Source organism: Amycolatopsis sp. NBC_00348 (assembly GCF_036114655.1).
Classification (GTDB): Bacteria; Actinomycetota; Actinomycetes; order Mycobacteriales; family Pseudonocardiaceae; genus Amycolatopsis.
This window is the reverse complement of sequence record NZ_CP107994.1, coordinates 6,859,465-6,973,175: the sequence shown is the minus strand read 5'-3', so window position 1 is coordinate 6,973,175 and position 113,711 is coordinate 6,859,465. Positions and strand designations below refer to the sequence as shown.

General features: G+C 71.6%; 103 protein-coding genes and 1 riboswitch (2 of these 104 only partly in view). Of the genes, 55 read left to right on the top strand and 48 right to left on the bottom strand.

The window, feature by feature from the left end; all coding sequences use genetic code 11:
• From OHS58_RS30390 to hppD, 4 genes are all read right to left on the bottom strand, one after another.
• On the bottom strand, positions 1–2,528 hold the 5' portion of the coding sequence (locus tag OHS58_RS30390; protein ID WP_328644795.1) for a hypothetical protein. It extends 1,456 nt beyond the left edge of the window; the window shows 2,528 of its 3,984 coding nt (coding positions 1–2,528); its start codon is at positions 2,526–2,528; its stop codon lies beyond the left edge, outside the window.
• The gene (locus OHS58_RS30385) at positions 2,528–2,836 is read right to left on the bottom strand and encodes a type VII secretion target (RefSeq protein ID WP_247057704.1); all 309 of its coding nucleotides are present in this window, start codon (positions 2,834–2,836) and stop codon (positions 2,528–2,530) included. Before OHS58_RS30385 ends, OHS58_RS30390 begins: the two co-directional genes overlap by 1 nt.
• A gap of 11 nt (positions 2,837–2,847) precedes the next feature.
• Positions 2,848–3,411, bottom strand: coding sequence for a YbaB/EbfC family nucleoid-associated protein (locus OHS58_RS30380; RefSeq protein WP_328644794.1), 564 nt, complete (start codon positions 3,409–3,411; stop codon positions 2,848–2,850).
• 125 nt (positions 3,412–3,536) lie between these two features.
• Positions 3,537–4,739, bottom strand: coding sequence for a 4-hydroxyphenylpyruvate dioxygenase (gene hppD, locus OHS58_RS30375; RefSeq protein ID WP_326944370.1), 1,203 nt, complete (start codon positions 4,737–4,739; stop codon positions 3,537–3,539).
• A gap of 122 nt (positions 4,740–4,861) precedes the next feature.
• Here hppD and OHS58_RS30370 point away from each other — a divergent pair, with 122 nt between their 5' ends.
• A complete protein-coding gene (locus OHS58_RS30370) occupies positions 4,862–5,335 on the top strand; it encodes an Lrp/AsnC family transcriptional regulator (RefSeq protein WP_326944369.1) in 474 nt (157 codons plus the stop codon).
• 51 nt (positions 5,336–5,386) lie between these two features.
• Here OHS58_RS30370 and OHS58_RS30365 read toward each other — a convergent pair whose 3' ends face one another.
• From OHS58_RS30365 to OHS58_RS30355, 3 genes are all read right to left on the bottom strand, one after another.
• On the bottom strand, positions 5,387–6,199 hold the full coding sequence (locus tag OHS58_RS30365) for an MBL fold metallo-hydrolase (protein ID WP_328644793.1): 813 nt from the start codon (positions 6,197–6,199) through the stop codon (positions 5,387–5,389).
• 90 nt (positions 6,200–6,289) lie between these two features.
• Positions 6,290–6,793, bottom strand: coding sequence for a transcription elongation factor GreA (gene greA, locus OHS58_RS30360; RefSeq protein WP_247057692.1), 504 nt, complete (start codon positions 6,791–6,793; stop codon positions 6,290–6,292).
• A gap of 195 nt (positions 6,794–6,988) precedes the next feature.
• On the bottom strand, positions 6,989–7,444 hold the full coding sequence (locus tag OHS58_RS30355; RefSeq protein WP_326944367.1) for a DUF4307 domain-containing protein: 456 nt from the start codon (positions 7,442–7,444) through the stop codon (positions 6,989–6,991).
• A 162-nt stretch (positions 7,445–7,606) separates the two neighbouring features.
• Between OHS58_RS30355 and mca the strand changes: the two genes are divergently transcribed.
• A complete protein-coding gene (mca, locus tag OHS58_RS30350; protein ID WP_326944366.1) occupies positions 7,607–8,518 on the top strand; it encodes a mycothiol conjugate amidase Mca in 912 nt (303 codons plus the stop codon).
• Entirely contained in the window at positions 8,515–8,850 is a 336-nt protein-coding gene (locus OHS58_RS30345; RefSeq protein WP_326944365.1) for a hypothetical protein, read from the top strand. The genes mca and OHS58_RS30345 overlap by 4 nt, the downstream gene beginning before the upstream one ends.
• A 6-nt stretch (positions 8,851–8,856) precedes the next feature.
• Here OHS58_RS30345 and OHS58_RS30340 read toward each other — a convergent pair whose 3' ends face one another.
• From OHS58_RS30340 to OHS58_RS30320, 4 genes are all read right to left on the bottom strand, one after another.
• Positions 8,857–8,994, bottom strand: a complete 138-nt coding sequence (locus OHS58_RS30340) for a hypothetical protein (protein WP_328644792.1) — start codon at positions 8,992–8,994, stop codon at positions 8,857–8,859.
• A gap of 167 nt (positions 8,995–9,161) precedes the next feature.
• Positions 9,162–9,866, bottom strand: coding sequence for a sensor histidine kinase (locus tag OHS58_RS30330; RefSeq protein ID WP_328644791.1), 705 nt, complete (start codon positions 9,864–9,866; stop codon positions 9,162–9,164).
• 94 nt (positions 9,867–9,960) lie between these two features.
• A complete protein-coding gene (locus OHS58_RS30325; RefSeq protein ID WP_328644790.1) occupies positions 9,961–12,453 on the bottom strand; it encodes a polynucleotide kinase-phosphatase in 2,493 nt (830 codons plus the stop codon).
• The gene (locus tag OHS58_RS30320) at positions 12,450–13,820 is read right to left on the bottom strand and encodes a 3' terminal RNA ribose 2'-O-methyltransferase Hen1 (protein ID WP_328644789.1); all 1,371 of its coding nucleotides are present in this window, start codon (positions 13,818–13,820) and stop codon (positions 12,450–12,452) included. The genes OHS58_RS30325 and OHS58_RS30320 overlap by 4 nt, the downstream gene beginning before the upstream one ends.
• A gap of 65 nt (positions 13,821–13,885) precedes the next feature.
• On the opposite strand from OHS58_RS30320, the gene OHS58_RS30315 reads away from it, so the two are divergent.
• Together OHS58_RS30315 and OHS58_RS30310 are read left to right on the top strand one after the other, a co-directional pair.
• Positions 13,886–15,865, top strand: coding sequence for a thioredoxin domain-containing protein (locus OHS58_RS30315; RefSeq protein ID WP_328644788.1), 1,980 nt, complete (start codon positions 13,886–13,888; stop codon positions 15,863–15,865).
• 112 nt (positions 15,866–15,977) lie between these two features.
• On the top strand, positions 15,978–16,538 hold the full coding sequence (locus OHS58_RS30310; RefSeq protein ID WP_326944360.1) for a hypothetical protein: 561 nt from the start codon (positions 15,978–15,980) through the stop codon (positions 16,536–16,538).
• 76 nt (positions 16,539–16,614) lie between these two features.
• On the opposite strand, the gene OHS58_RS30305 is transcribed toward OHS58_RS30310, so the two are convergent.
• Entirely contained in the window at positions 16,615–17,037 is a 423-nt protein-coding gene (locus OHS58_RS30305; RefSeq protein ID WP_247057671.1) for a hypothetical protein, read from the bottom strand.
• Between the two features lie 18 nt (positions 17,038–17,055).
• A complete protein-coding gene (locus OHS58_RS30300) occupies positions 17,056–18,201 on the bottom strand; it encodes a DUF6745 domain-containing protein (protein ID WP_328644787.1) in 1,146 nt (381 codons plus the stop codon).
• A 151-nt stretch (positions 18,202–18,352) separates the two neighbouring features.
• On the opposite strand from OHS58_RS30300, the gene OHS58_RS30295 reads away from it, so the two are divergent.
• On the top strand, positions 18,353–20,242 hold the full coding sequence (locus OHS58_RS30295) for an acyl-CoA dehydrogenase family protein (protein WP_328644786.1): 1,890 nt from the start codon (positions 18,353–18,355) through the stop codon (positions 20,240–20,242).
• Positions 20,243–20,359: 117 nt separating this feature from the next.
• Here the strand turns inward: OHS58_RS30295 and OHS58_RS30290 are convergent, their stop codons facing one another.
• The gene (locus tag OHS58_RS30290) at positions 20,360–21,259 is read right to left on the bottom strand and encodes a PRC and DUF2382 domain-containing protein (RefSeq protein ID WP_328644785.1); all 900 of its coding nucleotides are present in this window, start codon (positions 21,257–21,259) and stop codon (positions 20,360–20,362) included.
• A 238-nt stretch (positions 21,260–21,497) separates the two neighbouring features.
• Here OHS58_RS30290 and OHS58_RS30285 point away from each other — a divergent pair, with 238 nt between their 5' ends.
• Both OHS58_RS30285 and OHS58_RS30280 read left to right on the top strand, forming a co-directional pair.
• The gene (locus OHS58_RS30285) at positions 21,498–21,716 is read left to right on the top strand and encodes a hypothetical protein (protein WP_247057662.1); all 219 of its coding nucleotides are present in this window, start codon (positions 21,498–21,500) and stop codon (positions 21,714–21,716) included.
• A 71-nt stretch (positions 21,717–21,787) separates the two neighbouring features.
• Entirely contained in the window at positions 21,788–22,261 is a 474-nt protein-coding gene (locus OHS58_RS30280; protein ID WP_328644784.1) for a carboxymuconolactone decarboxylase family protein, read from the top strand.
• Between the two features lie 56 nt (positions 22,262–22,317).
• Here OHS58_RS30280 and trhA read toward each other — a convergent pair whose 3' ends face one another.
• A complete protein-coding gene (gene trhA, locus OHS58_RS30275; protein ID WP_371827657.1) occupies positions 22,318–22,959 on the bottom strand; it encodes a PAQR family membrane homeostasis protein TrhA in 642 nt (213 codons plus the stop codon).
• Between the two features lie 113 nt (positions 22,960–23,072).
• Here trhA and OHS58_RS30270 point away from each other — a divergent pair, with 113 nt between their 5' ends.
• Complete coding sequence (locus tag OHS58_RS30270; protein ID WP_256475555.1) at positions 23,073–23,849, top strand: isoprenyl transferase; 777 nt, start codon at positions 23,073–23,075, stop codon at positions 23,847–23,849.
• Between the two features lie 60 nt (positions 23,850–23,909).
• On the opposite strand, the gene OHS58_RS30265 is transcribed toward OHS58_RS30270, so the two are convergent.
• A complete protein-coding gene (locus tag OHS58_RS30265) occupies positions 23,910–24,161 on the bottom strand; it encodes a hypothetical protein (RefSeq protein WP_326957871.1) in 252 nt (83 codons plus the stop codon).
• A gap of 722 nt (positions 24,162–24,883) precedes the next feature.
• On the opposite strand from OHS58_RS30265, the gene OHS58_RS30260 reads away from it, so the two are divergent.
• Positions 24,884–26,176, top strand: a complete 1,293-nt coding sequence (locus OHS58_RS30260) for a PhoH family protein (protein ID WP_247057643.1) — start codon at positions 24,884–24,886, stop codon at positions 26,174–26,176.
• A gap of 64 nt (positions 26,177–26,240) precedes the next feature.
• Here the strand turns inward: OHS58_RS30260 and OHS58_RS30255 are convergent, their stop codons facing one another.
• Complete coding sequence (locus tag OHS58_RS30255) at positions 26,241–27,680, bottom strand: GuaB1 family IMP dehydrogenase-related protein (protein ID WP_328644783.1); 1,440 nt, start codon at positions 27,678–27,680, stop codon at positions 26,241–26,243.
• Between the two features lie 67 nt (positions 27,681–27,747).
• Here OHS58_RS30255 and OHS58_RS30250 point away from each other — a divergent pair, with 67 nt between their 5' ends.
• Positions 27,748–28,215: a DUF309 domain-containing protein gene (locus OHS58_RS30250; RefSeq protein ID WP_326944342.1), complete on the top strand. Its 468-nt coding sequence runs from the start codon at positions 27,748–27,750 to the stop codon at positions 28,213–28,215.
• A gap of 88 nt (positions 28,216–28,303) precedes the next feature.
• Here the strand turns inward: OHS58_RS30250 and OHS58_RS30245 are convergent, their stop codons facing one another.
• Positions 28,304–28,927 (bottom strand): MBL fold metallo-hydrolase, encoded by a 624-nt coding sequence (locus tag OHS58_RS30245; protein ID WP_328644782.1) that lies wholly within the window; start codon positions 28,925–28,927, stop codon positions 28,304–28,306.
• 102 nt (positions 28,928–29,029) lie between these two features.
• Here OHS58_RS30245 and OHS58_RS30240 point away from each other — a divergent pair, with 102 nt between their 5' ends.
• Entirely contained in the window at positions 29,030–30,250 is a 1,221-nt protein-coding gene (locus tag OHS58_RS30240) for an NADH:flavin oxidoreductase/NADH oxidase family protein (RefSeq protein ID WP_328644781.1), read from the top strand.
• A 15-nt stretch (positions 30,251–30,265) separates the two neighbouring features.
• On the opposite strand, the gene OHS58_RS30235 is transcribed toward OHS58_RS30240, so the two are convergent.
• From OHS58_RS30235 to OHS58_RS30220, 4 genes are all read right to left on the bottom strand, one after another.
• Positions 30,266–30,940, bottom strand: a complete 675-nt coding sequence (locus OHS58_RS30235; protein WP_328644780.1) for a Pr6Pr family membrane protein — start codon at positions 30,938–30,940, stop codon at positions 30,266–30,268.
• Positions 30,941–31,068: 128 nt separating this feature from the next.
• Entirely contained in the window at positions 31,069–32,361 is a 1,293-nt protein-coding gene (locus OHS58_RS30230; RefSeq protein ID WP_326944338.1) for a S53 family peptidase, read from the bottom strand.
• A gap of 121 nt (positions 32,362–32,482) precedes the next feature.
• On the bottom strand, positions 32,483–34,030 hold the full coding sequence (locus tag OHS58_RS30225; protein ID WP_328644779.1) for an ATP-dependent DNA ligase: 1,548 nt from the start codon (positions 34,028–34,030) through the stop codon (positions 32,483–32,485).
• A 66-nt stretch (positions 34,031–34,096) separates the two neighbouring features.
• Positions 34,097–34,951 carry a helix-turn-helix domain-containing protein gene (locus OHS58_RS30220; RefSeq protein WP_328644778.1) on the bottom strand — a complete coding sequence of 285 codons (855 nt, stop codon included), beginning with the start codon at positions 34,949–34,951 and terminating at the stop codon, positions 34,097–34,099.
• Between the two features lie 102 nt (positions 34,952–35,053).
• Between OHS58_RS30220 and OHS58_RS30215 the strand changes: the two genes are divergently transcribed.
• Complete coding sequence (locus OHS58_RS30215; RefSeq protein WP_328644777.1) at positions 35,054–36,079, top strand: aldo/keto reductase; 1,026 nt, start codon at positions 35,054–35,056, stop codon at positions 36,077–36,079.
• A gap of 4 nt (positions 36,080–36,083) precedes the next feature.
• Here the strand turns inward: OHS58_RS30215 and OHS58_RS30210 are convergent, their stop codons facing one another.
• Positions 36,084–37,481: a class II fumarate hydratase gene (locus tag OHS58_RS30210; RefSeq protein WP_328644776.1), complete on the bottom strand. Its 1,398-nt coding sequence runs from the start codon at positions 37,479–37,481 to the stop codon at positions 36,084–36,086.
• Positions 37,482–38,056: 575 nt separating this feature from the next.
• Here OHS58_RS30210 and OHS58_RS30205 point away from each other — a divergent pair.
• Positions 38,057–39,046 (top strand): NAD(P)/FAD-dependent oxidoreductase, encoded by a 990-nt coding sequence (locus OHS58_RS30205; protein WP_326944333.1) that lies wholly within the window; start codon positions 38,057–38,059, stop codon positions 39,044–39,046.
• A gap of 1 nt (position 39,047) precedes the next feature.
• Here the strand turns inward: OHS58_RS30205 and OHS58_RS30200 are convergent, their stop codons facing one another.
• The 6 genes from OHS58_RS30200 to OHS58_RS30175 form a co-directional block, all read right to left on the bottom strand.
• Positions 39,048–39,800 carry a S1 family peptidase gene (locus OHS58_RS30200; protein WP_328644775.1) on the bottom strand — a complete coding sequence of 251 codons (753 nt, stop codon included), beginning with the start codon at positions 39,798–39,800 and terminating at the stop codon, positions 39,048–39,050.
• A gap of 9 nt (positions 39,801–39,809) precedes the next feature.
• Entirely contained in the window at positions 39,810–40,865 is a 1,056-nt protein-coding gene (gene glpX, locus OHS58_RS30195; RefSeq protein WP_247057616.1) for a class II fructose-bisphosphatase, read from the bottom strand.
• Positions 40,866–40,951: 86 nt separating this feature from the next.
• Positions 40,952–41,179 carry an exodeoxyribonuclease VII small subunit gene (locus OHS58_RS30190; protein WP_328644774.1) on the bottom strand — a complete coding sequence of 76 codons (228 nt, stop codon included), beginning with the start codon at positions 41,177–41,179 and terminating at the stop codon, positions 40,952–40,954.
• A complete protein-coding gene (locus tag OHS58_RS30185) occupies positions 41,176–41,544 on the bottom strand; it encodes a hypothetical protein (protein WP_247063663.1) in 369 nt (122 codons plus the stop codon). The genes OHS58_RS30190 and OHS58_RS30185 overlap by 4 nt, the downstream gene beginning before the upstream one ends.
• 32 nt (positions 41,545–41,576) lie before the next feature.
• The gene (gene xseA, locus OHS58_RS30180; protein WP_326944331.1) at positions 41,577–42,827 is read right to left on the bottom strand and encodes an exodeoxyribonuclease VII large subunit; all 1,251 of its coding nucleotides are present in this window, start codon (positions 42,825–42,827) and stop codon (positions 41,577–41,579) included.
• A complete protein-coding gene (locus OHS58_RS30175; RefSeq protein WP_328644773.1) occupies positions 42,824–43,552 on the bottom strand; it encodes a lipid droplet-associated protein in 729 nt (242 codons plus the stop codon). The genes xseA and OHS58_RS30175 overlap by 4 nt, the downstream gene beginning before the upstream one ends.
• 151 nt (positions 43,553–43,703) lie before the next feature.
• On the opposite strand from OHS58_RS30175, the gene OHS58_RS30170 reads away from it, so the two are divergent.
• Positions 43,704–44,702, top strand: a complete 999-nt coding sequence (locus OHS58_RS30170) for a 4-hydroxy-3-methylbut-2-enyl diphosphate reductase (protein WP_247057609.1) — start codon at positions 43,704–43,706, stop codon at positions 44,700–44,702.
• Positions 44,703–44,850: 148 nt separating this feature from the next.
• Here OHS58_RS30170 and OHS58_RS30165 read toward each other — a convergent pair whose 3' ends face one another.
• Together OHS58_RS30165 and rmuC are read right to left on the bottom strand one after the other, a co-directional pair.
• The gene (locus tag OHS58_RS30165) at positions 44,851–45,786 is read right to left on the bottom strand and encodes a DUF6542 domain-containing protein (RefSeq protein ID WP_328644772.1); all 936 of its coding nucleotides are present in this window, start codon (positions 45,784–45,786) and stop codon (positions 44,851–44,853) included.
• Between the two features lie 601 nt (positions 45,787–46,387).
• Positions 46,388–47,302: a DNA recombination protein RmuC gene (rmuC, locus tag OHS58_RS30160; RefSeq protein WP_247057605.1), complete on the bottom strand. Its 915-nt coding sequence runs from the start codon at positions 47,300–47,302 to the stop codon at positions 46,388–46,390.
• A 227-nt stretch (positions 47,303–47,529) separates the two neighbouring features.
• Between rmuC and OHS58_RS30155 the strand changes: the two genes are divergently transcribed.
• Genes OHS58_RS30155 through OHS58_RS30145 form a run of 3 tightly spaced genes read left to right on the top strand, consistent with a single transcriptional unit; the run spans position 47,530 to position 51,842 of the window.
• Positions 47,530–48,681: an exonuclease SbcCD subunit D gene (locus OHS58_RS30155; RefSeq protein WP_328644771.1), complete on the top strand. Its 1,152-nt coding sequence runs from the start codon at positions 47,530–47,532 to the stop codon at positions 48,679–48,681.
• The gene (locus OHS58_RS30150; RefSeq protein WP_328644770.1) at positions 48,678–51,629 is read left to right on the top strand and encodes an SMC family ATPase; all 2,952 of its coding nucleotides are present in this window, start codon (positions 48,678–48,680) and stop codon (positions 51,627–51,629) included. Before OHS58_RS30155 ends, OHS58_RS30150 begins: the two co-directional genes overlap by 4 nt.
• A 21-nt stretch (positions 51,630–51,650) precedes the next feature.
• The gene (locus OHS58_RS30145; protein WP_326957903.1) at positions 51,651–51,842 is read left to right on the top strand and encodes a DUF1737 domain-containing protein; all 192 of its coding nucleotides are present in this window, start codon (positions 51,651–51,653) and stop codon (positions 51,840–51,842) included.
• Here the strand turns inward: OHS58_RS30145 and OHS58_RS30140 are convergent.
• Positions 51,839–53,278: a DNA-3-methyladenine glycosylase 2 family protein gene (locus OHS58_RS30140; protein WP_442875477.1), complete on the bottom strand. Its 1,440-nt coding sequence runs from the start codon at positions 53,276–53,278 to the stop codon at positions 51,839–51,841. The genes OHS58_RS30145 and OHS58_RS30140 overlap by 4 nt on opposite strands.
• A gap of 114 nt (positions 53,279–53,392) precedes the next feature.
• On the opposite strand from OHS58_RS30140, the gene ychF reads away from it, so the two are divergent.
• From ychF to OHS58_RS30105, 7 genes are read left to right on the top strand one after another with little or no spacing between them, the layout of a single operon-like run.
• A complete protein-coding gene (ychF, locus tag OHS58_RS30135; protein WP_326944324.1) occupies positions 53,393–54,475 on the top strand; it encodes a redox-regulated ATPase YchF in 1,083 nt (360 codons plus the stop codon).
• A 36-nt stretch (positions 54,476–54,511) separates the two neighbouring features.
• Positions 54,512–54,787, top strand: a complete 276-nt coding sequence (locus OHS58_RS30130; RefSeq protein WP_326944323.1) for a hypothetical protein — start codon at positions 54,512–54,514, stop codon at positions 54,785–54,787.
• 51 nt (positions 54,788–54,838) lie between these two features.
• Positions 54,839–55,420, top strand: coding sequence for an ArsR family transcriptional regulator (locus tag OHS58_RS30125; protein ID WP_326957907.1), 582 nt, complete (start codon positions 54,839–54,841; stop codon positions 55,418–55,420).
• Positions 55,420–55,887, top strand: a complete 468-nt coding sequence (locus OHS58_RS30120) for a hypothetical protein (RefSeq protein WP_326957909.1) — start codon at positions 55,420–55,422, stop codon at positions 55,885–55,887. Before OHS58_RS30125 ends, OHS58_RS30120 begins: the two co-directional genes overlap by 1 nt.
• Complete coding sequence (locus OHS58_RS30115) at positions 55,884–56,267, top strand: hypothetical protein (protein ID WP_328644769.1); 384 nt, start codon at positions 55,884–55,886, stop codon at positions 56,265–56,267. The genes OHS58_RS30120 and OHS58_RS30115 overlap by 4 nt, the downstream gene beginning before the upstream one ends.
• Complete coding sequence (locus tag OHS58_RS30110) at positions 56,264–56,557, top strand: DUF1330 domain-containing protein (protein ID WP_328644768.1); 294 nt, start codon at positions 56,264–56,266, stop codon at positions 56,555–56,557. The genes OHS58_RS30115 and OHS58_RS30110 overlap by 4 nt, the downstream gene beginning before the upstream one ends.
• Before the next feature lie 10 nt (positions 56,558–56,567).
• Positions 56,568–56,933: a winged helix-turn-helix transcriptional regulator gene (locus OHS58_RS30105; protein ID WP_328644767.1), complete on the top strand. Its 366-nt coding sequence runs from the start codon at positions 56,568–56,570 to the stop codon at positions 56,931–56,933.
• 409 nt (positions 56,934–57,342) lie between these two features.
• Here OHS58_RS30105 and OHS58_RS30100 read toward each other — a convergent pair whose 3' ends face one another.
• Positions 57,343–57,627 (bottom strand): 4a-hydroxytetrahydrobiopterin dehydratase, encoded by a 285-nt coding sequence (locus tag OHS58_RS30100; protein ID WP_326944317.1) that lies wholly within the window; start codon positions 57,625–57,627, stop codon positions 57,343–57,345.
• A 32-nt stretch (positions 57,628–57,659) separates the two neighbouring features.
• Positions 57,660–57,769, top strand: a riboswitch (TPP riboswitch).
• A gap of 21 nt (positions 57,770–57,790) precedes the next feature.
• Between OHS58_RS30100 and OHS58_RS30095 the strand changes: the two genes are divergently transcribed.
• The 3 genes from OHS58_RS30095 to OHS58_RS30085 all read left to right on the top strand — a co-directional run bounded on the left by OHS58_RS30095 (position 57,791) and on the right by OHS58_RS30085 (position 61,526).
• Positions 57,791–58,840, top strand: a complete 1,050-nt coding sequence (locus OHS58_RS30095) for a thiamine ABC transporter substrate-binding protein (RefSeq protein WP_326944316.1) — start codon at positions 57,791–57,793, stop codon at positions 58,838–58,840.
• A 110-nt stretch (positions 58,841–58,950) separates the two neighbouring features.
• Complete coding sequence (locus tag OHS58_RS30090; protein ID WP_328649880.1) at positions 58,951–60,513, top strand: ABC transporter permease; 1,563 nt, start codon at positions 58,951–58,953, stop codon at positions 60,511–60,513.
• Positions 60,513–61,526, top strand: a complete 1,014-nt coding sequence (locus OHS58_RS30085) for an ABC transporter ATP-binding protein (protein WP_328644766.1) — start codon at positions 60,513–60,515, stop codon at positions 61,524–61,526. Before OHS58_RS30090 ends, OHS58_RS30085 begins: the two co-directional genes overlap by 1 nt.
• Positions 61,527–61,568: 42 nt before the next feature.
• Here the strand turns inward: OHS58_RS30085 and OHS58_RS30080 are convergent, their stop codons facing one another.
• The 3 genes from OHS58_RS30080 to OHS58_RS30070 are packed head-to-tail and all read right to left on the bottom strand — an operon-like array spanning position 61,569 to position 64,506.
• Positions 61,569–62,447: an ABC transporter permease gene (locus OHS58_RS30080; protein WP_247057573.1), complete on the bottom strand. Its 879-nt coding sequence runs from the start codon at positions 62,445–62,447 to the stop codon at positions 61,569–61,571.
• Positions 62,444–63,418, bottom strand: coding sequence for an ABC transporter ATP-binding protein (locus OHS58_RS30075; RefSeq protein ID WP_326944313.1), 975 nt, complete (start codon positions 63,416–63,418; stop codon positions 62,444–62,446). Before OHS58_RS30075 ends, OHS58_RS30080 begins: the two co-directional genes overlap by 4 nt.
• Positions 63,415–64,506, bottom strand: a complete 1,092-nt coding sequence (locus tag OHS58_RS30070) for a LolA family protein (RefSeq protein WP_247057569.1) — start codon at positions 64,504–64,506, stop codon at positions 63,415–63,417. Before OHS58_RS30070 ends, OHS58_RS30075 begins: the two co-directional genes overlap by 4 nt.
• 144 nt (positions 64,507–64,650) lie before the next feature.
• Here OHS58_RS30070 and OHS58_RS30065 point away from each other — a divergent pair, with 144 nt between their 5' ends.
• From OHS58_RS30065 to OHS58_RS30055, 3 genes are all read left to right on the top strand, one after another.
• A complete protein-coding gene (locus tag OHS58_RS30065; RefSeq protein ID WP_326944312.1) occupies positions 64,651–65,367 on the top strand; it encodes a response regulator transcription factor in 717 nt (238 codons plus the stop codon).
• Positions 65,367–66,677 carry a sensor histidine kinase gene (locus tag OHS58_RS30060; protein WP_328644765.1) on the top strand — a complete coding sequence of 437 codons (1,311 nt, stop codon included), beginning with the start codon at positions 65,367–65,369 and terminating at the stop codon, positions 66,675–66,677. The genes OHS58_RS30065 and OHS58_RS30060 overlap by 1 nt, the downstream gene beginning before the upstream one ends.
• Before the next feature lie 290 nt (positions 66,678–66,967).
• Positions 66,968–67,357, top strand: coding sequence for a (deoxy)nucleoside triphosphate pyrophosphohydrolase (locus OHS58_RS30055; protein ID WP_247057562.1), 390 nt, complete (start codon positions 66,968–66,970; stop codon positions 67,355–67,357).
• Between the two features lie 57 nt (positions 67,358–67,414).
• On the opposite strand, the gene trpS is transcribed toward OHS58_RS30055, so the two are convergent.
• Positions 67,415–68,380, bottom strand: coding sequence for a tryptophan--tRNA ligase (gene trpS, locus OHS58_RS30050; RefSeq protein ID WP_326944310.1), 966 nt, complete (start codon positions 68,378–68,380; stop codon positions 67,415–67,417).
• 174 nt (positions 68,381–68,554) lie between these two features.
• On the opposite strand from trpS, the gene OHS58_RS30045 reads away from it, so the two are divergent.
• Complete coding sequence (locus tag OHS58_RS30045) at positions 68,555–68,854, top strand: YciI family protein (RefSeq protein ID WP_247057558.1); 300 nt, start codon at positions 68,555–68,557, stop codon at positions 68,852–68,854.
• Here the strand turns inward: OHS58_RS30045 and OHS58_RS30040 are convergent.
• Positions 68,851–69,003, bottom strand: coding sequence for a hypothetical protein (locus OHS58_RS30040; RefSeq protein ID WP_247057556.1), 153 nt, complete (start codon positions 69,001–69,003; stop codon positions 68,851–68,853). The two genes, OHS58_RS30045 and OHS58_RS30040, sit on opposite strands and share 4 nt — an antisense overlap.
• A 193-nt stretch (positions 69,004–69,196) precedes the next feature.
• On the opposite strand from OHS58_RS30040, the gene typA reads away from it, so the two are divergent.
• From typA to OHS58_RS30015, 5 genes are all read left to right on the top strand, one after another.
• The gene (typA, locus tag OHS58_RS30035) at positions 69,197–71,122 is read left to right on the top strand and encodes a translational GTPase TypA (RefSeq protein ID WP_326944309.1); all 1,926 of its coding nucleotides are present in this window, start codon (positions 69,197–69,199) and stop codon (positions 71,120–71,122) included.
• Positions 71,123–71,485: 363 nt separating this feature from the next.
• The gene (locus OHS58_RS30030; protein WP_326951659.1) at positions 71,486–73,222 is read left to right on the top strand and encodes an ABC transporter family substrate-binding protein; all 1,737 of its coding nucleotides are present in this window, start codon (positions 71,486–71,488) and stop codon (positions 73,220–73,222) included.
• Between the two features lie 284 nt (positions 73,223–73,506).
• Positions 73,507–75,315: an ABC transporter family substrate-binding protein gene (locus tag OHS58_RS30025; protein WP_328644764.1), complete on the top strand. Its 1,809-nt coding sequence runs from the start codon at positions 73,507–73,509 to the stop codon at positions 75,313–75,315.
• 189 nt (positions 75,316–75,504) lie between these two features.
• Complete coding sequence (locus tag OHS58_RS30020) at positions 75,505–76,521, top strand: ABC transporter permease (protein ID WP_247057550.1); 1,017 nt, start codon at positions 75,505–75,507, stop codon at positions 76,519–76,521.
• The gene (locus OHS58_RS30015; protein ID WP_328644763.1) at positions 76,514–77,443 is read left to right on the top strand and encodes an ABC transporter permease; all 930 of its coding nucleotides are present in this window, start codon (positions 76,514–76,516) and stop codon (positions 77,441–77,443) included. Before OHS58_RS30020 ends, OHS58_RS30015 begins: the two co-directional genes overlap by 8 nt.
• Positions 77,444–77,676: 233 nt before the next feature.
• On the opposite strand, the gene OHS58_RS30010 is transcribed toward OHS58_RS30015, so the two are convergent.
• Complete coding sequence (locus OHS58_RS30010) at positions 77,677–79,455, bottom strand: ABC transporter ATP-binding protein (RefSeq protein ID WP_326944306.1); 1,779 nt, start codon at positions 79,453–79,455, stop codon at positions 77,677–77,679.
• Between the two features lie 113 nt (positions 79,456–79,568).
• Here OHS58_RS30010 and mshB point away from each other — a divergent pair, with 113 nt between their 5' ends.
• From mshB to OHS58_RS29995, 3 genes are read left to right on the top strand one after another with little or no spacing between them, the layout of a single operon-like run.
• On the top strand, positions 79,569–80,414 hold the full coding sequence (gene mshB, locus OHS58_RS30005) for an N-acetyl-1-D-myo-inositol-2-amino-2-deoxy-alpha-D-glucopyranoside deacetylase (protein WP_328644762.1): 846 nt from the start codon (positions 79,569–79,571) through the stop codon (positions 80,412–80,414).
• Positions 80,411–80,803 carry a hypothetical protein gene (locus OHS58_RS30000; RefSeq protein ID WP_326957937.1) on the top strand — a complete coding sequence of 131 codons (393 nt, stop codon included), beginning with the start codon at positions 80,411–80,413 and terminating at the stop codon, positions 80,801–80,803. The genes mshB and OHS58_RS30000 overlap by 4 nt, the downstream gene beginning before the upstream one ends.
• Complete coding sequence (locus tag OHS58_RS29995) at positions 80,796–81,590, top strand: hypothetical protein (protein WP_328644761.1); 795 nt, start codon at positions 80,796–80,798, stop codon at positions 81,588–81,590. Before OHS58_RS30000 ends, OHS58_RS29995 begins: the two co-directional genes overlap by 8 nt.
• A gap of 9 nt (positions 81,591–81,599) precedes the next feature.
• Here OHS58_RS29995 and OHS58_RS29990 read toward each other — a convergent pair whose 3' ends face one another.
• Positions 81,600–82,304 (bottom strand): site-2 protease family protein, encoded by a 705-nt coding sequence (locus OHS58_RS29990; RefSeq protein WP_326951658.1) that lies wholly within the window; start codon positions 82,302–82,304, stop codon positions 81,600–81,602.
• Between the two features lie 318 nt (positions 82,305–82,622).
• Here OHS58_RS29990 and OHS58_RS29985 point away from each other — a divergent pair, with 318 nt between their 5' ends.
• Together OHS58_RS29985 and OHS58_RS29980 are read left to right on the top strand one after the other, a co-directional pair.
• Positions 82,623–82,910 (top strand): WhiB family transcriptional regulator, encoded by a 288-nt coding sequence (locus OHS58_RS29985; RefSeq protein WP_247063648.1) that lies wholly within the window; start codon positions 82,623–82,625, stop codon positions 82,908–82,910.
• Positions 82,911–83,223: 313 nt separating this feature from the next.
• Positions 83,224–86,502, top strand: a complete 3,279-nt coding sequence (locus tag OHS58_RS29980; RefSeq protein WP_328644760.1) for a glycosyltransferase family 2 protein — start codon at positions 83,224–83,226, stop codon at positions 86,500–86,502.
• Between the two features lie 506 nt (positions 86,503–87,008).
• Here the strand turns inward: OHS58_RS29980 and OHS58_RS29975 are convergent.
• On the bottom strand, positions 87,009–87,473 hold the full coding sequence (locus OHS58_RS29975; protein WP_247057535.1) for a metallopeptidase family protein: 465 nt from the start codon (positions 87,471–87,473) through the stop codon (positions 87,009–87,011).
• 79 nt (positions 87,474–87,552) lie between these two features.
• Here OHS58_RS29975 and OHS58_RS29970 point away from each other — a divergent pair, with 79 nt between their 5' ends.
• From OHS58_RS29970 to manA, 5 genes are all read left to right on the top strand, one after another.
• Positions 87,553–87,909 (top strand): DUF3499 domain-containing protein, encoded by a 357-nt coding sequence (locus OHS58_RS29970; protein WP_247057533.1) that lies wholly within the window; start codon positions 87,553–87,555, stop codon positions 87,907–87,909.
• An 80-nt stretch (positions 87,910–87,989) separates the two neighbouring features.
• Positions 87,990–89,345 (top strand): phosphomannomutase/phosphoglucomutase, encoded by a 1,356-nt coding sequence (locus OHS58_RS29965; RefSeq protein WP_326957945.1) that lies wholly within the window; start codon positions 87,990–87,992, stop codon positions 89,343–89,345.
• 89 nt (positions 89,346–89,434) lie between these two features.
• Complete coding sequence (locus tag OHS58_RS29960) at positions 89,435–89,659, top strand: Trm112 family protein (protein ID WP_247057529.1); 225 nt, start codon at positions 89,435–89,437, stop codon at positions 89,657–89,659.
• Positions 89,643–90,737, top strand: coding sequence for a hypothetical protein (locus OHS58_RS29955; protein ID WP_247057526.1), 1,095 nt, complete (start codon positions 89,643–89,645; stop codon positions 90,735–90,737). Before OHS58_RS29960 ends, OHS58_RS29955 begins: the two co-directional genes overlap by 17 nt.
• Before the next feature lie 54 nt (positions 90,738–90,791).
• Positions 90,792–92,021 carry a mannose-6-phosphate isomerase, class I gene (gene manA, locus OHS58_RS29950; RefSeq protein WP_328649879.1) on the top strand — a complete coding sequence of 410 codons (1,230 nt, stop codon included), beginning with the start codon at positions 90,792–90,794 and terminating at the stop codon, positions 92,019–92,021.
• Between the two features lie 858 nt (positions 92,022–92,879).
• On the opposite strand, the gene OHS58_RS29945 is transcribed toward manA, so the two are convergent.
• A complete protein-coding gene (locus OHS58_RS29945) occupies positions 92,880–95,831 on the bottom strand; it encodes an AfsR/SARP family transcriptional regulator (protein ID WP_328644759.1) in 2,952 nt (983 codons plus the stop codon).
• A gap of 236 nt (positions 95,832–96,067) precedes the next feature.
• Between OHS58_RS29945 and OHS58_RS29940 the strand changes: the two genes are divergently transcribed.
• The 3 genes from OHS58_RS29940 to OHS58_RS29930 all read left to right on the top strand — a co-directional run bounded on the left by OHS58_RS29940 (position 96,068) and on the right by OHS58_RS29930 (position 99,546).
• On the top strand, positions 96,068–96,985 hold the full coding sequence (locus tag OHS58_RS29940; RefSeq protein ID WP_326957950.1) for a cation diffusion facilitator family transporter: 918 nt from the start codon (positions 96,068–96,070) through the stop codon (positions 96,983–96,985).
• A gap of 81 nt (positions 96,986–97,066) precedes the next feature.
• Entirely contained in the window at positions 97,067–98,602 is a 1,536-nt protein-coding gene (locus tag OHS58_RS29935; protein WP_328644758.1) for an amino acid permease, read from the top strand.
• A gap of 269 nt (positions 98,603–98,871) precedes the next feature.
• Complete coding sequence (locus OHS58_RS29930; RefSeq protein WP_328644757.1) at positions 98,872–99,546, top strand: LPXTG cell wall anchor domain-containing protein; 675 nt, start codon at positions 98,872–98,874, stop codon at positions 99,544–99,546.
• Between the two features lie 66 nt (positions 99,547–99,612).
• Here the strand turns inward: OHS58_RS29930 and OHS58_RS29925 are convergent, their stop codons facing one another.
• Complete coding sequence (locus OHS58_RS29925) at positions 99,613–101,871, bottom strand: hypothetical protein (protein ID WP_328649878.1); 2,259 nt, start codon at positions 101,869–101,871, stop codon at positions 99,613–99,615.
• A gap of 105 nt (positions 101,872–101,976) precedes the next feature.
• Here OHS58_RS29925 and ahcY point away from each other — a divergent pair, with 105 nt between their 5' ends.
• Positions 101,977–103,449 carry an adenosylhomocysteinase gene (ahcY, locus tag OHS58_RS29920; RefSeq protein ID WP_247057517.1) on the top strand — a complete coding sequence of 491 codons (1,473 nt, stop codon included), beginning with the start codon at positions 101,977–101,979 and terminating at the stop codon, positions 103,447–103,449.
• Between the two features lie 512 nt (positions 103,450–103,961).
• The gene (locus OHS58_RS29915; RefSeq protein ID WP_326944296.1) at positions 103,962–104,102 is read left to right on the top strand and encodes a hypothetical protein; all 141 of its coding nucleotides are present in this window, start codon (positions 103,962–103,964) and stop codon (positions 104,100–104,102) included.
• A 65-nt stretch (positions 104,103–104,167) separates the two neighbouring features.
• Here OHS58_RS29915 and OHS58_RS29910 read toward each other — a convergent pair whose 3' ends face one another.
• From OHS58_RS29910 to OHS58_RS29900, 3 genes are all read right to left on the bottom strand, one after another.
• Positions 104,168–105,754, bottom strand: coding sequence for an ABC transporter substrate-binding protein (locus OHS58_RS29910; protein ID WP_328644756.1), 1,587 nt, complete (start codon positions 105,752–105,754; stop codon positions 104,168–104,170).
• Positions 105,755–105,782: 28 nt separating this feature from the next.
• Positions 105,783–107,642, bottom strand: coding sequence for a hypothetical protein (locus OHS58_RS29905; RefSeq protein WP_328644755.1), 1,860 nt, complete (start codon positions 107,640–107,642; stop codon positions 105,783–105,785).
• A 169-nt stretch (positions 107,643–107,811) separates the two neighbouring features.
• Positions 107,812–108,810: a hypothetical protein gene (locus OHS58_RS29900; RefSeq protein ID WP_326951655.1), complete on the bottom strand. Its 999-nt coding sequence runs from the start codon at positions 108,808–108,810 to the stop codon at positions 107,812–107,814.
• Between the two features lie 247 nt (positions 108,811–109,057).
• Between OHS58_RS29900 and OHS58_RS29895 the strand changes: the two genes are divergently transcribed.
• The 3 genes from OHS58_RS29895 (at position 109,058) to OHS58_RS29885 (ending at position 111,107) form a co-directional block, all read left to right on the top strand.
• Entirely contained in the window at positions 109,058–109,630 is a 573-nt protein-coding gene (locus tag OHS58_RS29895; RefSeq protein WP_326957958.1) for a papain-like cysteine protease family protein, read from the top strand.
• On the top strand, positions 109,627–110,394 hold the full coding sequence (locus OHS58_RS29890) for a hypothetical protein (RefSeq protein ID WP_326944292.1): 768 nt from the start codon (positions 109,627–109,629) through the stop codon (positions 110,392–110,394). Before OHS58_RS29895 ends, OHS58_RS29890 begins: the two co-directional genes overlap by 4 nt.
• 71 nt (positions 110,395–110,465) lie before the next feature.
• On the top strand, positions 110,466–111,107 hold the full coding sequence (locus tag OHS58_RS29885) for a dTMP kinase (protein ID WP_328644754.1): 642 nt from the start codon (positions 110,466–110,468) through the stop codon (positions 111,105–111,107).
• Here OHS58_RS29885 and solA read toward each other — a convergent pair.
• A complete protein-coding gene (gene solA / locus OHS58_RS29880; protein WP_328644753.1) occupies positions 111,104–112,231 on the bottom strand; it encodes an N-methyl-L-tryptophan oxidase in 1,128 nt (375 codons plus the stop codon). The two genes, OHS58_RS29885 and solA, sit on opposite strands and share 4 nt — an antisense overlap.
• On the bottom strand, positions 112,228–113,711 hold the 3' portion of the coding sequence (locus tag OHS58_RS29875) for an FAD-dependent oxidoreductase (protein ID WP_328644752.1). It continues 706 nt past the right edge of the window; 1,484 of the gene's 2,190 nt are visible here — the last part of the coding sequence; the start codon falls outside the window, past its right edge; its stop codon occupies positions 112,228–112,230. The genes solA and OHS58_RS29875 overlap by 4 nt, the downstream gene beginning before the upstream one ends.

Here is a 113,711-nt window from a genome sequence, read left to right as displayed (position 1 = left end):
CCGTCCGGCGTGACGTGCACGTCGACGGTGTAGCGGCCATCGGGATCGGGCTGCACGCGGTGCGGCAGATCGCCCATGTCGGGGTCACCGGCGTGGTAGGAGCTACCGGACGGCGTGCTCTCGGCGTGCCGCGCGTTGACCTCGTCCGGGCTGAGCGGCTCGCCGTGGTGGGGCGGGCCACCGTCCGTGTCGTGGCGGCCGCTGCCGTTTTCGTGCGGCCCGTTTTCGTGTGGGCCGTGGCCTTCGGGACTGTGCGGACCGCCGGGTCCAGTGTGCCCGGGTCCGCCCGGCCGGATGCCGGGAGCGTGCCCACCGGGGCGGGTGTCGGGCCCGTGGGTGCCGGGCCCGAAGCCTCGGGCGGCCGGCGCAGGCGCATCCGGAGTGCGCGGACGCGGGGCGTCACCAGGCCGCCCCTCGGGGAGATCGCGGTCGGGACGCGGTCGGCCTTCGGGAATGTCAGTGCGCGGGCGGCCTTCAGGAAGGTCGGTGCGCGGCCGTCCATCGGGAAGACCGGTGCGTGGACGGCCGTCGGGAAGGTCGCCGCCGGTGCGGGGCCGCCCGGGCGCGTCGACGTGCGGCGAGCGCGCCCCGGGGCTGCCCGGGGTACCGGTCCAGCCGGCACCGCCGCCGGTGCGCGGGGAACCACCGCCGGGACCACCGCCACCGCCGGGCCCGCCACCGGGCGGCATGCCCCCACCCATCGGTGCGCCACCCTGCGGCGGAACACCGGAGACGGCACCGTCCCCACCGCGCGGCGACGGGAACTGACCCCCCGGATCACCGGCGCGCGAGGGCGCGGGAGCGGTACCACTGGCGGAGGTGGTGCCATCGCCCCGCAGCGGCGCGGCACTGCTAGGACTGTCCCCACCGACGTGCGAGCCGGACCCATCAGCCCGCCCAGCGGGCGACGAGTGCGAAGGGTTCCCCGAGCCGGAGTGACCGGGCGCCCCGGAGTGCGTCGGTGCGGGGCCACTGTCGGCAGCCCGCACGGAGGGGCTGGAATCGCCCGCGTGCGCGGGCGAACTATCGCCAGCGCGTGCCGAGGGGCTGGAATTTCCGGCGTGGGAGGGCGAGTTGTCGCCCGCATGCATGGAGGGGCTGCTGTCGGTGGCTCGTGCGGAGGGGCTGGAGTCGCCCGCGTGCGAGGGCGAGCTGTCACCCGCCCGGGTCGGCGAAGGACTGTTGTCCGCGGCCCGCGCGGAAGGGCTGCTGTCCGCGGCCCGCGCCGACGGGCTGGAGTCGCCCGCATGCGAAGGCGAGCTGTCCCCTGTGTGGGAAGGCGGACCGTCCCCAGTGTGCGAAGGCGAGCTGTCGCCCGTGCGGGTCGACGGGCCGGTGTTCCCCGCCTGTGAGGGAGAGTCACCGCGAGCCGTCGATGGGCTCGAGTCTCCGGTCGGCGAGCCTCCGTCGCTAGCCGATGTGTCGCCGTCGGGTGCGTGGGAGCCGGGCTCCTCGCGGCTCGGGCTCCGGCGGGAGGCCGCGTCCGGCGAGGAGTCCGTGTTCATCGGGTCCGCACTCGGCGAGTCCGAATTCCCATGGCCGGCACCGGAATCGGCCGAGGAATCGCCGGACCCGTCGCCGCCCGAGGAATCGCCCGAAGAACCGTCAGAGCCGTCCGGCGAGTCCTCCGCGCCGCCGTGGGCTCTCGCGTGGACTCCTCCCTCGCCCTTGGGGACCTTGTGGACGAAGCCGCCCTCCTTGATCTTCAGTCCGTCCAGGCCACTGACCTTGCCCAGTACCTTGCCGAAGACCTTGGCGATCTTCTCGAAGATGTCGACGAGCTTCGACAGCAGCGGCGACACCTTGCGGATCGTGTCGGTCAGCTTCTTGAGCAGGTCGCCGATCTTCTTGCCCCACTTGGCGATCGCGGCCGACGCCTGTGCGACGACGACCGGTGTGCCGAAGCCCAGCGAGAAGACTTCCTCCATCACCCACGCGATGAGCTTGCCGACCAGGTCCGCGATCAGCTGGCGCACGGTCTCCCGGACGAACGAGACGACCTGGCCCATGATCATGGTGACCGTGCTGATCGCGCCGGCGACCGTTGCCGCGCCGGACAGGGCGTCGCTGTGCTCGGTGGCGAACTTGCGGTAGGCGTCGGCGCCCGCGCCCTGCCACCCCGCGGTGCCCGTCTTGACCGCGTTGTCGAAGTCGGTCTTCCGCTCGCCCAGCGCCTTCGAGACGTTGCCCCAGGTGTCCGCGTACGACTGGATGACCGGCGGGTTGCCCGCGAGCGAGTCCAGCATGTCCTTCAACGGCTGGATGTGCTCCATCAGGAACGACGCCACCGACGACATCAGGTACCCGAACGGGTCGACGGCCGCGCCCGCGATCTCGCCGGCCAGGCTCAGCACGCCCAGGCCGCCGGAAACCCAGTCGCCGTCCTTGATCCCGTTGAACGCGTCCATCGACGACTCGGCGATGCCGATGCCGCCGGCCCAGCCGTAGTCGCCGTTGCCGGCGGTCAGCGCGCCCGGCCCGTCGGGGTCCTGCTTGGCGTCCGCGACGAGCGGGTTGCCCTCGGGCATCAGGCACCGTCCGTGGACTTGGTCAGATCGTCGGCGACCCCGGCTTCGTAGGTGTGGTACGCCGCCGCGGCTTCGCGCACCTTGCCGGAGACGGCGGTCATCGCCTGCACGGCGTCCTTGAGCGCGTCGATCCCGTACTGCTCCACCGGGTCGAGCAGCATCCGGAACGGCTGGCAGAGGATGCCGTAGGCGTCGGTCGGCATGCTGACCTGGTTCGCCGCGTCGACGGCCTGCTGCAGCCCGTCACCGATGGCGTCCAGCTGCTTGGCGTGCGCGGTGAGGTCGGTGCTGAGTTCCACGTCTGACACGGTTTTCCCCCTCAGGAAAGGATCGGGCCGCCGAAGTCGTCGTCATCTTCGTTGTCGGCCGGACGACGACGCCGGGGCTGCGGCGGCTGCGGTGCCGGCGGCTGCGGTGGTGCCGGCGGAGTGCGCGGCGGCTGCTCTTCGTTGTCGTCGGGCAGGAACCGGCGGACGCGGTCGGGTTCCGGGAACGCGGGTTCGGGCTCCGGCGGCGGCTGCGGGAACGTGCTCTGCGCCTCGCGGACGATCTCCACGGCGGCCTGGTCACCCGTGCCGGTGGTCTCGGTCATGGCCTGCTGCAGCAGCTCCGGGATCCGCGCCTGCGCGCGCTGCACCAGCTGCATCACCTGCGCCGAGACCTCGGCCATCCGCTTGGCGCCGGCGGCGGACTCCGCGATGACGAGGTTCTTCAGCAGGCCGCGCGAATCGACCGTCACCGTGACGAGGCCGTCCTTCGACCGCTCGGTGATCGTCTGGCCCTGCATGCGATCGGCCAGCGCCTGGTACCGCGCGGCGTTGTCCTCGAGCCGCTTGGTCCAGTTGTCGATCATCTCGTCGCTCGCGTCGACGCTGTCCGGCATCCCGGCCCTCCCTGTCGCCGTCTCCACACTGACGGATCGGAGCCGCTCGCGGTTCCGTGAACACACCAAAGGCCACCATAGGGGACCCGGAGGTGCCCGATGGTGGCCTTTGGTCGTATCGCGGCTCAGAGGTTGCCGCGGCGGTCCTGTTCACGCTCGATGGCTTCGAACAGGGCCTTGAAGTTGCCCTTGCCGAAGCCGAGCGAACCGTGGCGCTCGATGAGCTCGTAGAACACGGTCGGCCGGTCGCCGATCGGCTTGGTGAAGATCTGCAGCAGGTAGCCGTCCTCGTCGCGGTCGACGAGGATGCTGTGCTCCTTGAGCGTCTCGATCGACACGCGGACGTTGCCGATCCGGGCGCGCAGCTCCGGGTCCTCGTAGTACGACGCCGGGGTGTCCAGGAACTCGACGCCGGCGGCGCGCATCGCGGTGACCGTGGCGATGATGTCGTTGGTGGCCAGCGCGATGTGCTGGCAGCCCGCGCCGCCGTAGAACTCGAGGTACTCGTCGATCTGCGACTTCTTCTTCGCCACGGCGGGCTCGTTCAGCGGGAACTTCACCCGGTGGTTGCCGTTCGAGACGACCTTGCTCATCAGGGCCGAGTACTCGGTCGCGATGTCGTCGCCGACGAACTCCGCCATGTTCACGAAGCCCATGACGCGGTGGTACCAGTCGACCCAGTAGTCCATCTTGCCGAGCTCGACGTTGCCGACGCAGTGGTCGACGGCCTGGAACAGCCGCTTCGGCGCGCCTTCGGGCCGCTTGACGGTGCTCTCGCGCGGCTCGTAGCCGGGCAGGTAGATGCCGGTGTAGCGCGACCGGTCGACCAGCGAGTGGCGGGTTTCGCCGTAGGTCGCGATCGCGGCGACGCGCACGGTGCCGTGCTCGTCGGAGACGTCGTGCGGCTCCTCGAGCACGGTCGCGCCCTGCGCGCGGGCGTGCTCGATGCACTTGTCGACGTCGGTGGTCTCCAGCGCCAGGTCGATGACGCCGTCGCCGTGCTTGCGGTGGTGCTCGAGCAGCGCCGAGTCCGGCCGCACGCCACCGGTGATGACGAACCGGGCCGAGCCGGACTTGAGCACGTAGGACTTGCGCTCGAAGTTCCCCGTCTCGGGGCCGGAGTAGGCGACGAGCTGCATCCCGAACGCGATCTGGTAGTACCAGGCGGTCTGGGTCGCGTTGCCGGCGATGAACACGACCGCGTCCATGGCCTTGACCGGGAACGGGTCTGTCGAGGCGTCGTGGTCGACGAGGCCGACGAGCTGACGCAGCTGGTCGTAGCTGACGTCGTCGAGGGCACCCTGGTGGGGTTCGGCAGTCTGGGTCATACCTCGAAGGATCCGCCTGGTGAGGCAAGATGTGCAATGGTCTCAGTTTTTGCTGGACAATATGATCGGTGTCTGCGGGACATCGGCTGTCATCATGGACAACTTGTGCAGGGAAGAGGGCAATGTCGGAGAACCTCGACGCATTGGACGCGCGGCTGCTGCTGTTGCTCACGGACACCCCGCGGCTGGGGGTGCTGGAGTGCGCCCGCCGCCTCGGGGTGGCCCGCGGCACGGTCCAGGCGCGCCTCGACCGCCTGGCCGAGCGCGGCATCCTCGGCGGGTTCCCGCCGGAGCTCGACCTGGCGGCGATGGGCTACGGCCTCACGGCGTTCGCGGTGATCGAGATAGCGCAGGGCCGCCGCGCGGAGGTGGCGCAGGCCCTCGCGGCGATCGACGAGGTCTGCGAAGTCCACGCGACGACGGGCCAGGGCGACTTGTTCGTCCGCATGGTGGCGCGGGGCAACGACGACCTGCAGCGGGTGATCGACGAGGTGGTCGGCGTCCCGGACGTCCAGCGGACGTCGACGTCGATCGCGCTGTCGACGCCGGTCCCGCCGCGCGTCCGCCCCCTGCTGGAACGCACCGCCCGGTCGTGAGTGGTTAGGGCGGTTCTAACCGCCCTAACCACTCACGACCCGGGACGAGCGTCAGCCTTCGTCGATGATCTGGGTCAGGTAACGCTTCGCCGAGCGCTGCACGACCTCGAAGCCGTCGGTGCGCACGATCGCGTCCCACCACGCGCCGTAGATCGCCTCGAACCGGTAGCCCGCCAGCAGTTCCGCCGCGCGGCGGACGATGTGCGGGCGCTCCGGGACGAGGTTCGGGTAGCTGTACATGAAGCCGACGTGCGTGCGGTCGGGGATCACCTGCACGATGTCGCCCGACAGCAACGCGCCGCGGCCCGCTTCGCCCGCCGGCCAGTGCAGGACCGTGCCGCCGTCGAAGTGGACGCCCAGGTTGATCAGCCGCAGGTCGGGAGCGACGTCCAGGGTCGTGCCGGACCACAGCTCCACCGACGGATCGGGCCGGCCGATCCACTGCTGATCGCCTTCGTGGAGGTAGATCGGCGCGTCGAATGCGTGCGCCCACTCGACCATCGTCGTGTAGTAGTGCGGGTGGCTGATCGCGATGCCGGTGATGCCGCCGAGGGCGCGGACCCGCTCGACGAGCGCGTCGTCGAGGTACGCCGCGCAGTCCCAGAGGAAGTTGCCGGACTCCGCCTGCACCAGCAGGGCGCGTTCGCCGATCGCGAACCCGGGGTTCGAGCCGACGCCGACGATGCCGGGGCCCTGTTCCTCGACGCGCGGAGTGTAAGTACCGCTCGCGCGGAGTGCGGCCAGGTTCGTCCACTGCTGCCCGGCCGCCGGGACGTACTGGCGTTCGTCCTCGCAGACCGGGCAGTTGTCCCGGGCCTCGGCGTACTGCATGCCGCAGGCCTGGCAGATCGGTTCCGTGCTCACTGACGTCCTCCCGGAATGTGGCTCCTGGGAGGACACGCTAGCTGCGGGGACGCGCGCCCGGCGACGGATGAACCGGGCGCGCCCGGACCGCTACTTGCCGTCGCTGTAGGGAACGGCCTTGACGAGGGTCACCTTCTGGGACTTGCCGTTCGGCAGTTCGTACTCGCGCGACTCGCCCTCCTTGGCGCCGAGCAGGGCCTTGCCCAGCGGCGACTCGGGGGAGTAGACGTCGAGGCCGCCCTCGGCGCCCTCTTCGCGGGTGGCGAGCAGGAACTTCTCCTCGTCGTCGTCACCGTCGTACCGGACGGTCAGCACCTTGCCCGGGCCGGCGGTGCCGTCGTTGGCCGGCGCCTCGCCGACCTTGGCCCCGCGCAGCAGCTCCTGCAGGTGCCGGATGCGTGCCTCGGCCTGGCCCTGTTCCTCACGGGCGGCGTGGTAGCCGCCGTTCTCCTTGAGGTCGCCCTCTTCGCGGCTGTCGTTGATGCGCGCGGCGATAACCGGCCGATTCTCGATCATCTCGTCGAGCTCGGTCTTGAGCCGGTCGTAGGCATCCTGGGTCAGCCAGGTCACCTTGGTGTCGCTCACGGTCACCATCTCCTCGTCGGGCCTGCCAGGCTTGCGTGTTCAAGCCGGCCCACACGGGCCTAGGTGCCCGCGTGGCTGAGATAAAGGAAAAACACGGCCCGTCGTGGGCCGTGCTGAGGGGTCAGACTATCACGGCAGGACAGGGCCAAGCCCCTTATTTCCGCGCGTCGTGGGCGTTGAGCGCGCGGTTCACCCCGTTGGCCGCTATGGGGTTGACAGGTACCGTGGTATGTCGTACGAGCAGCCGTACACGTCGGCGGTCACCGGAGCCCCGATGCTCTTGATCGTGGTGGTGATGGTGCTGTACTTCGCGCCGGCGGGGATCAGGAGCTCTTTGCGGCCGCTCTCGGCGCCGGTCTTGTCGCGGACGCGGACGACGCACACGCCCGGCCGGTTGTTGTCGTCGCGGGTCACGTTGAGGGTGATTTCCATCGCGTTGCCCGGTTTGCCGCTGAAGGCGACGCGCTCGGCGTCGATCGGCGCGGACCCGAGGTTGACGTAGGCGACGTACGCGACCACCCCGCTGACGACCAGGGCGATGGCCAGGAACAACCAGCGCCGCCAGCGCCGGGAGGTGGGTGCGCGGTCGGTGCCGTAGCGGCCTTCGGGGAGCGCCGACGCGCTGCTCCCGACGACCGTTTCCGCCGGTCCGCCTGCCAACCCGGGGCCTCCTGCTCGAACTCGTCGTACCCCTGGGGACAATGGGTGTCGTCCGGCACGGGTACCGCCTACGGGATCGAGTATCCGCTGGCCGGGTGGGCGGCCCGCAGGTGGGTCCCGGTGCGGATGCGGAATAAGGGTGGAAAGGGAGTCGTTCGGAGCATGGTGGAAGCTGACGAGCTGAGGAACACCGCCGGGCCGCGCCTGCGCATGATGGCCGTGCACGCGCACCCGGACGACGAGTCCAGCAAGGGCGCCGCCAGCATGGCGCGCTACGCCGCCGAGGGCCACGAGGTGCTGGTCGTCACGTGCACCGGGGGTGAAGCGGGGAGCATCCTGAACCCCGCGATGGACCGTCCCGAGGTGCTGGCGAACATGAGCGAGGTCCGCCGGGAGGAGATGGCCCGCGCGGCCAAGATCCTCGGTGTGAGCCAGCGCTGGCTGGGCTTCGTCGACTCCGGCCTGCCGGAGGGCGACCCGCTGCCGCCGGTGCCCGAGGGCTCGTTCGCGGTGGTGCCGCTGGAGGAGTCCACCGAGGCGCTGGTGCGCGTGATCCGGGAGTTCCGCCCGCACGTCATCACCACCTACGACGAGAACGGCGGCTACCCGCACCCCGACCACATCCGCACCCACGAGGTGTCGATGGCGGCGTGGGACGCGGCGGCCGACCCGGACCGCTTCCCCGACGCCGGCGAGCCGTGGCAGCCGCTGAAGCTGTACTACATGCACGGGTTCTCGAAGGCCCGGATGGTCGCCTTCGACGCCGCCTTGAAGGAGGCCGGGCTCGAGTCGCCGTACACCGAGTGGCTGGCGAAGTGGGACCCCGACCGGGCCGATGTGATGGAGCGGGTGACGACCCGCGTCGAGTGCGGTGAATACTTCGAGGCGCGGGACGAGGCGCTGAAGGCGCACGCCACGCAGATCGACCCGAACAGCCGCTGGTTCTTCGTCCCCTTGGAGATCCAGCGGGCGATCTGGCCGACCGAAGAGTACGAGCTGGTCAAGTCGCAGGTGGACAGCACGTTGCCGGAGGATGACCTGTTCGCCGGCATCAAGGAGAAGGTGAACACATGAGTCTGACGCTGCCGGCCGTCGTGGCGCTTCCGGTGACCGCGTCGGCAGTGGTGCTGGCGCAGCAACCCGGCAACGGCGACAACGGCGGGCAGGGGGAGGACTTCGGCAAGTCTTCTCCGGTCGGCTTCCTGGTGCTGATCCTGTTCCTCATCGCGGTGGCGTTCCTGGTCCGCTCGATGACGAAGCACCTCAAGCGCGTCCCGGCCAGCTTCGACGAACCGGCCGAGACGGCCGAGCCGGCTCCGGCCGCGGGCGAGCCCGCCAAGTCCGAGGCCGAGCCGGTCGTGGAGCAGAAGGCGGCCGGGGACACCTCGCCCGCCAAGGCCGACTGACCCGCGTCAGCACCGCCCCGCGTCGTGCGTCAGCAGGGCGATCCGGGTGCGGCCGTCGGCGACCTCCTGCTCCCGCGGGCTCAGCGCGGACAGCGCCCGCGTGGCCCGCTCGTAGGTGCCGGCCTCGGTCGCCGCGCGGTCCATCAGCCGCCGCGTCCTTCAGCAGGAACCCGCTCGCCCCGGCGCGCAGGGTCAGCAGCACGTTCTCGTCCGTGTCGAACGTCGTCAGCACGATCACTTCCGGCGGGTTCGGCCGCGCATCAGCGTCAGCCCGGCGCGGACGAGGTCGTCGTCCACCAGCAGCAACCGGGTCATCGCGGCCACGGCAGCCAGGCCCGCAGCCGGAACTCGCCGCCGGTCCGCTGGTGGTCGAGCTGCCCGCCGGCCAGCCGGACGCGCTCGGTGAGGCCGACGAGCCCGTGCCCGGCCACCCGCTGGGGATCCCCGGCCGGGCCGAGCGGGTTGGTGACGTCGATCTCCAGCCGGGCCCCGGCCTCCCCGCCCAGCGCGATCCGCACCGGCTGGCCCGGCGCGTGCTTGCGGGCGTTCGTCAGTGCTTCCTGGACGACGCGGTAGGCCGTGCGCCTCGCCATCCCCGGCACCCCGCCGACCTCGCCGGTCACCTGCACCGCCGTGCCGACCGCGCGGGACTCCTCGACGAGCCCCGGCGGGCCGTCGGTCGGCCGCCACAGGCCGCGCAGGGCGTGGGCCGCGACACCGGCCACGGCGACGGCGACCGCGTGGCTCCACGGCCGTGACCGCGCGACCTGCAGCACGCCGAGCACAGCGGGCGGCGTCGCGAGCGGCGACAGGACGGCCAGCACCGCCAGCGCGAGCGTGCTCCGCACCGGTCGGCGGAACACCAGCGGCACGAGCGCGCAGCCGAGCAGCCCGGCGAGGACGTCGTAGGCCCGCAGGTCACCGGACGCGTACTGCCCCCACGCCGTCGCGGCCGCACCGACGACCGCCGCGGCCGTCAGCGGGCCAGGGCGGACGCAGGTCGCCGAGCCGGTCATCACCCCGAGCGTACGACCGGAGGGAGGGGCCGCACAGCGATCCTCCATCGCCGAACGCCTGTTCCAGCGTCAAACGGCCGGCGGCCCGCGACCACTAGAGCCGCGGGTCCACCGGGTCCGACTCCAGCGCCAGCACCGCGAAGACGCACTCGTGGACCCGCCACAGCGGCTCACCCCGCGCGACGCGCTCCAGTGCCTCCAGCCCGAGCGCGTACTCCCGCAGGGCCAGCATCCGCTTGCGGTTGAGCCCCCGCTTGCGCAGCCGCTCGAGGTTCTCCGGCAGGGTGTAGTCCGGGCCGTAGATGATCCGCAGGTACTCGCGCCCGCGCACCTTCACCCCCGGCTGCGCCAGCCCGCGCGCGCCGCGGGTCAGGTTGGCCGCCGGCTTGACGACCATGCCCTCGCCGCCCGCGGCCGTCAGCTCCTCCCACCACGCGACGCCCGCGGCGACCGACGTCTCGTCGAGGACGTCCACCGCCAGCGTCCGGGTGCGCTGGAACCGCGGTCCGGCCAGCTTCTCCAGCACCGACAGGTGCCACGAGTGCGGCCGGTCGTGGTAGCTCGCGCCTTCCGAGGCCAGCAGCTGGAACGGCGCCAGCCGGACGCCGTCCAACCCCGTCGTCGGCCAGCAGTAACGCCGGTACGCCGCCCGGTAGGAGTCCACAGTGGACTCCCGCGACGCCGTCCGCGCCAGCAGGTCCGTGACGTCGATGCCGCGTGCGGCCGCCGTCGCCAGCGCGGAGACGGCGGCGGGCAGCACGGCCTGGGCGGCCGCGCCGACCGACGCGTACTGGTTCGAGATCAGCGAACCCGCCTTCGCGCTCCAGGGCAGCAGCTCGGCGTCGAGCAGCAGCCAGCCGCTGGCCAGCTCCTCGAACAGCCCGGCCGCCGCGGAACGCAACTCGGCCAGCAGCTCGAGATTCTGCGCCGTCGAGAAGAACGGCCGTCCGGTGCGTGTGTACACCGCTCCGCCGCCCTGGACCCCGAAGCGCTTGTAGGCGACGTCGTCGTCCCGGCACACGAGCACGACGGCCCGCGAGCCCATGTGCTTCTCCTGGCACAGCACCGACTGCACGCCGGCCGCGCGGTACTCGGCGAACGCCTCGTCCGGGTACTCCAGGTAATCCTCGCGCGAAGACGTCGAACACGGCGCCATCGTCGGCGGCAGGTAGGCGAGCCAGCGCGGGTCCACCGCGAACCGGCTCATCACCTCCAGCGCCGCGGCCGACTGCTCCGCCGAGACGCCGACCCGGCCGTGCTGCATGGTCTGCACGACCCGCTTGCCGGTGACGTCGGCCAGCTCCAGCACGGCAGGCTCACGCCCGCCGAGCGGCCGCGACGCGTCGAGCGGCTTGGTCGGCTCGTACCAGACCTGGTGCGCCTTCACCGAGACGACGTCGCGCTCCGGGTACCGCAGCGCCGTCAGCTTCCCGCCGAAGACGACCCCGGTGTCGAGGCACATGGTGTTGTTGACCCACTCCGGTTCCAGCGTCGGCGTGTGCCCGTAGAGGACCATCGCGGACCCGCGGTAGTCGCGCGCCCACGGCAGCCGCACCGGCAGGCCGTACTCGTCGGTCTCGCCGGTCGTGTCGCCGTAGAGCGCCATGCTGCGGACCCGCCCGGACGCGCGCCCGTGGTAGCGCTCGGGCAGCCCGGCGTGCGCGACGACGAGCTTGCCGCCGTCGAGGACGTAGTGCGCGATCAGGCCGTCGCAGAACTCGTGCGCCTGACGGCGGAACTCCTCGGTCTCGGCGCCGAGCTGTTCCAGCGACTCGGCGAGCCCGTGCGCGACGTTGACCTTCCGCCCGTGCAGCGCGCGCACCAGCTTCTGCTCGTGGTTCCCGCAGACGACCAGGGCGTTCCCCGACGAGGCCATTCCCATGACGCGCCGCAGCACGCCCGGGGTGTCCGGCCCGCGGTCGACGAGGTCGCCGACGAACACCGCGGTCCGCCCGTCGGGGTGCACGCCGTCGGCGTAGCCCAGCTCGGCCAGCAGTTCTTCCAGCTCGGCCGCGCAGCCGTGGACGTCGCCGATCACGTCGAACGGTCCGGTCAGCTCGCGCTTGTCGTTGCGCAGCGGCTCGACGGCGATCTCCGCCTCGGCCACCTCGGTCTCGCCGCGCAGCACGTGCACGCGCCGGAAACCCTCACGCTCCAACGACTTCAGCGACCGCTGCAGCTCACCGCGCTGCCGCCGGATCACGTGCTCGCCGAAGTCGCGGTCGGGCCGCCCGGCGTTGCGCGCCGCGCACACGCCCAGCGGCAGGTCGAGCACGATCGCCGTCGGCAGCACGTCGTGCTCCTTCGCGAGTTTCACCAGGCTCGCCCGCGACGCGCGCTGGACGTTCGTCGCGTCGATGACGGTCAGCCGCCCGGCCGCGAGCCGCTTGCCCGCGACGTAGTGCAGCGTGTCGAAGGCGTCGGCGGACGCGGACTGGTCGTTCTCGTCGTCGGCGACGAGCCCGCGGAAGAAGTCGCTGGAGAGCACCTGGGTCGGCGCGAAGTGCGTGCGCGCGAACGTCGACTTGCCGGAGCCGGAAGCGCCGACGAGCACGACGAGGGACATCTCGGGAACGGTCAGCTTCACGCGGCCACCTCCTTGTCACTGGTCGTGAAGACCGCCATCTGGGTCGGCGGTCCTGAATCCTGGTCCTCCGGTCCGACCGGCAGGTAACGAACGGCGTAGCGGTTGCGGGCCGCGACGCCGTCCGCCCACTCGCGGAACTCCGCCCGGGTCCATTCGAACCGGTGATCGGCGTGCCGGAAATGCCCCATCGGGAGGAATTCGAACAGCCGGTTGTACTCCGCGTTGGGCGTCGTGACGAGCACCGTGCGCGGCGCCGCGACCCCGAACACCGCGTGCTCCAGGGCCGGCAGGCGCTCTTCGTCGACGTGCTCGACGACCTCCATCAGCACGGCCGCGTCGTACCCGGCCAGCGCCGGGTCGGCGTAGGTCAGCGCGGACTGGCGCAGCGTCACGCGGCTGCGGTCCTTGAGCCGCTTCTCCGCGATGTCGAGGGCCCTCGCGGAGACGTCGACGCCGACGATCTCGGTGAACGACGGCTCCTTCTCGAGCACGCGCAGCAGCGCGCCGGGACCGCAGCCGAGGTCGAGGACGCGCTGGGCGCCGGCGGCCCGGAGCGCGGCGAGCACGCTGCCGTGCCGCTGCGTGGACAGCGGTTCGGGCCGGTCGGGAACCTCGGTGACCAGGGCTTCGGCCTCGGCCGGGACGTCGTCCGCCTCGGCGAGCCGCGACAGCGCGTAGTTCACGACCGGACGGCGTCGCTCCAAGTAGCGGTTGGTGATGAGCGTCCGCTCGGGGTGCCCGCCGAGCCAGCCCTCGCCGGCGCGCAGCAGCTTGTCGGCCTCGTCCTGGCCGACCCAGTAGTGCTTGTCGCCGTCGAGCGCGGGCAGCAGGACGTAGAGGTGGCGCAGCGCGTCGGCGACGCGCTGGGTGCCGGCGAGCCGCAGGTCGACATAACGGCTCTCGCCCCACCGCGGGAACTCCGGGTCGAGCGGGATCGGCGTGGCCGTGACGCGCCAGCCGAGCGGCTCGAACAGCTTGTGGACGACCTCGGCCCCACCGCGCGCGGACAGCGACGGCACGTGGACCTCCAGGTCGAAGGCCTCGTCGACCAGCTCGGGACGCGCGGCGCAGCGCCCGGCGAGCGCCGTCGTGAACGCCGCCCGCAGCGCCACCGCGAGGTACGAGCCACCGGCGTAGGGCCGGTCGTTGACGTACTGCGTCAACGACGTCCCGCCGCCGCGCACGAGCTCGATCGCGTCGATGTCGACGAACAACGCGGCGGTGCACTTCTCCGGCATCGCCTCGGGGTAGAAGACGTGCGCGGTGCCGGCGGAGAGCGCGACCGACTGGGCCTTCTCCGGATGCTTGTGCAGGAGGAAGCCCAGGTCGGTGGCGGGGGTACGGGTGGTCGAGATGGTCAACAGCACCGCGCAAGTGTGGCTGACGCCCCGGTGACCGCGCGCCCGGTTTTCCGGAGTGCGACCCTGAAGGCATGAACCGCCTCGCCAGCGCGACCAGCCCGTACCTGCTCCAGCACGCGGAGAACCCGGTCGATTGGTGGCAGTGGGGCGCGGACGCGCTCGCCGAAGCCCGCCGGCGGAACGTGCCGATCCTGCTTTCCGTGGGCTACGCCGCGTGCCACTGGTGCCACGTCATGGCGCACGAGTCGTTCGAAGACGCCGAAACCGCCGCCGTGATGAACGAGAACTTCGTCAACATCAAGGTCGACCGCGAGGAGCGGCCGGACATCGACGCCGTCTACATGGCCGCCACGCAGGCGATGACCGGGCAGGGCGGCTGGCCGATGACCTGCTTCCTCACCCCGGACGGCGAGCCGTTCCACTGCGGCACCTACTACCCGCCGACGCCGCGGCCGGGCATGCCGTCGTTCCGGCAGCTGCTCGGCGCCGTCAGCGAAGCGTGGGGGGAACGGCCCGACGAGCTGCTGGAGGGCGCGAAGCAGATCGTCGCGCACATCGCCGAGCAGACCGGGCCGCTGCAGGAGTCCATTGTGGACGACGCAGTGCTCGCGGCCGCCGTCGAAAAGCTGCAGGGGGACGCCGATCCGGTCAACGGCGGGTTCGGCCGCGCGCCGAAGTTCCCGCCGTCGATGGTGCTGGAGTTCCTGCTGCGCCACTACGAGCGCACCGGCTCCGAGGCCGCGCTGTTCCTGGCGGACTCGACGGCGGAGGCGATGGCGCGCGGCGGGCTGTACGACCAGCTCGCCGGCGGCTTCGCGCGGTACTCCGTGGACGCCGAGTGGATCGTGCCGCACTTCGAGAAGATGTTGTACGACAACGCGTTGCTGCTGCGCTTCTACGCCCACCTCGCCCGCCGCACCGGCTCGCGGACCGGATCGCGCGTCGCCACCGGGACGGCCGAGTTCCTCGCCGCGGAACTGCGGACACCTCAGGGTGGTTTCGCGTCGTCGCTGGACGCGGACACCGAAGGCGTCGAAGGCCTGACGTACGTCTGGACGCCGGCGCAGCTGCGCGAGGTGCTCGGCGACGAGGACGGCAAGGTGGCGGCCGACCTGTTCGGCGTCACACCCGAGGGCACCTTCGAGGATGGCGCGTCGACGTTGCGCCTGCTCGCGGACACGCCGTTCGAGGACATCCGGTACACGCTCCTCGACGAGCGCGCGAAGCGGCCGCAGCCGGGCCGGGACGACAAGGTGATCGCGTCCTGGAACGGCCTGGTGATCACGGCACTGGCCGAGGCGGGCGTCGCGCTCGATCGTCCACAGTGGATCCAGTGGGCGGTCGACGCGGCCGAGCTGCTGCTGCGCGTCCACGTCGTCGACGGCCGCCTGCGCCGCAGCTCGCGCGACGGCGTCGTCGGCGAGTCGGCGGGCGTGCTGGAGGACTACGCCTGCGTCGCCGACGGTTTTCTGGCGCTGCACCAGGCCACGGGCGAGGCGAAGTGGCTCACCGAGGCGACCCGGCTGCTCGACCTGGCCCTGACGCACTTCGCGTCCCCGGACGTCCCGGGCGCGTACTTCGACACCGCCGACGACGCCGAGACGCTGGTCCAGCGCCCGGCCGACCCGGGGGACAACGCGAGCCCGGCGGGAGCGTCGGCGCTGGCCGGCGCGCTGCTGACGGCGTCCGCGCTCGCGGGCCACGAAAGCGCGTCGCGTTATCGCGAGGCTGCGGAGCAGGCGGTGCGCCGGGTCGGGGTGCTCGCCGGCCGGGCGCCGCGGTTCACCGGGCACTGGCTGTCGGTCGCGGAGGCGATGCAGGCCGGTCCGGTGCAGGTCGCGGTGGTCGGTGCCGACCCGGCGTTGCGCCTCGCGGCGGCCCGCGGCGTCCACGGCGGCGGCATCGTGCTGGCGGGTGAGCCGGACGCCCCGGGCGTCCCGCTGCTGGCCGACCGCCCGCTGGTCGAGGGCGCCGCGGCGGCGTACGTCTGCCGCGGCTACGTCTGCGACCGTCCGGTCACCACCCCGGAAGCCCTCGCCGCCCAGCTCTGACCGTCACTTTCACGTGAAAGTGCCGCTTTGCGCTCTGGGTGAACGACGTCCACGTTCGCGTGTTTCCGGCGTAGCGTCGGTTGCGTTGTAATCATGTAATCGGAGGTGCGACATGGGACGAGGCTGGAGAGGCGGCGGCCGCGGCTGGCAGCAGGCCGAGGTGCCGTCGGCGGACGACGCGGCGGCCTGGTTCGGCGGGCGCCTGCCCGACGGCTGGTTCACCGGAGCGCCGGAAGTCACGGTCGACCGGGAAGAGATCATCTTGGTCGGCGAGCTGCCGGCGCTGACCGAAGAGCACGCCGACGACGCGGCCCGCGCCGCGGCCGAGGACGGCCGGATCAGCCGGTTCCGCGAGGAGACGCGCGACGCGCGCATCGAGATCGCGCGCCAGGCCGAGCACCGCTACCAGCGCAAAGTCGCCTGGGGCGCCAAGCTCGGCGGCACGACCGCGCTGTTCACCACCCACTCGGCGCCGGTGATGACCCGGCTCCGGCAGCCGGAACGCCTGGTGCTCGACACACTCGTCGACGCCGGTGTCGCGCGCTCGCGGTCGGAGGCGCTGGCCTGGGCCGTGCGCCTGGTCGGCGAGCACGCCGACAGCTGGCTAGGCGACCTGCGGGAAGCCATGACCAAGGTCGACGACCTGCGCACGAAGGGCCCGGACCTGGCCTGAGCGGCGATGGCGACACGCCAACCCCGGCGGCGAGTGGCGGGGTGCTGCCCCCTCGGCGGCACCCCGCCACTCGCCGTCAGTCGGCGACCAGGATCGCCTTCCGGAACCCGAAGCCCGCCTCGCGCTGCCGGCGCACGACCCAGCAGCCCGGGGCGATGCCGGTCGCCCCGTGCTCCGGGTGCACGAGGTACACCGGCAGGGCGTTGCGCACCACCGCGATCGCGAGGTTTTCGGGGTCGCTCACCCAGGTCGTCAGCCGGCACGAGCCGTGGTCGGCGACGAGGGTGTGCGGGTTGTTGCCGTCTTCGCCCCGCACGAGTTCGATGCCCTCGTCGGGCAGCGAGCGCCAGCCCCGGGCGTCGACGCCGGTCATCTCCTGCGGGACGACGATCAGGTCGCCCTGGGCCTGGAGGCCGTCGATGACCGGCACGGCGACCTGCCGGTCGAGGTGGCCGAGGACGTCGAGTCCGGTGTGGTCGAGCAGTTCCGCGAGATACATGGGATCACCTTTTGGGGTTCAGGTCCGACGGCTCAGCTGCGCGTACTGGGCTCCGCTGAGCCCGTACGTCCAGCCGGCGGCGTCGAGGGGATGGTCGAATCCGGCGGGGACGCGCAGTCCGTAACGACGACGGGTGCCGTCGCGCTCGACGGAGCCGTTCACCGCCAGCAGCCAGCGCGCCGGGGTCCGCCACGGTTCCGGCCACGCGTCGTAGAGCAGCAGTTCCGAGCCGGGGTTGCCGGGATCGTCGGCGCGGGCGAGGAGCCGCAGGCCGGCGTCCTCGATGAACGCCGTCCAGCCCACGTGCTCGATGGCGCAGCGGCGCACTTCGACGTTGCGCTCGCCGGTGATCCGGTCCGCGGTGGGCGCGTCGATCACCCACGGCGGCACCCGCGTCCCGTGCCACGCGTGCACGGTCCAGCCGTCGGGGAACGCCAGCGCCGGCCCGTTCCCGTTGTGCAGCCGGGCTTCGCCGTAGTCCGACGGCAGCTGCTCGGTGCGCACGACGAGCGGCCGGTCGGCGACGACGCAAACGTTTTCGCGGGGCCACCACCAGCCGCAGGACCGGGCGAGCGTGGCCCACAGATCCAGCTGCGCGACGTCGTCGGCGGCGAACCGCACGCCGTCGACGCGCTGGTGGAGGTCGTAGTGCGCGACCCAGTAGGCGTCCTGCTGGCCGTACCAGTGCAGGCCGGACGACGTCGCGAGCTCGCCGCGCAGCGCCCCGGCGACGGAGTCCCGGATCGTCCGGCGCAACGCGGGCGCGACACCGTTGTTGAGGAATTCACGCACCGAAGCGCCGTCGCGTGGCGGATCAGGCTGCCGGTACCGGTTTCGCCAGGCCCCGATGTACTGGTCGAGCCGCTCGCGCAAGGACGTCACCAGCGTCGCGATCCGCCCTTCGACCGGCAGGTCACCGCCGAGCGAAAGCGTTCGCGCGGGCGGGATCAGCGCGACGGCGGCCGCGGGCGAACTGACCCGGACGAACTCGGGTGGCGACTGCCCGGCCAGCGCGTACAGCTCGCTGATGACGGCTTCCGCGGTCCCGCGCTCGGCGGGTTCGGTGCTCAGCGCGTGGCGCAGCCACTCATCGCGGATTTCGGGGACCCGGGAAACGTCGCCCGGGACGGGGATGCGGCGGGGTTCCCGCCGCGGGGTGCTCAACGCACCAGGGCGCGCACGCCCTTTCGAATCGACATGATCCGATGATTACAGGTGTTCCGTGGACCACGCAAGGGTGATCTGAACCTGCGGGATCCGCGCGGCTGGGGCACGCTGACTACTAACGAGTAGCAAGTACTTTTCGGAGGAAGCCGTGGACGTGCCCAATGTGCCCGCGAAGGTGGATCCGGACGCGCTGACCGCCGTCCTCGACGGCCGCTGGGCCGAGCTGCGCCGCGGCGTGCGCGCCGAGATGAGCGGCTCGGAGTTCCGTGACCCGATCGACCTCGACATCGAGGCCCACCGCGCCCAGGTGCTCGACCAGCTGCGCGCGCTCGCCGCGACCGACCGGCCCGGGCTGGGTTTCGACCCGGCCTACGGCGGGGGCGGTGACGTCGGCGGCTCGGTGACGTCGTTCGAGATGCTCGGTTTCGGCGACCTGTCGCTGATGGTGAAGGCCGGTGTCCAATGGGGACTGTTCGGCGGCGCCGTCCAGCTGCTGGGCACCGAGCGGCACCACGCGAAGTACCTGCGTGACACCATGACCCTCGACCTGCTCGGCTGCTTCGCGATGACCGAGCACGGCCACGGTTCCGACGTCCAGCACCTGCGGACCACCGCGACCTTTGTGGACGGTGGGTTCGTGGTGCACACACCGGACACCATGGCCAAGAAGGAGTACATCGGTAACGCGGCCCGCGACGGCCGGATGGCGGTGGTGTTCGCGCAGCTGGTCACCGGCGGCGAATCCCGCGGCGTGCACGCCTTCCTGGTGCCGATCCGGGACGAGGACGGCAATCCCGCGCCCGGAGTGTCCATCGAGGACTGCGGCCCGAAGGCGGGCCTGAACGGCGTCGACAACGGCCGGCTGAGCTTCGACAACGTCCGCATCCCGCGTGAGGCCCTGCTGAACCGCTTCGGCGACGTCGACGACGACGGCGCGTACTCGAGCCCGATCGAGAGCGACAGCCGCCGCTTCTTCACGATGCTGGGCGCGCTGATCCGCGGCCGGGTGAGCGTCGGCGGCAGCGCGGGCAGCGCGACGAAACGCGCACTGGCGCTGGCCGTCCGCTACGGCGAGGTCCGCCACCAGTTCACGAAACCGGACGGCGACGAGGTCGTCATCCTCGACTACCTGGCGCACCAGCGGAAACTGCTGCCCGCGCTGGCGAAGACGTACGCGCTGCACTTCGCCCAGGAGGAGCTGGTTTCGAAGCTGCACGACATCGATTCGTCGGCGCCGGAGGAAGAGCAGCGCGAACTGGAGTCCCGGGCCGCGGGGCTGAAGGCCATGAACACCTGGCACGCGACGGCGACGATCCAGACCGCGCGCGAGGCGTGCGGCGGCTCGGGTTACCTCTCGGAGAACCTGCTGGCCGGGCTGAAGGCCGACACGGACGTCTTCACGACGTTCGAGGGCGACAACACGGTGCTGCTGCAGCTGGTCGCGAAGGGCCTGCTGACCAGCTTCAAGCAGGACTTCGAGGACCTGAGCCCGCTGGCGACGGCGCGCTTCTTCGCCGAGCAGGTGGTCAGCACGGTCCTGGAGCGCACGTCCGCCCGCAAGGCGTTCGAGCGGCTCACGGAGGCGTCCGATTCGGACGTGTTCTTCCGCCGCGACTGGCAGCTCGGGCTGTTCGAGGACCGCGAAGAGCACGTCGTCGAAGGCGTGGTGAAGCGCTTGCGCAAGGCGGGCGACGACCCGTTCGGCGTGTTCAACGCGGCCCAGGACCACGTGCTGCGGGCCGGCCGGGTGCACGTCGAGCGCCTGATCCTGACGGCGTTCGCCGCGGCCGTCGAGCGCTGCGAGGACCCGGAGGCCCGCTCGGTGCTGGAGCGCGTCTGCGACCTGTACGCGCTGTCGGCGATCGAAGAGGACCTGGCCTGGTTCCTGGGCCACGGCCGCCTGTCGGCGTCCCGCGGGAAGGCCGTGACGGCGGCGGTGAACAGCCTGTGCGCGGAGCTGCGGCCGCACGCCCGGACGCTGGTGGACGCGTTCGCGATCCCGGAGCAGTTCCTGCGCGCGCCGATGCTGACGTCCTGACCTGCGGTACCGACCTGCGGTACCGACGAAAAGGGGGCGGCGCGCGATGCGCGTCCGCCCCGGTTCCCGGAGTGACCCCGGGCGGCCGGCTTCGGGGAGCCGGCCGCCCGCTCAGGGTTACGACTTGCGGTGCTTGCCGTTGTCGTCGGTGACCTCGAACTGCTCCTTGCGGACCTTGCCGGACACCGTCTGGTCTTCGGTGACCGTCTCGGTCTTGAGGCGCGCCCGCTCGACGGCGACGGTTTCCTTGTTCACGACCGGCTTTTCGGCGTGCAGGATGATGTCCTGCTCGTCTTCGCCGATCTCGGCCCGCCCGGCGCGGCCGTCCTTGATCGGCTCGCGCTCGATGCGCACCTCTTCGTGGCTCACCGGCACGGTGATCTGCTGCTCTTCGGTGACGACGTACTTGCGCAGCCGCACGCGCCCGGTCTCGACCTGCTCGGTCCCGACGTTCAGCCGCTCCTCGGAGCGCGTCATCGTCCGGTCGTCGTCGCGGCCCATCTTGTCGCGACCGGCCTTGTCCCGGCCGTCCACCCCGGACCGTCCGTCCACCCCGGACCGGCCGTCCATTTCGGACCGCCCGCGGCCGGCGTCGCCCATGGCGGCCTGCCGGGTCCCCGCACTGTCCATTCCGGACTTCTCCCGGCCCGTGCCCTTGCCCTGGGCTGCGCGGTCGTCCATCTGCCCGTCGGGCGACATCCGCGGCACCGGCAGGCCGTAGTGCTTGTAGAGCTGCGCGCTCTCCTCCGGCGAGAGGTGGCCGTCGGCGTCGATGCGGGGCGCGTCGGAGACGCTGTCCTTGTCGACCTGGACGTGCACGCCGTCCTGGTCGGTGTGCGCACCGGAAAGCGGGACGAAGCTCTCCTTGGTCCCGAAGAGGCCGGTCTTCACCGTGATCCACTCCGGCTGGTGCGTCGCGTCGGCGAGGTAGACGTTGCCGACCTTCCCGAGCTTGTGGCCGTTCGGGTCGACGACGGCACTGTCGATGAGCTCCTGGGGCTGCATGGTCTTGGCCATCGCTGTGCTGCTCCTTCCACGCGTTGAGTGTGTCTGGGGCAACGGTCGGCCGTGGCCTTGATCACGGCAACCGTCGTGGTGTCCCTGTGGGTGACCCCCGAAGGTGCGGGTTTGAAGCACCGCGCGCGGGCTAAGTCCGAGGTGTCGCCGCAGGTCAGGGCCGTGGCCCGGGACACGATCCGCGGCCTCGGGGTTGGTGCGAAGGTGTGTAACCCCGGGCGGCTGGGAAAGACAGGGCATGGACGAGTGCGAAGTGATGTGGCGCGTCCCGGCCGACGCGGACGCCGTGATGCAGTTCGTCGGCTGGGACCACCCGCTGCCGGCGGTGGTGCTGAAGCTCGGCGAGGTGACGGTGACGCTCGCGCCGCCGCGCAACCGAGCGGAGGAGTCGGAGTTCGCGCGTTTCCTGGTCAAGCTGGCGGCGGCCGCGAGGGAGGCGGCGAGGCAGGTCGTGTGACCGGCACCACTGTCACAACCGCGCGCGCCACTTCGTCAAGGTTGCTGAAACCGGACGGCGAAAGGGAAACCATGGAAGCGCGCATCAACCTGTTCGAGAACGAGGTCGCCGGCAAGTTCGTCAAGCGCCTGATCGCGGCGTCCCGCCCGGTAGAGGAGTCGACACTCCCGAAGGCGACGCAGGAGCTGGTGAAGATCCGGGCCAGCCAGATCAACGGCTGCGGCGTCTGCCTGGACATGCACACGAAGGACGCGGCACACCAGGGCGAGACGGCGTTGCGCCTGAACCTGGTGGCGGCATGGCGCGAGGCAACGGTCTACACCGAGGCAGAGCGCGCGGCCCTGGCCCTGGCGGAGGAGGGCACCCGCCTGGCGGACACCCACCACGGCGTCACGGACGAAACCTGGGCCGAGGTCCGCAAGCACTACGACGACGAGCAGATCGGCGCACTGACAGTCCTGGTGGCGACGATCAACGCCTGGAACCGGTTGAACGTGATCGCCCGCAACCCGGCGGGCGACTACGAACCCGGAATGTGGAGCTGACGTCGCGGGGAGGGGATTCTCGCGAGTCCCCTCCCCACGCGTGCGTCAGGACTCAGCTAGGCGTACATGGCCAGCCAGATCGCGATGTAGTGGCAAATCGCCGCCAGCACGGTGCACGCGTGGAAGTACTCGTGGTACCCGAACGTATCCGGCCAGTGGTTCGGCCACTTGAAGCCGTAGAACGCCGCTCCCAGTGTGTAGAACAGCCCGCCCACGCACAGCAGCACCAATGCCGCGACTCCGGCGTGGGACAGCAGTTCCGGGAAGACGAACACCGCCACGTAGCCCAGTGCGATGTAGATCGGCACGCCCAGCCAGCGCGGTGCGTGCGGCCACAGCATCTTCAGCGCCACGCCCAGAACAGCGCCGCCCCAGACGATCGACAAGACCACGTAGCCCGTGGGCTTGGGCATCGCCAGCAGGGTGAACGGGGTGTACGTGCCCGCGATGAACAGGAAGATCATCGAGTGATCCGCGCGCTTCATCCACTTGTACGCGCGGGGGCTCCACAGCCGGCGGTGGTACAGCGCGCTCACGCCGAACAGGCCCAGGATCGTGAGGCCGTAGATCGACACCGCCAGGGTGGCGATCGCGGACACTGTGGACGCGGCCAGGGTGATCAGCGCGGCCGTCGCCGCGAGGGCGCCGAAGAACGTCCAGAAGTGGATGTGGCCCCGGAGTCGGGGGCGCAGGTCCACTACGGGCTCTGGGGGTTCGGTCTGCACACTCACTCAACCAGGTTAGGGGACCGTGGGTTCCCGGGCAGCGGTCAAGTCACACGCCTCACACCGGGTGCGTACTCTTCCTCGACGTGAGTGTTCGCTCCTTCTTGTCCGACGTCGTGTACAGCGCCTACGGCAGGCGCCTCATCCAGCAAGCCCGCGGCCGGCATCCCCGGCACATCGCCATCATGCTCGACGGCAACCGCCGGTGGGCGCGTGAAGCGGGCTTCGCGGACGTCGCGGACGGCCATCGGGCCGGCGCGAAGAAGATCGCGGACTTCCTGAGCTGGTGCCACGAGGCCGACGTCGAGGTCGTCACCATGTGGCTGCTCTCGACCGACAACCTCAACCGCGACCCGGACGAGCTCACACCGCTGCTGAAGATCATCACCGACGTCACCGACGAGCTCGCCGCGCCGGGCACGCAGTGGCGGCTCCGGATCGTCGGGGCGCTCGACCTGCTACCCGCCGAAGTCGCCAAGCGACTCAGCGAAGCCGCCGCCCGCACCGAAGGGCGCACCGGCATGGAGGTCAACGTCGCGGTCGGTTACGGCGGGCGCCAGGAAATCGCGGATGCCGTGCGCAAGCTGCTGCTCCACCACGCCGACGAGGGCACCAGCATTCACGAGCTGGCGAAGATCCTCGACGTCGACCACATCTCCGAGCACCTCTACACCTCGGGGCAGCCGGATCCGGATCTCATCATCCGCACTTCCGGAGAACAACGCCTTTCCGGATTCCTGCTCTGGCAGTCCGCGCATTCGGAATTCTGGTTCACCGAAGCTTATTGGCCGGCATTCCGCCGGGTCGACTTCCTGCGGGCGATCCGCGACTACGCCTGGCGGCACCGCCGGTTCGGTTCCTGAGCACCTCTGAAACGGCGAAAAGCCCCGGAGCGGACTCCGGGGCCTTGCGCGCGACCTGACTCAGTGGTGGTGGTGCTCCAGCGAGTGCAGCACCAGCGCCGGCGAGGTCAGCACACCGGCGTAGGCACCGGCGACCAGGGACGCCGCGCCGTAGCCGAGCGCGCCGCCACCCTCGATGAACGTGGCGTAGGCGTCGCCGAACGACGGGTCCGGGGTGTAGCCGTGGTCGTTCGTCGTGGCGGCGAACGCGGTGCTGCCGATCATCATGAGGCCCGCAGCGGTGGCGGCCACGAAACCAGCCTTCTTCAGCACTTCGCACACTCCTAGGTAGAACTGTTGGGATCCGGGGCACCGGCGGACCGGTGGTGTGTCCCGCAGTCAAAAAATTACTCGCTTATCGGGCTTCTCGTACGTCTTGTACGCCCATTGTGTGAGCCCGATGCAGGGCCTTTCACTCGGTACGGTTCTCTCTTCGCTACGCAAAATGCATTCCTCAACCGAACGTGGTAGAACCCCGAAGCCGATCTTGTAAATACGCCGAGTCAGTGAATTGACCAAGATCATTCGGGCGGGTGGGTATCGATCGAGACGGCGACTACTCAGAGCCACCGTCACCCGGCGTTGATGTCGGACGACCGACAGTGAGGTGACGATCTGGCGAATCACCGGGTTGGCTTCCTGCGCGATCACCGATTCGTAGGTACCTTCCGAGTTGAGGGCACGCGATCCGTGCGGGTCCTCGCGGGAGGCCCTGGTCGTGACGGTGATCGAGGGGGCGGCACAGCCGCCCACGAGACGCACGAGGGGGCCGGCACCCGGCCCTCGTGGCCGCGCCGCCTGACAGCTCGTCAGGCGGAGTGGTCCAGCCAGGGAGGTGCCCGGCCCAGCGAGTGCGGGCGTGAGGTGCACACGCCCTCGAGGGAGATGCCGTCGTGACTGCGCAGCGTTTACCCCGTAAGGCCTCTGGCCGTTCTTCGACCGGTGCCGTTCCTGGCCCGGAGAAAGCCTCGACCTCGCCACAAACCCAGCAGCACATGTACGTGCTCGACACGTCGGTCCTCCTTTCGGACCCGTGGGCGGTGACCCGGTTCGCCGAACACGCAGTCGTGCTTCCGCTGGTCGTCATCAGTGAACTGGAGGCGAAGCGCCACCACCCGGAGCTGGGCTGGTTCGCCCGGGAATCCCTGCGCATGCTCGACGACCTGCGCCGGCAGCACGGCAGGCTCGACGCGCCGCTCCCCATCGGGGACCACGGCGGCACGCTGCAGGTGGAGCTGAACCACTCGGACCCGACGGTGCTCCCGATCGGGTTCCGGACGGACTCCAACGACCACCGGATCCTCGCCTGCGCGCTCAACCTGGCGGCGGAGTTCCCGGCGGTCACGCTGGTGACCAAGGACATCCCGCTGCGGGTCAAGGCCGGGGCCGTCGGCCTCGAGGCGGACGAGTACCGCGCGCAGGACGTCACGCCGTCGGGCTGGACGGGCATGGCGGACGTCGACGTCGAGCACGAGGTGCTGGACACGCTCTTCAGCGGCGGCACCGTCGACCCGGTCGAGTACGGCCTGGACGAGCTCGCCGAGCTGCCCTGCCACACCGGGCTGCGGCTGCTCGCGGGCAGCTCCAGCGGGCTCGGGCGGATCACGGCGGACAAGCGCATCCGGCTGGTCCGGGGCGACCGCGAGGCGTTCGGCCTGCACGGCCGCAGCGCCGAGCAGCGCATCGCGCTCGACCTGCTGCTCGACGCCGACGTCGGCATCGTCTCCCTCGGCGGCCGCGCCGGCACCGGCAAGTCGGCGCTCGCGCTGTGCGCCGGGCTCGAAGCCGTGATGGAACGCCGGCAGCACCGCAAGGTCGTGGTGTTCCGGCCGGTCTACGCGGTCGGCGGACAGGACCTCGGCTACCTGCCCGGGTCCGAGAGCGAGAAGATGCAGCCCTGGGCGCAGGCGGTGTTCGACACCCTCGGCGCGCTGGTCAGCCAGGAAGTCCTGGACGAGGTGTTCGACCGCGGCATGCTCGAGGTGCTGCCGCTGACGCACATCCGCGGCCGCTCGCTGCACGACGCGTTCGTCATCGTCGACGAGGCGCAGTCACTGGAGCGCAACGTCCTGCTGACGGTGCTCTCCCGCCTCGGCACGGCGTCGCGCGTGGTGCTCACCCACGACGTCGCCCAGCGCGACAACCTACGGGTCGGGCGGCACGACGGCGTCTCGGCGGTGATCGAGAAGCTCAAGGGCCACCCGCTCTTCGCGCACGTCACGCTGACGCGCTCGGAGCGCTCGCCGATCGCCGCCCTGGTCACCGAGATGCTGGAGGACCACGGCTGAGCTTGAAGTGCCGTGAAGGCCTCCTTACCGGCTCTTATGGCCGGTAAGGAGGCCTTCACGGCGTTTACCAGCCCGAGGGGAGCGGGCGGCCCTCCGCGAAGCCGGCCGCCGACTGGACGCCCAGTACCGCGCGCTCGTGGAACTGCTCCAGGGTGCGCGCGCCCGCGTAGGTGCACGAGGACCGGACGCCGGAGCCGATCGAGTCCAGCAGGTCCTCGACGCTCGGGCGCGCCGGGTCGAGGGACATCCGCGACGACGAGATGCCCTCCTCGAACAGCGCCTTGCGTGCGCGGTCGAACGAGCCGTCCGTGCGCGTGCGGGCGCCCACCGCGCGCTTCGACGCCATGCCGAACGACTCCTTGTAGGGCCGGCCCTGCTCGTCGAACCGCAGGTCGCCGGGGGATTCGTAGGTGCCGGCGAACCACGAGCCGACCATGGCCGCGGACGCGCCCGCGGCCAGCGCCAGCGCGACGTCGCGCGGGTGGCGGACGCCGCCGTCGGCCCAGACGTGCTTGCCCAGCTCGCGCGCGGCGGCCGCGCACTCGGCCACGGCGGAGAACTGCGGGCGGCCGACGCCGGTCATCATCCGGGTCGTGCACATCGCGCCCGGCCCGACGCCGACCTTGACGACGTCCGCGCCGGCCTGGATCAGGTCGCGCGTGCCCTCGGCGGTGACGACGTTCCCGGCGACCACCGGGACCTGCGGCGACACCGACCGGACGGCCTTCAGCGCGGCGATCATCTTCTCCTGGTGGCCGTGCGCGGTGTCGACGACCAGCACGTCGACGCCCGCCTCCAGCACGGCCGCGGCCTTCGCGGCGACGTCGCCGTTGACCCCGACGGCGGCCGCGACGCGCAGCCTGCCGCCGTCGTCGACCGCCGGGGTGTAGATGTCGGCGCGCAGCGCGCCGACCGCGGTCAGCACGCCCGCGAGCCGGCCGTCGGCGTCCAGGCCCAGCGCCAGGTGGGCGCCCTGGGCGTGCAGCAGCTCGAAGACGTGCCGCGGCGGCGTGTCCAGCGGGACGATGGCGGTCGGCGGCTGCGCGACGTCGGCGAGCCGCGCGAAGCGGTCGACGTTCGCGCACGCCGCTTCGGTCACGATGCCGGTCGGGCGGCCTTCGCCGTCCACGACCACGACGGCGCCGTGGGAGCGCTTGTGGACCAGGTTGAGGGCGTCGGCGACGGCGTCACCGCCGGTCAGCACCAGGGGCGTGTCCCAGACGGTGTGGCGGCTCTTGACCCAGCCGACGATGTCGGCGACGGCCGCGCTGTCGACGTCCTGGGGCAGCACCACCAGGCCGCCGCGGCGGGCGACGGTCTCGGCCATCCGGCGGCCGGCGACGGCGGTCATGTTCGCCACGACGATCGGGATGGTGGCGCCGGTGCCGTCCGCGGTGGACAGGTCGACGTCGAAGCGGGACTCCACGTCCGAACGGTTCGGCAACAGGAACACGTCGTCGTAGGTCAGGTCGTGGGCGGGCCGGTGGCCGTCGAGGAAACGCACGAGTCCCCAGGCTACGTGGCTCGGCGGGAGACGGCGAACGCGGCCGGGTGCGTGGGAGGATCGGGGCATGAGCCGCCGCGACCGGGACGCCGAGGGGCGAGCACGCAACGCACGGCCGCGCGACGGCCTCGGCCGCCCGCTGCCGTACGGCGCCGACGGCGTCGAGCGGCAGCCGGAAGGCATCGTCCGGACCCCGGCGCAAACGCTTGCGGAAGCCCAGCACCTGCTCGACGACGGCAAGCCGTTCCACGCGCACGAGGTCTTCGAGGACGCCTGGAAGACCTCGGACGGCCCGGACCGCGAGCTGTGGCGCGGCCTGGCGCAACTGGCGGTCGGCCTGACCCACGCGGCACGCGGCAACACGTCCGGAGCGGCATCGCTGCTGGAGCGCGGCGCGGCGAACATCGAGCCGTTCCGGAGCGAGCCACCGCACGGGATCGACGTCGCGGGGCTGCAGCAGTGGGCGCGGAACCTGGTGGAAGAGGCGAAGCAGCGGGTCCGGGTGGAGCCCGTCCCGCCGCGGCTGACGTGCTGACCGCCCTGGGAGCCACGCGCTCGGCTACCTCGTCGCCCGGAAGCACACTTCCTGAGGCGGCACTTTCACGTGAAAGTGCCGCCGCTTCTCAGGGCTGTTCCCAGCCGCTCGAAGCGGACTTCTCGGCGCCGAGCTTCGTGCCCTCGCCGTGGCCCGTGTGGACCTTGGTGGCGTCCGGGAGGGTGAACAGCTTCTCGCGGATGGACTTCACGATGGTCGGGTAGTCCGAATAGGACCGTCCGGTGGCGCCGGGGCCGCCGTGGAACAGGGTGTCGCCGGTGAACAGGACGCCCAGCCCTTCGGCGTACAGGCAGACCGCGCCCGGTGCGTGGCCCGGCGTGTGGATGACGCGCAGGTCCGTGCCCGCGATGGTGATCGTCTGGCCGTCGGCGAGCTCGCCGTCCGGTGCGCGGTCCGGGTGCGTGAGGTCCCAGACGACCCGGTCCGCCGGGTGCAGCAGGATCGGCGCGCCGGTGGCTTCGGCGAGCGACGGGGCGGCGTTGACGTGGTCGTTGTGCGCGTGCGTGCAGACGATCGCGACCAGTTTCCGGTCGCCGACGACGTTCTCGATCGCCTTCGCGTCGTGCGCGGCGTCGATCACGATCACCTCCGCGTCGTCGCCCACGATCCACACGTTGTTGTCGACGTCCCAGCTGCCTCCGTCGAGCTCGAAGACGCCGGAGGTCACCAGGTTCTGCACGATCGCGGTCATGCGGCAGACCCTAGTGGGCCGTCGCCGCAGCAATGGCATACCGGCGGTATCTACTTTCGGGTAAGGTTACTGCCGGTAAGTACGCCACGAGGGGAGCACGCGATGACTCACGACCTGCTGGCCGAGCCGCTCAAGCTGCGCTGCGGCGCCGTGCTGCCCAACCGGCTGGTCAAGTCGGCGCTCAGCGAGCAGCTCGGCGACCGGCGCAACGCCCCGACCCGCGAGCTGGCCGAGCTGTACCGGACCTGGGCCCGCGGCGGCGCCGGCGCGTTGATCACCGGCAATGTCATGGTCGACCCGAGCGCGCTGGGCGAGCCGCGCAACGTCGCGCTGAGCCCCGACCCCGACCCCGACGTCTACCGGCCGTGGGCGCGGTCGGTCGAGGGCACCGGCACGCAGCTCTGGGTGCAGCTGAACCACCCGGGCCGGCAGAGTCCGCGCTACTTGGCACGGCAGCCGGTCGCGCCGTCCGCCGTGCCCTTCGGCGATCGAGGCGTGCGTACCGCCTTCGCCGCTCCGCGCGCCCTGTCCGGCGAAGAGATCGAAGCGATCATCGAACGCTTCGGCGTCGCGGCCCGCACGTTCGTCGACGCGGGCTTCGCGGGCGTGCAGATCCACGGCGCGCACGGCTACCTCGTCTCCCAGTTCCTCTCGCCGCTGACCAACCGGCGGACCGACGCCTGGGGCGGTGACGCCGCCGGTCGGCGGCGGTTCCTGCTCGAGGTCGTGCGGCGCGTGCGGGACGCCGTCGGGGACGACGTCCCGGTGTCGGTCAAGCTCAACAGCGCCGACTTCCAGCGCGGTGGCTTCACCGAGGACGAGTCGCTCGAGGTCGTCCACGCGCTCGGCGAAGCCGGGCTGGACCTGCTGGAAGTCTCCGGCGGCACGTACGAGAGGGCCGTGATGATGGGCTCGGGCCGGGCGAGCACTCAAGCACGCGAAGCGTACTTCCTGGACTACGCGGCGAAGGCGCGCAACGTCTCCGACGTCGCGCTGATGGTCACCGGCGGTTTCACCACGCCCGGCGGGATGGCCGACGCGCTCGGCTCCGGCGAACTCGACGTCATCGGCCTCGGCCGGCCACTCGTCGTCGACCCCGGGCTGCCCGCGCGGTTGCTGGCCGGCGAGGACGTCGAGGCGCAGCGGCGCTGCCCGAAGACCGGCATCCGGCTGGCCGACAGCCTGCTGGAGATCCAGTGGCACACCCGGCAGATGCACCGGATCGCGTCCGGGCGGCCGGTCGACCGGCGGGGTGCGGCGCTGACGCTCGTGCAGGCGGGGTTCACCGACGGGCTCAACGCGTTCCGCCGCGTCCGTGGCTAGCCGGCTGGAGCTGGGTCAGACGACTTCGGGCTGCGGCTCGGCGGTCGCGGCCCGGTGGAGCGCGCGGCGGTGGAACGCCCGGTCGGCCAGGAACAACCCCGCTGCTAGCGCGGTGAAGAGGACTCCGATGACGACGCAGTTGAGCGTCACGCGGCCGTAGCCGAGCGCGTCCGCGTCGACGAACGGGTACGGGTAGAAGCCGGTGAACGCGCCGCGCACCAGCGTGAACGCGAGCCACGCCGCCGGGTAGATCAGCGACCACCACACAGTGGGCCAGGTCAGCGCGCCGCGCGGGCCGGCGAGGAGCCAGCTGAGCACGAACAGGATCGGCGTCACCTTGTGCAGCATGGTGTCGGCGAACAGCGAGAGCCCGTTCAGCTCGTACAGGCCGGAGAGGGCGACCTGGTAGACGACGCCGGTCACGATGATGCCGGCGAGCGCGTCGAGCCAGAACACGCGGAACGGCCCGGTGACGCGGGCGGCGCCCAGCGCGACCAGCAGCGAGGTCACGGCGACCAGCAGGTTCGAGTCGATCGTGAAGAAGCAGAACATGTTCGCGATCCGCGCGCCCGCGGTGCGGTACTGCCCGGTGGTGTCGCCCGCGGTGGCGATCACCTGGCTGACCAGGCCGGTCAGCGCGACCACGGCGATGACCGCGAACGAGACGCGCGTGAGCTTCGAGCCGTACATCCTCGGAGGATACCGGCTGGTAACCGCCGGTGGATCCTTTGTGGACCACTCGATCGTGTCGTGCTCGGCTGCCGTGGTTGAACCCGAGCGCGCCCCGGGCGGTGTGCGTCCGGGGCGCGCCCGGTGGCTTACTTCAGCGCCTTGACCAGCGCGGGAACGAAGACCGACGCGTCGACCGTGCCCCAGCCGCTGGCGACGTCGAAGCCCTTCGCCGCGGTGAAGCCGGTCACGCCGTCCTGGCTGTTGTCGCCTTCGGTCACGTCGATGATGCCCGCCTTGGTGCCGGCCGGGCCCAGCTTCGTGTACAGCGCCGGGTTGATCTGGCCGAGCTTGCCGCCCTTGGCCTGCACGGCCAGCGCGAGCACGCCGGCGAACAGCGGCGCGGACTGCGACGTGCCGAACACGCCTTCCATGCTGATGTCCGGGAACGAGCGCATCTTGCTGCCGGTGATCTTCTTGACGCCGTCCTGCCAGTTCGGCCGCGCGTACGTCTTGGAGAGGCCGGCACCTTCGGAGAAGCCGTTGTCGGCGACGTTCACGACGTCATCCGGCTTGGTGCGGGCGCCGGTCGTGTCGAGGTGCAGCTGGGTGCCGCCGAGCGTCGTGACGCGCGGGTCGGACGCCGGCCAGCTCGCGACGCGGTACGGGTAGTTGCCCGGGCCGTAGAGGTAGCCGCCGGTCGGGCCGTCGTCACCGGAGGAGGCGACCATCGTGATGCCGGCCTTGCTCGCGCGCTCCAGCGCCGGGTCGAGCGTCTTGATCGAGTCGAACGACGGGAAGTTCTCCTCGGTCGTGCCGAAGCTCATCGAGATGACGTCGGTCAGCTTGTGCTCGGTCAGGTAGTCGACCGCGTGCATCATCTCGGGCAAGCCGGTGAAGCCCTGCGTCTCGGCGACCGGGGTGGCCGCGACGATGATCTTCGCGTTCGGCGCCAAGGCGTGCATCATCGTGACGTCGAGGTCGGTCTCGCCGCCCCAGCCCTGGCAGGTCGCGGTGTCGACGCCGGGGTCGGTGCACGCCGGCACCGGACCGGACGGCTGCAGGATCTCGACGTTCGCCGGCGGCAGGCCGTGGTTCTTCGAGTAGGTGTCGAGCACCTGCTTGACCTGGTCGTCGCCGAACGACACGAGCGTCGTGACCGTGCTGCCCGCGCCGGTGATGCCCTGGTTCCAGAGCTTCGTCGCGTTGTAGGCGGTGCTCTCCTTCGGCAACGTCGACATCGCGGCTTCCAGCTTCGCGACGCGCTTCTGCACGGTGTCCGCGCCGACGAACGACTGCGCGGCCGCCGAGAAGTGGTGCTTCGACGGCTGGTGCCCGGCGTCCGGCGTGCTCGGCACGGGCGTCGCACCGGCGGGTGCGGCGAACGCGGTCACGAGCAGGGTCGTGCTCGCGAGCAAGCCGGCGGCAGCGCGCAGTCTCATGCTTTTCTCCCCTGGCTGAAGGAACTCCGTCAGCCACTCTGGTCAGGAAGGGGAGAAGGCAACATCGACTTTCGTCTTTCCTTTTAGGAGGAAAGCACCACCGACGCGCGAGATGTCGTTATCAAGACTTTCGTTGTCCGCCTCCTTCCGAGCGGTCGCCCTGCAACAGGCCGCGGACCGCGTCGATCGTGTCCGCGTCCCCGGCTTCCTTGTCCGGGCGGTAGCGGACCACCCGGGCGAAGCGCAGCGCGAGGCCGCCGGGGTAGCGCGTGCTGACCTGGGCGCTGTCCAGCTCGATCTCCACCACGACCTCCGGGCGGACGTACACCGTCCAGTCGTCGCGGTGGGTCTCGATCTCCTGGAACGTCGACGTCTGCCAGGCGAGCAGCTCGTCGGTCATGCCCTTGAACGTCTTGCCCACCATGATCGGCGGGCCGCCGTCCGGGTCGCGGGCGCCCAGGTGCAGGTTCGACAGCTTGCCCGTGCGCCGGCCGTGACCCCACTCCGCGGCGAGCACCACGAGGTCGATCGTGTGCACCGGCTTGACCTTGAGCCACGCCCGCCCGCGCCGCCCGGCCGCGTACGGCGCCGCCAGGTCCTTGACCATCACGCCCTCGTGCCCGGCGTCCATCGCCGCCTCCAGCACCTCGGCGGCCCGCGCAACGCCCACCTCGCCGGGGATCACGTGCGCCCCGGCGACCTTGCGCAGCGCCGCGTTGCGCTCGGACAGCGGCGCGTCCAGCAGGTCGACGCCGTCGAGGTGCAGGCAGTCGAAGAAGTACGGCCGCAGCAGTAGCGCCTTCACCTGTTCCTCGCGGGTGCTGCCGAACCGGCTCATCGTGTCCTGGAACGGCCGCGGCCGCCCGGCGTCGGTCAGGGCCAGCGTTTCGCCGTCGAGCACCACCGATTCGCACGGCAGCGCCCGCACCAGCTCGACCAGTTCCTGGACGCTGCCGGTGATCTCGCGCAACGTCCGCGTCCAGACGTGCACCTCGTCACCCTGGCGGTGCACCTGGATCCGCGCACCGTCCATTTTGTACTCGACGATCGCCTCGGCGTGCTCGGTGACGGCCTCTTCCAGCGATTCCGCCGGGGACGCCAGCATCGGCCGGATCGGCGTGCCCAGCGTGAGCCGGAACTCCGCCAGCGCCGCCTGCCCGCCGGTCAGCGCCGCGACGCCGGTGGTCGGCAGCTTGCCGGAGAGCATGAACGCCCGCCGGACGTCCACGGCCGGAACGTCGGCCGCCGCCGCGACCGCGTCGACCATCACGCCCTCGAGCGCGCCCTGCCGCAGCTCGCCGGTGACCAGCCGGAACAGGAACTCCTGCTCGCCCTTCGTGAGCCGGACGAACAGCGCGCGCAGCACCTCCTGCCGCCGTGTCGACGACCCGGTGCCCGCCGCCACGCCCGCGGCCTCGGTCAACGCCGTGTCGACCTCGGCGACCGTGATCGTGGGCTCGTCGGCCGGCGACGTGCCGAGCCCGGCCAGGGTGCGCCAGCCCGCACCCAGCCGGTCCTGCGCCGTCTGCCCGGTCAGGTACGCGATCACCACGGGCAGCTCCGCGACCTCGGCCGCGCGCAGCAGCGTGGCCAGGAGGGCGATCTTCGCCTTCCTGGACCTCGTCGCCGCCAGGTCGGCGGACGCCCGGACTATCTCGCTGAGCAACACCCGGACATCATGACCCCGACCACCGACAATTTCTCGTCGGCGGGACATCCGCCCTGGTCAAGGCCACTACGAACGGAAGTTCACCGGCCGGTCGGCGCTGGAGGCCTCGGCGATCCAGCTGGCCAGCAGGCCGAGCGCGCGGGCGGACTCCGAACCGGGTTCGGCGTGGTAGATCACCATGCCCTGGTCCGGGTCGTCGGGCAGGCGCAGCGTCTCGTAGCGCAGCCGCAGCTCGCCGACGACCGGGTTCCGCATGAGCTTCCAGCCCTGGGCCTTCTCCTGCACGTGGTGCTCGGCCCACAGCGTGCGGAACCGCGCGCTGGCCAGGGAAAGCTCGCCGATCAGCCGGGCGAACCCCGGGTCGCCGGGGTGCCGGCCGCTCTCGGCGCGCAGGTTCGCGACCAGCTCGCGGCACACCGCGTCGTACTCGGGGTGCAGCTGCTTCGCGCGCTCGTCCAGGAAGAACAGCTTCGGCATGCTGCGCTCGTCGAGGTTGCCGAAGTCGAACGCGACCGCACCGCCGAGCGCGTTCCACGCCAGCACGTCCAGGTAGCGGCCGAAGATGAACGCGGGCGCTTGGACGGCGTCCAGCATGAGCTGCAGCTCGGGCCGGACCCGCTGGGGCCCGAGCCGGTCGCGGCGCTTCGGCGCGGCGAGGTTGCGCAGGTAGGACTCCTCGTCCGGCCGCAGCCGCAACGCGCGGGCCAGCGCGTCGAGGATCGCGTCCGAGACGTTCTTCGCGCGGCCCTGCTCCAGCCGCGTGTAGTAGTCGACGCTGATGCCCGCGAGCTGGGCGATCTCCTCGCGGCGCAGCCCGGCCACGCGGCGCCGGGTGATCCCCTGCGGCAGGCCGACTTCCTCCGGTTCGAGGGCGGCGCGACGCGCCTTCAGGAAGGCGCCGAGCTCGGCTGCGTCACTCATGTCGACAAGTATCCCCCGGATCCCGGCGATGCAGCCTGGTACTGCCGGACCCAGGCAGGAGGCGGCCTGGCTCGGCCCCGGAACCGCCCGCAGGGTGGTGGCATGAAACGACGAATTCTGGGTGGCACGGGGATCTCGGTCAGCGAGTACGCGTTCGGCGCCATGATGCTCGGCCAGTGGGGCAACCCGGACCACGAAGAGGGCGTCCGGATGCTGCACACCGCGCTCGACGCGGGCGTGAACTTCTGGGACACCGCGGACATGTACTCGAACGGCGAGAACGAGCAGATCGTCGGGAAGGCCCTCAAGGGCCGCCGCGACGACGTCGTACTGGCCACCAAGGGCTTCTTCCGGATGGGCGACGACCCGAACCAGGGTGGTCTTTCGCGGCGCTGGCTGACCCGCGCGCTGGAGGACAGCCTGCGGCGCCTCGACACCGACTACGTCGACCTCTACCAGGTCCACCGGCCGGACCCGGCGACCGACATCGAGGAGACGCTCTCGGTGCTCTCGGATTTCGTCCGGTCCGGGAAGGTGCGCGCGGTCGGGTCGTCCGACTTCCCGGCCGAGCAGATCGTGGAAGCCCAGTGGGTGGCGGAAAAGCGCGGCCTGGTGCGGTTCCGCGCCGAGCAGCCGCCGTACTCGATCTTCAACCGGGCGATCGAGGCCGCGGTGCTGCCGACGGCGCAGAAGTACGGCATGGGCGTGCTCACGTGGAGCCCGCTGGCCAGCGGCTGGCTGTCCGGCAAGTACCTGAAGCCGTCCGATGTGGACCTTTCCGAAGGCCGGCGGACGTTGCAGGCGCACAAGTTCGACCCGGCGCTGCCGGAGAACGCCGTCAAGTTCGAGGCCATCGCGCAGCTGAAGAAGATCGCCGACGACCTGGGCCGGCCGCTCACGCACCTGGCGACGGCGTTCGTCCGGGCGCACCCGGGCGTGACGTCGGCGATCATCGGCCCGCGCACGCCGGCCCAGCTCGACGACCTGCTGGCGGGCGCCGACTTGGAGCTGGACGGCGACGTGCTGGACCGGATCGACGAGATCGTCCCGCCGGGCACCGACCTGAACCCGGCGGAGAAGGACTACACCCCGCCGGCGCTGGCGGACAAGCTCCTGCGCCGGCGGTAGCCGCTCACTTGCCGCCGCGGGCCATGCGGAGCACGTCGAGAGCCTCGTCGAGCTGCGCTTCGGTGAGCTTGCCGTCCTTGACGTAGCCGCGTTCGATGACGACCTCGCGGATCGTCTTCAGCTCCTTCAAGGCCTGCTTCGCGACCGCGGCGGCCTCTTCGTAACCGATGTACTTGTTCAACGGCGTCACGATCGACGGCGAGCCCTCGGCGTACTGCCGGGTGCGTTCGACGTTCGCCGTGACGCCGTCGAACACCTTGTCCGCCAGCAGCCGCGAGACGGCGGCGAGCAGCCGGGCCGACTCGAGGACGTTGCGGGCGATCACCGGCAGGTTGACGTTGAGCTGGAAGTTGCCCGCGGCGCCGGCGAAGGCGACGGCCGCGTCGTTGCCGATCACCTGCGCGACGACCTGCAGCGTCGCCTCCGGGATCACCGGGTTCACCTTGCCCGGCATGATCGATGAGCCCGGCTGCAGGTCCGGCAGCGCCAGCTCGCCGAGGCCGGTGCGCGGGCCGGAACCCAGCCAGCGCAGGTCGTTCGCGATCTTGTTGAGCGACACGGCGAGCGTGCGCAGGTGCCCGGACGTCTCGACGACGCTGTCCTGCGTCGCCTGCGCCTCGAAGTGGTCGCGGGCCTCGGTCAGCGGCAGCCCGGTGACCGACGCCAGCTCGGCGGCGACGGCGCTTCCGAAGCCGTCGGGGGCGTTCAGCCCGGATCCGACGGCGGTGCCGCCGATCGGCAGCTCACCGAGGCGGGGCAGGCCGGACTTCAGCCGTTCGATGCCGTAGCGGACCTGCGACGCCCACGCGCCGGCCTCCTGGCCCAGCGTGATCGGCACCGCGTCCATCAGGTGCGTGCGGCCGGACTTCACGACGTCCGTCCACTCCGCGGCGCGCGTCTCGATGGCGCCGGCGAGGTGGTCGAGCGCCGGGATGACGTCCTTCAGCACGGCTTCGGTCGCGGCGACGTGGATCGTCGTCGGGAAGGTGTCGTTGGACGACTGCGACGCGTTGACGTGGTCGTTCGGGTGCACGTCCCGGCCGAGGGTCCGGGTGGCGAGCGTCGCGATGACCTCGTTGGCGTTCATGTTCGACGACGTCCCCGAGCCGGTCTGGAAGACGTCGATCGGGAAGTGCGCGTCGTGGGCGCCGTCGGCGACCTCGTCGGCGGCCTTGGCGATGGCGTCGGCGACGTCGGCGTCGAGCACGCCGAGCTTGAGGTTGACGCGCGCGGCGGCCGCTTTGAGCAGGCCGAGCGCGCGGATCTGGGCGCGCTCCAGGCCCCGGCCGGAGATGGGGAAGTTCTCGACGGCCCGCTGCGTCTGCGCACGGTAGAGCGCGTCGACCGGCACGCGGACCTCGCCCATCGTGTCGTGTTCGATCCGGTATTCCTGGTCAGCCATGACACCGATTCTGGACCTGTTGGCGGGGCACCGCGTGGTGGCGTTGCGCACCCTGCGCCGGGGTGGTCCGCCTGCTGAGCGGCCGGAGGTCGCGCGCCGCGATGCCGCGGGTGTGCCCGGCCCCGGTAAGCAGTCCCCACCGCCCCGGCAAGCGGCCCCCACCCTCCCGAGGGGGGCGTCCCCACGTCCAGTTTATCGGCGGGCGGTGACCAAACCGGCGTTCGTGACCCTGGGAGGCCGAGTTGTCCACATCCGAGGTGGCCTGTGGATGTCCCGCCCCGCGCGAACGGTCCGTTCGTGCCGAATCGGCTGTGAACCGCCCACTGGCGTCAGCGTGAACGGTGCCGAGTGGGGTCTGCAGGCGCTTTCCGGCCGTTCGCGAGCGGTCGGTTCGCGCCGAGTGGGGCGCGAACGGGCCGTTCGCGCCGAGCGCGTGGGTGCGAGCGGGCCGTTCGTGCCGCGGGGCGAGACCACCCGCGGCCACCGCGTGGTGGCGTCGGCCACCTCCGGGCCTCCGCGAGGCTAGGATCGGGTGTGTTCTCGATCACCGCCATCCACCACTGGCTGGAGCGAGCATGACTGAAGCTTCTGGGGACTCCTACGACCTCGTGATCATCGGCGCGGGCCCGACCGGCCTCTTCGCGGCCTACTACGCCGGGTTTCGCGGGCTGTCGATGGCCATCGTCGATTCGCTGCCCGAGCCCGGCGGCCAGGTGACCGCGATGTACCCCGAGAAGATGATCTACGACGTCGGCGGGTTCGCCGCGGTCAAGGGGCGCGACCTCGTCGACGGCCTCGTGCAACAGGCCGCGCCGTGGAAGCCGACCTACCTGCTGGGGCGCAAGGCCGAAAAGCTGGAGACGCTCGGAAACGGCGTCGAGCTCACCCTCGACGGCGGGGAGACCCTGCGCGCCGGCGCCGTGCTGATCACCGCGGGCATCGGCGAGTTCACCCCGCGGCCGCTGCCCGCCGGCGACGGCTGGCTCGGGCGCGGCATGGTCCACTTCGTCCCGGCGCTGCAGGCGCACGCCGGGCAGCACGTCGTGGTCGTCGGCGGTGGCGACTCGGCGTTCGACTGGGTGCTCGCGCTGCACCCCGTCGCGGCCAGCGTGACGCTCGTGCACCGCCGCGCGAAGTTCCGCGCCGCCGAGTCGATCGTCCGGCAGGCGCGGGAGCTCGGCACCCGGATCATCACCGACGCCGAGGTCACGGCGTTCGTCGAGGACGCGAGCGGTGCGCTCGAAGCCGTCGACGTCTCGGTGAAGGCGACCGGCGAGGAGCGGCTGCCGGCCAACTCCGTCGTCGCCGCGCTCGGGTTCACCGCCGACCTCGGGCCGATCGAGAGCTGGGGCCTGGAGATCGACCACCGCGCCATCGCCGTCGACTCGACGATGGCGACCCCGCGCGAACGCGTTTACGCGGCGGGCGACGTCGCCGCCTACCCGGGCAAGGTCAAGCTGATCGCGACCGGTTTCGGCGAGGCCGCGACGGCCGTCAATAACATCGCCGTCGCGCTCGACCCGGACGCGCACCTGTTCCCGGGTCACTCCAGCAACGCGGAGTAGGTCAGGCCTTCGTCTTCTCCGCGATCCACGGCGCGTACGCGACCACGGACGTGTAGATCGACGGCGCCGTCGCGCACACCGGGTTGTCGTTGCCCGGGCGGCTCGTGACGCCGGCCAGCAGCCAGTGTTCGCCGTCGCGCACGACCTCCGGGCCGCCGGAGTCGCCGAAGCACGCGCCGGCCTTGCCGCCCGGGTTGTCCGTGCACAGCTCGGCCGTGCCATCGAACACCGACGTGCACTTCGCGCCCTCGACGATGTGCGTGTCGAGCTGCTGCAGCGCCGTCGGGATCTGACCGCAGTTGACCTTCGGGCAGGTCTGGCCCCAGCCGAGGATGCGGGTCGCCGTCCCCGGTGACGCCGTCGTCGCGACCGCGATCGGCGCCGCCTTGACCGGCGTCGCGAGCCGCAGCAGTGCGATGTCGCCCGCCGGGTTCTGCGTGTCGAAGGCCGGGTTGACGATGACCTCGGCGGTCTGCGCGACCTCGCCGCCCTGCCCGGAGTCGTTCGACCCCACCCGCGGCGTGACCGCGGCCGGGGCCTTGTCGAAGACGCAGTGCGCGGCCGTGACCACCCATGTCGGCGCGATCAGCGCGCCGGCGCAGAAGAGCTTCCCGGACGTCGAGTGCAGCGACACCGCGAACGGGTACGGCTGGTCGGCGACGCCGCCGCCGACGATGCCGGGTTCGGCCGCGGCGGTGCCCGGGACCAGGACGAACGCGAGGACCGTCAGCAGTGCCAGCAGTCGCCTGGTCACGAATCTCCTTTACGGCAGCGGGGGCACCACGTCGTCGTCGCCGGCGCTCAGGTTGCCGTCGAAGTCGATCGAGGAGTACGCCCGGAGCTTGTCGAGCCGGTGGTAGCCGTCGATCATTCTGACGGTCCCGGACTTGGACCGCATCACGATGGACTGCGTCGTCGCGCCGCCCTCGCGGTAGTTGACGCCGCGCAGCAGGTCGCCGTCGGTGACGCCGGTGGCGCAGAAGAAGACGTTGTCGCCGCGCACGAGGTCGTCGTTGAGCAGGACGCGGTCGAGGTCGTGGCCGGCGGCGATGGCCTTCTCGCGCTCGGCGTCGTCCTTCGGCCACAGCCGGCCCTGCAGCTCGCCACCGAGGCACTTCATCGCGCAGGCCGCGATGATGCCCTCGGGGGTGCCGCCGATGCCGATCAGCATGTCGACGCCGGTGGTCGGGCGGGCCGCGGCGATCGCGCCCGCGACGTCGCCGTCGGAGATGAAGCGGATCCGCGCGCCGGCGTCGCGGATCTCCTTGATGATCTGCTCGTGGCGCGGGCGGTCCAGGACGCAGACGGTGACGTCGCCGACGCTGCTCTTCTTCGCCTTGGCGACGCGCCGGATGTTCTCCGCGATCGGCGCGCCGAGCTCCACCTTGCCCGCGGCCTCCGGCCCGACGGCCAGCTTCTCCATGTAGAACACCGCGGACGGGTCGAACATCGCGCCGCGCTCGGCGACCGCGAGCACCGCGAGGGCGTTGGGCATGCCCTTGGCCATCAGCGTGGTGCCGTCGACCGGGTCGACGGCGACGTCGCAGTCCGGGCCGTCGCCGTTGCCGACCTCTTCGCCGTTGAACAGCATGGGCGCTTCGTCCTTCTCGCCCTCGCCGATCACCACGACGCCGCGCATCGACACGGTCGACACCAGCTGGCGCATCGCGTCGACGGCCGCGCCGTCCCCGCCGATCTTGTCGCCGCGGCCGACCCAGCGTCCTGCGGCCATGGCGGCGGCCTCGGTCACCCGGACCAGCTCCATCGCGAGGTTGCGGTCGGGCGCTTCACGACGTTGTGGGGCGCTGGGGCTGGTCATGCGGGCCTCCCGGAATGCGGAGTTCGGCGGACGCCCAGTCTCTCAGATACCGCGGGTCGGTCCAGCCAAGCGCGGCATGGCAAACGTCACTGGCCGTTGCCGGACTCGTCCTCGACGGACGCCAGGGCGGCTTCGATGCGCTCGCGCGCGCCCTCCAGGTGCCGCTCGCAGACCTTCGCGAGCTTCTCGCCCTTCTCCCACAACGCGAGCGACTGCTCAAGCGACAGCCCGCCGGCTTCGAGCTCGCGGACGACCTCGACGAGGCGGTCGCGGGCCTGCTCGTAGCCGAGTTCCTCAGTGGCTGGTTCGCTCACGCTGGACGTTCTCCGACCTTCCGGGATGGGTTGTTGGCGCACACTACCGCGCTCGCCATCGCGTGGTCGTACCCGACGAACGCCAGGGCGAACTCCTGCCCGTCACCCTCCGCGATCGCTTCTTCGAGGTTCTCCTGCGCCCCGGCCACCCGCAGTCGGTGCCCGGCGCCGTCGGCGAACCACCAGCGCGAGCCGACCTGCATCGACGTCGCCTCGGACAGCCGCCGCAGCTGCGGGCCCAGGTCGCGGCGGGCGGCGGTGCCGCAGCCCGCGAGCAGCGCCGTCCAGCACTCGGCGGCCGCCCGGTCGGTGCGTATCGCCTGGTCCAGCAGGGGACGCGCGCCCAGGCGCCGGGCCGCGTCCATGGTCAATGGGAGGAACGTCGCCGCCCGTGGGTTCACTCCCGTGCTCCTTCCGCCACCGCCGTGATCGCGCCGTCGCCCACGCGCACGCGCAGCTGGGCACCGGCCTCGACTTCGGAGACGGAGCGGAGCACCTGGAGGTTGCCTTCGGCGTCGAGGAACTGCACGACGGCGTAACCGCGTTCGAGCGTCGCGGCCGGGCCGAGTGCGGTGAGCCGGGCCCGCGCGCTGGCGATTTCGGCCTGGTCCTTGGCGAGCAGCGTCAGCATCGCGCGGCGCGCGCGTTCGCGGTGCACGTCGACGTCGTCCTGGCGTCGCTGGACCGGGCCGAGCGGGTCGGCCAGCGACGGGCGGCTGCGCAGCTGCGTCAGCAGCCGGGTCTGGGTGTCGACCCAGCCGTGCAGCGCGCGGCGGCCGCGGTCGCGCATCTGCCGGACGCGCTCGGACTCCTCGCGGACGTCCGGCACGATCCGCTTGCTCGCGTCGGTCGGCGTCGAGCAGCGCAGGTCGGCGACGTAGTCGAGCAACGGGGTGTCGGGCTCGTGCCCGATCGCGCTGACGACCGGTGTGCCGGTGGCCGACACCGCGCGGCAGAGCGCCTCGTCGGAGAACGGCAGCAGGTCTTCGACGCTGCCGCCGCCGCGGGCGATGACGATGACGTCGATGTCCGGGTCGGCGTCGTGGATCCGCAGCGCGCGCATGATCTGCGGCACGGCCTGCGAGCCCTGCACCGCGGTGTTGACGACCTTGAACCGGACGTGCGGCCAGCGTTTTTGCGCATTGGCCAGTACATCCCGCTCGGCCGCCGACGCGCGCCCGGTGATCAGCCCGACGCCCTTCGGCAGGAACGGGATCGGCCGCTTGCGCTGCGCGGAGAAGAGGCCTTCGGCGGTCAGCAGCTTCTTCAGGCGTTCGATCCGGGCGAGCAGCTCGCCGATGCCGACCGCGCGGATCTCGTCGGCGCGCAGGCTGATCGTGCCGCGGCCGAAGAAGAACGACGGCTTCGCGTGCACGAGGACGCTGGCGCCCTCGCGCAACGGCGGCTCCATCTCGCGGATCAGCCAGTTCGGGCAGGTCACCGACATCGAGACGTCCGCGGACGGGTCGCGCAGCGTCAGGAACGCGGTCTGCGTGTTCGGCCGGGAGTTGACCTGGGTGACCTGGCCTTCGACCCAGACGGCGCCGAGCCGGTGGACCCAGTCGCCGATCTTGCGCGCGACCGTGCGGACCGGCCACGGGTTTTCGGCGGTGCTCGACGGGGCGGCCTGTGCGGGTTCGGTGCTCACGGGCCTTCCGTGCCGTCGCCGGTCTCTTCGGCCTTGCGCGCGTTGGCGATCCGGCGGCTGAGCATCCCGGTGAACGACGAGCGATCGGCGTGGGCGCGCTCGTACTCGAGGATCGTCTCGAGCTGCGGGATCGAGAACTGGCGCAGCCGGGCCCGCAGCTGCGGCAGCGTGAGCTGGTCGTAGCCGGTCAGCCCGGCGGGACCTTCATACCCGCCGGCGCTGGTCTTCGGGATTTCGCTCTTGGCCTTCTTGTCGATCTTGGGCGTGCCGGGCTTCGGCTTGGCGGCTTTCTCCGGCGCGCTTTCGGGCGCGTCGAACTCGCCGTCGGCGTGGTCCTCGGCGAGCGCGCGCTCTTCCTCGGCCCACGGATCGCCCAGTTCCGCTTCGAGTTCGGAAAGTGACGGAACGTGACCGTTGACCTCCGAACGGGGTTCGGGCACGTCGGCGACCGGCGTGAGGTTGGGCCGGACGGGCGGAACCTCGACGTCTTCGTCGAAGGTCGCCCAGCTGGGGGTGTCCTCGACGGGCCGCAGGTTCGACAGGGCGTTGTCGCCCTTGATCGCCAGCTCGGTGACGTGCTGCTGCACCCGCATGGAGGCCTGCAGCACCTGGCTGACGACGGTCACCGGGAGCCCGGCGAGCTGCCGGGGAAGCTCACGAACCCGCTCGGCGGTGCTGACGGCGAGGCCCGCGGCGACCCGGAGGGGGAGCGGGAATGGCTTCATGCGTCCAGCCTGCCGTATTTACGCCATCCTGCCCAACCCGAAGGTGATGTTCGGGCGCGTTGCGTGACCCCGCGCACAGCACGACCGGGGGACGAAGCTCACCCGAAAGGGACTGCGGGTTCGTCGGCGGACTGCCCGTACCCTGGGTGCCATGAGTTCAGCGAGTCCCGGAATCGAGCCCGCGGGTACCCCGACGATCACCGGAACCGCCTCCGGCAAGAAGCGCGTGCTGCTCGCGAAGCCGCGTGGCTACTGCGCCGGCGTGGACCGCGCGGTGATCGCCGTCGAGAAGGCCCTGGAGGTCTACGGCGCCCCGGTGTACGTGCGCAAGGAGATCGTCCACAACCGCCACGTGGTCGAGACGCTGCGCGAGCGCGGCGCGATCTTCGTCGACGAGACGTCCGAGGTGCCCGAGGGCGCGCTCGTGGTGTTCTCCGCCCACGGCGTCTCGCCGATGGTGCACGCCGAAGCCGCCGACCGGAACCTGCGCACGATCGACGCGACCTGCCCCCTGGTGACGAAGGTGCACAAGGAGGTCAACAGGTTCGCCAAGGACGACTACGACATCCTCCTGATCGGCCACGAAGGCCACGAAGAGGTCGAGGGTACGGCCGGCGAGGCGCCGGACAAGGTGCAGCTGGTCGACAAGGCCGAGGACGTCGACAAGGTCGAGGTGCGCGACCCGTCGAAGGTGATCTGGCTGTCCCAGACGACCCTCTCGGTCGACGAGACGATGGAGCGCGTCGACCAGCTCCGCGAGCGGTTCCCCGGTCTGGCGGACCCGCCGAGCGACGACATCTGTTACGCCACCACGAACCGCCAGGTGGCGGTCAAGGCGATGGCGGCCGAGTGCGACCTGGTCCTGGTGGTCGGCTCGACGAACTCGTCCAACTCGAAGCGCCTGGTCGAGGTGGCCCTGAAGGCGGGCTCCCGCACGTCGTACCTGATCGACTACGCGCGTGAGATCGACGAAGCCTGGCTGGAGGGCGTCACCACGGTGGGCGTCACGAGCGGCGCGTCGGTCCCGGACGTGCTGGTGATGGAGGTCCTCGACTGGCTGTCGGAGCGCGGCTACGGCGACGTCGACGAAGTGACCACGGCGAACGAGAAGATCACCTTCGCGCCGCCGAAGGAGCTTCGCAAGGTCTGAGTTTCGCTGCACGTTTTCGGCGGCGGGCCGGGGTTTCGGCTCGCCGCCGAGTGCTTTCCGGGGTGAGTCCTGCTGCTCTCACAGGATTTACCGCCGAAACACCGAAGGCGGTCACCTCCCGAGGGAAGTGGCCGCCTTCAAGCGTTCGTCAGCGTTCTTCGTCGTCCCAGGGACGGTTCCGCCGCGGCGGGGCTCCTCGCCCACCCGACGATGGACGGCGGGGCGGCGGAGTGTCCCGGCCGTCTTCGGCCGGAGGCCGCGGGCGGCGGCGAGGTGCGTCGCCCCGGGGCTCGCGGCGACGGGGATCCGCCTCCTCCGGGCGGGGACGGCGGTTCGCCGGCGGGGGCTTGCGAGTGCCGCGGGTGCCCGGGTCGCGCTCGGCGGGCGCGCCCGCCGCACGAGGGGTGCGACGCTCGCCTTCCGCGGGCGGACGCGGCCGGCGCGGCGGTTCGCCTTCACGGCCACGACGGGCACCCTGCGGCACCGGCGTCTGACCGGTGCGGCTCGAGCCGGGCGGCCGCGGCCGCCCACCCGCCGACGTCGCCGCGGCGCGAGCCGCGGGCTTCTCGTCGTCTTCGTCCGCGCGTCGGCGGTCGGCCTTGCCGCTCTTGGCCTTCACCGGGGCGTCCGGGTCCTTCTCGCGGAAGATCCGGACGAACCCGATCAGCAGCGTGACGCCGGTGGTGATCGCCATCATCGGGAAGGCGTTGATCAGCGGGGTGCCGATGTTCAGCGCCTTCGAAAGCATGTCGTCGCCCTGCGACCCGGAAGTCAGCAGGATCACGCTGGGCACGGTTACGGCCAGCACCAGCGGCGGCATCACCATCGGCCCGAAGATGCCCCGGCGCCGCACCGCGCCGACCGCGATCACCGCGCCCAGGACGTAACAGACCGTGAAGATGGCGGGGATGCTGCCCTGGCTCGGCTTGCCGACGAGGGCGCCGACGATCGCCAGGCCGAGGCCGACCAGGACCGCCGCCCACCAGGGGAGTCCACGCCTCGAACCGACGACTGGACGCTCGTCCCACGGCACGGGGACGTCGTCGGCATCTGGATCGCTCTGGCGATCGCGAATCGCGGTCACGAGACAACACCGTATCTCGTGGTTGTGAAGATCTTGCTAGCACCGCCGCAGAGTTGGTTGTACCGCCACCCGGCGGCGTGAGCCGAATGGCTGCGGGCAACCACCGCGGGTGGTCGCGATCGGCATCTTCCAGAGTGCTCGACCGGTGCCGGCCGTCACGCGCCGTTGAGCGCGTCGTCGCTGGTAGGACGGTTTCCGGTCACCTCGCGGCCACCTTCCGGACAGCGGTCCGCCGGGTGGGCCGGATGGCCGTGTCCCGGTGGCGTTCGCCGAGGTGGCAAATCGCCTCATCGGGCACCACGACTCCACCGCTCGGGTACACTCGTCCGAGGCCGCGTGCACCGCACCGGGTCAGGCCCCCGACGCCGTCCAGGTCCGCGCGCGCGGGTCGAACCTCGCAGCGAACCCGTCGAACAGCCCGGTTTCCCGGCGTCTCCCGTCGAGTCGCTCGGCACCGCGCCGGTGGTTCGCCACCACTCTCGCAGCGTTCGCCACGCCCTGCCGATCAGGCGATCGCGGCCCTCTCGGACGCGTCTCGCCGGGCCGAGCAGGCCGTCCCGCCGTGACCGTGAGTCAGCTGACCGCCCGTGGTCCAGTCCTCTCAGCTCGCCGCCAGTTCGTCTCCCTTCCGCACCTGGGGCACCGCGGCCGGGCTGCCCGACGCGTCCGTCAGGGGAGCCACCGTCACCCGGAACGTCTCCAGTGCCTCCAGCTCCCGCCGCCTCGCCGAGATGAACCGCTGCAGGTGCGTGCTGGACAGGTTGAGCGCCTCCACCGCGCCGCCCGCGGCCCGGTGTGCCGCGGCCGCGCCGGCCCGCACCTGCTCGACGTCGGCCTCCAGCGTGCGGTCGCTCGCCGCGAACAGGGCCGCCGACGCGAGCACGCCGAAACCGGTCGGGCCGCACAGGAACACCCGCCGGTCGATCAGCCAGCGCAGCAGTTCCGGGTCGGTGTCCAGCGCCGCGATCACGGCGGCGTCGGACGGGACGAACATGATCGTGCCGTAGATCGCGTCCGCCCAGCGTTGGTAGCCCTTGCCGGCCAGCTCGGCCGCCCGGGACCGGATCTGCCGGACGTGCGCGCGCAACGCGTCCAGCCGTTCCTCCGGGTTGTCGGTCTCGATCGCTTCGGCCCAGGTCGCCATGCTCGCCTTGGCGTCGACCGGCACCGTGCGCCCGCCGCCGACGCTCAGCACCATGTCCGGTTTCGCCGCGCCGCCGCCCGCGAGGTCGGTCTGCAGGGTGAAGTGCAGGTCCTCGCGGAGCCCGAGCGCCCGCGCCGTTTCGACCAGTACCTGCTCGCCCAGCTCACCGCGCCCGCTGATCGAGGCGAACGCGACCTCGTACCGGCGCAGCGCGAGCTGCTGCTGATCCGCCTTCGCCCGCTCGGCCGCGACCAGCCGGGCCGCGGCGTCCGCCCGCCGCATGCCGTCGTTGTACAGCCGCCACAGCACGGCGACCGCGACCAGCAGCAGGACCGCGAGCACGACCGCCGCCGTGGTCAGCACTGTCGCCACCTGAATCTCCTCCCTCGGGGCCGCCTGGATCGGACCGCGCAGACATCATGGCGGACCCCACCGACAAAAAACGCACCCGACCCGTCGCTCTGGGTAGCTGACCTGCGAACACTTCACATTCGCGCAGGGCGTGTCCGATCAAGCCCCTGTCGTGCTCGTACACACGTTCGAGTGGGATGGCGGCGAGCCTCCGCGATTTCGTCGGAGCCGGGTCGTACCTTGGCCCCGTGAGATTCCTGCACACGTCCGACTGGCACGTCGGCCGCACCTTCCACGGTGCGGACCTGCTGGCGGAACAGGAAGCGGTGCTCGGGCACCTCGCCGACCTCGTGGCCGGCGAGGCGATCGACGCCGTCCTGGTGGCGGGGGACATCTACGACCGCGCGGTGCCGTCGGCCGAGGCCGTGCGGGTGGCCACCGCGGCGGTCGCCCGGATCCGCGCGGCCGGCGCGCAGCTGATCGTCACGCCCGGCAACCACGACTCCGCGCCCCGGCTGGGCGCGTTCGCCGAGTTCGCCGCGGCGGGCGGGCTGCACCTGCGCACCACCGTCGGCGGCCTGGCCGAACCGGTGCTGCTGCGGGACGACCACGGCCCGGTCGCGTGCTACGGAATCCCTTACCTGGAACCGGAACCGTCGCGGCACGCGCTGGGCGTGCCGGACGCGCGCGGGCACACGGGCGTGCTCACCGAGGCCATGCGCCGGATCCGCGAAGACCTCGCCGGCCGCCCCGGCGTGCGGTCGGTCGTGCTCGCGCACGCGTTCGTCACCGGCGGCGAGCCGACCGATTCGGAGCGGACCATCGCGGTCGGCGGCGTCGAGCAGGTGCCGGGCTCGGTCTTCGACGGCGTCGACTACGTCGCGCTCGGCCACCTCCACGGCCCGCAGACCCTCGCCGAGCACCTGCGCTACTCCGGCAGCCCGCTGGCGTACTCGTTTTCCGAGGCCCGGCAACGGAAGTCGGTCTGGCTGGTCGACTTCGACGCCGGCGGGCTGGCCGAAGTCCGCCGGCACGAGCTGCCGGTGCCGCGGCCGCTGGCCACCCTGCGCGGCGAACTCGAAGACCTGCTCGTGGCTCCGGAACACGACGCCGTCCTCGAGCACTTCCTGTCGGTCACGGTCACCGATCGCGTGCGCCCGGTGGACGCGATGCGGCGGCTGCGCACGCGATTCCGGCACGCCGTCCACCTGGAATGGGAGCCCGAAGGCGGGTACGCCGGTGCCCCGCTGCGGTACTCCGACGCCGTCCGCGGCCGCTCGGACATCGAGATCTCGCGCAGCTTCCTCGACGACTGCCGCGGCGCCCCGCCGAGCGAGCGCGAAGAGCAGCTTCTGTTCCACGCGCTGGAAGCGGCCGACCGGGGGGCGCTCGCGAAATGAGGCTGCACAGGCTGGAGGTCGAGGCCTTCGGGCCGTACCTCGGGCGCCAGGTGGTCGACTTCGAGGTCCTCGGCGCGGACGGGCTCTTCCTCCTCCACGGCGAAACCGGCGCGGGCAAGACCACGCTGCTCGACGCCATCGCGTTCGCGTTGTTCGGCGTGGTTCCGGGTGCCCGCAACGAGGCCAAGCGGCTGCGCTGCGACCTGGCTGTGCCGGATCAGGTCACCGAGGTCGCGCTGGAGCTCACCGTGCAGGGGCACCGGCTGAAGATCGTGCGCAACCCCGAGTACCAGCGGCCGAAGCGGCGCGGCGAGGGCACGACGACGCAGCAGGCGAAGGTGTCGCTGAGCTGGATCGGCACCGCGCCGGGCGGGATGGCGCCGGAGGGCCTGATCCGGATCGAGGAGGTCGCGCGCACGGTCGAGCGGCTGCTCGGCATGACCGCGGCCCAGTTCTTCCAGGTGGTGCTGCTGCCGCAGGGCGAGTTCGCCCGCTTCCTGCGGTCGGACACCTCCGAGCGCGAGAAGCTGCTGGAGCGGCTGTTCGGTACCGAGCGCTTCGCCGACGTCGAACGCTGGTTCGCGGACCTGCGGGCCGAGCGCGGCCGGGAGCTGGAGACGCGGCAGCAGTCCGTGCGCGAACTGCTGGCGCGGTACGCGCAGGAGGCGCAGCAGGACCCGCCCGAATCGGAGCCCGCGGAGTGGGTGGACGCGGTGCTGGCGGCGGCCACCGAACGCGTCGGGCAGGTCACGGCCGAGGAGGAGCGGGCGCGAGCCGCGGCGCAGCGGGCAGACGTGCACCTGCAGGAAGAGCGCGCCGACGCGGAGAAGATCCGCCGGGTCAGCACCGCGCACCTGCGGCTGCTCGAGGTCACCGAGCAGGCACCGCAGCGCGCCGAGTGGGCCCAGGAGGTCGCGGCGGCGCGGCGGGCAGCCGGCGTGGCCGTCGAAGCGGACCTGCTGGACCGGCGGGCCGCGGAGCTGACCGACGCCGAGCAGGCGGAGAAGGCCTGCGGCGCGGAGCTGCGGGAGTTCGGCACCCGCGCGACCGGCGACCTGAAGGCGCGGGCGGCGACAGCGCGCGAAGAGGCGGGCGCGGTCGCGGAACTGGTCGCCGAGGCCGAGCAGCAGCAGCTCGACACCATGCGGCGCGACGACCTGAAACTGTCGTCCGTCACAGCCGCGAAGCAGGCGGAAGAACTGACCGCCGAGCTGGCCGCGATCCCCGGCCAGCTGGCGAAATTGCGGGCCGACGCCCAGGCCGCCGCCGAAGCCGGCGCCAAGCTCGACGGGGCGCGTGCCCGCGTCGACGAGCTGAGGGCCGTCGCGCGTGACACCGCCGAACTGCCCGAGGCGCAGGCGAAGGTCGGGCGCGGCGAGGCGAAACTGCGCGAAGTCGTGGACACGCACCAAGCGGCCCGGCAACGGCGGCTCGACCTGCGCGAGCGGCGGCTCGACGGCATGGCGGCCGAACTCGCCGCCGCGCTGCCCGACGGCGCGCCCTGCCCGGTCTGCGGCTCCGCGGAGCACCCGGCGCCGGCCAACCGGGACGCGATCCTCGTCGACCCGGCCGAAGAACGGGCCGCCGAGGAAGCCGAGCAGGCGGCGGACGTGCTGCGGCAGCGGGTCGTCACCGCGCTGGAAGAGGCGAAGGCGCGGCTGGCGGGGCTGGTCGAGCGGCTGGCCGGGCGGACCGCCGAGACCGTCACGGCCGAGCTGTCCGAAGCTCGCGCCACCGTCGCCACGCTGACCCAGCAGGCGGCAGCGAAGGCGAAGCTCGGTCAGCAGGTCGTGCTGCTGGAGCGGGACCTGGAGCTGCGCACGGAACGGCGTCGCCGGGCCGAGCAGGCGGTGGCCGAGGCCACGGCCGACGTCCGGGCCCTGGAAGAACGGCTGGCCGAGCGCGAACGCCGCTTGGTCGCCGGGCGCGGCGAGTTCGCGGACGTCGGAGTCCGGCGGACGCACCTGATCGGGCTGGCCGAGGCGCTCGAAGCCGTCGCGGAGGCGCGGACGGCGGTCACCGGCGCCCGGGAACGGGTCGCGCAGCAACGCACGCTGGTCGACGCGGCGGTCGCGGCCAAGGGCTTCACGTCGCTGAAGAAGGCGCGCTCGGCGATGCTGCCGGACGAGCAGATCGAAAAGCTGGAACAGGGCATCGCCGAGGCGGAAGCGACCGCGGCGGGCGCGCGGGCGCTGCTGGCCGAGCCCGACCTGTTCGGCATCTCGCCGGACGACGTCGCGGACGTCGGCCGCGCGGCCGACGCGGCCCAGCTGGCGCGGGCGCGCGCCGACTCGGCGTACGCGGCGCTGCGCGTCGCGGCCGCCCAGCACGAAGAGCTGACCCGGCTGGCGGGGCTGCTGCGCAAGACGCTCGCCGGGCTGGCGCCGGCCGAAGCGGAGTTCGCGGAGCTGCGCGCGCTGGCGGACGTCGTCAACGGGCGCGGGCAGAACAGCCGGAAGATGTCGCTGCGCTCGTACGTGCTGGCGGCGCGGCTGGAGGAGGTGGCGGTCGCCGCCACGCACCGGCTGCGCACGATGAGCCAGGGGCGCTACGCGTTCGTGCACTCGGACGCGGCCGGCGCGCGCGGCACCCGCGGCGGCCTCGGCATCGACGTGCTGGACGACTACTCGGGCACCATCCGCCCGGCGAAGACGCTGTCCGGCGGCGAGTCGTTCCTGGCGTCACTGGCGCTGGCGCTGGGGCTGGCGGACGTCGTCGCGGGCGAGACCGGCGGCGCGCTGCTGGACACGCTGTTCGTCGACGAGGGGTTCGGCACGCTCGACGCCGAGACTCTGGACGTGGTGATGAACATCCTGGACGAGCTCCGCGCCGGCGGCCGGGTGGTCGGGCTGGTGTCGCACGTCGAGGAGTTGCGACAGCGCATCCCGACGCGGCTACGGGTCCGCAAGGCCCGCACGGGCTCGACAGTGGAGGTGCGCGCGGGCTGAGCACTCGGCCAAGATGAAGCCATGACGGACCAGCCGCCCGAGGGCCTGCCCCGCTACCGCCTGCTCACCGGCCCGGACGACGCGAAGTTCTGCCACCGGGTGAGCGAGGCTCTGGAACTGGGCTACCACCTACACGGCTCACCGGCAGCCACCTTCGACGGCGACCAGGTGATCGTGGCTCAGGCTCTGCTGTGGCGGGGCGAGCAGGGCTAGCAGCTGTTCGCGACAGGTTCCGGCCCCGCCGGATCGGCGCGCCGCAGGTACATCCCGGCGTAGGAGCACCACGGCGTCCACTGCCGGGACCGGTCCGCGAGGTCCGTGATGCCGAGCGCCGTCGCCCCGCGCTGCAACGCGGCGTCGTCGGTCAGCAGGACGTCCGGCGCGCCGAGGACGCGCATCAGCACGTAGTCCGCCGTCCACGCGTCGATCCCCGGGCACGCGAGCAGCTCCGCCCGCAGGTCTGCCGCGTCGCGGCCGACGTGCACCTCCAACCGGCCCTCGGCCAGCGCCGCCGCGACACCCCGTACCGACGGCGGTCCCGCCGTCGCGACCCGGGCCGCCGTCGGGAACAGCCTCGTCACTCCCGCTTCGCCGGACACCTCCTCGCCGAGGGCGGCCGGTAGATCCCGGCCGAGCAGAGCGCGCAGCAGCAGCTCCTCGCCGTCGACCGCGCCCGGGACGCGGATTCCCGGCACCGCCTCGACGATCGACGCCAGCGCGGGGTCGGCGCCGAGGACGCGCGTGACCGCCGCCGGGTCGGCGTCGAGGTCCAGCAGCCTGCGGACGCGGCTGACCGCGCTGCTGAGATCGCGCAGGTCGGCGAGGTGCAGCTCGCAGCGCACGTGGTCCGGCTCCGGCGTCAGCCGCACGACGCCGGTGCCGTGCGCGAGGCGCAGCGTGCGGGTGTACGTGCCGTCGGTGACGTCTTCGACGCCTGGCACCGCCTGGTCCGCGAAGAAGCGAAGCAGCCCGAAGGCGTCGAAAGGCGGTCTGAACGGCAGTCGCAGGCTGAGCCGCGTCCCACCTACGTCTCCCTGACGTCTACGCCGCGAAGCAGCGAAGGCGCGAAGCTGCGAAGGCGTTGTCGCGAACACTTCGCGGATCGTCTCGTTGAACTGCCGCACGCTGGAGAAGCCCGCCGCGAACGCGACGTCGGTCAGCGGCAGCTCGGACATCTCGATGAGCAGCCGCGCCGAATGCGCGCGGTGCGCCCGGGCGAGCGCGAGCGGGCCGGCGCCCAGCTCGGCGGTGAGCACGCGGCCCAGCTGACGCTCGGAGTAGCCGAGCCGCCGTGCGAGGCCCGGGACGCCTTCGCGTTCGACCGTCCCGTCGGAGATCAGGCGCATCGCCCGCGCCGCCAGGTCGGCGCGCAGGTTCCAGTCCGGCGACCCGGGCACGGCGTCGGGGAAGCAGCGGCGGCAGGCGCGGAAGCCGTTGGCCTGCGCGGCCGCCGACGTCGGGTAGAAGCGGACGTTCTGCTCCTTCGGCGTCGACGCCGGGCACGACGGGCGGCAGTAGATGCCGGTGGTGCGGACCGCCATGATGAACTGGCCGTCGAAGCGTGGGTCGCGGGCGGTGACCACGCGGTAGCAGCGCTCGGCGTCGCGCCAGAGCGCCGGGGCCTCGGCGACCGCCGTGTTCGGAACCATGAATCCCACCCTGCCAGCAGGTCAGCGCCGCGGCTGGCGGGAATCCGACACGGCGTCCGGCCTGGTCGTGAGCCCTGGCGGCCGCCGCGGACCGGCCACGTAGACTTCGGGGTCGTGAGCCTCACCCTCGGTATCGTCGGTCTGCCCAACGTCGGCAAGTCCACCCTGTTCAACGCGCTGACCCGCAACGACGTGCTCGCCGCGAACTACCCGTTCGCGACGATCGAGCCGAACGTCGGCGTGGTCCCGCTGCCGGACCCGCGGCTGGACAAGCTCGCCGAGCTGTTCAAGTCGGAGAAGACCGTGCCGGCGGTGGTGTCCTTTGTGGACATCGCGGGCATCGTGAAGGGGGCCTCCGAGGGCGCCGGGCTGGGCAACAAGTTCCTCGCGAACATCCGCGAGGCCAACGCGATCTGCCAGGTCATCCGCGTGTTCGACGACCCGGACGTGATCCACGTCGACGGCAAGATCGACCCGCTGAGCGACATCGAGACGATCAACACCGAGCTGATCCTGGCCGACCTGCAGACGCTCGAGAAGGCCGTCTGGCGTCTGGAGAAGGAAGCGCGGACCAAGAAGGAAGCGAAGCCCGCGCTCGAGGCCGCGCAGAAGGCGAAGGAGATCCTCGACAGCGGCCGCACGCTCTTCTCCGCGCAGAAGGACGTCGACCTCGAACTGCTTCGCGAGCACAGCCTCCTGACGACGAAGCCGTTCCTGTACGTCTTCAACGCCGACGAAGGCGTCCTCACCGACGAAGCCCGCCGCGAGGAGCTGACGAAGCTGGTCGCGCCGGCCGACGCGGTGTTCCTCGACGCGAAGGTCGAGCAGGAGCTGCTGGAGCTGGACGACGAGGAGTCCGTGCGCGAGCTGCTCGAGTCGGTCGGCCAGCCGGAGCCGGGCCTGTACTCGCTGGCCCGCGCCGGGTTCCACACGCTCGGCCTGCAGACGTACCTGACCGCGGGCCCCAAGGAGTCGCGCGCCTGGACGATCCCGCAGGGCGCGACCGCCCCGCAGGCCGCGGGCGTCATCCACACGGACTTCGAGCGCGGCTTCATCAAGGCGGAGATCGTCTCGTACGCCGACCTGATGGACGCCGGCTCGATGGCGGCGGCGCGGGCCGCGGGCAAGGTCCGCATGGAGGGCAAGGACTACACCATGGCGGACGGCGACGTGGTGGAGTTCCGCTTCAACGTCTAGATCCGCCGCGGCCCTAGGTCGTAGGTTGGCCGGGTGATGAGCGACCTGGCTGCCGTCCTCGAGGAGCACCTCGCCGCGCCGTTTCCGTCGGCGGTCAGGCGAGGTGAGGTCTACGGGTCCGTGTGCGCCGTGATGATCGACGCCGACATCTGCGGGTGGGCGAGCCGGGCGGGATCACTGCCACCGGGCGCGCGGGTGTCCTTCGCGCGTGCCGCGGACGGGCTGAGGTCGTCGCTGCCGGAGTTCCCCGCTGCGGGCCGGCCGTACTACGAGTGCCTGCTGGTCATCGCCGACCTCGCGTTGGCCGAGTAGCGGCTTGTTGCTGGTTGTTACTTTCATTGGGCGCAGGATATACTGCGTCCAATGAAAGCTTCGCCGAGCTTGCTGCCCCTGCTGCGTTCGCGCATGCAGGGTGAGCTGCTCGCGCTCGTGCTCCTGCACCCGGATCGCGAGTACAGCATCACCGAGCTCGCCGAGGCCTGCGGTGTCACGCCCACCGCCGTCTTGCGTGAAGTCGAGCGGCTGACCGGTGGCGGGATCCTGGAAGACCGGCGGGTGGGCCGCAGCCGGCTCGTCAAGGCGCGCACCGACACCCCGCTCTACCCGCCCCTGAGCGAGCTCATCGCCGTCACCTTCGGGCCGATGCCGCTGCTCGCCGAGGCCCTGTCCGGGCTGGCCGGCGTGCGCGAGGCCTACATCTACGGCTCCTGGGCCGCGCGCTACAACGGTGAACCCGGTCTTCCGCCCGGTGACGTCGATGTCCTCGTGGTCGGGTCGCCCGATCCGGACGCGCTCTTCGACTCGGCGGAACAGGTGTCACGGCGGCTGGGGCGCGAGGTCAACGTCCACCGGGTCTCGCCCGAGTCGTGGGCGGCGAGCACCACCGATCCGTTCCTCACCAGCGTGCGTGAGCGTCCGCTGGTGAAACTCAGCCAGGAGACCTGATGCCGCAGTGGAACCAAGGCCGCGAACGGATCGACGCGTTCCTCGCGCGCGGCGCCATCGAGCACGTTCCGGCGTCGCGGGAGGCGGCCGAGGCCGAGCTCGTCAGGGCCCGCACGCACCTCGCGTCGGCGCGGCAGCTGCAGGACACGGACCCGGAAGGCGCCTACACGCTGGCCTACGACAGCGCACGGCGTGCGCTGGCCGCCGTCCTGCAGAACCAGGGCCTGCGGGTGACGAGCCGGGGTGGGCACGTCACCGTCTACGAGGCGGTCCTCGCGCAGCTGGATCCGCCGCTGGGGCCGGTTTTGCGGCCCTTCAACCGGATGCGGGTCCGGCGCAACGAAGTCGCCTACCGGTCTTCGGAGGCGCCCTCGGTGACCGCGGAGGACGTGACGGCCGACGTGGCGAAGGTCGAAGCCCTCATCGAGGTCGCCGAGAAGGCGATCCCGAACATGCCACGCTATTGACCGCCGAACGCCGGCCGCTCACTCCGCGCGAGAGAGCGGTCCTGGACCTGCTGCTGGCTACGGACTTTCCCGGTGCCGCGGCACTTCGTGCCCAAGCGCGCACGGCCGAGGTGACCGGCCGCTGCCCGTGCGGCTGTCCCACGATCGACCTCGCCGTCGACGAAACCGTGACGGTGGCCGACGTCGAGAGCCGGGTGGCCGTGGACGTCGACGTGGCGGACGGCGGGCTCATCCTGTTCGTCGACGAAGGCCGCTTGTCCGGCCTCGAATACTGGAGCGTGGCCGACGAGACCCCCGTCGAGTTCCCGCCGCCGGCGGAAATCCGGGTAGTGACAGCACCAGGTGACGGCTCCGGAGTTCTGCCACCCTCGGAACCGTGAGCGTCTACGTCATCTCCGAGGTCGAGATCCTCGATGAAACCGCAGCCCAGCGCTACCGTGAACTCGCCCAAGCGTCGATCACGGGGTACCAGGGGCGCTACATCGTCCGCGGCGCGGCGCCGGATGCCCTCGAAGGCGACTTCGACGAGCGCAAGCGCGTCGTCCTCGTCGAGTTCCCGGACCGTGAGACGGCCGAACGCTGGTACGCCTCCGCCGAGTACGCCGAAGCACTCGAGCTGAGCAAGACCGCGCTGCGGCGACGGTTGCTGCTCGTCGACGGCGTGGCCTAACGTCGGCTGGGTGGAGCCGCTGACCGCTGATCTCTTCGCGCCGCAATGCCCGTCGGCCGACACGCCGTTCCGGATCGGGGACAAGTGGGGCGGCATGGTCGTCTTCTGCCTCAAAGACGGGCCGCGCCGCTTCTCCGAGCTGCGCGTGCCGCTCCGGAACGTCAGCCCGAAGGTGCTCACCGAGACGCTGCGGTCCCTGGAGCGCGACGGGATGATCACCCGCAAGACCTACGACGAGAACCCGCCGCGCGTCGAGTACGCGCTGACGGACTTGGGCCGGACCCTGTTCGAGCCCATGGACCGCTGCCGCGAATGGGCGGAGAAGTACCTGCCGAGCCTGCGAGAAGCCCGGCAGGCCTACGACCGGGCGGACTAGCCGAGGAGGCCCATCAGCGCGATCGTGATCAGCACGACGGCGGTCGCGAGGGCGTTGATCCAGGCGCGCTGGGTGGCGGTCAGGGCGGCGGTGGCGGGGGTGCTGTTCATGGCGTTTTCCCTACGAGCGGGCCGATGCTTCCGCGGGTTCAGCGCGTTGACCATGCCGAGTGTTAGCAGCTGTGACGAAGCTCACCCGATCATGCCGCTGACCAGCGGAAACGGCACTCAGCCGTCCGAGTGACGGTGGCTGCGGACGGTGAACCAGAGCACCCCGCCGGCCGCGGCCACCATCGTCGCGAATGCCACTGTGCCCACTACGATCGCCTGCGTCATATCTGCCTCTCGGTGCGAAGTCCTTTACCGAGAGACGCCGAACGCGGGCTTTCGTGCACTCAGAGTAGCCGGGATCACAGTCCGTCGAGGGTCTCGTTGATCTGCTTGGCCAGCGCGAAGTCCTTCTTCGTCAGCCCACCCGCCGAATGCGTGCTGAGGTGGAAGGTCAGCGTGCGCCAGCGGATGTCGATGTCCGGGTGGTGGTCGGCGGCCTCGGCGAGCACCGCGACGCGGTCCACCACCTCGATCGCCTTCGGGAAGCTCGGCAGCTCCACCTCGCGCCGGATGACCTTGCCCGTGCGGACCCAGCCGTGGAGCAGGGCCCGGTCGGCCTCGTCGTCGCTCAAGATTTCCGTCATGGCTCCATCGTCCAACGTCCTGGACTAAGGTGCACGGTTGCCACGGGAGTCCGGTGAGCCGGGCTGAGAGGCGGGGTGACCCGCGACCGTTAGCACCTGATCCCGGATCATGCCGGCGAAGGGAGGGCTTTCCCTCCTCGTCCGGCGAAGTGCAGGAGGGTAGATGAAACGCAGTGCTGTTCGCGCCGCGACGGCCATCGCCGTCGTCAGCGTCGTCACAGCGGCGTGTTCGCTGTCGGACGGGTCCGGTGACGCGAAGCAGACGCCCACCGTCACCCTGGTGACGCACGACTCCTTCCTGGCGCCGCAGGAGGTGCTCGACGCCTTCCAGCAGCAGTCGGGCATCAAGATCTCCGTGCTCAAGCAGGGCGACGCCGGTTCGCTGACCAACAAGCTCGTGCTCACCAAGGCGAACCCGGTCGGCGATGTCGCGTACGGCGTCGACTCGACCTTCGCCTCGCGCGCGCTCGCCGAGGGCGTCTTCGAGCCGTACACCAGCCCGGAGGCCGACCGCGGGCCGCAGCGCTACGCCGTCGACCCGGAGCACCGGCTCTCGGCGGTCGACGTCGGCGACGTCTGCGTCAACGTCGACACGAACTACTTCACGGCCAAGGGGATCCCGGCGCCGGAGTCGTACGACGACCTGGCCGACCCGAAGTACAAGGACCTGCTGGTCGCCGAGGACCCGGCGACGGCGTCGCCCGGGCTCGCGTTCCTGCTCGGCACCGTCGCGAAGTACGGCGAGGCCGGCTGGAAGGACTACTGGACCAAGCTGAAGGCCAACGGCCTCAAGGTGGTCAGCGGCTGGGAAGAGGCCTACACGAAGGAGTTCTCGGGCTCCTCCGGCAAGGGGCCGCGGCCGATCGTCGTCTCGTACGCGTCGTCGCCGGCCGCCGAGGTGGGCGACGACGGGAAGCCGCGGACGAAGGCGCTGCTCGACACCTGCTACCGGCAGGTCGAGTACGCCGGGGTGCTGGCCGGCGGCAAGCAGGAGGAGAACGCGCGCAAGGTCGTCGACTTCCTGCTTTCGCAGCAGTTCCAGGCGACCGTGGCGGCCAACATGTACGTCTACCCGGCGCGCCAGGGCGTCGACCTGCCGGCGGGCTGGGCGCAGGTCGCGCCGCTGCCGCAGAAGCCGCAGGCGCTGACCGCGGACCAGGTGCAGGCCGGGCGTGAGAAGTGGATCGGCGAATGGCGCGCGCTCGTGCAGTGACGTCCGGGCCTCCGCCCCGGGCCGGGGGCTCCGCCACCCGGAGCCCCCGGAAAGCAGTGGTCGTAGCGCCACCGCGGACCGCACGCGGCATCGGCCTGGCGCTGCTCGGGCTGGCCCCGATCGGTTTCCTGGTGGTGTTCTTCGCCTGGCCGGTGCTGGCGATCGTCGGCCGCGGGTTCGCCGCGGGCGGGCTCGACGTCGTGCTGGGCGACCCGCAGACGTGGCGGCTGGCGGGCTTCACGGTGGCCACCGCGGCGGGCTCGACGGTCGTCGCGGTGCTGGCCGGGATGCCGGTGGCGTTCCTGCTTTCCCGGGTGCGGCTGCCCGGCGTCGGCTTGGCGCGGACGCTGGTGCTCGTGCCGTTCGTGCTGCCGACCGTGGTGGTCGGGCTGGCGTTCCGGGCGCTGTGGCCGGACGGCGGGGTGCTGCCGATCGTGCTGGCCAACGCGTTCTTCAACGTCGCCGTCGTCGCGCGGACCGTCGCCGGACTCTGGGCGCGGCTGGACTCGCGGACGTCCGACGCCGCGCGGGCGCTCGGCGCGTCACCGTGGCGTGCGTTCCGGTCGGTGACGCTGCCGGCGCTGGCGCCCGCGATCGCGTCCGCCGCGGCTGTCGTTTTCCTGTTCTGCGCCACCAGTTTCGGTGTCGTGCTGATCCTCGGCGGCGCGCGGTACCGGACCCTGGAAACCGAGATCTACCTCCGGACGGTCGACCTGCTCGACCTCTCCGGAGCGTCGGCGCTTTCGCTGATCCAGTTCGCGGCGGTCGTCGCGGCGCTGGTCGTCGGCGGGCTGGCGCGGCGGCGCAAGGAAGGCGCCAGGATCGGTTCCGGCGCCGCGCGACGCCCTCGCGGTGGTGAGTGGTGGGTCGTCGGCGCGGCGGGCGTCGTGCTGGCCCTGCTGCTGACGCCGATCGTCGCGCTGCTCGCCGAGTCGGTGTCCACTTCGGACGGTTGGAGCCTCGCGGGGTACCGCGCGCTCGCGGGCACCGGCGAGAAGGGCGCGCTGCAGGTGTCCGGCTGGGACGCCGCGCTGAACTCGCTGAAGGTGGCGATCGACGCGACGCTGCTGGCGCTGGTCGTCGGCGTGCTCGCGTCGGTGGTGCTGGTGGCGCTGCGCCGGTCGCCGGCGCGGGCCGCGCGCGGGCTCGGCGAGACGCTCGACGCCGCGCTGATGCTGCCGCTCGGGGTGTCCGCGGTGACCGTCGGGTTCGGGTACCTCGTGACGCTCGACGCGCTGCCCGGCGACCTGCGAACGTCGCCCTACCTGGTGCCGCTCGCGCAGGCGCTGGTGATCATCCCGCTGATCGTGCGGATGGTGCTGCCGGTGCTGCGCTCGGTCGACGTCCGGCTGCGACAGGCCGCGTCGACGCTCGGCGCGAGCCCGCTGGGGGTGTGGCGGGAGATCGACCTGCCGCTGACGCTGCGGCCGCTGGTCGCGGCGGCGGGGTTCGGGTTCGTCGTGGCGCTCGGCGAGTTCGGCGCGACGAGCTTCCTGGCGCGGCCGACGTCGCCGACGCTGCCGGTCGCGATCGCGTCGCTGATGGGGCGCCCGGGGGAGCTGAACAACCAAATGGCGTACGCCGCGTGCGCGTTGCTGATGCTCGTGACGGTGCTGGCGGTCGCGCTGATCGACCGGCTCGGGGCCGCGCGCGGCCGGGTGGGAGAGTTCTGATGGCGTTGTCGGTGCGGGACCTGACTGTCCATTATGGATCGTTCGTCGCGGTGCGCGACGCCCGGCTGGACATCGCCGACGGCGAGGTACTGGCGCTGCTCGGCCCGTCCGGCTCGGGCAAGTCGACGCTGCTGCGCGCGATCACCGGGCTGGAGCCGTCGGCCCGCGGCACGGTCAGCTGGGACGGCGAGGACCTCGGCGCGGTCCCGGTGCACCGCCGCGGCTTCGGCTTGGTGTTCCAGGACGGCCAGCTGTTCGGCCACCGCGACGTCGCCGCGAACATCGCGTTCGGCCTGCGGATGCACGGCGTCCCGCGGGCCGCGTGGGCGGGGCGCGTCGCCGAGCTGCTGGAGCTGGTCGGCCTGTCCGGCTTCGAGCGCCGTCGGGTGACGGAGCTGTCGGGCGGCCAGGCGCAGCGGGTCGCGCTGGCCCGCGCGCTGGCGCCGGAGCCGCGGCTGCTGTTGCTGGACGAGCCACTGTCCGGTTTGGACGCCGGGTTGCGCGAGCAGCTGGCCATCGATCTGGCGGACCTGTTGCGGCGCAGCAAGATCACGGCGTTGCTGGTGACGCACGACCAGGAGGAGGCGTTCACCCTGGCCGACCGGGTCGCGGTGCTCGACGCCGGCGAGGTGCGACAGGAGGGCGCGGTCCGTCGCGTGTGGCGCAACCCGCTGGACGACGACGTGGCCCGTTTCCTGGGAGTGACGTCGTTCGTCGAGGGGGTTGCGACGGGTGGCGTGGTCCGGACTCCGCTAGGCGACGTGCCGGCGCCGGACGCCGCCGACGGACCGGTGCGGCTGGGGTTGCGCCCCCACGCGCTGCGGGTGGCCGGCTCAGGTGTCGCGGGCGAGGTCGTGGCGGCGGTCCACCGCCGCGAGCACGTGCGGCTGGTGGTCCGGCTGGCGGAGTCCACTGTGGACGCGGTCGCCCCGGCGGCGACGGACTTCCGGGCGGGGGACGAGGTCCGGCTGGAGCTGGACCCGGACGGCGTGGCGCTGGTCGGCTTGTCGTGAGTGTTCAGGGCGGTTCTAACCGCCCTAAACACTCACGACGGGTCAGCCGTCGCGGGTGGACAACCGTGCGTAGGCCAGCGACAGCCCGATCACGATGTAGCACCCCGCGCGCAACGCGCCTTCGCCCAGCATCTGTGTGCCCATCGGGTCCTGCAGCACCTCTGCCGGGGCCAGCGACCAGTTCTGCGTCAACAAGAACGGATGCAGCCAGTCCAGCGACGTCAAGAACCCCAGGATCGTGAACACGATGTCCGCCGCCAGTACGGACGCCACCACCAGCATCGGGTGTTCCGTCCAGCTGGAGATCGCCAGCGCCACCGCGCCGACCGCCCACAGCTGCAGCACCACCCAGCCCGCGACCAGCAGGATCCTGGCCAGTGCGCCGCCCACCGACAACGTGGTTCCCGACAGCGTGAACAGCGAGTCCGTGCCGTTGATGATCAGGCCGGTCACCACGCCCGTGAAACACATCGCCAGCACCGAAACCACCGACACCGTCGCGACGCCGAACGCCTTGACCGCCAGCAGCCGGCCGCGGCCGACCGGGGCGATCAGCCAGCCGCGCAGGGTTCCGTGGGACGTCTCGCCCGCGATCGCGTCCGCGCCCGCCATGGCCGAGGCCAGCGGCAGGAGCAGGGTCAGCGTCATCACGATCGCCGCGATCGGCAGCACGAAGGCGTTGTTGACGGCGGACGCCAGCAGTGCGCCGCCGCCGTCGTCCGGGCCGCCGCCGGACTGCGCGTCTTCGCTCACCAGCGTCAGGCCGATGCCGATCACCACTGGGATCAGCGCCAGCAGGCCCAGCACGGCGAGCGTGCGCGGCCGCCGGAAGATCCAGCGCAGCTCCGCGGCCAGCAGCCGGGGCAGCGGCACCGAGTCGTGGCCCGTGCGGACCGCCGGTGCCTCGAGAACCGCGGTCATTCCGCCCCCTCCGTCAGTCGCGCGAACAGGTCTTCCAGGCCGGTGCGCGCCCGCGTCGCCTCGTGGACCGCGACCCCCGCGCCCACCAGGACCTGCAGCACCCGCGGCGCCTCGGTGGCCGTGAGGTCGGCGCGGATCCCGTCCGGCGTCAGCCGCGCGCCGATCCGGTTCTCCCGCAGCACTTCCACGGCCTGCTCGGCGTCCGGCGTGCGGACCAGCAGGGCCGCGTTCCCGGACTCCAGCAGCTCCGCCAGCTCGCCCTGCGCGACGACGTTCCCGGCCTGCAGCACGGCGACGTGCGTGCAGGTCGCCTCCACCTCGGCCAGCAGGTGCGACGACACCAGCACGGTGACGCCCTCGGCGTGCAGCTCGGCCACGATCCTGCGGATCTCCCTGGTACCAGCAGGGTCGAGGCCGTTGGTCGGCTCGTCGAGCACGACCATCTTCCGCGGCACGAGCAACGCCGAAGCGAGCCCGAGCCGTTGCTTCATGCCGAGCGAGTAGCCCTTGTACCGCCGTCGCGCGGCGACGCTCAGCCCGACGCGTTCGATCGCGGAGTCGACCGCGAACGGGATCCCGGACGACGCCAGCCGCGGTTCGGCCGCGGCGAAGCGCAGCAGGTTGTCGCGGCCGGAGAGGAACGGGTGGAAGCCCGGCCCCTCGACCAGCGCGCCGACGTCCGGCAGCGCGTGCGCGGCGGCGTCGGGCATCTTGCGGCCGAGCAGCTCGACCTCGCCCTCGGTCGGGCGCACCAGGCCCAGCAGCATCCGGATGGTGGTCGTCTTGCCAGAGCCGTTCGGCCCGAGCATCCCGACGACCGCGCCTTCGGGGATGTCGAGGTCGACGTGGTCCACCGCGACCGTGCCGCGGTAGACCTTGCGCAGCCCCCTGGTGCGCGCGGCCAGGGGAACCGCCGGGGCGGACGTCTCCGTGGAGACGTCCGCCCCGGACTCGACAGTCGTACTGGTCACTTCTGACCCAGCGCTTCGTACAGGACCTGCTCCGGCACCGCACCGGCGGCGAACCGGCCGTCGTCGGTCAGGATCGCGCTGCCCACCTTCGTGGTGATGAGGTGGCCGCTGCCCCAGGTGCCGCTGACCTTCTTGGTGAACCGGTCGAGCAGGGCCTGCGGGTCGGCATTGCGGCCCTGGCGGTCACCCTGCTGCTTCGGCGCCGCGTTCAGCGCGTCGGCCGGGATCGTGCCGGTGATGACGGTGTCCCAGCCGTCGCCGACGACCTTGGTGGCCTGCTTCGCCTGCTCGGCGAGGTCCTTGTCCTTCTGGTCGACGGTCGGCGTCTTCTCCTGCACCTTGGCGCCCTTCGGCGGGGTGAAGGTGAAGAGGTCGGCCGGCTGCTGGGTGAACTCGATCTGGCTGAACGCGACCTCGAGCGCCGGCGACGTCGTCCCGTTGCTCAGCACCGAAACCCGCAGCGGCATCCGCGTCTGCGAGTCGACGGCCACGCGGATCTCACGCAGCAGCGTGCGCTCGCTCGGCTTCGGCGTCAGGACCAGCTCGTAGGCCGGGCGGTCGGCGACGGTCGCGGTGCCGTCGACCGACACCGTGCTGCTCTCGCGGACCTTCGCCAGCAGCTCGGTGGCGGTCGCGACCGGGTCGGCCGTCTTCTCGCTGCCCGCGCCCTTCTGCTTGGCCACGTCCGCCGGGATGGTCACCTTGGTCGCGGTGTTGGTCTTGGAGCTGTAGTCCCAGACGGTCGTCCCGTCGTGGACCACGGTCTCCTGGCCGGTGCCCTGGGTGACGGCGAGCCGGCTCTTGCCCGCGCCGTCGGTGAAGATGTGCGCCGAGTCGATGTTCAGCGCGGACGCCCCCGGGATCGCGCTCCCCACCGCCGGCAGGCCGAGGTCGTTGCTGACCTTCAGCGTGCCGTCGAACGCGCCCGGCTTCGCCTGCATGACCGACTGCACCAGGTCTTCGGCGCTCACCTGCGGCAGTGCCGGCTTGTCGTCGGCGCTGGCCGGCATCGCGATGACCGCGAGCCCGCCGACGCCGAGAGCGGTGCCCACGACCGCCGCGGTGATGCCCTTCGTCTTCGTCTTCATGCGTCTCTCCCTGTGTTCCCGAGCTCAAGTGTGCTCGGCTCCCGGCACCGACGCTTCCCTCTCGAGGCTGAGATACCCCTGAAGGTTCTCCCTCCGCGGCTGAGATCGTGCTGAGAGATCCCGCGGGACCTGCGCAAACCCGCCATGATGAGACTCGTGAAACCTCGGGTGCTGGTGGTCGACGACGAGCTGGGCGTGCGGAAAGCACTGCAACGCGGGCTGCGCGCGGAGGGGATGGACGTGGTCACCGCCGCGGACGGCCCCAGCGGGCTGCAGCTGGCGAGCACCGGCTCGTTCGACGTCGTGCTGCTCGACATCATGCTGCCCGGCTTGTCCGGTTACCGCGTGCTGGAGCGGCTGCGCAAGGACGGCGTCACGACGCCGGTGCTGCTCGTGTCGGCCAAGGACGGCGAGGTCGACCAGGCCGACGGCCTGGACCTGGGCGCCGACGGTTACCTCGTCAAGCCGTTCTCCTTCGTGGTGCTGGTGGCGCAGGTCCGCGCGACGCTGCGCCGCGCCGGGCCGGACGCCAGCCGCGGCACGCTGCGGCTCGGCGCGCTGGAGGTCGACCGCGGGCTGCGTCAGGTGCACTGGAACGGCGAGGAGGTCGGGCTCAGCCCCCGCGAGTTCGCGCTGCTCGAAGTGCTCGTCGGGCGCGCGGGCACGGTCGTCACCAAGGACGAGCTGCTGCGCGCGGTCTGGGGCGAGGAGCAGGCCGTGACGCGCAATCTCGTCGAGGTGTACGTCGGGTACGTGCGGCGCAAGCTCGACGCCGTCGGCGCCGGCGCGCTGCTGCGGACCGTGCGCGGGCACGGCTACCTGGCCTCCGACGCGCAGATCGACGAGGTCATCACCCCGTGATGACCTGGTGGCGCGGGCGGTCCCTGCAGGCCCGGATCACCGTGCTGGCCGCGACGATCACCCTGGGCTGCCTGCTCGGGCTCGCCGCGCTGGCCGCGGCCAAGCTCTCGCCGTTGCTCATCGACTCGGTCGACCGCGAGCTGACGGGCGCGCTCGCCCCGGCCAGTGCCGAGGTGAGCGCGGGCCGCGCGCTGCCGACTACCGCCCCGGTGACGGTCCGGGTGCTCGACATCTCGGGCACACCGGTCGACGGCGGCGCGCCGAGCGGGCTCAGCGGCGCCGACGTCGGGCTGCTCAAAGCCGGGCAACCGGTGCAGCAGGACGGCGCCCGCTACCTCGGCGCGGTCGTCAGCACGCCGGACGGGACACAACGGCTGGTCGTCGCGGGTGCGGGCCTGGTCGGGTTCTCCGCCGCGGTGCACTACGGCGGGGTGTGGCTGGTGGTCGTCGCGTCGGTCGGCGCGCTGGTCGCGGGCCTGGCGACGTGGCTGGTGGTGCGCCTGGCGCTGCGCCCGGTGGCGCGGATGCGCGGCACGGTGCGGGCACTGCCGCCGGGCGCGCGGCTGCCGTTGCCGGACTCGCACGACGAGCTGCGCGCGCTGGCGGAGGAGTTCAACGCGCTGCTGGAGCGCCAGGAACAGGCGAGCGAACGGCTGCGGCGCTTCACCGGCGACGCGGCCCACGAGCTGCGGTCGCCGGTCGCGTCGATCCGCGTCCAGGCCGAGGTCGCCGTCACCAACCCCGATCCGGAGCTGTCCCAGGAGACGCTGGGCGACATCTTGACGGAGGCCGAGCGGCTCTCGTCCTTGCTCGATGGCCTGCTGTCGCTGGCCCGTTCGGACGCGGGGGAGGTGCCGCCCGCGGAGCCGGTCGAGCTGGTCAGCGAGGTCCGCGCGGCGGTCGGCCGGCTCCCGGCGGGCGCGCCGGAGACGCGGGTGAGCAACGCGGTCGCGCAGGCCTGGGCGTGGGCGGCGCACGGCGAGATCGAGCTGGTGCTGGACAACCTGCTGCGGAACGCGTGCCGCTACGCGCGCGGGGAGATCGTGGTGTCGGTGCTGGCGTCACGCTCGTCGGTGCGGGTCGTGGTCGACGACGACGGCCCGGGCATCGCACCGGAGCACCGCGAGAAGGTCTTCGACCGCTTCTACCGGGTGTCCGACGACCGGGCCCGCATCACCGGCGGCACGGGCCTGGGGCTGGCGATGGTCGCGGAGACGGTCCGCCGTCGTGGAGGGCGAGTCCAGGTGGGCGAGTCCCCGGACGGGGGAGCGCGGTTCCAGGTCACCTGGCGTGCGGCGCCGGTCTCGTGAGTGTTTAGGGCGGTTCTAACCCGCCTAAACACTCACGACTGATGCGCGCGGCTGGTGGGACGGCGCGCCTCGGGGGGACGGCTTGCGTTCGCGGAGGTCGGTCGGCGTGCCTGGACGGTCGGCCTCCGTGCCCGGAGGGTCGGTTCGTGTGCCCAGACGGTCGGCTCGTGTGTTTGGAGGGTCGACACGTGTCTGGAGGGTCGGTTCGTGTGTCTGGGGGGTCGGCTCGCGTGTCTGGAGGGGCGACACGGGTCGGCTCGGGTTCGGGCTTCCGGGTAGATTCCGGGGCTGTGAACGGTGTGATCGTGGGTGCCGCCCTGGTGCGCGACGGGAAGTTGCTGGCCCAGCAGCGGGCCTGGCCGCCCGGGCACGCGGGGCAGTGGGAGCTGCCCGGCGGGCGCGTCGAAGACGGTGAGTCCGACGCCTTCGCCCTGGCTCGCGAGTGCAGCGAGGAGCTGGACGTCGTGATCGAGGTCGGGGAGCGGGTCGGGCAGGAGATCCCGCTGCCCGGGGACAAGGTCCTGCGGATCTACGCGGCTTCGCTGGTCTCGCCGGGGGACGAACCGCGCGCGGTCGAACACCTGGCCGTGCAGTGGCTCGGCCCGGACGACCTCGACGACGTCGACTGGCTGCCCGCCGACCGCATCCTGCTCCCGGCCTTCCGCCGGCTGCTGACCTAAAGCCGTGAAGGACTCCTTACCGGCCGTAAGAGCCGGGAAGGAGTCCTTCACGGCTCTTCAACTCGCGCCGATCATCCGCAACGCCGCCGACAGCCGGTGCGAGCCGCGCTCGGCGGCCCGGGCCGCGCCCGCCTTGCGGACGCGGTCCAGCTCCGCGACGTCGCCGAGCAGCGTCGACGCGCGTTCGCGGATCGGCCGCAGCTGCTCGATCACCGCGTCGGCGACGGCGTCCTTGACCTGGCCGTACGACGAGAACTCCTCGGCCAGGTCCGCCGGTGAACCGCCCTGGCAGGCCGCGAGGATCTCCAGCAGGTTCGCCATGCCCGGCCGGGTGTCCGGCGCGTGCACCGGCACCGAACCGCCGTCGGTGACCGCGCGGCGGATCTTGCGGCGGATCTGGTCGGGCTCGTCCAGCACGAACACCACGCCGGCGACGTCATGGGTCGACTTCGACATCTTGCGCGTCGGGTCGGTGAGGTCCTTCACCCGCGCCCCGGCGGGCGGGAGCACGGCCTCGGGCACGGTGAACACGTCGCCGTAGGTGCCGTTGAACCGCTTGGCCAGCGTCCGGGCCAGCTCGACGTGCTGGCGCTGGTCCTCGCCGACCGGCACCTCGTTCGCGCCCTGCAGCAGGATGTCGGCGGCCATCAGCACCGGATAGGTGAGCAGCGACAGCCGCACCCCGGCCTGGCCCTTGGACTTCTCCTTGAACTGGATCATCCGGGCCGCCTCGCCGTAGTTGCAGGTGCACTCCAGGACCCAGGTCAGCGCGCCCAAGTCGCGGGCGAGGTCGGACTGGACGAACACCCGCTCGGGGTCGATGCCGGCGGCGATGAGGACGGCGAGCTGCTCACCCGCCAGGGATCGGAGTTTGGCGGGGTTGTGCGACGTCGTCATGCCGTGCAGGTCGGCGACGAAGTAGAGGTCGTCGGCGCCGCCCTCGGCGGCCCAGCGGCGGACGGCCCCGAGGTGGTTGCCGAGGTGGACGTGACCGGACGGGGTGATCCCGGACAGCTTGCTCATCGTGGGTCCTTTTCGACGGGGACCACCCCGGCGAAGGCACGAAAAAGGCCGCCCGTCCGGGGCGGCCGCTGCTGGTTTTCAGCGCAGGGTCAGAGGGCCGCCGATGGCGGCCACCACTGGGACGTCTGCGCATGCACAGGGTGACTATATCCGAGCGGGTCTACCGTTGTAACCATGTTCGTCGTCGTGCTGACCTACACCGCCCCGATCGAAGAAGTCGACCTGGCGCTGCCGGATCACGTGGCGTGGCTGGAGGCGCAGTACGACCGCGGGCTCTTCCTCGCGTCCGGGGCGCGGAAGCCGCGCGTCGGCGGCGTGATCATCACGCGCCCGATGTCCCAGGGGAAGCTGGACGCGATCCTGGCGAGCGACCCGTTCGCGGTGCGGAAGCTCGCGAAGTACGAGGTCATCCCGTTCTCGCCGACGAAGACCGCGCCGGAGCTGCGGGACCTCAACGAGGCGATCAACCGTTAGGCCGCCAGGTCGAGCTTCGCCTTCTTGAGCGCGAGCACCGGGCACTTCTTGCACCGCGGCTTGGACCGGCAGCACTTCTTCTTGACCTTGCCGGCTTTCATCAGCTTGCGCACGACCTTGCGGGGGTCGTCCGGCGGCTTCTTGCCCACGCCTGCGCTCCTCGGATCGACGTCGCTGTCCGGCCCTCCAGATTAGGAGAGCCTAACCGATCTTGGGGCGTGGGGCTCCTCACAATGGGGGTGCAGGTATCCTTGGTGAGGTCCGCGTGTGACCAGAGCCGGTCACAGGATGCCTGACGGGCTTACGCGGCCACCCACACCTTTGAAGTTCAGGAGTCTTCGCGTGCCCGCAGCCAGCGCTACCGTCGAAACCGGCCGGCCGACCGGTAAGACCCGGCCCGACCTGCGCAACGTCGCGATCGTCGCCCACGTCGACCACGGCAAGACCACTCTGGTCGACGCCATGCTCCGGCAGTCGGGCGCTTTCGCCGAGCGCGCCGAGCTCGTCGACCGCGTGATGGACTCCGGTGAGCTCGAGCGCGAAAAGGGCATCACCATCCTGGCGAAGAACACCTCGATCCACCGCGAGACGCCCGAGGGCTCGGTGACGATCAACGTCATCGACACCCCCGGCCACGCGGACTTCGGCGGTGAGGTCGAGCGCGGCCTGGCGATGGTCGACGGCGTCGTCCTGCTGGTCGACGCCAGCGAGGGCCCGCTCCCGCAGACCCGCTTCGTGCTCCGCAAGACCCTCGAGGCCAAGCTGCCGGTGATCCTGCTGGTCAACAAGGTCGACCGGCCGGACGCGCGGATCGCCGAGGTCGTCGAAGAGACCCACGACCTGCTGCTGGACCTGGCCGGCGACATCGAGGACGCCGACCTCGACGCCATCCTCGACCTCCCGGTCGTCTACGCCTCCGCGCGCGCCGGCAAGGCGAGCCTCGCGCAGCCCGAAGACGGCGGCATGCCCGACAGCGAGAACCTCGACCCGCTGTTCGACACCCTGCTCCGCCACGTCCCGCCGCCCGCGGCAGACCTGGACGCGCCGCTGCAGGCCCTGGTCACGAACCTCGACGCGTCGAACTTCCTCGGCCGCATCGCGCTCATCCGCATCCACGCCGGCCGGCTCCGCAAGGGCCAGACCGTGGCCTGGATGCGCGAAGACGGCACTGTGCAGAACGTCCGGATCTCCGAGCTGCTGGTCACCGAGGCGCTCACCCGCGTCCCGGCGACCGAGGCCAGCGCGGGCGAGCTGGTCGCCATCGCCGGCATCCCCGAGATCACGATCGGCGACACCCTCGCCGACTCCGAGACGCCGGTGGCGCTGCCCCGGATCACCGTCGACGAGCCCGCCATCTCGATGACCATCGGCGTCAACACCTCGCCGCTGGCCGGGCGCAACGGCGGCGACAAGGTCACCGCGCGGCTGGTCAAGGCCCGCCTCGACGTCGAGCTGATCGGCAACGTCTCGATCCGCGTGCTGCCGACCGAGCGCCCCGACACCTGGGAGGTCCAGGGCCGTGGCGAGCTGGCGCTGGCCATCCTGGTCGAGCAGATGCGGCGTGAGGGCTTCGAGCTGACCGTCGGCAAGCCGCAGGTGGTCCTGCGCACGATCGACGGCAAGCTGCACGAGCCGTTCGAGCGCCTCTACATCGACTCGCCGGAAGAGCACCTCGGCTCGATCACGCAGCTCCTGGCGTCCCGCAAGGGCCGCATGGAGGACATGAGCGGCAACGGCACCGGCCGGATCAAGCTGGTCTACGTGCTCCCGTCGCGCGGCCTGATCAGCTTCCGCACCGACTTCCTCACCGAGACCCGCGGCACCGGCATCGCGAACCACGTGTTCGAGGGCTACTTCCCGTGGGCGGGCGAGATCCGCACCCGGCACAGCGGCTCCCTGGTCGCCGACCGGACCGGCCCGGTCACCGCGTACGCGATGATCCAGCTGGCCGACCGCGGCTCGTTCTTCGTGGAGCCGGGCGCCGACGTCTACGAGGGCATGGTCGTGGGCGAGAACCCGCGCTTCGAGGACCTCGACATCAACATCACCAAGGAGAAGAAGCTGACGAACATGCGTCAGTCCTCCGCCGACGTGATGGAGACGCTGGCCCGGCCGCGCAAGATGGGCCTGGAAGAGGCCCTGGAGTTCTGCTCGGTCGACGAGTGCGTCGAGGTGGCCCCGGAGGTCGTCCGCGTCCGCAAGGTCACGCTGGACATCAACACCCGGGCCAAGGAGCGCTCGCGCGCCAAGAGCCGCGACAACGTCTGATCCGATACGCGAAAAGGGCCTTCCGGCGAGTTGCCGGGAGGCCCTTTTTCGCGTGCGCGGTGACCCTGTGTCCGAAACACCCCGGCCCAGCGTCACCGAATTCGAGTATCTTCTCCTTATATCTTTATAGGCGTCCCGCCTGGTGTTCACCTCCGCCCGGCGCCGTCTCGTGTCCGGGCCGTGTTCGTTCCGCCGTTCCGGAACGGTCCGGGAACCCGGACGGTGGTCCGCGCGTCCTTTTCCATAGCGCCACGATGGGGCGCCGGACCCGGCCGATCCGGGTATGGGAATCTCGGTTCCGGCGGCGGTGGTGGTCATGGGAACATGGCTGACCCGATCGGGGAGAATCCGGAAGGACTGGGCGTGCGGGTGAATCGCAAGGCGGGGCCGGTACTGGCACTCGCGGCCGTGGTGCTCGCCGCTTGCTCGAACACCCCGCCACCGCCGGTCGTGTCGTCGTCGGTGGCGCCGGCCTCGACCACCGGCAAGACCCCGTCGCAGATCGTCGTCGGCGTCGACGACGTGCTCGGCGGGTACAACCCGCACAACCTCGCGGACTCCTCGCAGGTGACCTCGGCGCTCTCGCAGCTGCTGCTGCCCTCGGTGTTCCGCCAGAAGGACGACGGCGCCACCCTGCTCGACAAGAACCTCATGAAGTCCGCCGCGGTGCTCTCGCAGCAGCCGTTCGTCGTCGCCTACGACATCCGGCCGGACGCGTCCTGGTCCGACGGCGCGCCCATCGCCGCCGAGGACTTCGACTACCTGCGCACCCAGATGCGCGACCAGCCCGGCGTGATCGGCCCGGCCGGCTACCGGCAGATCACCGACCTGCAGTCCCGCGAAGGCGGCAAGCGCGTCGAGGTCACCTTCGCCAAGCCGTACCCCGGCTGGCAGACGCTGTTCTCGGACCTGCTGCCCGCCCACCTGCTCAAGGACGCCCCCGACGGCTGGCGCGGGGCCCTGGCCACGAACTTCCCGGCCATCGCCGGCCCGTTCTCGATCAAGAGCCTCGACACCGCCCGCGGCGAGGTGATCCTCGAGCGCAACGAGCGCTACTGGGAGAAGCCCGCGGCGATCGACCGGATCGTGCTGCGCCGGTCGGACCAGAACACCCTGCTGGCCGCGCTGCGCAGCGGCAACGACCAGTTCGCGCTGGCCCGGACCACCGGCGACGAGCTCAAGCTGCTCGGCGAGCTCGGCTCCGCCGTCCAGCTGCACACCGTGGCCCGGCCGCTCGTCGCCGATGTGCTGCTGCGGCCGGTCAGCGCCACGCTGCAGGACGCGCAGGTGCGGGCCGGGGTCGCCGCCCTGCTGGACCGCACGAAGCTGATCACGGAGGGCGTCAACGGCGGCCCGTCGGCGGCGCTGCACGCCGACGCCCAGGTGAAGGCGCCGTCGGTGGCCGGGTACACCGCGACGATCCCGCCCGGCCCGCCGACCGCGCCCGACGTCGCGAAGGCCGAGGAGTCGCTGAAGGCGGCCGGCTACACCAAGACCGCGGGCACTTGGCGCAAGAACGGCAAGGCGCTTTCGCTGGTCATCGCCTCGCCCGGCACCCAGGAGCCGTACGCGTCGATCGCCAAGGAGCTCACCAGCGAGCTGGCCGCGCAGGGCATCGAGGTCAACGCGATCACGCCGCAGCCGCGGGACCTGTTCAGCGGCCTGCTCGCGATGCCGGTCGTCGGCGGGGTGCAGCAGCCGGCCGGTGACTCGGCGGGCAACGTCGGTGTCGACATCGCGGTCGTGCCGCAGGCGGTCGGCGGCGACACGGCGTCGGTCCTCGCGTCGACCTTCGGCTGCCGGCCCGAGCAGACGGCGACGGGGGCGGACACTACGAAACCGGTCGTTCCGGGCAATTCGGCGGGCTTCTGCGACGCGGCGCTGCAGCCGTCGATCGACGCCGCGCTGTCGGGCGCCACGCCGATCGCCGAGGCCCTGACCACCCTTGAGCCTGAACTTTGGCGTCAGAACGTGGTGATTCCGCTGTTCCAGATGGCTGACACCCTGGCGATCGGTTCGGGCATCTCGGGCGTCACACCGGGTCCCCCCATGGTGGGCCCGTTCGGGTCGGCCGTGAACTGGACTCGCGGCCCGAAGTAATCAGTCGGCTACGCATTCAGTACTACCGAGTGATCTTTACCGACGCCTTCGGGTGGGGGACATTGATTCCATGAGGTAACCGTCGTATTTCTGGATGTCCACTGGAAGTCACCCTTTGGTCACGATCGACCCTGAACTGGTGACTGTCGGTGCTTTTCCTTTCTAGCGTGCACCCGCAGTGCGCCAGTTGAGTGTCGCTTGGCGTGTCGTAGGCTCCGGCCCAAACCGGAGCGGTGTGGGTCCTTGTCACAATTCAAGGGCTCAGTGCTAGGAGGGCACACTTCATGAGGAGAACCAAAGCAGTCTCCGCCTTGTCGCTCGTCGCAGGCGCCACGCTGCTGCTGAGCGCCTGCAGCGGTGGTGATTCGGGCTCGGGTAGCACCGACACGAACGGGTCGTCGACCGACGTCAAGGCGATGGCTGTCGGCAAGGCCGAGACCGGTGACTCGTTCAAGCTCGCGGACGTCAAGGGCTGGGACGGCACGGTCACGGTCGGGATCGACGACGGCTATTCGGGGTACAACAACAACACCCCGGACACCAACAGCTCGTACAACACGTACATCTTGACCGCCGTCATCGAAGACTCCTTCGTCCTCGACGGCAACAACAAGGTGCTGCTCAACAAGGACATCCTCGACTCGGCCGACGTCACGACCAAGGACCCCCAGGTCGTCACGTACAAGATCAAGCCGAACCTCAAGTGGTCCGACGGCGAGGCCTACAACTGCAAGGACTTCTACCTGGCGTGGCTCGCGCAGAGCGGCCAGGCGAAGGGCGCGGACGGCAAGAACCCGTTCAACGCCGCCTCGACCACCGGCTACGACAAGATCAAGACCGCCACCTGCAAGGACGACCTGACCCTCGAGACGGACTACATCGAGCCGTACCTCGACTACAAGGGCCTGTTCAGCGGCGTTGCGGTGCTGCCGGCGCACATCCTCGAGAAGGGGACCGGCATCCCGGACATCTCCAAGCTGGCGCCGACCGGCGACCCGGCCCTGGTGACCAAGGCCGGCGACTTCTGGACGAACAAGTGGAAGGGCTTCGACAAGGCGCTCATGCCGGCGTCCGGCCCCTACATGATCGACGCGTTCGACGCCAACCAGAAGGCCGTCACGCTCGTCAAGAACCCGAACTGGGCCGGCGGCAAGGGCGGCCCGAGCAAGATCATCGTCCGGGCCATGGAAGACACCAAGGCCATGGCGACCGCGCTGCAGAACGGTGAGATCGACGTCGCGGCGTCGACCCAGCCGGACGCCACCGCGGCCCAGACGATGAAGGGTCTCTCGGCTCAGGGTGTCACCTACGGTTCGGCTCCCCAGCTGACCTACGAGCACCTCGACCTGCAGTTCAACCGCATGTTCAAGGACGACGCGCTCCGCAAGGCGTTCTTCGAGTCGGTCGACCGCAAGGCGATCACGGACAAGCTGCTCAAGGAAGTCCAGGCCGACGCGGCCCCGCTGAACTCGATCGTGTTCTTCCAGGGTGAAGAGGGCTACACCGACCTGTACGGCAGCAAGGCCGGTCTGGGCGCCGAGGCGGCGGCCAAGACGCTGACCGACGCGGGCTGGGTCAAGGGCGGCGACGGCATCTTCGCCAAGGGCGGCGTGCGCGCTTCGTTCAAGATCACGCACAACCAGAACGCGCGCCGCAGCCAGACCGTCGAGATCATCATCTCGCAGGCCAAGGCGGCCGGTATCGAGGTCAAGGACGAGACCGACGCCAACTTCCTCAAGGGTGGCCGCGTCTCGACCGGTGACTACGACATCGCCCTCTTCGGCTGGTCGTCGGCTCCGTTCAAGTCGCAGTCGCGGTCGATCTACGTCTGCCCGACCAACGGTGGCGACCAGAACTACCAGAACCTCTGCGACCCGAAGATCGACGACGCGTTCAAGACCGCGGTGAGTGCCACGGACGAGACCGTCAAGACGCAGAGCTACCAGGCCGCGGACAAGGCGATCGCGGACAAGTACGCGACCATGCCGCTGTTCCAGACGCCGTCCATGTGGGCGTTCAAGGGCATCGACCGCGTGTACATGCAGTCGTACAACGGTGTCCTGTGGAACGCCGGCGAGTGGGAGAAGAAGTAACGGGGCTCGCCCTGACGCTTCTTTCCCCTCGCTCCAGATGACCTGGGAGGTACCGGGGCCCGGCCACGAGCCGGGCCCCGGTACCCACCGGAAGTAGCTGTTGACCGTAGGGTTACCACCACTACGGTAGACAACCGGGTAGCGGTCCAGCGCACTTCTGACGACCAGGCCCGGATGAGGAGCAGTTCGTTGAACCTGGTGATCTACATCCTTCGCCGTCTGGCGATATCGATTCCCGTCCTGCTGGTCGGGACCTTCTTGTCGTTCGTGATGGTCGCCGCCACCGGTGACCCGCTGGGCGAGATCCGCAACAACCCGCTGATGAGCAAGGACGCGATCGACGCGCTCTCCCACAAGCTGGGGCTGGACCAGGGCGTCATCCCGCGCTACTTCACCTGGCTCGGGCACTTCCTGACCGGCGACTGGGGCACCTCGATCGCGCAGGGCAACGCCCTCGCGCCGGTCGCGCCCAAGGTCACGGCCGCGTTCGCCGTCACGCTCAAGCTGGTCGTCGGAGCCGAGATCCTCGCGCTGATCATCGGCATCATCGTCGGTGTGCTGGCCGCGGTGAAGCAGTACTCGATCATCGACTACATCGCGACCACCCTGGCCTTCCTGCTCTTCTCGATGCCGATCTTCTGCGTCGCGATCGTGCTGAAGCGCTACGCGATCGAGATCAACGGCTGGGTGCGGGACCTGGGCCTGTCCGACGTCCTCGGCAATCCATGGCTGCGCACGATCAGCCCGGAGCAGCTGAAGACCGACGGCGTCGGGGACTTCATAACCAGCACGGTCGGCGCGTACCTGCTGCCGACCCTCTCGATCATGGCGATCAGCTTCGCCGCGTACAGCCGCTTCCAGCGGGCTTCGATGCTCGAGGTCATGAGCTCGGACTACGTGCGCACCGCGCGCGCCAAGGGCCTGGCCAACGGCCGGGTCATCTTCCGGCACGCGTTCCGCAACGCCCTGATCCCCGTGACCACGCTGTTCTCGGTGAACTTCGGCTCGGTGCTCGCCGGGGCGATCATCACCGAGACGGTGTTCAACTGGCACGGCATGGGCACGCTGCTGGTGGAAGCCGTCACGAAAAACGACACCCAGGTGCTGATGGGCTGGCTCGTGGTCATCGCCTCCAGCGTGGTCGTCGCCAACCTGATCGCCGACCTGATGTACGGCATCCTGGACCCGAGGATTCGCGTTGGCTGACTTGAACTCACTTCTCGCGAGCGAAACCGCGACGGCCGACGGCACGCTGCCGCCGGAGGCCCTGCCCGAGCCGCGGAGCCAGGGCAAGCTGGTCCTGCGCAAGTTCCTGCACCACAAGCTGGCGATGGCCTCGACCGCGGTGCTGGTCCTGATCATCGTGCTCAGCATCCTGATGCCGATCTTCTGGCCGCACAGCTACGAGGACAGCTCCTTCCCGTCCTTCGCGAAGCCGAACGGGGACTTCCCGCTGGGCACCACGCAGGTCGGCAAGGACATGGTGTCGCAGATCCTGCGCGGCACCCAGTTCTCGCTGCTGATCGCGCTCACGGTGTCGATCCTGTCGACCTTCGTCGGCGTCGTCCTCGGTGCACTGGCGGGCTACCTGCGCAGCTTCACCGACTCGGCGATCTCGCGCGTCACGGACCTGTTCCTGATCATCCCGCAGATCGCCGCGGCGGCCATCCTCGCCAAGGTGTTCGGCGGCGGTGCCTGGTACATCGTGGCGCTGGTGCTGGCGGCCTTCGGCTGGATGCAGATCGCCCGGATCACCCGGGCCGAGGCGATGTCCCTGGCCCAGCGCGAGTTCGTGGACGCGGCTCGCGCTTCGGGCGCCGGCACGTTCCGGATCATCTTCAAGCACCTGGTGCCGAACATGGTCGGCAGCATCACGGTCAACGCGACCCTCGCGGTCGCGCAGGCCGTGCTGGCGGAAGCCGCGCTGTCGTTCATCGGCCTCGGTGTCCAGCTGCCGGACACCTCGCTCGGCCGCGTCATCCTGGAGAACTACGCCCAGCTGCAAACGCGGCCGGCGCTGTTCTTCGGGCCGTTCATCGTGCTCGTGCTGATCTCACTGACGATCAACTTCATCGGTGACGGCCTTCGAGACGCCTTCGACCCGCGACAGCGGAGAATGAAGGCCTGAACGCACACCGCGGGGGTGACCGGATTCCGGTCACCCCCGCGGTCGTTTCGGCGCAGTCCGGCAGGTTCCTCTGCTTCGTCATGGGCGCCAACACGGGATCAGCACGTGCGCACATCGCGCGTCGATCGGCATCCTGTGGCCCCGCAGCCGCGTCGGCTGACCCCACAAGGCCCGGAAACACCGAAGGCCGCCACCCGAGCCGGGTGGCGGCCTTCAGCTTGTCTCAGCGAGCGTCAGTCGGCGACCGGTGCCAGCCGGCCCGCTTCCCAGGCCGCGCGGCGCTCGGCCTGCAGCACCGGGTCGGCGACCGGGGCCGCCGACAGCAGGCGCCGGGTGTACTCCTGCTGCGGCGAGTGCAGCACCTGGTCACGGGTGCCGACCTCGACGAGCTTGCCGTACTGCATCACCGCGACGCGGTCGGCCAGCAGGTCGACCACGGCGAGGTCGTGGCTGATGAACAGGCACGCGAACTGCAGCGACTGCTGCAGGTCGAGGAACAGGTCCAGCACGCGGGCCTGCACCGACACGTCCAGCGCCGACGTCGGCTCGTCGGCGATCAGCAGCGCCGGGTCGAGCGACAGCGCCCGGGCGATCGCGACGCGCTGGCGCTGGCCGCCGGAGAGCTCGTGCGGGTAGCGGTTCATGTAGTGCCCGCCCAGCTCGACCTTGTCGAGCAGCGAGCGCACGCGGGCCGAGAGCTCCTTGCCGGCCAGCACCTTGTGCAGCACCATCGGCTCGGCGATCGACTCGCCGATCGTCATCTTCGGGTCCAGTGTGGACGCCGGGTCCTGGAACACGATCGAGAAGAACCGGCGCAGCGGACGGATGTCCTTCGCGGACATCGTCGTGATGTCACGGCCCGCGATCGCGATGGTGCCCTGCGTGGCCCGGAGCAGGCCGACGGCGCAGCGGCCGACGGTCGACTTGCCCGAGCCGGACTCGCCCACCAGGCCGACGATCTCGCCCTTGGCGATGGTCAGCGAGACGTCGTCCACCGCGCGGTTCTTGCCCTGACCGCGGCGGCCCGGGTACTCGAGGACCAGGTTCTTGATCTCCAGGGCCGGCGCGGCCTCTTCGATCACGGCCTCCAGCTCGGCGTCGGCCAGCCGGATGTCCTCGGCGATCTTGGCCGCCTCGGTGCTGTCGGCGTCGATCCCGGTGTCGAGCAGGCGACGCCCCTCGGGGCGCTGGCCCAGGACCGGCACCGCGGCGAGCAGCCGGCGGGTGTAGTCCTCCTTGGGCGAGGCGAACAGGTCGCGCACCGGCGCCTCTTCGACGATCTCGCCCTGGTACATCACGATGACGCGGTCGGCCATGTCGGCGACGACGCCCATGTCGTGCGTGATCAGCACGATCGCGGTGTCGAGGGTGTCGCGCAGCTTGCGCAGCAGGCCGAGGATCTCCGCCTGCACGGTGACGTCGAGCGCGGTGGTCGGCTCGTCGGCGATGATGACCTGCGGGTCGCAGGCGATCGCCATGGCGATGACGACGCGCTGGCGCAGGCCGCCCGAGAGCTGGTGCGGGTACTGCTTGAACCGCTGCTCCGGGTTCGGGATGCCGACCATGTCGATCAGCTCGACCGCGCGCTTGTCCGCGGCGGCCTTCGAGATGTCCTGGTGCGACCGCAGGGCCTCGCGCAGCTGCCAGCCGACCGTGTAGACCGGGTTCAGCGCCGTCATCGGCTCCTGGAAGATCATCGCGACCTGGTTGCCGCGGATCTTCTGCATGTCCTTCTCTTTGAGGTCCGCCAGGTTGCGCTCACCCAGGCGGAGCTCGCCGGCGATGCGGCTGGTCTTGGGCAGCAGGCCCAGCACCGACATCGACGTGACGGACTTGCCGGACCCGGACTCACCGACGACGGCGACGATCTCGCCGGGCTTGACGTCGAACCCGATGCCCTTGACCGCGTCGACGACGCCGTCCTCGGTCGGGAACGAGACGCTCAGGTCGGAGATGGACAGAACGGATCCCGACACGTCGGCGACGTTCGCCGAAGTTGCTTCAGTGCTCACCAAGATGCCCTTCGTGGGGGTACAGACCATCGCGACGCGGCGGTCGCGACTCGCGCGAGGATAACCGAGGGTGTCCCCGACTTAGGTCGGAGCACGGGAATTACGCTCAACCCGTGATCTCTCCGGTACCGCGAAGACTGCTGCTCGTCCACGCCCATCCCGACGACGAGAGCATCACCACCGGCGCCACGATCGCACGATACGCCGCCGAGGGCGCCGAGGTGACCGTGGTGACCTGCACGCTGGGTGAGGAAGGCGAGATCGTCCGCGAGCTGCCGGAGCTGGCCGGGCTGGGGGCCTGGGCCGCCGACCAGCTGGGCGGTTACCGCGTCGCCGAGCTGAAGGCCGCGTGCGCCGCGCTGGGGGTGTCGCGACATCGTTACCTGGGCGGGATCGGCCGGTGGCGCGATTCGGGCATGGCGGGCACGCCGGCGGCGTCCCACCCGCGGGCGTTCACGGGCGGCACCATCGAGGAACAGGCCGCGCAGCTGGCGGCGGTCCTCGACGAGGTCCGGCCGCAGGTCGTCGTCACCTACGACGCGTTCGGCGGTTACGGCCACCCCGACCACATCCGCGCCCACGAGATCACCATGGCCGCGGCGCCGCGGGCGGCGTCGGTCGCCCGGGTGTTCCACACGGTCGCGTCGCGTGACGACGTCCGCGCCGGCCTTGCCGAGCTGCGGGCCGCCGGGACGTCCCGCTTCCCGGTGCCGCCGGACGCCGAGCTGCCGGTGACGCCGGACGAGGAGATCACGACCGTCCTCGACGTCGCCGCGCACCTGCCGGCGAAGCTGGCGGCCCTGCGCGCGCACGCGACGCAGCTGACCGTCGTCGAGGGCGCCGTCCCGCACTTCGCGCTGACCAACGAGCTGGCGCAGCCGATCCCGGCGCGCGACTGCTTCGTGCTGGCCCACGGCCCGGCCGAGGGCGCGGCCGGCGACCTGTTCGGTGGACTGTGACCACGCCGGACCGGCTGACCGGGACCCAGATCGCGTTCCTCGCGCTGCTCGCCTTCGACGCCGTGCTGCTGGGCGTGCTGGAGCTGTTCTTCCTGCCGCTGCGGATCGGCGTCGTCCCGCTGCCGGTGACGGTGCTGGTCGGCGCGGTGACGACGCCGTGGCTGGTGTCGACCACCGCGAAGCTGGTGCGGCCGTCTCTTTCGTGGGTACCCCTCGTCGTGTGGGTGCTCGTCGTGTTCGGGTTCGGCATGCTGGGTCCGGGTGGTGACCTGGTGCTGATCCAGGACTGGCGAGCGCTGCTGCTGCTCGGTGCGAGCGCGCTGCCCGGCGCGATGGTGCTCGGCGGTGGGCTGGGCCGTGCGGCGGGAAGGAAACCGGGACGTGGCTGAGGCGATTTCCGACAAGCAGGTCGTGGCGGTGCTGCGGCCGTTCGTCCGGGCGTGCGGCCCGATGCTGGACGCGCTGCGCGAGTCCGACCCGTTCGGGCTGCAGGCGCGTGACCGGCGCGAGCACGACGACCTCGCCGAGGTCGAGTCCGGGCTCAAGGCGAAGCTGATCCACGGGCTGACGTCGGTGAAGGTCCCCGGCACGGCCGCGTGGGGCCGGATGACCGGCTACGACCGGTCGAGCTGGTGGATGAACCGCGTCGGCCGGTTCACGGCGCTGCTGACGTCGATCCCCGGCCTCGGCGGCGCGCTGGCCGACCGGCTGCCGGTGCAGGACACCCTCGGCGCGGCGTCGCAGGGGCTGCTGCTGTGCGCGATCGCGGGCGAGTACGGCGTCACCGACGTCGGCACCCGCGTGCGGCTGATCGCGTCGGTGCTGTTCGAGCGCGACATCGATCCGGATCTCGCGGCGGGCAAGCACGCGGAGCACGACGAAGCCGCGGAGGCGGAAGAAGCCGCGCGGCTGACCGAAGAGCTGACGGCGTCGGAGAAGAAGCACGGCAAGGCGACGGTCAAGGCCGCCGCGGGCACGCTGTGGCGCCTGGGCCGCGGCCTGATCGGCATCACGGGCGAGCTGGAGAAGCGGCCGCGGGGCAACCTCGTGCACCGCGCCTTGGGCATGCTCCCGGTCGTCGGCGCGGCCGGCGACTACCTCGGCGAGCGCTCCGGGCTGAAGGAGGTCTGGAAGCGGGCGCACACCTGGCTGACGGAACAGGCGCCCGCCCACTGACCCGGCGCGTCAGTTCCAGAAGCGGAAGACGCTGGCGCCCGCGCGGGCACCCTCTTCGAAGCCGCCCAGGCCGTTGTAGATCCAGAACGCGCCGTCCCACAGGGCCGTGCTCGCCGGGGTGAAGAACCAGAGGATCGCGAACAGGATGATCGGCGCCCACGGGCGGACCTGCGCGCCGAACGCGCGGGCCTGCGGCGGCAGGTACGGCTCGATCGCGCCCCAGCCGTCGAGGCCGGGGATCGGCAGGATGTTCAGGATGAACGTCAGGATCTGCAGCAGCGCCAGGTAGGACATCGCGACGACCAGGCCGCCCGCCATCGGCACCAGCGCCACCACGAGCGCCAGCGCCGCGCCGACCGCGAGGTTGCTCAGCGGCCCGGCCAGCGAGACCCACGACGACGTCCCGCGCGAGCGCAGCGCGCCCCGGTTGATCCAGACCGCGCCGCCGGGCAGCGGGATGCCGCCGATGATGAGGAAGATCAACGGCAGGACGATCGACAGGACCGGATCGGTGTACTTCCGGACGTCGAGCGTCAGGTAACCCTTGTGGGCGACGCTGGCGTCACCGCCCCGGTAGGCGACCATCGCGTGGCCGAACTCGTGCAGCGACAGCGACGCCACCCAGCCGGCGGCGACGAAGATCACGACGCCGGCGATGAGGAGTGGATCGCGATCGCCGACCAGGACGGTGGTGACGTCGCCGAAGGCGGCCATCACGCCACCGGCGACGGTGAGGGCGAGGATGCCGAGGAAGACCGGGCTGGGGCGCGTCGCTGACTTCTGCACGCTTCCAGTCTTCCGTATGCCCGGTGTGAAGTTACCGGCGTGTCCCCTTGCGCGATCGGGCCGAAGGGTCCCCCGAACTCGCTACTCCGCTTGACCTGACCGCACTACACGGGTGTAATCACAGTGATGTCATTCGTCGTCGAGGGGACGACGGGTGTCGTTTCACCACCGCCAGCCTGGGGAGTGCTAGGGAGCGAGGAGGCGGACGTGCGGTTGGAAGCCGATGGTAAGGAATGGGGGCACGTCATGAGTTGGGGCGAGATCCCGGAGCAGGCTCTGGGAGATCTCACCGAGCTCATCGATGCCACCGAGGAAGAGCAGGACTGGCAGGAACGCGCTCTGTGCGCGCAGACGGACCCGGAGGCGTTCTTCCCGGAGAAGGGCGGCTCCACCCGTGAAGCCAAGCGGATCTGCCTGGGTTGCGAGGTCAAGGACGAGTGCCTTGAGTACGCGCTGGCCAAGGACGAGCGCTTCGGCATCTGGGGCGGTCTGTCCGAGCGGGAGCGCCGGAAGCTGAAGAAACGCGCGGTTTGAAGCGTGTCCGAGGGGTGAGTTGCGTCCGCGGAAAGCGCGAACCGTGCTCGCGCTTCAAGTGCCTTCTGGGGGTGCAACCCCCAGACCCCGCCCGGGGGCACGCCCCCGGACCCCCGCTGTAGCCGGCTTGCGTGGATCAGCCGGCTCGGCGTTGGGTCACGGGCTGGGTCTTGGCCGGCTTGGCTTGTGTGATGCGCCCACGCAGTTCCACTGCGTGGGCGCTCTGCATTGCGCACGGCGTGGGTTCACCATCGGGTGACGGACCGGGGCCGTAGGGTGGCCGCACCGACCGCCGCCTGATCAGGAGCGTTTGTTGCCCCGCACCGTCGCGCCGCCCGCCCTGCGCACCGCGCCCGTTCTGGCCATTGTGGTCTGTCACAACGGCGAAAACTGGCTGCCGCTGGCGCTTTCCTCGTTGCGCCGCAGCACCGTCGGTCCCCGGCACGTGCTCGCCGTGGACACCGGATCCACCGACGCGACCCCGCGTCTCCTGGCCGCCGCGGCCGACCCGGGCAGTGATCCCGACGCACCTCCGGTGCTCTCCGGCATCGTCACGCTTTCGAGTGAAACCGGCTTCGCCGCCGCGGTGGCGGCAGCCGTCGACCACGCCACCGAGCGCTGGGGCGACCCGGGCGCGTGGCTCTGGCTGCTGCACGACGACTGCGCGCCCGAACCCGACTGCCTCGACGAACTCCTCAAAGTCGCGACGGCGCAACCGTCCGCGACCGTGCTCGGCGCGCTCGGGCTCGACTGGACGGACCCGCGGCTGATCGTCGAAGCCGGCCTGTCGACCGACGCGTCCGGGCACCGGCAGCAGGTCGCCGCGACCGGCGACGACCCGGCCGAGGTGCTCGCCGTGCCCAGCGCGGGCTCGCTCGTGCGCCGTGACGCGTGGGACTCCCTCGGCGGGTTCGACCAGGATTTCCCGTTGCTGCGCGAAGATCTCGACTTCGGCTGGCGCGCGAACGCGGCCGGCGGGCTGGTGCTGTCGGTGCCGGCCGCGCGGGTGCGGCACGCGCGCGCCGTCACCACCGGCCAGCGGCCCGCCGACGCCGTCCCCGCGTCGCTCGCCGCCGCGAACCGCGCCCACGGGCTGCGGGTGTTCCTGGTGAACTGCTCGCCGTTTTCCTTCTGGCTGGGGATGATCCGGCTCCCGCTGCTCTCGGTGCTGCGCGCGCTGGCCTTCGTCCTGCTGCGCCGCACCGGCGAGGCGCGGGCGGAGTTCGCGGCCGCCGCGTACCTCCTCAGTGGACGCGGCGGATTGCGCGCCGCCCGGGCGCGCCGACGGCGGAATCCGCGGCCTGGCACGGTTCGCGGCCTCTTCACCGGCCGCGGGACGCGGCTGCGCAACGCCGTCCGCGCCGGCGTCGTCGGCCTCGTGCGCCGCGGTGTGGAGAACGACGTCGCGCTCGGGACGGTTCCCGAAACCGTCGAAACCGAGTCCGCGTGGGTGACGCCGGAAGCGCTAGACGCGCGCGAGAACCGTCCGGTCGGGCCGGACGCGCTGCCCGCCGGCGCGTTGCGCGGCGTCAGCTCCCGCGGGTCCGGGCTGCGGCGGCCGGGCACGCTCGTCGCCGTCACGCTGCCGGAAACCGTGGCGCCGGAACCGGAAACCGCGGAAACCACCGAGGAGTCCACTCCGGCACCCGAGCCGGAGATCGTCTTCGTCGAGGTGAACCGCCGCCGGGTGCTGGGCGCGACGATCTTCGCGCCGCCGGTGGTGCTGCTGGTCGTGATGACGGCGCTGGGGTTGTTCGTCAACCGCGCCCGGCTCGGGCTCGACCTGTTCGGGGGCAAGCTCCTCCCGGTCGGCGGCCTGGGGGAGCTGTGGACGTCGTACCTCACGCCGTGGCACGCGATCGCGGGCGGCACGGGCGCGCCCGCGTCGGCGACCGTGCCGGTGCTGGGCACGCTCGGCGCGGTGTTCGCGCCGATCGGCGGCCCGGCCGCGCTGGTCGCGATCCTCTTGCTCGGGGACATCCCGCTGGCGTCGCTGAGCGCGTACGTGGCGACGCGGCGGCTTCGCGTGCGCCGGTGGGTCCGCGCGGTCGTCGCCGCGACGTACGCGCTGCTGCCGGCCGCGACGGCGGCGGTGGCGCAGGGCCGGCTCGACGTCGTCGTGGTGCACCTGGTGCTGCCGCTCGTCGCGGCGGGCATCGCCGGGCTGCTGGTCCGCGCGGACCAGCGGTGGCTGCACGTGTCGGCGCTTTCGGCGTTCGGCGTCGCGCTGCTCGGCGCGTTCTCGCCGCTGGCGCACGGGCTCGCGCTCGCCGGGCTGCTGATCGGGTTCGTGGTGCTGCCCGCGCCGACCGGGCTGGCGCGGCGGATCGCGTCGGTCGGGATCGTCGTCCTGCTGCCGCTGGCGCTGCTGCTGCCGTGGCCGACGGTGTTGCTGAAGCACCCGGAACTGCTCGTGCAGGGACTGGGCGGCGCGGCTTCGGTGGTGTCCGGCACGGATCTCGCCGGGCTCGACCCTGGCGGGCCGGGCGCGTGGCCGATCGGCGTCGCGGTGATCGCGGCGGCGCTGGTGGCGATCGTCGTGCGGCCGACGAAGCTCGCCGCGGGCGGGCTCGCGCTGGGGGTGCTGGGCGTGGGCGGCCTGGTGCTGGTCCGGCTCGTCACGGCGACCCCGATGCAGGGCGGCGCCGCGGCGCACGGCTACGCGGGGGTGCCGCTGCTGATCGTCGGCGCGGGGCTGCTGTGGGTCGTGCTCGGTTCGTGGCAGCGCGGCGGTGCGGCCGGCGTGCCGTCGACGTGGCTGCCGAAGGTGTCGGCGATCGCCGGGGTCGTGGTGTTCCTAGCGCTGGCTGCCGGCGCGCTGGCGGTCGGAGGCCAAGGACCCCTGCGCGCCGGTGAGCGTCCTGCGCTCGCACCGGAGGTGACGGCGGAACTGGGCGCGTCGGGCAGGTCGGTGCTGGACCTGGCGCCGGACGCGACCCGCCAGATCGCCGGCCGCCTGCCCCACTACGGCGACGACGAGCTGGCCCCGACCCCCGCCACCCCGGCCCGGCTCGCGACGTGGCGCCGCGACCTGGGCCAAGGCGACGCGGCTGCGGTGCAGCGCACTTTCGCCGCGGCGGCGGCGGCGGGCGTGGAGTACGTGGTGCTCCCGCCGGGCGTGGATCCGCAGGCGTACCCACCGCTGGCGAAGGACATGGTCTCGATAGCGGCCCCGACCTCCGACGGCCGTGGTGTGCTGCGCCTGTTGTCACCGGCGGGCCAGGTGATCCTGATCTCCCCGGAGCAGGCGAAGGCGGCGGTCACGGGCGGCGGCGCCCCCGGGAACGCCCCGGGTGTGGCCCCGGTCCAGGCGGGCCTCCCGGACGTCCGGGTCCGGGTGTCGGAGGGCCCGACCGGCCGGTTGCTGGTGCTGGCGGCGGAGCAGGAAGCGGGCTGGAAGGCCTCGGTGGGCGGCAAGAGCGTCCCGATCGTCCCGGCGTGGGGGCACCAGGTAGCGGTGTCGGTCCCGCCGACGACGTCGGAGGTGACGGTGGAGTACCCGGGCACGGAACGGAACCTGCTGCTGCTGGCCCAGCTGGCGGCGGTGCTGTTCACCCTGCTGACGGCGGTCCCGGCGAGGCGCCGCAGCTGAGCTCGCGGCCCCGGTCGGAGTGGCTTTCCTCGGGCGCGAACGGCCCGTTGGCGCTGTTTCGGGCGCGAGTGGCCCGTTCGCGCTGCTTCAGGCATGAGTGGCCCGTTCGCGCTGCTTCAGGCATGAGTGGCCCGTTGGCGCTGCTTCGGGCACGGGCGGCCCGTTCGCGCTGCTTTAGGCATGAGTGGCCCGTGGAATGTGGGTGCAGGTGCGAGTGGGCCGTTCGTGCTGTTCCGGGCATGAGCGGACCGTTGGCGCCGTTTCGGGCACGAGCGGGCCGTTGGGAACAGGTGTGCTTGCGGGCACGAACGGCCCTTTCGCGTCGAGATGGGTGCGACTGGCCCGTTCGCGCGATGCGGTGATGTGGACGCGAACGGCCCGTTCGCGTCGAGAAGGCCGCGAGTGGGCCGTTCGTGCGGCGCGGTGAGGTGAGCGCGACTGGCCCATTCGTACCCGAACAAGCGCGACTGGCCCGTTCGCGCGGCCGAACCACAAGCAGGCCCGGCCTACTCGCCTTCGATGACGTCCGGTTCCACGCCGAGGTACCCCGCCACCTGCTCCACCAGCACGTCGTGCACCAGCTCGGCCAGCTCCGACGGGTCCTTCGCGCGTGCCTCCAGCGGCCGCCGGTACAGCACGATCCGCGCCCGCGTCGGCATCCCCGTGCGGTCCACCCCCGCCGGGACCAGCCTCGACAGCGGTACCGCGCCGTCGTGCAGGATTCCGTCCGCGGGGGCGTGGCCGTTCTCGCGGACCTCGGGCACGTCGTCGACCGCCACGTCCAGCTTCGTCAGCTCGTGGCGCCAGCGCGCTTCGATCGGTTCCAGCGCGTCGAGCACCAGCGCGTCGAACCGCTCCGCGCGGCTCGCGGCGGCGGGCAGGGTCGCGGGATAGAGCGTCCCGCGCAGGCCCCGGCCGTGCCGGTCCCGTCGCAGGCGCCGCCGTTGTCGGTAGTCACGAGCCGTCGCCACCCCGGAAGTCTATGCGGTCGGCGCGTCTCAGCGCGTGTCGCTCCTACGTCCTTGCGGCGACGCGCTATCGTTTCCGATCGTGCGGAGCGTACGGAAGTGTTCGCGTACCGGCTGTCTCGAGCCGGCTGTGGCCACGCTGACGTATGCCTACAGCGACTCCACCGCCGTCGTCGGCCCGCTGGCCACCGCCTCCGAGCCTCACTCGTACGACCTCTGCGAAGCCCACGCGCTGCGGCTGACCGTCCCCAAGGGCTGGGAAGTCGTCCGGCACGAAGGCGCTTTCGCCGCTCCGGACCCGTCGGCCGACGAGCTGACCGCGCTGGCCGAGGCCGTGCGCGAGGCCGGCCGGTCCGACAAGCCCGCGCCACCGGTCACCGAGCCCGAGGGCCCCTCCGGGCGCCGCGGCCACCTCCGGGTCCTGCCCGGCCGCGCCTGAGCGCGTAACCCACCTCCGGCGCCGGTAGGCTTTCCGCGCGGCGCAGCGGGCGCCGGGACGACTATTCGCGGGGAGACGGCGTGCCAGACCTTTCGGGCATCGTGAAGGCCTACGACATTCGCGGCGTGGTCGGCGAGCAGCTCGACGCGGACCTCGTCCGCGACTTCGGTGCCGCGTTCGCACTGCTCATCAAGCCCGAGGCCCCCGCGGTGGTGATCGGCTACGACATGCGCGACTCGTCGCCGGGGCTGTCCGCGGCCTTCGCCGAGGGTGTCACCTCGCAGGGCCTCGACGTCGTCAGCATCGGCCTGGCGAGCACCGACCAGCTGTACTTCGCGTCGGGTTCGCTGAACCTGCCGGGCGCGATGTTCACCGCCAGCCACAACCCGGCCAAGTACAACGGCATCAAGATGTGCCGCGCCGGCGCGTCGCCGGTCGGCCAGGACACCGGGCTCGCCGAGATCCGGGACACCGTCGAGCAGGGCGTGCCCGGCTTCGAGGGCCAGCGCGGCACCGTGTCGGAGCGGGACGTCCTCGCCGGCTACGCCGCCTACCTGCGCAACCTCGTCGACCTGTCCGGCAACCGGCCGCTGAAGATCGTGGTCGACGCCGGCAACGGCATGGGCGGGCACACCGTCCCGACCGTTTTCGACGGCCTGCCGATCGACGTCGTGCCGATGTACTTCGAGCTCGACGGCAGCTTCCCGAACCACGAGGCCAACCCGCTGGACCCGGCGAACATCGTCGACCTGCAGGCGAAGGTGCGCGAGGTCGGCGCGGACGCGGGCGTGGCCTTCGACGGCGACGCCGACCGCTGCTTCATCGTCGACGAGCGCGGCGAGCCGGTTTCGCCGAGCGCGATCACGGCGCTGGTCGCCGTGCGCGAGCTGGCGAAGGACCCGGGCGGCACGATCATCCACAACCTGATCACGTCCAAGGGCGTGCCGGAGATCGTCGCCGAGCACGGCGGCAAGCCGGTCCGCACCCGGGTCGGGCACTCGTTCATCAAGGCCGAGATGGCCCGCACCGGCGCGATCTTCGGCGGCGAGCACTCGGCGCACTACTACTTCCGCGACTTCTGGCGCGCCGACACCGGCATGCTGGCGGCGCTGCACGTGCTCGCCGCGCTCGGCGAGCAGGACGGCCCGCTGTCCGACCTGACCAGCGCGTACTCGCGCTACGCGGCGTCGGGCGAGATCAACTCCACGGTCGACGACCAGGTCGCCAGGATGATGGCCGTGAAGGACGCGTTCGGCGTCAAGTCCGGCGTCGAGATCGACGAGCTGGACGGCCTCACCGTGCAGCTGCCGGGTGGCGCGTGGTTCAACCTCCGCCCGTCGAACACCGAGCCGCTGCTCCGGCTGAACGTCGAGGCCGCCAACGCCGAGGCGGTGCAGGCCCTGGTGGAAGACGTCCTCGCGATCATCCGCAGCTGATCCCGTCCCGGGGGTGAAGAGCCGTCAGGACCGAACTGTGTCCGAAACTGTGCTCTTCACCCCACCTCATCGCGTGGTATGGAGGAACCATGGCCCTCACGCTCGACGTCCAGCTCCTCGAGATCCTGGCGTGCCCGTCGCCCGATCACGCCCCGCTGCGTCCCGGGACGCCGGGCGACCCGGAGGCCGACGCCCTGACCTGTACCGAGTGCGGCCGGGTGTACCCGGTCCGTGACGGGATCCCGGTGCTGCTGCTCGACGAAGCGACCGGTGGCCCCGCTGAAAGCGAAGCGTCCGATGCCGACGGTGCTTGACGACTCGCTGCTAGACGACCCCGCGCGCCTGGCCGAAGCCGACAGCGCGGGGTTGCTCCGCGCCGCCGCGATGGCGGGCGCCCAGGTGCGGGCGACCACCGAGCTCGCGGCCGAGCTGGACCTGGCCGAGCGGCTCGACGTGGGCCGCCCGCGCGCTGTCGTGCTGATCGACCGGCCGGGCGTCAGCCGCACACTCACGCGGCTGCTGGCGGCGCTGCTGGCACCCTCGTGCCCGGTGCCGGTGGTCGTCGCCGAGGTGGTGCCGAGCTGGATCGGCGCGCTCGACGTCGTCTTCGCGCATACCGACGACCCCGGTGACCGCGAACTCGCCGCCTCGCTGGAGCGGGCCGCGCGCTTCGGCGCGTCGGTGGTGCTCTCCGCGCCGGCGGAAGGCCCGGTGGCCGCCGCCGTCGCGGGCAAGGGCGTGCTGCTGGCGCCGCGGATCCCGGTGCCGCCGGAGCTGGCGTTCCCGCGCGGCCTGGCCGCGGGGCTGCTCACGGCCAACGCGCTGGGCCTGCTGGTCGCCGACGTCCAGGTGCTGGCCGACCAGCTCGACCTGGAAGCCGAGAAGGACTACCTGGCCCGCGACTCGTTCGCGAACCCGGCCAAGGCGCTCGCGCTGCGGGTCGCCGATCGCGTGCCGCTCCTGTGGGGGCTGGACCCGGTCGCCGTCGCCGTCGGCGAACACGCTGCGCACGCGTTCGCGGCCCACGCTGCTACCGTCTGTGACGTCGAGGATTTCCGTCAGGCACTGGCGCGCCCCGCATTGCGGCGGGCGGCGCAATCGAGTGGCGCGGAGCGTGACATCTTCGCCGATCCGGACGATCCATCAGGTGACATCCCTACCCGGGTGCTGCTCCTCTCGGTGCGAACCGGTCCGGCCACGGACGCGGCGCGCTTCCAAGCCGAGGATCTGCTGCCGGGTGCGGACGTCATCGCCCCGGCCGAGGAGTTCGAGGCGGACGAAATCGTGCGGGCCGCGGTGCTGGCGCTGCGGTTCGAACTGGCGGCGGTCTATCTCGGGCTGGCGGCGGGCAGCATCGGCGGCGCGGGCCGCTTCGAGCCCGTGACGGCGTGAGACCCGCCGAGCACCGGCCCCGGCCGATGCCGAAGGAGTGGAGTTGAGGTGACAGTGGAGCTGCTGCGCAACGCGGTGCGGCCCTACGCCTGGGGATCGCGGACGGCGATCCCCGAGCTGCTGGGCCGCCCGATCCCCGCGCCGCACCCCGAGGCCGAGCTGTGGATGGGTGCCCACCCGGGTGACCCGTCGCACGTCATCGGTCCCGACGGGACCGAGCGGAACCTGCTGGAGCTGGTCGAAGCCGACCCGCTGAACCAGCTCGGCGAGCGCTGCGCGACGCGGTGGGGCGGGCGGCTGCCGTTCCTGCTGAAGATCCTCGCCGCGGAGGAGCCGCTGTCGATGCAGGCGCACCCGTCGGCGGCGCAGGCCGCGGAGGGGCATGCCCGCGAGGAGAGGCTGGGCATCCCGCGGGACGCGCCGAACCGCAACTACCCGGACCCGACGGCGAAGCCGGAGCTGGTCTGCGCGCTGACGGAGTTCCACGCGCTGGCCGGGTTCCGCGAGCCGGGGCGCACGGTCAAGCTGCTGAAGGCGATCGAGACGCCGGGGCTGGCGAAGTACACCGGCCTGCTCGAGGCGCAGCCGGACCCGTCGGGCCTGCGGGCACTGTTCACGACGTGGATCACGCTGCCGCAGTCGTCGCTCGACGCGCTGCTGCCGGAGGTGCTCGACGCGTGCGTCCGGCACCTCAGGGAGCACGGCGAGTTCGCGGCCGAGTGCCGGACGATCCTGGAGCTGGGCGAGACGCACCCGCGTGACGCGGGCGTGCTGGCGGCGTTGCTGCTCAACCGCCTGACGCTGCGCGCCGGCGAGGCGATCTACCTGCCGGCCGGCAACCTGCACCTGTACCTGCACGGCACGGCCGTGGAGATCCTGGCGAACTCGGACAACATCCTCCGCTGCGGTTTGACGCCGAAGCACGTGGACGTCCCGGAGCTGCTGCGAGTGGTCGACTTCGCCTGCGGCGAGATGCCGGTCCAGTGCGGCGACGGCGGCGAACGCCTGGCGGTCTACCGCACGGACGCGCCGGAGTTCGAGCTTTCGCGCGTCGAATGGTCTCCGGGCCAGGACGACGAGCTGACGGTGGACAGCATCGGCCCGCAGATCCTGCTGTGCACGGCGGGCGACCTACTGGTGACGGCGGACGACGGCGAGAAGGTGGAGCTGCGCCGAGGCCAGTCGGTCTGGCTGCCGGCTGCGGACCCACCGGTGCGGATCCGCCCGCTGGACGGGACGGGCGCCCAGCTGTTCCGCGCGACGGCGGGAAACTGCGAGGACTGATTTTCGCCGGAAAGCCACCAGGATCCCGTGGTCCTGGTGGCTTTTTCGTGCGCGGGGTGGGTCGTGAGTTCTGTGTGCGTTCCGTGTGGCGGGGTTCGCCAGTATCGGTTGTAGGGGTGGTCCTGGAGCCTCGTGCTGTCGATTTCCGGGGAGGGAGCGGGAGGTCTCGGACGCTGCTGGGGGTGACGCCGGTCGGTTGCCCGGCGTCGGTGAGCGGAGTCTCGGTTCTGGCGGGGGCGTGGTCGCGCGGGGAGGCGTGGCTGCGGTCGGGAGGCTGGCAGGGGTGCGGGTCGCATGGGGAGGTGCGGCTGTGCAGTTGGAGACCGGCAGGGGGCGGGTCGCGCGGGGAGGCACGGCTGCGGCTCGGCGGGTCGGGTGGTGCTGCAAGGGAGTGCAGGTCGCGCGGGGAGGTGCGGCCGCGGGTTGCAGGGTCGAGTGGTGTCGCGAGGGTCCAAGTCGCACGGGGAGGTGCGGCTGCGGTTGACCGGCTCGGATGGTGCCGCTCGGTGTCGCCGAGGGGCCCTTGCCCTGGTGTCGTGCGGTGGGCGTGGTCACGCGGGGAGACGTGGCTGCGGTTGCCCGGTGGGGGTGGTGTCGCGAGGGGGCGGCACCACCCCGCTTCGTCCCCTCCGCAGCGGGGGTGAAAGCTCTGCAGGCCCGTGAAGTCCAGCGGGCGCAAAGCCCCGCCGCCTGTGAAAGCTCCGCAGCACGTGAAAGTCCCTACGGGTGCGAAGTCTCCGCAGGGCGTGAAGATCCCGCGGGTGCGAAGGCTCCGCTGGGCGTAAAGATCCGCTGGTGCGAAAGTCCCGCGGAGCCGAAAGCTCTACGGCTGCGGCTTGCAGGTCCGGCGCCGACTCGTCAGACCGGCTCGGTGAGCGCCAGCAAAGCCCGCCGGAGGGTTGCCGCGCTGGCGTCGCGTGGTTCGGTCAGTGCCGCCGCCTCCGTGGCTGCCTCCGCTGCCGCTGGCTTGTCGCCCATCGCCTCGTAGGCTCGGTGCAAGACCAGCCACGTGAGGCTTGTCGCGGGGCGGCCGCCCATCTCGCGGAACTCGTCCAGGCACGCTTGCAGCACCGGGATCGCCTGGGCCGCAAGGCCTTCGCCGATCCAGCTTGCCGCGATTGCTCGGGTGCACGACAGCTCGCGTGGCCGTTCGTCCAGCTCCCGGGCCAGGTCGCGGGCCGCTTCGAAGGCCTCTACCGACCGCCGCCGCTCGCCTCGGGACGCTTCGATCGCTCCCAGCGTGCGCAGGGACTTCGCGAGCGACGATCGGGCCGGTGTTGTCCGCAGCAGCGTCACCGATTCCGTGATTGCCGATGCGGCTTCACTGGGCCGTCCGCTGAGGAGGAGCGACCACGCGACGCCGTGCAGGGCGATTCCCAGCTCTCGTGGCTCGGCGGATTTTCGAGCCAGTGCAACAGTTTCCTCGTCGACGGCCAAGGCGTCGACGACCCGGCCCAGTCGGTGCAAGGCAGCCGACTCCGCGGCTCGGACCCAGCTCAGGTCGGCCGCGTCACCGTCCACAGTGAACAGTTCGCGTGCGTGTGCGGCGGTGTGCAGGGCCTCTTCCGCACGGCCCAGCCCGATCAGGCAGTGCGCCAGGTTGGCCGACACCCAGGCGTGGGTGCGGCGATCGCCGTGCTCCTCCAGCTTCTTCGCGCATTCGCGGTACCCCGCCGCGGCCTCCTCGTACTGGCCGCGGGCGTGGCGCAGCAGCGTCAGGTTGGCCTCGGCGATCGCCGCCAGCGGGCGGTCTTCGCCCGCGGCCGCCAGTACCGTTTCGTACCCCGCGCGCATGTCGGCGTAGTGCCCTTGCAGGTACAAGTACCCGCTGAGCCGGTCGAGCAGGAGCAGCGCGTCGTGCCGGCGGTCCAGCCCGCACAGCGTGCCGACTAGCAGCAGGAGGTTCGCGCGTTCGGCGGCGAACCAGCGTTCCGGCCGGGCCAGCAGCCGCTCCACCAGCTCGGGTGGCAACGGCTGCGGGGGTGCTTCCCGGGCCAGCGCCGGCATCGGCACGGTGCGTGGCAGCCGCGCCGCCGCCGTGTCGGCCAGCGCGAGCGTGGCCGACAGCACCGTGCGCAGGCCGCCGCCGTCGGGGGCGTCGAGCTCCGTCGCGTAGAGGCGGACGAGGTCGTGCAAGCGGTAACGGCCTTCGCCGGTCTCGTCCGGGCCGCCGGACTCCAGCAGGCTGGCCTCGACGAGCTCTTCGACGGCTTCGTCGGCCCCCGGGTCGTCGATCAGCGCGGTGACCGCCCAGGCGGGCAGGTCGAGGTTGGTGCAGCGGCCGATCAGCCGGAACGCGCGCCGCGTGAGCGGGCGGAGGCCGTCGTAGCTGAGCGCGATGCTGCCGCGGACGCCCAGGTCGCTGACCGTCAGCTCGTCGAGCCGGCGGACCTCGTCCTCGAGCCGGTCGGCCAGCTCGGCGAGCCGCAGGTGCGGGCGGATGGCCAGCCTGCTGCCCGCGATCCGCAGCGCCAGCGGCAGGTGGTCGCAGGCCGCGATGATGCGCGCGGCGTCGGCGGGTTCCCGCGCCACGCGGCCGCCCGCGAGCCGGGTCAGCAGGCTCGCCGCGTCGGCGTCCGGCAGCGGCCCGAGCGGCAGCCGGTGCGCGCCGGCCAGGCCGCTGAGCCGGCGCCGGCTCGTCACCAGGACGGCGCAGCCCGGCGTGCCCGGCAGCAGCGTCCGGACGTGCTCGGGGTCGGTGGCGTCGTCGAGCACCACCAGCACCCGGCGGTCGGTGAGCCGGCCGCGGAACACCGCCGCGCGGGCGCGGACGTCGTCCGGGATGGCCGGGCCGGTGACGCCGAGCGCGCGCAGCAGGTCGGCCAGGACGTCACCGAGGTCACGCGGGCCGGACGGGACGTACAGCTGGCCGTCCGGGAACCGCGCCCGCAGCCGGTGGGCGGCGCGCACGGCCAGGGTGCTCTTGCCCGCGCCCGGCTCGCCGCTGAGCACCGCGACGGGAACGCCGTCACCGCTGCCCAGTACTCCGGTGAGTTCCGCGAGTTCGGCGTCCCGGCCGGTGAAGTCCGCGACGTCCGGCGGCAGCTGGCACACCGGCCAGACCGGGGCGGGCAGCCGCGGCACCGGATCCTCGCCGCGCAGCACGGCCGCGTGCACCCGGCGGGCTTCGGCGCCCGGTTCGACGCCCAGCTCCTCGATCAGCGTGGTCCGCAGCCGCCGGTAGATCTCGAGCGAATCGCCCTGCCGGCCGGCGCGGTGCAGCGCGGTCATCAGCTGCGCGGCCAGGCGTTCGCGCAGCGGGTGCTCGGTGATCATCGCCTGCAGCTCGCCGGTCAGCTCCCCGTGCCGCCCGGCGGTCAGCTCGGCGTCGACGCAGTCCTCGAAGACGGCGAGCCGCTCGGACTCCAGCCGCGCGACGTCGGCCTCGAGCCGCGGCACGGGCAGCCCGGCCAGCACCGGCCCCCGCCACTGCGCGAGCGCCCGCCGGTAGTGCTCCGACGCGGCGACGGCGTCCCCGGCCCGCTTCCCCTCGGCGGCGGCCGCCCGGAACGCCAGCAGGTCCAGCTCGTGCGGCTCGGCTTGCAACCGGTAACCGAGCGGCCCGTGCTCGACGCGCAGGCCGTCGATCCGCTCGCGCAGCCGCGAGAGGTAGGTGTGCAGGTTCGAGGTGTACGACTTCGGCGGCCGTTCGGGCCACAGCGCTTCGACCAGCACGTCGACGTGGACGTGCTGGTTGGCGTTCAGCAGCAGCACGGCCAGCAGTGTGCGCTGCCGGGCTCCGCGCAGCACCGGCCACTGGCCCGGCGGGCTTTCGATCGCGAGCGCACCGAGCACGGCGAAGTACGCCATGTCACCTTCCTGGACGGGCGAGCAGGGAGGGCCACGGTAGCGGAGGGCACCGACAGAATCGGGCGCGATGCGGCCCGGGACAGGGAGCCGTCCAGGCTCCGGCCCCGACGGCGTCCGCCGGGCCGCGCACCCCGGCCGCCGCCATCGGCTGAGTGAAATCGCGGCCGGTGGGGACCCTCCGGCGGCTCGCCTATTACGCTCCACCCGGACATTCAGGACCTACCCGGGGAGCGGTCGTGTCAGCTGGAGGCGGAACCAAGGCGATCATCGCCGCGCTGGGAGCCAATGCCGGGATCGCGGCCGCGAAGTTCGTCGGCTTCCTCGTCACCGGGTCGTCGTCGATGCTGGCCGAGTCGGTGCACTCGCTGGCCGACACCACGAACCAGGGCCTGCTGCTGCTCGGCCAGAAGACGTCGAAGCGCGCGGCCGACAAGGAGCACCCCTTCGGCTACGGCCGCGACCGGTACTTCTACTCCTTCATCGTCGCGCTGCTGCTCTTCACCCTCGGCTCCGCCTTCGCGATCTACGAGGGCATCCACAAGATCGGCGAGCCGGAGCCGCTGTCGTCGCCGATCGTCGCCGTGATCATCCTGCTCGTCGCGGTGGGACTCGAGGGCTACAGCTTCTACACCGCCGTCGGCGAGTCGAAGAAGATCAAGGGTGACGTCAGCTGGTGGGGCTTCATCCGCCAGGCCAAGGAGCCGGAGCTGCCGGTCGTCCTGCTGGAGGACGCGGGCGCGCTGCTCGGTCTCGTCCTCGCGCTGCTCGGCGTCGGGCTGTCGGTGGTCACCGGCAACCCGGTCTGGGACGGCGTCGGCACCCTCGCCATCGGCCTGCTGCTCGGCGTCATCGCGATCATCCTCATCGTCGAGATGAAGAGCCTGCTCATCGGCGAAGGCGCCAACCCCGGGGTCCTCGCGACGATCGTCGACGAGCTGGCCGCGGGCAAGGTCGAGCGCGTCATCCACATCCGCACCCAGTACCTCGGCCCGGACGAGCTCCTCGTCGCGGCGAAGCTCGCGCTGGTGCCCGGCCTCGACACCGCCGAGGTGGCCACGGCCATCGACGACGCCGAGGCGCGCGTGCGTTCGAAGGTGCCGGTCGCGAAGCTCATCTACCTCGAGCCGGACCTGGACCGCAGCCTCGCGAGGTAGCGCTTTCAGCGAGCCGACCACGGCGTGACCCGTTAGGGTGACCTACTGCGAAACACCCAGGCCAGCCGCAGGAGGTCAACCGTGCCCGGAACGGGATTGTGGCGCACCAAATCCATCGAGCAGTCCATTTCGGACACCGACGAACCGGACACCAAGCTCCGGCGCAACCTGAGCGCCTGGGACCTCACCGTGTTCGGTGTCGCGGTCGTCATCGGCGCGGGCATCTTCACGCTCACGGCGCGCGCGGCCGGTGACTACGCCGGCCCGTCGGTCTCGCTCGCGTTCGTGTTCGCCGCGATCGCGTGCGCGCTGGCGGCGCTCTGCTACGCCGAGTTCGCCTCGACCGTGCCGGTCGCGGGCAGCGCGTACACGTTCTCCTACGCCACGTTCGGCGAGTTCATGGCGTGGATCATCGGCTGGGACCTGATCCTGGAGCTCGCCGTCGGCGCCGCCGCGGTGTCCAAGGGCTGGTCGGTGTACCTCGAAACCGTGCTGAGCTACCTGTTCGGCAAGGGTGCCAAGACGACGTTCGACATCGGCAGCGTCACGGTCGACTGGGGCGCGCTGGTCGTCGTGGCGATCCTGACGACGCTGCTGGCCGTCGGCACCAAGCTGTCCTCGCGGGTGTCGATGGTGATCACCGGCATCAAGGTCGCTGTGGTGCTGTTCGTGATCATCCTCGGCATCTTCTACATCAAGGGCGCCAACTACACGCCGTACATCCCGCCGGGCTCGACCGGCGGCGCGGGCGAGACCGGCGTCGACCAGTCGCTCTTCTCGCTGATCGCGGGCGGCGCGAGCAGCTCCTACGGCGTCTTCGGCCTGCTGGCCGGCGCCTCGCTGGTGTTCTTCGCGTTCATCGGGTTCGACATCGTGGCGACCACCGCCGAGGAGACGAAGAACCCGCAGAAGTCCGTGCCGCGCGGCATCTTCGGCTCGCTGATCATCGTCACCGTGCTCTACGTCGCGGTCTCGCTCGTGGTCGTGGGCATGACGTCCTACAAGGACCTGGCCACCTCGGCCGGCGACGGCAGCCACAAGACGCTCGCCACGGCGTTCTCCGCCAACGGCGTCGACTGGGCGGCCAACCTCATCTCCTTCGGCGCGCTGGCCGGCCTGACCACCGTCGTCATGGTGCTGATGCTCGGCCAGGTCCGGATCATCTACGCCATGTCCCGCGACGGCCTGATGCCGCGCAGCCTGGCGAAGACCGGCGGGCACGGGACGCCGAAGCGCGCGACGATCATCGTCGGCGGCCTGGTCGCCCTCGCGGCGACGTTCTTCCCGGCGGACAAGCTGGAGGAGATGGTCAACGTCGGCACGCTCTTCGCGTTCGTGCTGGTGTCGGCGGGCGTCCTGATCCTGCGCCGGACGCGCCCTGACCTGCCCCGGGCGTTCAAGGTGCCGCTGGTGCCGCTCATCCCGATCCTGGCCATCCTGGCCTGCCTCTGGCTGATGCTGAACCTGACCGTGCTGACCTGGCTGCGGTTCATCGTGTGGATGGTGATCGGCGTGGTCATCTACTTCGCCTACAGCCGCCGGCACTCGTTGCTCGGCAAGCGTCAGGCCGACGGTGTCGAAGGCGTCGAATCGTCGGCCAAGCCCTCCGGGAGCTGATTCACCCACTCTTTCGTGGTGCGCCCCGCCGACCTGCTTTCCGCAGGTCGGCGGGGTTTTTTTCGGACCGGTGCAGAACGGACGTCACGAGACGATCTTGCTTTTGGTGCCCAAAAGGGGACCCCGTGTAGCGAGGCGAGTGACGTGCGATACCTTTCGATCCTTCGTGTGCCACTGACGGGTGAGTTACAACAGTGTGATTTCACGCTCAGTGGTGCCGCGATCACAATTTTTCCAAGGTGTCCCCCCGCCTGGCACAGGAGTTCTGAATGCGTAGTCGTACCCTCCGCGGCTCGGCCGCGATCATCGCGCTCACCGCCGCCGCCCTCATCGGCACCGCCGGCTCCGCGCTGGCCTGCCACAGTGACGACAACCGCCCGCACCCGACGCCCGGCAAGGCCACGCCGTGCGCCGAGGGCACCGACCTCGGCCAGGGCGACGTCGTCGCCAAGATCACGAACAACCGCCTGGCCATCACCAAGGTCAACGAAGGCGTCACGGTCAAGCGCATCGTCGTCATCGGTGGCGACGACGGCTTCAACGACTACACCCCGGGCGCCCGCGGCCTGGACAAGAACGCCCCGTGGACCGACCTGCGCGCGCCGTTCAGCCGCAACGGCCACCAGGCCGGCATCGACAAGTGGTACCTCTGCGGCTCGAAGACGGCGACCAAGCCGACCGAGACCACGACGGCGCCGACCAAGCCGGCCCCGACGACCGAGGCCACGAAGCCGAGCGCCCCGGCGACCTCGGACACCTCGGTCTCGCCGACCAGCTCGACCGCCCCGGCGGTCGTGCCCGCGGGCAACGAGTCCGGCACCGGCGGCGGCCTGGCCAACACCGGTTTCGACAACATGTGGCTCGTGTGGATCGCCGCGCTGCTGATCCTCGGCGGTGGCGGCCTGCTCGCGCTGCTGAAGTTCCGCCGCAAGGCTTCCGAGTGAAGCTGAGCTAGCCCGAAAGTTCCGTGAAGGCCCCCTTACCGGCTCAAGATGCCGGTAAGGGGGCCTTCACGGCTTTCCGGGGAAGTCCGGGAAGAGCAGCCCCTGTACGCCGCCGTTCGGTTTGCCGAGCCCGGCCGCCATCGCGACGGCGTGGTCCCACTCCGCGTCGACGACGTAGTCCTGGTGCCTGAGCACTCCCGGTGCCCAGCGGTGCCGCCCGGTCGGGCCGCGCAGCGGGTCCGGCAGCCAGTGGTCGCCGCCCAGGATCAGGACGCCGTTCTCGTCGGCCTTCGCCTTCAACGGGCCGCAGCCGCCTTCGGCCAGGAAGCCGACGCCGTACAGCTTCCGGTCGGAGACCTCGTGCCGCCACGTCGTCACGCCGCCGCCGAAGATGTCCGTGCCGCGGCACAGCGCCCGCCACCGGCCGTCGAGGCTTTCGAAGAGCTGCTCCAGCGACTCCTGCGGCAGCAGCGCGGGGAACGCCCGCTGGTAGCCCCACTGCAGGGGTGACCCGGCGGTCAGCACGCCGACGCGCTCGCGGTCGGTCTCCGGCAGCTCGGCCGCGAGCCGCGCGGCGGCCATGACCGTGAGCAGGCTGCCGAGGTTGTAGCCGGACAGCACCACCCGCGTTCCCGGCTCCTTGAGGTGCTCGCGCACGCGCGCGGCCAGTTCGGGGACGACCTTCAGCGCGTAACACGGCGGCACGGTCGGGTGCGCGGCCCGCGGCCAGAAGCAGACGAGGTCGGCGAGCGCGCCGAGGTGCCGGCTGCGCTGCGGGGTGCGCGCGGCCGTGTAGACGACGCGCAGCAGCCCCGCCGCCAGCGCGCCGAGCGCGACGACGCCGATCGCCGACAGCGGCCCGAACCAGCCGGGGACCAGGCCGAACCCGAACCGCAGCACCAGCAGCGCCGCGCCGCCCGCCGACATCGCGGACGCCACGGTGAGGGCCAGGTGGTGCAGGTGCCGCCGTTCCCACGCCGACCGCGCCCACGCCGCCGCGGCCTGGGCCTCCTGCTGGGCGTCGTGCTCCATCAGCCCGACGATCGCCGGGATGCCCCGCCGCAGCCGGCGCACCGGGACGGCGACCGCGAAGCCCAGCAGGGACAGCACCGCCGCGAGCGCCAGCCCGGCGCCCCACAGGACCGTGACCAGCAGGTACGTGTCGGGCACCTGCAGGAGGCCGGCCCCGGAGAGGCGTCGGACGGCTTCGGCGAGCCCGGCGCCGAACCCGCCGCCGAGCAGCCCGGCGAGCGCGAGCACCGGCGCGGCCGCCCAGCCGCCCGCCCACGGCCGCAGCCGGCGCGGCTTGTGCTTCCAGGTGGGCCGGGCCAGCAGCGCGGCCGGGGCCAGGAACAGCGCGAACAGCACGGTGACCGCGACCAGCGACGCGCCGAGGCCCTCGACGACGCCGTTGGTCCCCGGCAGCCGGCCCGGGCCGGGGCGCAGCCGCACCGCCGCGACGACGACCAGCAGCACGGCGAACGCGATCAGGCCGCGGCGGGCGATCCGGCCGGTGTCCGTGCCGATCGCCGCGGCGACGACGGCGGCGAGCACCAGCGCCAGCGTGGCGATCCAGACGACCAGGTCGAAGACGGCCCCCGGCACCCGGAACGGGCCGCCGAGCAGCAGCAGCGCGACCGACGCGAGCGCGGCGACGGTGTGCAGCCCGCGCAGCGCCGGCGTCCCGGAGCCGGTGCGCATCCGCAGCGGGCCTTCGACGCGGTCGCTCTCGGCGTGCACCGCCCAGCTCGCCGACGAGATCCGGTGCAGCACGAAGATCACCACGAGCAGCGGGAGGACGCCGACCACGATCCGCGCGGGCAGCGTGCGGAGGTTGTCCGGGATCGCGGGCAGGCAGCCCGAGCCGGGGGCCAGGCACTGCGCGGCGAACAGGTCGAGCGCGATCGCCGCGAGCTGGCCCATCAGCAGCATGGTGAGCAGCAGGGCCGCGACGCGCAGCAGGCCGCGGCACACCGCGCCGAGCACGCGGGGGAGGCGGCGCCCGGGCGGGACCGCCGGCAGCATCCAGAACGCGACGTTGGCCAGCGAGAACGGGAACAGCAGGGCCCAGGTCGCCTTCGCGGCGCCCCCCGACGTCATGCCGTGCCAGAGGTAGCCCTCGAGGGTCCGCGGGATCGACCGGCCCAGGGCCGGCAGCACCGGTCCCGGCGCCGGCCGCCGCAGCCGGTCCGCCGGGCGGATCACACGGCCCAGCCCGTCGCCGGCGACGTCGACGGTCGCGACCGCGTCGAGCAGGGTCTCGCCGCTGGTGCCCACGAGGCCGGCGACGCGGATTTCGACGACGCGGGTGTCCGGGCCGGGCATGGGCACGGTGAAGGCCTCCTGAGCTGCTGCGAATCGCTTTCTAGGGAAGGTCGAGCGGACAACGGTAGTGTTCGGTAGTCATCGAGTCTTGGAGGAATCGCCACTATGACCCCCGAAAGCGTTGCCAAGCGGCACGAGACCCGCAACGGCATCGAGTTCGCCGTCGCCGACCTCGATGCCGCCGAATTCGGCCGCAAGGAGATCCGCCTCGCCGAGCACGAGATGCCCGGACTGATGGCGCTGCGGCGCGAGTACGCGGAGGTCTACCCCCTGCGCGGGGCGCGGGTCTCCGGTTCCCTGCACATGACCGTCCAGACCGCCGTGCTCATCGAGACGCTGGTGTCGCTGGGTGCCGAGGTGCGCTGGGCGTCCTGCAACATCTTCTCGACGCAGGACCACGCGGCCGCCGCCGTCGTCCTCGGCCCGAACGGCACGGCCGAGGAGCCCAAGGGCGTCCCGGTCTTCGCCTGGAAGGGCGAGTCGCTCGAGGAGTACTGGTGGTGCACCGAGCGGATGCTCACCTGGGACGGCGAGGGTCCCAACATGATCCTCGACGACGGTGGCGACGCCACCATGCTCGTCCACAAGGGCACCGAGTTCGAGAAGTCGGGTGTCGTGCCGGCCCCGGACGAGAACACCTCGGACGAGTTCCGCGTGTTCCTCGAGCTGCTGAAGGCGTCGGTCGCTTCGGACACCGGCAAGTGGACGAAGATCGGCGAGGGCATCCGCGGCGTCACCGAGGAGACCACCACCGGCGTGCTGCGGCTGTACCAGCTGGCCGCGGCCGGTGAGCTGCTGTTCCCGGCGATCAACGTCAACGACGCCGTGACGAAGTCGAAGTTCGACAACCGCTACGGCATCCGCCACTCGCTGATCGACGGCATCAACCGCGGCACCGATGTGCTGATCGGCGGCAAGGTCGCGGTCGTCTGCGGTTACGGCGACGTCGGCAAGGGCGCGGCGGAGTCGCTGCGCGGCCAGGGTGCCCGCGTCATCGTCACCGAGATCGACCCGATCTGCGCGCTGCAGGCGGCGATGGACGGCTACCAGGTCCAGACGCTGAAGAACGCGCTGCCCAACGCCGACATCGTGATCACGACGACCGGCAACAAGGACGTCGTGCTGGTCGAGGACATGGCGAAGATGAAGCACCAGGCGATCCTGGGCAACATCGGCCACTTCGACAACGAGCTCGACATGGCGGGCCTGCAGCGCTACCCGGGCATCCGGCGGATCACCATCAAGCCGCAGGTCGACGAGTGGATCTTCCCGAACGGCAACACGATCATCGTGCTGTCCGAGGGCCGCCTGCTCAACCTGGGCAACGCGACCGGCCACCCGTCGTTCGTGATGTCGAACAGCTTCTCCAACCAGGTGATCGCGCAGGTCGAGCTGTTCACCAAGCACGAGGAGTACGACAAGGAGGTCTTCCGCCTCCCCAAGAAGCTCGACGAGAAGGTCGCGAAGATCCACCTCGACGCGCTCGGCGGCGAGCTGACCAAGCTCACCAAGGAGCAGGCCGAGTACATCGACGTCGACGTCGAAGGCCCGTTCAAGGCGGACCACTACCGCTACTGAGCCTTTCGGCAGGTCAGGCCGCCCCGGACGTGTCCGGGGCGGCCTTTCTGTTGCGCGGCTTGAAGCCGAGGGACGCAGCATGAACGACCTGGTCACCGAGGGCCTGCGGGGTGTGGTGGCGCAGGGGGAAGCCCGCTGGAACGACGCGATCGCCTCGTCGCCGAAGGCAAGCTGCTCGTCTTCGAACCGGAGGGCGAGGCGCCGGGGCACGACAAGCTGGAAGAACTCTCGCGCGGCTGGGGCACGGCCGTCGGCGAGGCGCTCGACTGGATGCGAGGTGACCGCTTTCTACGCCGGCACGAGTGCCGACGTCGGGGCCTACCTCACCGACGAGGCCGATCACGTCGAGCTGCGGAAGCTGCTGATCGACGGTGGGCACCTCGCGCTCACCAGCGAGCTGACCCGGCCGGAGTTCGCGAGCGCGGTCACCGCGGCCCAGCGGACCGGGCGCATCCCGGACGCCGAGGAGTTCCTGCACCAGTTCGACCAGGATTCGCGAACGGTGCTACCCGGTGCGCACCCTCGACGCGATCCACCTGGCTGTGGCGATGCACGGCACGGCGGAGCTGACCGGCGGCGCGCCGGTGACCTTCGTGACCCGGGACGACCGCCAAGCGGAGGCGGCCAAGGCCAACGGGTTCGAGGTGCTGTGAGCGGCGGACCCGCGTAGCTCGTGTCCCGCCGGCGGGAAACCGGCGGCACGTCCCCGGAGGCCCGGTCAGCAGGTCGCCGGGTCTCCCGGGCCCGCCGGCACGCTTGTCGTGCGGGCCGGGCGGGATCCGGTCGCCGGTGGCAGGGGGCAGACCCGGACCACGGGCGGGCCGGCGTCGGCCCGGTTGCCGCTGTTGTCGAACGTGATCATGCCGCCCGCGCCGCGGACCGCTTGGCCCGCCGCGGAGAAGCCGCTGATCGCCGTGTTCACCTGGCTGCGCTGGACCGGTTTCGCGGCCGGCAGGGTGCGCAGGGCTTCGGACACCGTGACCGTCGAGTCGTAGGCGTTGACCGCCCAGCCGTCGTCGATGTCCGCCAGGTCGAACCCGGCGCCGGTGAACGACTCCTCCAGATCGGCGAACCCGGGGTTGTCCGGGCGCTTCTTGTCGGCGCCCGAGACGAGCGTCGTGAGCAGGCGCACCTTGCCGGTGGCGAAGCTCGCCGACCGCAGGGCGCGGACCCGCAGGTCCTCCAGCATCGGGTTGTCCTCGACCGCGCGGAGCCGCTGGCCGTCCGAGGTGCTCACCACGGCCACCGACGTCGCCGCGCACTGCCCGCTGCCGAACGCCTCGTCGAGGCTGAACAAGAGCCGGGCCAGGTCGCTGCCGCGGGCGATGTACACGACGGTGACGTCCTTGGCCGTGCCGCAGATCCGCCTCGCCGTCTGCAGCACCGTGCTGGACTCGTCGGCGTCGAACTTCACCTCCGTGACGTCGCCGCCGAACCGGCGCTGCACCATCGGCAGCGCGGTGCAGGTGTACGGGTCGGAACCGCCGGTGGGCACCATGACGAAGTCCGGCCGCGCGGTCACGACGGAGGCGAGCCGGTCGATCTGCACCCGGTTGCGGTACGCGACGCGGTAGAAGTAGTCCCGCCCGATCCCGTGCTGGTAGGTGATGTCCGGGTCGCACGAGTCGAACTGCGGCTGGTCCTCGCGCGAGCCTGTCTGGTCGAAGCCCTCCGCGGTGATCACGTCGGACACCATCGGGATCTTCGCGCCGGCGAACAGGTCCGCGGTCCGGGCCGCCTGCTCCTGGCTCAGGCCCATCCCGACGACCGCGACGACGTCCGGCCGGTCGGCGAGTGCCTGCGCGACGTCGAGTCCTTCGCTGTCCGGGCCGTACGCGCCGATGTTCGCGACCACCAGCCGCATCGGGTGCACGCAGCCGGTGCCGTTGGCGTGGCGCTGACCCGCCGCCATGCCTTCGAGCTCGTGCACCGCGCGGCCGCCCGTGTAGCGGTCGGTCATGGTCACCAGCACGCCGACGGTCACCGGCGTGCCGTCCGGGTCACAGCTGTCGGCGGCCGCGTCGTTCTGGTGGTCGATCGTCTGCAGCACCGGGGCGAACCGGTCGAGGCCGAAGGCGTACGAGCCGTCGGACAACCCGACGCACTCGCCGGCGGCGGACCAGGCGGCGGTACCGGGCCAGCCGTCGTTGCAGGTGGCCAGCCGGCCGAGGTCCTGCCGGAAGACGACGACGCCGGTGGCGGTGACGGCCAGCAGGACCACGAGCCCGAGCCGGAGCCAGTCGATCCACAGTTTCGGGAAGCGGTCGGCACGGGGCACGACCACCCAGCGGTAACGCGAGGGCAAGGTGGGGTCCTTCCGGGAGGTGGGGCGGTCAGCGCCGGGGCCACATGAGGAACGGCGGCCGCTCGTCGCCGTACCCGGCCAGGTGGGTGAGGCTGTGCGAGGCGAGGGTCTGCAGGGTCTTGCGATTCCACGCGGAGGTGAGGCACGGGTCGTGGAGTGCGGGGAACACGCCGAGCAGCACGACGATGTGGTCCACCGGAGTCGCGGGCTGCTTCGGACCGCAGACGGCCGCGAAGTCCCGTTCCCGGGGGTCCGGGGTGGCGGTGACCTCGTCGAGCAGGGTCAGCCAGTCCGCGGCCCGCAGCTCCCGCAGGAGGCCGGCCAGCTCCTTGGCCACGACCTCCTTGCCGCTCAGCAGCCTTTCGTGGTGCAGCCGGCCGGCCGGGTCGTCGGGCCCGGCGCGGTCCCGCAGCTTCCGGAACACCGCCGTCCAGCCGGTCGCCGGGTCGTCGCGGGCGGCGAGGAGCCGCAGGCCGACGTACCGGGCCAGTGGGTGCAGGCGGCCGCCGTCCGCTCCCGGCGGCGACCACAACGTCGGTGACGTGAACACGGGGGAGCCGATGCCGATCGGGTGCGGCAGCAGCGGGAGCAGCCCGTCGGCTTCGCGCCGATCACGGGCACCCGACAGGGTCACGAGCGCCTCGAACTGGGGCTCGTCGACGTCCTTGCGCGCGCTCAGGCCGCGGGCGAACGGTTCCAGCAGCCGGTGTTCGATCGGGACGTCGCCCGGTCCGCGGCGGCGCAGCAGGCCGTCGAGGTCGTCGGCCAGTTCGGGCGCGGCGACGAGCGCGCGCAGGACGATGCCCGTCCCCTCCGGGTGGCCGTGGGTGAGGTGGTGGGTGATCAAGCCGTACCGGCGTCCGCCACCCCAGTCGAAGCTCTGGGCCAGCAGGCAGACCTCCTCCTGGCCGAGGTCGGCGGCCGGCACCCGCACCCACGGCCGGGACGGGCCTGCCCCACCCGCCCAGCCGGTGTCCGCGGTGAGCACGTCGGCCAGCGCGCCGGCGGAGGCGACGGCCACGTTCACCGGGTCCGGCAGGGCGGCGCGCGTGGCGGCCAGCCCGGCCCGGACGCGGAGCAGCGAGCCGATGAAGGCCGACGGGCCGGGCAGGTCGGCGTCGTCGATGAGCACGAGCACGTTCGGTGCGGTGCCACGGGCCGACTCCCAGCTGTGCCGCAGGTCCGCGAGCAGGGCCGCGACCAGCAGGTCGGTCACTCCTTCGCGCAGGTCGGCACGGTCACTGCGGGCCCGGTTGCTGAGGTCGATCAGGATCTGGGCGGCGTTGTAGCGGAAGCCCTTGTCCTGGTGGCCGAACCAGGCCACGAGGCCGTCCCAGTAGATCTGCCGTTGCCAGGCCCGCTTGCGCAGGGCCGCCAGGACGCCCGCGGCCACCTGCTTCGCGATCGCGGAGGTGACCGCGGCGACGGGTGGGGCGGCCTGGTTCGCGGCCAGTTCTCCACCGGCGGCCACCAGGCCGACGACGAACTTGGTCACCGCGGCGGGCTCGCTGTAGGCGGCCAGCACCACCTTCAGCCGGCTCAGCGCCGCGGCCGCGGTCAGCCCGGAGAAGTCTTCGCTGAGGACGATCTGCGCGATCACCGTGCGCGGGAACTTGACGTCGTAACCGCGGATTCCCGGGGTGAGACCGAGCATTACGGCGGTGAGGACGCCGCGCACAGCGGAATCCGCGGGTTCGCCGTTGTCGTGCGGTTGAACCAGTGCTGTCGGCGTCTTTTCCTGGTATTCCTCCAGCGTTTTCCGCAACGCCGTGGAACGGCCGGAGCCACCGGTTCCTTCGAGGACCAGAACCGGCGACGGTGGTCCTCCGGCGTCGGTGACCTGTGCTTCCACCAGTGCGCCGAGTGTGGTGGAGAGGTTTTCTGGCACTTTTCTCCTTGCCGTCCAGTCTCCCCCGACTGGAAGGCAATACTTTAAACGCCGATCCCGGGACCCGTCCCGGAGTAGTTGTGCTCAAACACACTCTTCACCCATTCGAGTGAATCGTGTACTCGCAGGGTAATCAAATTCCGTTCAATTCGGCGGGGCGTTGCGCCAATCAGTTCCACTCCACCGCGACTCCGGCCAACCCCGGACCCGCGTCGTTGAAGAACGCGCTGCTCACGCCGCCCATGTCGCACGCCAGCTCCTCCGCCACCACCGGCAGGGCGTCGTCGCGGGCGCGGACCTGGCGGGTGCAGCGGGCCGGGAGAGCGTTGCGGTCGAACCTCAGCTGGACCAGGTAGCTCGCGCAACGGTCGCGCAGCATCCGGTAGTAGCCCGGCGACGCCGAACCCGAGTCGTCGCGGACCTCGAAGCAGAACACGTGGATGTCGCCCTCGGCGAGCTTGCGGTCGAACAGCAGCTCCGTCGCCATCGTGTCCGCGTCCGGGTTGCGGCGCATCCGGCCGACCCGGCAGCCCTCGTCCGTGATCAGCTCGACGTCGTCGATCCGGCAGCCCGGGTCGCCGTTGTAGACCGTCAGGTAGCGGTCCGGGCCGTGCCGGCGCGCTCGCGTCACCAGGCGGGTCCGGAGGCTGACCTGGCGGTGCTCGGCGTCGAACGTGATCGTGTCGTGGACGGACAGCAGCTCGAGGTCGCCGTTGTAGTGGTTCGACGAGGGGTACGCGCCGAGCTCGGCGAGCAGGTCCTCGACGATCGACCCCATGTCACCGGAACGGAGGTCGTGGAACGACGCCGCCGGCTGGTGGCCGCGGCGGACCAGTCGCGGGCCGATCAAGACCACGAGGGCGTCCGCGGGCAGCTGGAGGACTGATTCCAGGGCCCGGACCGCCGGCAGTGCCTTGGGCACTTCGGGCTGACGCAGCCCGCGTTGCCAGTAACTCAGCGTCGACTGTCCGATTTGGACCCCGCGCAGCGCGAGGTGCGCGCGCAGCCGGGCGAGCGAGAGGCCGCGGTAGGCGATCGCGAGTCTCAAGGCATGGTGGAATTCGCCGGTCCGGAGCGCTTCGGTCAGCTCTTTCGGCAGTTCGGCGACCGATGCCCGGGTCGCCCGGGCGCCATCGATGATCAGTGGAAGGTTCCCGTCTTGTACCACCGCTCGTCCCTTCACCCGACCAGTGTGTGCGCTGGGCGTGAACACCGCGGAACGTTCACGTTAGCAGCGTAGAGTGGGCGTGCCGACCCCCGTTCAGGGTGGTTGGCCACGTGATGGTGACTGTTCCGCGTTCCGGCTACCCCCCGGAACGGTCCGTTCCTCCAGATGGCGTTCTTGCTCCGGGTGATGGCGTTGTTCACCGTGGTGACCACCGCTGGTTCGCCCACGTTCGAGCAGGAGGCCGTCCGTGCTGGTGAAGTCGAGCAGAGTCCACACCGCACTGGCGGTGAGCCTGGCGCTGTGCCTGGTCGTGCCGGCCACCGCCGCAGCGTCCGGCACGCCGTCGAGCGTCCGGAACCAGATCTCGATGCAGGCGCAGCAGCGGACCCAGTGGTGCTGGGCGGCGTCGGGCAACACCATCGCGGCCTACCACGGCGTCACCGTCAGCCAGACGCGCTTCTGTCAGCTGGCTCACAACACGACAGGGACCGACTGCGCGAACCTGCCGGGCACGCTCGCCGACCCGCAACGCGCCTTCGCCCGGCTCGGGTTCACCTCGCCCGGTCGCTACCTCGACAGCCGCATCCCCTACGCCTCGATCCGGACGCAGACCGCCGCGAACCGGCCGGTCGAGACCCGGGTCGGCTACCGCTCGGGCGGCGGCCACACGCACGTCCTCTACGGCTACGACACCAGCGGCGACTGGGTGTACTGGGGTGATCCGGGGCCGGCCAAGCGCTACAACTGGTCGACCTACGGTTACTACACGCAGAATTCGTCCTTCACCTGGACGCACACGCTCACGGGGATCACCCGATGAGCAGGCGGGCGCTGGTGCTCGCCGTGCTGACCGGCGCGGCGCTGCTGATGACGGCACCGGTGTCAGGCGCGGCCCAGGCCGCCGGCATCAGCAGCGCCGACGCCGCGGCGGCCCGGAGCGCGGCCGCCGCGCCCGGGCTCCAGGACACCCTGGTCCGGTTCTTCGCCCAAGCGCCCGGCGCGTCGGCCGCGCCGGTCTCGGTGCGGATCGCGCCGGACGCCTACCCGGTCTACGACCTGTCCCCGGACTTCGTCGTCGGCACGCCGGGTGCGGCGCCGGGCGCGTTCTCCTACTTCGCCGTGCCCGTCCAGGCTTCCGACGGCCGGACCGCGACGCTCTGGTCGGTCCGCGGTGACGACGGCGCCTGGCAGGTCGGCAACATCGCCTCGGGCGACGTCGAGACGTCGTTCGCCCGCAAGCTGCCCGCCGGCGCCCAGTTGCTGCACGAACCGCAGGTCGACGCCTGGTACGCGGTCGGCGACGGCCGCGTCACGCCGCTCGCCGGCGGTGCGGCGCTGAGCCTCGCCGACTACCAGCGGGCGGTCGGGGCGAAGTACGCGGACAAGCTCCCCGGCTCGGCCTACGACCGCGACGGCGAGGCCGGCGGCTACGGAGCCACGGGCTCGGTGATGCCCCGCGGCGACGGCGGCCCGGCACCGTCCAGCAACGACACCGGCTGGGTCCCGCTGCTGATCCTGGCCGGCGTCCTCCTGGTCAGCGGCGCGGGGTACTACGTGCTGCACCTGCGGCGGACGACCGCCTAGTCGTACCGGCGGGCTCGGCGTCGATCCCCTTCCACCGAGCCCGCCGGTCCACCACCGTTACTGTGACGCCCATGGGGCGACTGGTGGTCATCGAAGGACTCGACGGCGCGGGCAAGCGCACGCTGACCGAGGGGTTGACGAACGCGTTGCGCGCCAAGGGCGCGAGCGTGGCGAAGCTGGCTTTCCCGCGGTACGGCGAGAGCGTGCACGCGGACCTCGTCAAGGAGGCGCTGCACCGCGGGCACGGCGACCTCGCCGACTCGGTGTACGGCATGGCCGTGCTCTACGCGCTGGACCGCAGCGGTGCCGCGGACGAGATCCGCGCCCTGCGTGACGCGCACGACGTCGTCCTCCTCGACCGGTACGTCGCTTCGAACGCCGCGTACGCGGCCGCGCGCCTGGGGCAGGACGCGGCCGGCGAGGTCGTGAAGTGGGTGTGGGAGCTGGAGGTCGACCGCTTCGGCCTGCCGCACCCGGACGCGCACCTGCTGCTGCGGGTCGCCGCGTCGGTCGCGGCGGAACGCGCCGAACGCCGCGCGGCGGCCGAGACCGACCGCGAGCGCGACGCCTTCGAGACCGACGACGGCCTCCAGCGGCGCTGCGCGGCGGTGTACGACGAGCTGGCCGCCGCGGGCTGGTTCTCACCGTGGCACGTCCTGGACGGCGTCGCGGGCGTCGACCTCGAAGCCCTCGCCGCGACCCTGCTCGCCTAAAGCAGGCGCGCCGGGTCGAACTGGGCGATCGGGTGCGCGGTCGTCCCGTCGACGACCAGGTCCGCGACGATCTCGCCGACCACCGGCGCGAACTTGAAGCCGTGGCCGGAGAAGCCGCACGCCAGCAGCACCCGTTCCTCGGCCGGGTGCGGGGCCAGCACGAAGCTCTCGTCGGCGGTGTCGGTGTACATGCACGTCACCGCGCGGAGGAACGCGCCGGGCAGCGTCGGCAGGTGGCGCTTGACGACCGTGGCGATCTCGTGGACCTCGGCGTCGGTCACCGTCCGGTCGAGGCCGTCGGGTGTGCACGGCCGGCCGCCGCTGTGGAACGCGACCTTCACGCCGTCGCCCGCCGCGTTGTGCGCGGGGAAGCCGTAGAACGTGTAGCCGTCGCCTTCCCAGATGTAGACCGGGTGCCGGCGGAACGGTTCGACTCCACCCGAGGGCGCGAACCAGAACTGCACCTGCCGCCGTACGGTGAACGCGACGCCGAGGTCGCGCAGCAGCTCGCCGGCCCACGCGCCGGGGCACAGCACCAGCCGGTCGGCCGTGTAGTAGTTGTGCGACGTCCCGACGCGCACGCCGCCGGCCGTGGTGCTCCAGGTGAACACCTTCTCCTCGTGGTGCAGTTCGGCGCCGCACCGCGCGGCGAGCTGCAGGTGCGCGGCGACGCTGCCCTCGGGTGACACCAGCCCGGCGCCCGGTTCGTACAGCGCGACCTCGTCCGGCGCCGGAGACGTCGTCGGGTACCGGCGGCGCATTTCACGAGCGTCGAGCAGTTCGTGCGGCACACCGAACGCCTCCGCCGAAGCGACGCTCCCGGTGATCGTCCGCGACGCCGCCGTGCCGACCATGAGCCCGCCGCAGCGGGTGAACAGCCGGCGTCCGCTGTCGCGCTCGAGGCCGTCCCACAGTTCGTGGGCCCGCAGCAGGAGCGGCACGTACTCGGGGCCTTCGAGGTAGGCCTGGCGCGTGATCCGCGAACCGCCGTGGCTCGACCCGAGGTGGTGCACCGGCGCGAACTGGTCGAGGCCGAGCACCCGTTGCCCACGTTGCGCCAGCCGGTACGCGGCGGCGCTGCCCATGCCGCCGAGGCCGAGCACGATCACGTCGTAGTGCGTCATGTGACCCTCCCGGGAACGCGCGTGCCGAAGTACTCGATCTCCACCCGCGTCCCCGGCACGCTGTACTCCACCGGGAGCCAGGCGTAGGCGACCGATTCGTCCCCGCTGGTGACGTACCCGGCCGCGCGGCCCTCGACGTACACCGGCTCCTTGCCCAGCACGACGCCGTCGACGCGCAACCGGGTCAGCCGGCGGCCCACGGTGGCTTCGGACCTGCCGGCGAGCGCGTCGCGGCCGAGGAAGTAGCCCTTGTCCAGCCGGACGGCGGACCCGAGCCCGGCCTCGTACGGATCGTGCTCGGTGGTGACGTCGACGCCCGGCACGCGCACCCCGGCCGCCAGCCGCAGGCTGGTGTACGCCTGGTGCCCGGCGGCGACGATCCCGCGCGCCCGCAGGGTGTCCCACAGCCGGCGGCCCACATCCGCCGTGGCGTGCAGCTCCCAGCCGGGAACGCCCACGGTGGACAGTCGCAACGCGACGACCGGGACGTCGTCCACGTAGGTCTCCTCGGCCGAACAGTCCGTTGTGGACAGTTCCGGTAGGACGTCGTCGGCGTGCGGCCCCCAGACGCCGACGCAGCAGGTGCCGGGTGTGGTCTCGTGGAGCTGCACGGCGCCGTCGCCCGGCAGGTGGCGCCGCAGCCAGTCGAAGTCCGCCCGGCCGGTGGCGCCGACGTGGAACCGTTCGTCGCCGAGCCGGGCCACGGTCACCTGGCCGCGCACTCCGCCGTCCTCGCTCAGCAGCAGCGTGCGGGTGACCGAGCCCGGCGGCCCGGCCAGGTCGCCGGTCGTCATGGCCTGCAGGAACGGCAGCGCGCCCGGGCCGGTGACCGCCAGCCGCGGCCCGGCGGTCAGGTCGAACATCGCGACGCGCTCGCGAGCCGCGAGCGCCTCCGCGCTCCCGATCGGCGACCAGTGCCGCGCGGCCCAGCCGGTGCGCGCCGAGACGCCGGGCAGGTCCGCGTTGGCCTGGTACCACTGCGGCCGCGCCCACCCGCCGGACGGCAGGAAGTGCGCGCCCAGCCCGGTTTGCCGCTCGGCGAAGGGACTGCTGCGCAGCAGTGCTTCCCGGGGATCCAGCGGGTGCACGATCTCGTGGACCTCGGCGAACCGGCGGCCCCGCACCGAAACGCGGTCGAAGCGGGCCAGGTCGCAGCCGTGGACGGCCAGCGCCGGCTGCCCGTCGACCAGCCAGCGCGCCAGCTCGCGCGCGACCCCGGCGGAGTGCTCGTCCCGGACGGCCTCGGCCACCCAGAAGCCTTCGAGGTCCGGGTGCTCGCCCAGCAGCGGCAGCCCGTCCGGCGTGCCCGGGAGCGTCACGGTGGAGACGGTCTCGGCCTTGGCGTCGCGGAGCGCGGGCAGCAGCGCGGCCGCCGCCTCCCACGCCGCGTCGAACTCGTCCGAATCGACGTCGAGCGCGCCGACGCCGAGCCGGTCGACGTGCTCGCGGACGTAGAGCGCGCGGTCGTGGTGGCGCAGCA

What these genes read in the sequence shown, in the direction of transcription:
- OHS58_RS30380 (WP_328644794.1), bottom strand. Translation starts at nt 3,411, where the DNA reads ATGCCGGACAGCGTCGACGCGAGCGACGAGATGATCGACAACTGGACC.
- hppD (WP_326944370.1), bottom strand. Translation starts at nt 4,739, where the DNA reads ATGACCCAGACTGCCGAACCCCACCAGGGTGCCCTCGACGACGTCAGC.
- OHS58_RS30370 (WP_326944369.1), top strand. Translation starts at nt 4,862, where the DNA reads ATGTCGGAGAACCTCGACGCATTGGACGCGCGGCTGCTGCTGTTGCTC.
- greA (WP_247057692.1), bottom strand. Translation starts at nt 6,793, where the DNA reads ATGGTGACCGTGAGCGACACCAAGGTGACCTGGCTGACCCAGGATGCC.
- mca (WP_326944366.1), top strand. Translation starts at nt 7,607, where the DNA reads ATGGTGGAAGCTGACGAGCTGAGGAACACCGCCGGGCCGCGCCTGCGC.
- OHS58_RS30345 (WP_326944365.1), top strand. Translation starts at nt 8,515, where the DNA reads ATGAGTCTGACGCTGCCGGCCGTCGTGGCGCTTCCGGTGACCGCGTCG.
- OHS58_RS30340 (WP_328644792.1), bottom strand. Translation starts at nt 8,994, where the DNA reads ATGGACCGCGCGGCGACCGAGGCCGGCACCTACGAGCGGGCCACGCGG.
- OHS58_RS30330 (WP_328644791.1), bottom strand. Translation starts at nt 9,866, where the DNA reads ATGACCGGCTCGGCGACCTGCGTCCGCCCTGGCCCGCTGACGGCCGCG.
- OHS58_RS30315 (WP_328644788.1), top strand. Translation starts at nt 13,886, where the DNA reads ATGAACCGCCTCGCCAGCGCGACCAGCCCGTACCTGCTCCAGCACGCG.
- OHS58_RS30310 (WP_326944360.1), top strand. Translation starts at nt 15,978, where the DNA reads ATGGGACGAGGCTGGAGAGGCGGCGGCCGCGGCTGGCAGCAGGCCGAG.
- OHS58_RS30305 (WP_247057671.1), bottom strand. Translation starts at nt 17,037, where the DNA reads ATGTATCTCGCGGAACTGCTCGACCACACCGGACTCGACGTCCTCGGC.
- OHS58_RS30290 (WP_328644785.1), bottom strand. Translation starts at nt 21,259, where the DNA reads ATGGCCAAGACCATGCAGCCCCAGGAGCTCATCGACAGTGCCGTCGTC.
- OHS58_RS30285 (WP_247057662.1), top strand. Translation starts at nt 21,498, where the DNA reads ATGGACGAGTGCGAAGTGATGTGGCGCGTCCCGGCCGACGCGGACGCC.
- OHS58_RS30280 (WP_328644784.1), top strand. Translation starts at nt 21,788, where the DNA reads ATGGAAGCGCGCATCAACCTGTTCGAGAACGAGGTCGCCGGCAAGTTC.
- OHS58_RS30260 (WP_247057643.1), top strand. Translation starts at nt 24,884, where the DNA reads ATGTACGTGCTCGACACGTCGGTCCTCCTTTCGGACCCGTGGGCGGTG.
- OHS58_RS30250 (WP_326944342.1), top strand. Translation starts at nt 27,748, where the DNA reads ATGAGCCGCCGCGACCGGGACGCCGAGGGGCGAGCACGCAACGCACGG.
- OHS58_RS30245 (WP_328644782.1), bottom strand. Translation starts at nt 28,927, where the DNA reads ATGACCGCGATCGTGCAGAACCTGGTGACCTCCGGCGTCTTCGAGCTC.
- OHS58_RS30240 (WP_328644781.1), top strand. Translation starts at nt 29,030, where the DNA reads ATGACTCACGACCTGCTGGCCGAGCCGCTCAAGCTGCGCTGCGGCGCC.
- OHS58_RS30235 (WP_328644780.1), bottom strand. Translation starts at nt 30,940, where the DNA reads ATGTACGGCTCGAAGCTCACGCGCGTCTCGTTCGCGGTCATCGCCGTG.
- OHS58_RS30230 (WP_326944338.1), bottom strand. Translation starts at nt 32,361, where the DNA reads ATGAGACTGCGCGCTGCCGCCGGCTTGCTCGCGAGCACGACCCTGCTC.
- OHS58_RS30220 (WP_328644778.1), bottom strand. Translation starts at nt 34,951, where the DNA reads ATGAGTGACGCAGCCGAGCTCGGCGCCTTCCTGAAGGCGCGTCGCGCC.
- OHS58_RS30215 (WP_328644777.1), top strand. Translation starts at nt 35,054, where the DNA reads ATGAAACGACGAATTCTGGGTGGCACGGGGATCTCGGTCAGCGAGTAC.
- OHS58_RS30210 (WP_328644776.1), bottom strand. Translation starts at nt 37,481, where the DNA reads ATGGCTGACCAGGAATACCGGATCGAACACGACACGATGGGCGAGGTC.
- OHS58_RS30205 (WP_326944333.1), top strand. Translation starts at nt 38,057, where the DNA reads ATGACTGAAGCTTCTGGGGACTCCTACGACCTCGTGATCATCGGCGCG.
- glpX (WP_247057616.1), bottom strand. Translation starts at nt 40,865, where the DNA reads ATGACCAGCCCCAGCGCCCCACAACGTCGTGAAGCGCCCGACCGCAAC.
- OHS58_RS30185 (WP_247063663.1), bottom strand. Translation starts at nt 41,544, where the DNA reads ATGGACGCGGCCCGGCGCCTGGGCGCGCGTCCCCTGCTGGACCAGGCG.
- OHS58_RS30175 (WP_328644773.1), bottom strand. Translation starts at nt 43,552, where the DNA reads ATGAAGCCATTCCCGCTCCCCCTCCGGGTCGCCGCGGGCCTCGCCGTC.
- OHS58_RS30170 (WP_247057609.1), top strand. Translation starts at nt 43,704, where the DNA reads ATGAGTTCAGCGAGTCCCGGAATCGAGCCCGCGGGTACCCCGACGATC.
- OHS58_RS30150 (WP_328644770.1), top strand. Translation starts at nt 48,678, where the DNA reads ATGAGGCTGCACAGGCTGGAGGTCGAGGCCTTCGGGCCGTACCTCGGG.
- OHS58_RS30145 (WP_326957903.1), top strand. Translation starts at nt 51,651, where the DNA reads ATGACGGACCAGCCGCCCGAGGGCCTGCCCCGCTACCGCCTGCTCACC.
- OHS58_RS30140 (WP_442875477.1), bottom strand. Translation starts at nt 53,278, where the DNA reads ATGGTTCCGAACACGGCGGTCGCCGAGGCCCCGGCGCTCTGGCGCGAC.
- OHS58_RS30130 (WP_326944323.1), top strand. Translation starts at nt 54,512, where the DNA reads ATGAGCGACCTGGCTGCCGTCCTCGAGGAGCACCTCGCCGCGCCGTTT.
- OHS58_RS30125 (WP_326957907.1), top strand. Translation starts at nt 54,839, where the DNA reads ATGAAAGCTTCGCCGAGCTTGCTGCCCCTGCTGCGTTCGCGCATGCAG.
- OHS58_RS30120 (WP_326957909.1), top strand. Translation starts at nt 55,420, where the DNA reads ATGCCGCAGTGGAACCAAGGCCGCGAACGGATCGACGCGTTCCTCGCG.
- OHS58_RS30100 (WP_326944317.1), bottom strand. Translation starts at nt 57,627, where the DNA reads ATGACGGAAATCTTGAGCGACGACGAGGCCGACCGGGCCCTGCTCCAC.
- OHS58_RS30095 (WP_326944316.1), top strand. Translation starts at nt 57,791, where the DNA reads ATGAAACGCAGTGCTGTTCGCGCCGCGACGGCCATCGCCGTCGTCAGC.
- OHS58_RS30085 (WP_328644766.1), top strand. Translation starts at nt 60,513, where the DNA reads ATGGCGTTGTCGGTGCGGGACCTGACTGTCCATTATGGATCGTTCGTC.
- OHS58_RS30080 (WP_247057573.1), bottom strand. Translation starts at nt 62,447, where the DNA reads ATGACCGCGGTTCTCGAGGCACCGGCGGTCCGCACGGGCCACGACTCG.
- OHS58_RS30070 (WP_247057569.1), bottom strand. Translation starts at nt 64,506, where the DNA reads ATGAAGACGAAGACGAAGGGCATCACCGCGGCGGTCGTGGGCACCGCT.
- OHS58_RS30065 (WP_326944312.1), top strand. Translation starts at nt 64,651, where the DNA reads ATGATGAGACTCGTGAAACCTCGGGTGCTGGTGGTCGACGACGAGCTG.
- OHS58_RS30060 (WP_328644765.1), top strand. Translation starts at nt 65,367, where the DNA reads ATGACCTGGTGGCGCGGGCGGTCCCTGCAGGCCCGGATCACCGTGCTG.
- trpS (WP_326944310.1), bottom strand. Translation starts at nt 68,380, where the DNA reads ATGAGCAAGCTGTCCGGGATCACCCCGTCCGGTCACGTCCACCTCGGC.
- OHS58_RS30045 (WP_247057558.1), top strand. Translation starts at nt 68,555, where the DNA reads ATGTTCGTCGTCGTGCTGACCTACACCGCCCCGATCGAAGAAGTCGAC.
- OHS58_RS30025 (WP_328644764.1), top strand. Translation starts at nt 73,507, where the DNA reads ATGAGGAGAACCAAAGCAGTCTCCGCCTTGTCGCTCGTCGCAGGCGCC.
- OHS58_RS29990 (WP_326951658.1), bottom strand. Translation starts at nt 82,304, where the DNA reads ATGGCCGCCTTCGGCGACGTCACCACCGTCCTGGTCGGCGATCGCGAT.
- OHS58_RS29985 (WP_247063648.1), top strand. Translation starts at nt 82,623, where the DNA reads ATGAGTTGGGGCGAGATCCCGGAGCAGGCTCTGGGAGATCTCACCGAG.
- OHS58_RS29960 (WP_247057529.1), top strand. Translation starts at nt 89,435, where the DNA reads ATGGCCCTCACGCTCGACGTCCAGCTCCTCGAGATCCTGGCGTGCCCG.
- OHS58_RS29955 (WP_247057526.1), top strand. Translation starts at nt 89,643, where the DNA reads ATGCCGACGGTGCTTGACGACTCGCTGCTAGACGACCCCGCGCGCCTG.
- OHS58_RS29945 (WP_328644759.1), bottom strand. Translation starts at nt 95,831, where the DNA reads ATGGCGTACTTCGCCGTGCTCGGTGCGCTCGCGATCGAAAGCCCGCCG.
- OHS58_RS29930 (WP_328644757.1), top strand. Translation starts at nt 98,872, where the DNA reads ATGCGTAGTCGTACCCTCCGCGGCTCGGCCGCGATCATCGCGCTCACC.
- OHS58_RS29925 (WP_328649878.1), bottom strand. Translation starts at nt 101,871, where the DNA reads ATGCCCGGCCCGGACACCCGCGTCGTCGAAATCCGCGTCGCCGGCCTC.
- ahcY (WP_247057517.1), top strand. Translation starts at nt 101,977, where the DNA reads ATGACCCCCGAAAGCGTTGCCAAGCGGCACGAGACCCGCAACGGCATC.
- OHS58_RS29890 (WP_326944292.1), top strand. Translation starts at nt 109,627, where the DNA reads ATGAGCAGGCGGGCGCTGGTGCTCGCCGTGCTGACCGGCGCGGCGCTG.
- OHS58_RS29885 (WP_328644754.1), top strand. Translation starts at nt 110,466, where the DNA reads ATGGGGCGACTGGTGGTCATCGAAGGACTCGACGGCGCGGGCAAGCGC.
- solA (WP_328644753.1), bottom strand. Translation starts at nt 112,231, where the DNA reads ATGACGCACTACGACGTGATCGTGCTCGGCCTCGGCGGCATGGGCAGC.